This window comes from Sphingopyxis sp. P8 (genome assembly GCF_020622175.1).
Taxonomy (GTDB): Bacteria; Pseudomonadota; Alphaproteobacteria; order Sphingomonadales; family Sphingomonadaceae; genus Sphingopyxis; species Sphingopyxis jiangsuensis.
This window is the reverse complement of the sequence record NZ_JACNMK010000001.1, coordinates 115,041-228,066: the sequence shown is the minus strand read 5'-3', so window position 1 is coordinate 228,066 and position 113,026 is coordinate 115,041. Positions and strand designations below refer to the sequence as shown.

Below are 113,026 nucleotides of genomic sequence, written 5' to 3'. Positions count from 1 at the left end.
CCTGTTGATTCCGCTTTGGCGAACCTATTGCCGCGCTCGGCGCGACCTGTCGACTCCTAAGCGGTCGAAAACGTAGCGACCCGCATTTCTCAAGGCGAAAAATGCGGGCCGTTCGTGTAATTTTATTTCGCGGAGTCGACCGGGCGGCTCATGTAGCCGGAATGAGCACGGCGTCGACTATGTGGACAACACCATTTTTCTGCGCGAGGTCAGCCTCGGTAATGACGGCCTTGTTCCCGCTACCGCTTGTCAGGATATAGCTGGCGCCCGAACGGCGAATCCAAAGGTCGCGCCCGTCCAGCGTTTTCAGTATTGCCGCCCCGTCGCCGGCGTCGACCAGCCGCTCCAGTTCGGCCGAATCGATCCTTCCGGGCACGACGTGATGGTTCAGTATCGCGTGCAACACTTGCTTTTGGGCCGGCAGCATCCACCCCTCGCGCGTAACGGGCGGAATTTGCACAAAGGCTGCGTCGGTCGGCGCGAACACCGTATATTCGCCGTCGCCGCCGAGCCGCTCGACAAGCCCCGCGGCCTGCAGCGTCCCGTGCAACATCTTGTGGTTGGGCGATCCCGCGATATTTTCGGCAATCGAGTTTGAAGCCGCCATCTTGCCGGAATCGACAACAGATTTATCGACTCCGACGTTCAGGCTTTCGGACGTCTCGGGATCGGATTCGCCGGAGGCCGGTTTGTCCGAACAACCGGCAAGACAAATGCTGGCCGCCGCAAGGGCGACCAGCATATTGCAATTCATCATTCGGACGCTCCGCGAAATCAGGACGCGGCGGCCGGCTCATCGGCCGAAGCCGGAGCCGCCTCGGTGGCGGGCGCAGCGGCCTCTGCCGGCGCCGCCGCAACGGGTTCCGGCTTCACAGGCTTCAGCTCGGGAAGCAGGAGGCCGTTCACCACATGAATGATGCCATTCGACTGGTCGACGTCGGGCTGCGTGACATAGCCCGTGCTGCCCTGTGTGCCGTCGACCTTGATATTCCCCTGCACCTCGGTGAAGGTCAGCGTCTGACCTTCGACGGTGGTCAGCGTCGCCTTGCCACCGCCGGCTTCGATCTTGGCATAAAGCTCTTCGGCCGTAATCTTGCCGGGCACGACGTGATAGGTAAGCACCTGTGCGAGCGCAGGCTTGTTGACCGGGTTCATCAGATAGTTCGTCATCGGCGGCACCGCGGCAAAGGCCTGGTCGGTGGGGGCGAACAGAGTGAAGGGTCCGGGCGCGCTCAGCGTCTGGGTCAGGTCCGCAGCGACGATGGCTTTGGCGAGCGTGTTATGTTCGGGCGACTTGGTTGCGTTCTGGACGATATTCCAGCTCTCCACCATGGCTTCCGCCGCAGCTTCGGCTTCGGCTACAGTGGACTCGGCATCAGCTGCAGCCGAGCTGGCGAGCGCCGCCGACGGAGTGGCAGCCATCGAAAAGGCAATCAGGGGAACAGCGAAAAACTTCGCACGCAACATCAAACATTCTCCGGTAATTGATAGGATGGGTATTCAGACCCCGCCTACATCATAACCGATGAACCGCGCATGAAAAGGCCGAAATCGGCCATTTTTTCGATTAATTCTGTCCAACCAAGCGGTCGTGGACCACTTTTCCACCCTGGGTGAGCCGCACAGCGTTCCCGATTTCCTCATCGAGAATCGGCCTGCCCGCTTCCTTGTCCCAAAAGGCGGAAAGGAAGTTGAACAGGTTGCGGCTGAACAGCGCGCTCGTGTCGGCGGGCATCAACGCCGCGATATTTTTCGCGCCGATTACCGTCACGCCGTGGATCCGCTTCGTCTCCCCGGACACCGATCCTTCGACGTTCCCGCCGCTTTCGGCAGCCATGTCGACGATGACGCTACCGGTGCGCATCGTCGCCAGCTGCGCGTCCGAGATCAGCCGCGGCGCGGGTCGTCCCGGGATCAATGCGGTCGTGATGACGATATCTTGCTTGGCGATGTGCGCGGATACCAGTTCAGCCTGTGCTTTCTGGTATTCTTCTGACATTTCCGTGGCATAGCCACCGGCGCCCTCGCCTTCGATCCCCGCGACGCTTTCCACAAAGATCGGCTTGGCGCCGAGGCTGATGATCTGTTCCTTGGTCGCAGAGCGCACGTCAGTCGCGCTAACCTGAGCGCCGAGGCGGCGCGCGGTCGCGATGGCCTGAAGCCCGGCGACGCCGACGCCCATGATGAACGCCCTCGCTGCACTGACGGTGCCCGCTGCGGTCATCATCATCGGGAAAGCGCGGCCATAGGCGTTGGCTGCCAGGAGCACCGCCTTGTAACCCGCAAGATTGGCCTGGCTCGACAATATATCCATCGATTGCGCACGCGTGATGCGCGGCATGAACTCCATTGCGAGCGCCTCGATCCCGAGCCTGGCATATTCGTCAACGCGCGCACGTTCGCCAAAGGGGTTGAGACCGGCGGCGAGCCAAGCGCCGTCGGCAAAGCCGCTCAGATCCTTCGGGTCGGGTCCCTGGATGCCGAGGATGATATTCGCGCCTTTCAGGACATCGGCGCGACTGCCGACCTTTGCCCCGGCTGCGCTATAGTCGGAATCGGAAATCGACGCCTGCACGCCCGCCCCCGTTTCGACGGCAAGTTCGGCGCCCAGGCCGATGAATTTCTTGACGGTTTCGGGAGTCGCAGCAACGCGCGTCTCGCCGGCGGCGAGTTCTTTCAGAACGGCAATGCGCATATCGCCGGCCGCTCAGGAAGCGATGAGCAGGACGACGACCACCGTCGTGACGATCGTGATGATCGAGCCGACTTTCAGCAGGCTGATGAAACCCGAATAGGTTTCGTTCGCTGCCTTCATTTCCTGTTCCGCCATTGCCTTCATCCCCTTCGGCTGTCGACCGGGTCGCGATGCGCGCGCCCCAGAATCGCGTTTCGCGCCGGTCTTAGCCATGCAAACCCGCGCGCTCAATAGCGCGATTGGCTTGGCTGGCAACAAAGTTGCGCCCCCGCCGGATTTCGCTGCAGCCAAATGAGCTTCGCCCTTAATCGCCCCTTTACCCATCGGTCCTATGGTCGGCGGCCATAGCGCAATTCCGGCAGGACCAGGCCGACGAGAGGGCAGAACGGGAACGATGGCGAGCACGCGCGACACGCGAACGGTAATGATTGTCGACAGCGAGCCGGCACAACAGCGCTTTCTGTCCGCGCTCGTGTCGCGCGGCGGCTGGCGCAGCATCGTTGCAGGCGACACCGACACCGCGCTGGCCAAGCTCGGCACGCAGGAAGGCATGGGGCTCGACGCCGTGCTCGTCGATCAGGGCACACCCGGCGTCGAGATCGCCGAATTCGTCTCGCAACTGCGGAGCTGGCGCCCCGCGCTGCCGCTCGTCGTGATCACGATGCGCAACGGGGTCGAGGTCGCGGTTGCGGCCATGCGCGCCGGTGCGACCGACTTTGTCCAGAAACCCATCGCCCCCGACCGCCTGCTCGGCGCGCTCGACCGGATTGTGAACAGCAGCGGTCCGCAGGGCGAACTTCGTCCGCTTACCGAAAAGCTCCGCGCTCCGCTGGGGTTCGAAGAGATCATCGGGTCGAGCCCCAATTTCCGCAGCGCGCTCGCCATCGCCGCCAAGGCGGCGCGCGCGCGCGTTCCGGTGATGATCAAGGGCAAGCCCGGCACCGGCAAGGAAGTGTTCGCACGCGCGATCCACGCGGCAAGCCCGCGGTCGCGCGGCGCCCTCGTCATGGTCGATTGTTCCGCAGTCTCCCCCGGCCTTATCGGATCGGGGCTGTTCGGGCATGAGCGCGGCGCCTTTCCGGGCGCCTTCGACCGCCAGATCGGGCGGCTCGTCCAGGCCGACGGCGGCAGCATCATCATCGATCATGTCGAATGCATCCCGCTCGAAACGCAGGCCAAGCTCGTCGAATTTCTGAACAGCGGCGAGGTGCAGATGATCGGCGGCACCATCCGCCAGACCGTCGATGTTCGCATCATCTCGACGAGTGCCAGCCCGCTCGACAAGCTGATCGAGGCGGGGCATTTCCGCGAAGATCTTTATTATGCGCTCACCGCGGCGCAGTTCACCCTGCCCTCGCTCAGCGAACGCCGCGGCGACGTCGGCCCGCTGGCGCGGCACCTGATCGATCGCATCGGCGGCTTGCCGGGAATGGGATCAATCGGCGTCACCGACGACGCGCTGCGCCTCCTCGCCTCCTACGCCTGGCCGGGCAATGTCCGCCAGTTGCAGGATGTGCTGTTTCGCGCAGCGGTCGCCAGCAAGACCGATGTGCTGACCAGCGCCGACTTCGGCGCCATCGACGCGGCACTCAGCGGCGGCACCGTCCCTGCGAGCGAAGGCAATATCGCGATCAACGGCGAAGCGATCGGCGTGACGCTCTACCTCCCCGACGGCAATCTGCGTCCGCTCGAGGAGATCGAGGCCGATGTCATCCGTCTTGCCATCGGCCATTATCGCGGCCGCATGAGCGAAGTCGCCCGCCGCCTCGGCATCGGCCGTTCGACGCTTTACCGCAAGTTGAGCGACCTCGGAATCGACACCGCCGCCTGATCCGAAGCAGCGTCGACTTGGCCGCGCCCTCCGCTTAAACCGCCGCAATGAGCAATCGATTCTCCGGCCGCCACGCGCTCGTAACGGGCCATGCCTCGGGCATCGGCGCGGCAACCGCAAAATTGCTCGCCGCAGAGGGCGCACGCATCACCGGCGTCGATCGCGCCGAAGGCCGCGACGTGACCGATCCCGCGATGTGGGACGCGTTGGCGCCGCAGCTTGCCGACATCGATTTCGCTATCGTCAACGCGGGCGTTTCGAGCGGCACGCCAATTGTCGATATCGACCTTGCCGACTGGCGCCGGACGCAGAGCGTCAACCTGGACGGCGCGATGCTGACGATACGCGCAGCGATGCGCGCGATGATCGCGCACGGGCGCGGCGGGGCGATTGTGGTTACGGCGTCCATCTCGGGGATCAAGGCCGAGGCGGGGACCGCCGCCTATGGCGCCTCCAAGGCTGGCGTGATCCAGCTCGCCCGCGTCGCCGCCAAGGAAGGCGCACCGCACGGCATCCGCGTCAACGCCATCGCGCCCGGCGGCGTCGACACGCCGATGTGGGACGGCGCGGACTTCTTCGCCGATATGGTGAGAGAGCTGGGGAGCCGCGACGCCGCGCTCGCGGCGATGGCGCGCGAAGCCACGCCGCTCGGCCGCTGGGCGAGCGCCGACGAAACCGCGCGCCAGATCGCCTTTCTGCTGTCGGACGATGCCGCGAGCATTACCGGCGCCGTGCTGACCGCCGACGGAGGCTATTCGCTCTAGCGGGTCAGGCGGCGGCGATCGCCTGTTCGATCTTCCGGGTATCGACGTTGGTCATCGTCTTGGCGATCTCGCCCACTAGGCGCTTTTCCAGCTCGCCATGATAATGCTCGCGCATCACGCCGAGCGTCAGCGGGTCGGCGATCACCAGCAGCTTGTCGATCTCGTTGGCCAGAACACGGCTGTTGAGCAGTTCGGCCACCCCGGCGGCATGGCCCCGTTCGTCGAGGTCGCGAACCTCGGGATTGGCGCCGCCGCGGTTGCTCGTCGATATGTCGGGCGTCGCCGGATCGACCAGGTTGATCAGCAGGGCATCGCCGTCGTTGCGGAACATGACGAAACGATTGCCGTCGGCGACGGCGACGTGGGTGCCGTGGGGCAGGTGCATGAAATTCTCCTCGAAAGCCGGGCATCGCAATGGTGCCCTCCCCTTCAAAGACGCACGAACCGCCGTCGGGGTTTCAGGCCGTCAACGCGGCATCACGCATCCCGCGCCACAATCGCAGCGCTTGCCGCGTTTCCGGTACATCGTGGACGCGGACGATCTGCGCGCCGTGCGCCACCGCCTGATAGTGGAGCGCAACCGAGCCGCCGAGCCGGGCGTCGGCAGGCGCCTCGTTGTCGAGCGCGCCGATCAGCCGTTTGCGGCTTGCGCCAAAAAGGACCGGGCAACCGAGCGTGTGGAAAAGCGCGAGTCCGTTCGTCAGCGCCAGATTGTCGGCGACGCCCTTGCCGAAGCCGATGCCCGGATCGACGATGATTTTCGCGCGGTCGATCCCCGCGGCGACACAGGCCGCGACGCGGTCGGCGAGCATGTCGTACACGTCGAACAGCGGGTGACCATAAGCTCCGCCGCCCTCGTGCGGGTCGCTCTTCGCGCTCGGCGCGTGCATCAGCACGACCGCGCAGCCCGATTTTGCAACCACCTCGATCGCGCGCTCGTCATAGCGCAGCGCCGAAATATCGTTGACGATGTGTGCGCCCGCCGCGAGCGCCGCTTCCATCACCGCCGCCTTGCGCGTGTCGATCGATACCGCGACTCCGCCCTTGGCGAGCGCCGCAACGACGCCCTCGACGCGCGCGATCTCGTCGCCCTCCCACACCAGCGGCGCGCCCGGGCGCGTCGATTCACCGCCGACGTCGACGATCGCGGCGCCCGCGGTGGCCATCGCAAAGCCGGCGTCGGTGGCGGCCGCAGCGTCGACATGCTTGCCGCCGTCCGAAAAGCTGTCGGGCGTCGCATTGAGGATACCCATGATCTGCGGTTCGTTCAGCCGGACCGTCCGTTCGCCGAGCTGAAGCGCGCCGCGCGGACGACCGACGGCGGCGCGTTGCGCCTGCGCCGCATCGGCGAGTGACGCGGGCATCGCCGCGATCCAGTCGTCCAGCTCGGGAACCGCGACAACCGCCGATTTCACACCTTCGCCGTCGCGCAGGCTGACATGCCATGCGGCGAACCAGACCATCGTGTCGGCGATCCGAAGACAGGCGTCGTCCAGTTCGTGCGGCCGGTCGACGAAGCAGGTCGGGCGCAGATAGAGCCGGGCGTCATCCGACGCAGAGCCGAGGCCGGGCTTGGTCAAAGGCTGGAACATGGCTCGTCCTCACTTCGTCGCCGCTGGCAACCTTGCTCTAGGCCGATGCCGCCTCCCACATTCGCGGGGGCGACGATCAAATCCCGCGCGGTGTCACGCTTCGTTCGCGAGCAGCCAGTCCTGCCGCACCGCGTCGATTACCCGCAGCTCCTTGCCGTCGTCGACGTGCCAGAATGTCCAGCCGTTGCAGCTCGGCGCGCCCTGCACACCTGCGCCGACCTTGTGGATCGAGCCCGCCGGCTGGCCGTCGCAATCGAGGCTGCCGTCGACGCGCACAACCGCCTTCCAGCGCCGCTTTGCATCGCTGAGCACCGAACCCGGTGCGATCATCCCGCATTCGACGAGCGTGCCGAACGCGACGCGCGTCGCCGCCTTCGGCGCCATCATCGTCTTGACCGTGCTTTCGTCGAGCGGCAGCGCCATCGCGATCCGCTCTTCGGCGGCTGCGATATAGCCGTCCTCGCGCTCGATACCGATAAAGTGGCGTCCAAGCCGCTTCGCCACCGCGCCCGTCGTTCCCGTCCCGAAAAAGGGGTCGAGGATGACGTCGCCGGGGTTCGAACAGGCAAGCAGCACGCGATAAAGCAACGCTTCGGGCTTTTGCGTCGGGTGAACCTTGCTGCCGCCCTTCTTCAATCGCTCCTGCCCGCCGCAGATCGGGATCAGCCAGTCGGAGCGCATCTGAAGCTCGTCGTTCAGCGTCTTCATCGCGCGATAATTGAAGGTATAGCGCGACTTTTCGCCCATCGACGCCCAGATCAAAGTCTCATGCGCGTTGGTAAAGCGCGTGCCCTTGAAATTGGGCATCGGGTTCGCCTTGCGCCACACAATGTCGTTGAGGATCCAATAGCCCTGGTCCTGCAGCGCGGTGCCGACGCGGAAGATATTGTGATAGCTGCCGATCACCCAGATGCTGCCATTGGGTTTCAGGATGCGCTTTGCCTCGGCAAGCCATGCACGCGTGAAACGGTCGTAGGTCGCGAGGCTGTCGAACTTGTCCCAATCGTCGTCGACCGCATCGACCTGGCTGCCGTCGGGCCGGTGAAGGTCGCCGCCGAGCTGGAGATTATAGGGCGGATCGGCGAAAATCATGTCGACGCTCGCCGCCGGGAGCGAGCGCATCATCTCGATGCAATCGCCCTTGAGGATGCTGTCGAGCGGGAGCTCTACGGGCGCCGTTTTTGCCGCGCGCTGCTTCGCCGCGGGCGTCTTCACCCGTTCCATCACACCCATATCTGCACCCCGTTCTCGTTCGAAAGAAGGCCTTGATGAGTCCGGCAGAGTCCGCCGTCAAGCTCGGGATTCTAGGATTCAAGCCTCTCGAAATGGTTAACGGGACGAGAACGAAAGGAGTCTGCCACGACATATGGAGTCGCGAGCGACGCGCGGACTCAACCACTGGTGGTGTGGCCGCGAAGACTCACCCGTCAAAAAAATTCCCTCTTTCCCCTGCGGGAAAGGAATGACAGCTAAATCCCCGGATCGACGCCCGTCAGCTCGACCGACCGCTCCCACAGCTCGCGCCCCAGCGCCGGATCGCGCGCCGCGCGCGTCGCGCGCGCCGGACCCGAACGGCCCGTAACCTCGCCGATCCCCTGCGGCCCCAGATAATCGCCGCCCTGCACATGAGCGCCCGTCGCCGCCTGCAAGGTCGGCCACGCGCCCTGCGCCGGACTGTTGAAAAAAGGCGCCGCGAGCGGGCTCAGGAAACGCAGCGGCAACGGCATGTGCCGGGTCAGTTCGGTCAGCGCGACGCCGGGATGGCACCCGATCGCCTGCGTCGCGCGTCCCGCCGCGCTCAGCCGTCGGTCGAGCTCGAACATATGGACGAGGTTCGCGAGCTTGCTCATCTGGTAACGCGACCAGATGTGGTAGCTGCGCGTCGCGGCAAGGTCGCTGAAATCAAGCTCGCCGCTGCGATGCGCGAGGCTCGCGGTAATGACGATGCGGTCGTCGACATGGGGGTGCACCAACCCGGTGAAGGCAAAGGTGCCGAGGTGATTGACCCCGAACTGCAGCTCATAGCCCTGCCGCGTCAGCGTGCGCGGCGGAACCATCACGCCGGCATTGTTGACCAGCACGTCGACGCGCGGACCCGCGCGCACTTCGGCCGCCGCTTCCCGCACCTGATCAAGGTCGGCAAGGTCGAGCCGCAGGAAGGAAAGCGACGCCTTGGGGACGTCGACGGCAATCCGCGCCATCGCGTCGCGCGCGCGGCTTTCGTCGCGGCAGGCAAGCACCACGTCGCCGCCGCGCGCCGCCAATATCTTTGCCGTTTCGAAACCCAATCCCGCGTTTGCGCCGGTAACGACAAAGCGCCGTCCGGTCTGCGTGCCGACATCGTCGGCCGTGAATCCGTCGCGCATCGCCCTCTCCCGACAGTCAGACCAGTTGCATTTGTGCGACCGGGGCAAAGCTGGTCCGATGAAGCGGCGTCGGCCCATATTGGCGCAGCGCCGCGAGATGCTCCGCCGTGCCATAGCCCATGTTGCGCTCCCAGCCAAAAGCGGGATAGTCGCGCGCCGCGGCGACCATCATTCGGTCGCGATGTTCCTTGGCAACGATACTCGCCGCCGAAATGCACGGGTGGAGCGCGTCGCCGCCGACGACCGCGCGCGCGCGGTAGCGCCAGCGCGGCAGCCGGTTGCCATCGACGAGTATCTCGTGCGGGTCGCACGCGAGCGCCTCGACCGCGCGTGTCATCGCGAGGAAGGTCGCCTGCAAGATATTGACCGCGTCGATCTCCTCGACGCTCGCCACTCCGACCGCCCAGCGGCAATGCGCCTTGATCAGCGCCTCCAGCTCGGCGCGGCGGCGCGGCGTCAATTTCTTGCTGTCGTCGAGCCCCGCAATCCCCTCGTCGCACAATATCACCGCCGCAGCGACGACCGGACCCGCAAGCGGACCCCGCCCCGCCTCGTCGACGCCGACGATCATATTCTCCCCTCCGCTTCGAGGGAGTGGCAGCTAGCCTTGCGAGCTTGCGCGCCAATCGCAGTGGAGTGGACAATTGAGGGCGTCAGAAACTGCGGCAACCGCGCCCGCCCCCTCCGGCAAGCGGGACGGGAGCTCACACCCGCCACGGCGGAAACCTCCGATATTCGCCCGCCTGATACAGGCACAGGCGGTTGCCTGCGGGATCGGTCAGCCGCGCCTCGCGCCAGCCCCAATCCTCGTCGCGCGGCATCTGGTCGAAACGCACCCCGCGCCGCGCGAGATAGGCGACCCACGCATCGAGCGCCCCGCTTTCCAGATAGGTCGCAGCATCACCCGCTTCGCCATCGCCGACATGCACCGACAGCGTCACCCCGTTCGCCGCCTCGAACCGGGCGTAGCCATTGTCCGGGCTGTCGACGATCTGCGTCAGCCCCATCTGCTTGTAGAAGGCGACCGACGCCGCATAATCGCGCGCGGGCAGGGTAATCTGGTTGAGCGCGGGGCCGGTGAACAGCCCGTCGTTGCGCACCGTCTGCTGCCCCATCGGCCCATGCCCCGCACCCAGCCCCGGCGCTTCGAGCAACGCCAGCCGCACGAAATCGCGCGCGCGCGCCACGGCCGGTTCGAGCGGCATGCCCTGCGCCAGCCCGGTCGCGACCGCGCTCGCGAGCGTGCAGCCGGTGCCGTGCGTATGCGGCGTGTCGATCCGCGGCGCCTCCCACCGCGCGACCTCGCCCTCTTCTGCGTCGAGCAGCCGGTCGGTGACGGTCTCGCCCTCGCCATGCCCGCCCTTGACGAGCAGCGCGCAGCCCTGCGCGAGCACCGCCGCCTCGCCACCGAGCGCGGCGAGTTCGGGCAGGTTGGGCGTGACGACGCGCGCGCGCCGCATCAGCGCCTCGAACGCCGCGATGGTGTCGGCATCGGCGAGCACCGACCCGCTCGTCGCGACCATGACCGGATCGAAGACGACCGCGACATCGGCGAGATCGGCGCGCGCGAGCCGCTCGGCGACGGCAGAGGCCGTTGCAGCGCTGCCGATCATCCCGATCTTCACCGCATCGACGCCGATGTCGTCCGCGACGCTGTCGATCTGCGCGAGCACCATGTCGGTCGGCACCGCATGGACCGCCTGGACGCCCTGCGTGTTCTGTGCGGTGATTGCGGTAACGGCGGTCATCGCATGGCCGCCAAGCATCGTGACGGTCTTGATGTCGGCCTGGATGCCCGCGCCGCCGCCGCTGTCCGACCCCGCGATGATCAGGACGCGCGCGGTCACCGAAACCCTCCGTCGCCCCCGCGCGGGCGGAGGGCGCTGTCGGTCGAACGCGATCTTTGACCGACCGCGGCCCCCGCCTGCGCGGAGGCGACGGTCATGTTCGATTGCACGGCCTAACCCCGCGCGCCCGGATGCCGCCGTTCGGTCGATGCGGGAAACTTGGCGAGCGCCGGCCCCTCGCGCAGCGGCCGGTCGAGCAGGTCGCCGCCGCAATTGGGGCAGCGTTCGTCGAGCTTGTCGGCGCAATCGGCGCAAAAGGTGCACTCGAACGAACAGATAAACGCGCCGTGGATGTTGGCGGGCAAGTCGCGTCCGCAGCGTTCGCAATCGGGTCGCATTTCCAGCATATTCAATCTCCTGCCGCGACGCGCACCGCGTCGCAAATCATATCGACAATCTGTTCGACCTGCCCCGCGTCGTCGCCCTCGGCCATCACGCGGATCACCGGCTCGGTGCCCGAGGCGCGGATAACGAGGCGGCCGCGGCCGTCAAGCGATGCTTCGCCGTCGGCGATCGCCGCCTTCACATTGGCGTGGTCGAGCGGCTTGCCGCCGCCGAAGCGCACATTCTTGAGCAATTGCGGCACGGGGTCAAAGAGGTGCAACAGATCGCTCGCGGGCTTGTCGGCGCGCACCAGTTCGGCGAGCACCTGCAACGCCGCGAGCGTGCCGTCGCCCGTCGTCGCATGATCCGACAGGATCATATGCCCCGACTGCTCGCCGCCGACGTTGAAACCGCCGCTCTTCATCCGTTCGAGCACATAGCGGTCGCCCACCTTCGTGCGCTCGAGCCGCAGCCCCTCGCTTTCGAGGAAGCGTTCGAGCCCCAGGTTCGACATCACCGTCGCGACGACCCCGCCGCCCTTCAGCCGCTCCTGCCGCGCCCAGCTCGCGCCGATCAGCGCCATGATCTGGTCGCCGTCGACGATTTTTCCCTTTTCATCGACGACGATCAGCCGGTCGGCATCGCCGTCGAGCGCGATGCCGATGTCGGCGCCGCTCGCGACGACCGTTTCCTGCAACAAGGCGGGTGCGGTCGATCCGCAACGGTCGTTGATATTGGTGCCATTGGGCTCGATCCCGATCGCGACCACATCGGCGCCAAGCTCCCAGAACACCGTCGGCGCGCTGTTGTATGCCGCGCCATTGGCGCAATCGAGCACGATCTTCAGCCCGTCGAGCCGCACCGATTGCGGCAGGCTCTGCTTGACCGCATGGATATAGCGTCCGCGCGCATCCTCGATCCGCTTGGCGCGCCCGATATGCGCCGGGTCGGCGCGCGGCGGTTCACCGTCGAGCAGCCGCTCGATCTGCATCTCGTCCTCGTCCGACAGCTTGTATCCGTCGGGGCCGAACAGCTTGATGCCATTGTCCTGATAGGGATTGTGACTTGCCGAAATCATCACGCCCAGATCGGCGCGCATCGAATGGGTGAGCATCGCGACCGCCGGGGTCGGCATCGGGCCGACCTGCACCACGTCCATGCCGACGCTGGTGAAACCCGCGACGAGCGCGTTTTCGAGCATATAGCCCGAAAGCCGCGTGTCCTTGCCGATCACGACGCGGTGCTTGTGATCGCCGCGCAGGAAGTGCGCCCCCGCCGCCATCCCGACCCGCATCGCGACCTCGGCGGTCATCGGGACCTGATTCGTCAGCCCGCGAATCCCGTCGGTTCCGAAAAACTTGCGCATGCCACCTCTGCTACTTAAGCCAGAACGCAGACCAATGCCTGCCCGGCTTCCTGCGGACGGCCCTAAGTCACCCTCTTTTGCTTGGCAAGCTGGCCAGAAATTTCGCCGGGAGAATATGGTTTGAAATCGGCATGGATTATCCTCTCGGCGCTTGTCGCCGGGATGCTGCTGGGAATCGCGATCGAACTGGTGGCGCCCGACGCGGGGACCGCTTCCCTGCCCTTTATCGAACCGATCGGCCTGCTCTGGCTCAACGCGCTCAAGATGACGATCGTCCCGCTCGTCGTCGCGCTGCTGATCACCGGCATCACCGCGACCGCCGACGCGGCGCGCGCCGGCAAACTCGCCTTCCGCGCGGTGATGACCTTCATGGGTGCGATCTTTCTGACCGGATCGATGTCGCTGCTGATGACCCCGCTGCTCATCCGGCTCTTTCCGCTATCGACGGGCGCTGCCGACGCGCTGCGCAGCGGCCTCGGCGGCACGACCGAGACCGGTCCATCGCCGACCTTTGGCGACTTCCTGCTCTCGCTGATCCCGACCAATCCGATCGCGGCGGCGGCCGAAACGGCGATCCTGCCGCTGATCGTCTTCACCACCATCTTTGCCTTTGCGATCACCAAGCTCGAACCGGTGCAACGGGCAACGCTATCGGGGCTGTTCAAGGCATTGGGCGACGCGATGCTGATCGTCATCGGCTGGGTGCTCGCGCTCGCGCCGATCGGCGTTTTTGCCCTCGGTTATGCGCTCGCGGTGAAGGCGGGAGTCGCGGCGTTCGGCGGACTTGTCCATTATGTGCTGATCCTCGCGGGGATCGGCATTTGCTGCCTCATCCTCGGCCTGGCCCTCGCCTGGCTCGTCGTCGGCGTCCCGCTGCCGCGTTTCGTGCGCGCGATGGTGCCGACGCTGGCGGTCGCGATCAGCACGCAAAGCTCGCTCGCCAGCCTGCCAGCGATGCTCAAATCGTCCGAAGACCTCGGCGTCGATCCCAAAAAGGCCGATGTCGTGCTGCCCCTCGCGGTCGCGCTGTTTCGCTTCACCAGCCCGGCGATGAACCTTGCGGTCGTCATTTATGTTGCGTGGCTGTTCGGCATCGAACTCACCCCATGGGAAATGGCGGTCGGCCTCGCGGTCGCGATGGCCGCGGCCTTGAGCTCGGTCAGCCTGCCCGGCTCGATCAGCTTCGTCACCTCGATCGCGCCGATCGCGGTATCGATGGGCGTGCCCGTCGCGCCGCTCGGGCTGCTCGTCGCGGTCGAAACCTTCCCCGATATTTTCCGCACCCTGGGCAATGTTGTCGGCGACGTCGCGGCAACCAAATTTGCCGCCGATGGCGTCGAAACAGCCGAACCCACAGGAGACACGCCATGAAATATCGCAAGCTCGGCCACGGTCTCACCGTCTCCGCGATCGGCATCGGCTGCATGCCGATGATCAAGGGCGGCAACATCCTCTATGGCGAGGCCGCCGATCTGGACGAATCGACGCGCACCATCCACCGCGCGATCGAGATGGGGGTGACATTCTTCGACACCGCGCAAATCTATGGCCCGTTCAGCAACGAGGAACTGCTTGGGCAAGCGATCCGCGGCAAGCGCGACGGGCTGGTCATCGCAACCAAATTCGGCTTCCGCTTCGACGGCAAGCAGATCACCGGCGTCGACGGTTCGCCCGAAAATGCGCGCCAGAGCTGCGAAGGCTCGCTCCAGCGGCTCGGTATCGACACGATCGACCTCTTCTACCAGCACCGCGTCGATCCCTCGATCCCGATCGAAGACGTCGTCGGCGGCATGATGCGGCTCGTCGAGGAAGGCAAGGTCCGCCACATCGCGCTGTCCGAAGCCGGTCCCGAAACGCTCCGCCGCGCTGCCAAGGCCGCGCCGATTGCCGCGCTGCAAAGCGAATATTCGATCTGGGAGCGCGACGTGGAGGACGAGATCCTCCCCGTCTGCCGCGAATTCGGCATCGGCTTCGTCCCCTATTCGCCGCTCGGCCGCGGCTTCCTCGCGGGCGCGGTGCGCAGCCGCGACGAGCTTCCCGAGCACGACTGGCGCCGCAACGACCCGCGCTATTCGGACGAAAACCTGCCCGCCAACCTGCGCATCGTCGACGCGATCGGCGCGGTCGCCGACCGCCACGGCGTATCGAAGGCACAGGTCGCGCTCGCCTGGCTGCTCGCGCAGGGCGACGACGTCGTCCCCATCCCCGGCACCAAACGCCGCGCGACGATGGAAGACAGCATCGGCGCCGCCGACCTCACCCTTTCCGCCGATGATCTCGCCGCCATCGACGCCGCCGCTCCCAGGGGCGCAACGAGCGGCCCGCGCTACGGCGAACAGGGCATGCGGATGGTGCGGTTGTAAAGATCGGTCGCGGCCCTGTTTTGATCCTCCCTGCGGCGAAGCCGTGGGGGAGTCGCAGACGGCGTGTAGCGCCAGCGGGACTGCCGCCACAGGCGGTGGTGGAGGGGCGGCGACGCCGCGCCAACGGCCCCTCCGTCAGCGGCTGCGCGGCTGCCAATAATCAGTTCGTCATCCCGGACTTGATCCGGGATCCATGACTTCGGCGCTGCTATGGATCCCGGATCAAGTCCGGGATGACGAATGTCTTGTAACGGCCGATTGCAGACATGCCGCTAAGGTGCCAAAAGTGCCGAATGAAGAATATTCAGATCATTGACGGCGCGTTGAATGCCACTTTCAGCATTTTTCAAGCGACCGACGACGAATTTGCCGCAATCTTTCCCAACGACCGCGACATGGAACTCATTGAAGATTTATTCGGAAGGCTCGGTGATGAAGAAGCGGCTCGGTTACTTGCTCCACTGTGGAGCCGACCCATTCTTAAACGCGAGGCTTTGGGTATTCATGGAACGCTGTACTATGACAACGAGGAGCGCATTATTCCCGCGACAAAGCGGGAAGTCGATTGGGCTGACGGCGCCATAAACTCGTCACAGAGGGAGCTGTTCGCGCGCCACCGCTAATGCCAGCTCCCCACCCCTAAACCGCCCCGCCCGCCTTCACCCCACCCAGCGCCAAATCCCCGCAGTCATATAGCCCAGCGCGCCATGCCCCCATGTCGCGACCAGCCACAGCGCGATGCCGCCGAACAGCGCGCGGTCGCGCGGGATCGTGTCGCCCCACGGCGTCTGCCCGCTCACCTGCCGCGCGAAGGGAACGAAGCTCGTCCGCGCCGCCCAGTGGCGCCACGCGTCGCCCATCAGCCGCGCCTTCTTGACGTCCTGCCCCGCCGACCCGACGAGCGCGAGGAAGGCGATCGTCGCCGACAGCACGATCTGCGCGGCGGTCGGTACGACGAGCACATGCGCCAGGGCCCACAGCGCGAAGCTCCACATCATCGGGTGCCGCGTCACCGCATAGACGCCGCGCGGCGCGCCCTGCGCGGTCAGCGCGGCGGCGGGACTCGGCAGGGCGGGATTGCCGACGAGCGACCCCGCGAAAAGGATGCTCGCGAACAGCACGATCAGCGTCGCGAGCGCCCACAGCGGATCGCCCACCGCCCACAGCGGCGGTTCGGCGGGCATCCCGCGCCACGCCTGCACCAGCATGATGAAGGTCGCAAGCGCGACGACCGAATAGACGATCTGGAACCCCCGCTCGCCCAGCCGGTCGGCGAGCGGCGCGCGCAGCGGGTGCGAAAGCACCAGGTGCGAGCCGACGAACAGCACGCAGGTCGTGATCAGCAGCGACATCGGTTGCACGGAAGTCTCCTCCTCTCCCTTTCCCCGGTGCCGCGCTGGTCAGTCGCGGCGCTTAACGATCATAGGCCTTGGGCAATGCGCCTTCCTGCGGGTTGGCGTAACGGTCGCGGAGGCGATCCTGCCGCGTCGTCAGCGACTGCGCCTTGCCGTCGATCCACACCGCCACCGGGCGGCTGCCCAACTCGAGCGGGTCGTCGTCCCATATCACGACATCGCCCGCGCGGCCGGGACGCAGCGACCCGATGCTCGCTTCCATCCCGACGGCGCGTGCGGGCGCGCTGGAGATCGACGCAAAGGCTTCGTCCCAGCTCAGACCGCTCGCGCCCGGAACGCGCGCCAACCCCACGAGATTGCCAGCATATTGCGTAGCATAACCCATTTTGTGCGCGTCGTCGTCGTCGAATACGCCGACCGATACATCGACCCCGGCATCCTTCAGGCGTCCGGCGTTCGATTGCGTCGCCGCGAGCCGCTCGAAACTGTCGGGCAGGTCGCTCAGCGGCGACAGGATCACCGGCACTTTCGCTGCGGCAATATCGCGCGCGACGAGCCAGCCGTCGGTCGCGCCGACGAGCACCAGCTTCATCGCCGGAAACTCGCCTTTCAGCTTGAGCACGTTCAAAATGTCCGACGCGCGGTCGACGCGCACGAACAGCGGCGTCGTGCCGTCGATCACGCGCACCAGCGCCTCGGCATCGGCGCGCTGGAGCAGCGCATCATTGCCCCATTCGGCGAGCGCCGCCGGATTGCGGGCATAGCTGCGCGCGGCGAGCAATTGTTCGCGGAACAACAGGAAGGTCGCGGCGCGGCTGCCGCCCGCCTTGCTCGATCCCGCCTCGCCGAACGCGACGAACTGCAACGCGCGCGCGCGCGTCACCATGTCGTTGTCGTCGCCCAGGTCGACGACCGCACCCTGCCCGGCAAAAAGACTGCTGCTCGGGCCCGGCGCGACGATCGCGCGCGTCACGCCGCCGGCGCGGTTCACCGCAACGGGCGAGCCCATCGGATTGAGCGCGGGCGCGATGTCGAGCCCCGCTGAAAAGCGCGAGCGCGTCGCCGAACGGTCGTTGGTCCCGCTCACCGCGTCGACCTCGACCAGCCCGACGCGGCTGAACGCCGCGACCAGCCCCGGCGTCACCCAGCGCCCTTCGGCATCGACGCGCTCGACGCCCGCGGGAACGGCAACGTCCGTCCCCGCCGCGACGACCTTGCCGCCGCGCACGACGACGGTGCCGCCCTCGACCGGCGCGCTGCCGTCGCCGATGACCAGCCGTGCATTGGTGATGGCGATGTCTTGCGCCGCAGCGGGGGCAGCGGCGGCCATCAACGCCACCAGAGCGCCCCCCAAGCCCGCTCGTGTCGAGCGAAGTCGAGAAACCCCGAAGGCACGCACGAACGACAGGCATCTCGACTTCGCGCGATGCGAACGGACAAGGGATTTCGTGAAAAGAGCGTTCATTTCACGTCTCCCTCGCCGGGCTGGCCCAGCTCGAAATCGCTCACCGGTCGCCGTTTCGGATCGTTCGCATCATACATCAGCGCGCCGTCGATCCACACCTTTTCGGGGCGCGTATAGGCGCTGAACGGGTTGCCGTTCCACAGCACGACGTCGGCCATCTTGCCGGGCTTCAGGCTGCCCGTCCGGTCGGCAATGCCCAGCGCCTTGGCGGGATTGTACGACACCCATGTCCACGCCTGCGCGTCGCTGATGTCGATGCCCATCCGGCGTCCGGCCTTCAGCGCCTTTGCCGCTTCCTGGTTGAGCCGCTGAATCTGGTTGGCGTCGTCCGAATGGACGATCGCGCACGCGCCGGCGCGCTCGACGAGCGGCACATTCTCGTTCACGCCGTCATAGGATTCCATCTTGAAACCCCACCAGTCGGCCCACATCGCCGAACAAATGCCCTCTTTCGCGAGCAGGTCGGCGATCTTGTAGCTTTCGACGGCGTGGTGGAATGTCGACACCTTATAGCCGAACTCCTTCGCCATATCGATCACCAGCGCCATTTCGTCGGCGCGATAGCAATGGTTGTGGACCAGGATTTCGCCCGAGAGCACGCCGACGAGCGTTTCCATCGCGAGGTCGCGGTCGGCCTTGCCCTCGTCCATTTTTTTCTTGTGCGCGGCGGCCTTCGCCCAGGTCTGGCGATTGACCGCGAAATTGCCCATGCGCGTCGAGGGCATGCGCCCCTTGCCGCCATAGACGCGCTTCGGATTTTCGCCGCACGCCATTTTGAGACCATAGGGTGCGCCGGGGAATTTCATTCCCTGCACCGTGCGCGCGGGCACATTCTTCAGCGTGATCGAACGCCCGCCCATCAGGTTCGCGCTTCCCGGCAGGATCTGCAGGCTCGTCACGCCGCCATTGGCGAGCGCGCGGCTGAAACCGGGATCCTGCGGCCAGACGCTATGTTCGGACCAGACTTCGGGCGTCGTCGGCGAGGTCGCCTCATTGCCGTCCGAATGGGCATCGACGCTTGGCGAAGGATAATCGCCGAGGTGGCTGTGGATGTCGATGACGCCGGGGGTCAGATATTTGCCGCGCCCGTCGATCGCTGCCGCTCCGGCGGGCACCGCAAGGTCCGCGCCGCCGACCGCTTCGACCTTGCCGTCTGCCATCACGATGACGCCGTCGTCGATCCGCCCGCCCTCGCCGTCAAAGATGGTGACGCCGCGCACGACGGTCGTCTGCGACGGATAGGGCCGATAGGTCGACGGATAGGGGTTCTTGTCGAACTTCGCCGATTTCTCGGCCGAAGCCGCGGGCTTGTCCCCCGCCGACTTCGCCTCGCCGCCCGTCGCCGCGCATCCCGCAAAGCCGAGCGAAACCGCCGCCAGCAAGCTGGCCTTCAACCTGGTGCGCATCGCTCAGGCTCCCTTGGATTCGGGATGGGTCCCTGCGGCCTGCGGCTCGCCAAGTTCGCTTTCGCCCGCGATGTGATCGGCGTCGCGCAGCGTGTCGAGGTGCATCCACCGCTTCACGATCGGCGACAGCGCGAGCACGACGACGCTGACGCCCAGCGTGATCCAGCCGATCTGGTCATAGATGGCGAGCGTCGCGTCCTTGGTCATCACCCCGTCATGCCCGCCGGTCGCCTCACCGATCTTGCCCGCGACGAAGTTGCCCACCGCGGTCATGTAGAACCAGGCGCCCATGATCAGCGACGCCATGAACGACGGCGCGAGCCGGTTCATCGCCGACAGGCCCACCGGCGACAGGCAGAGCTCGCCGGTCGTGTGGAGCAGATAGAGCAGGAAGACGAAGATCACCGGCGTCATCGCTTCCATCCCGACGCTTTTGGCGCCCCAGACAAAGACGAGGAAGCCGAGGCCGACCTGCGCGAGCGCCAGCGCGAACTTCGCGGGCGCCGAGGGTTCGAGCCCGCGCTTGCCGAGCCATTGCCACAGCATCGCGAAAAAGGGCGCGAACAGGATGATATAGATCGGGTTGATCGACTGGAACACCGACGCCGGAACGCCGCCAATATCGACATAGCGGTCGGTATAAAGGTTGAAGCTGCCCCCGGCCTGCTCGAACAGGCCCCAGAAGAGCGGGTTGAGCGCGATCAGGAAAAGGATGGCAAAGATGCGCTCGCGCGGCTCCTTGTCGAGCTTGAGCGCCTGATAGAGCACCCAGCCGAGCAGCGAAAAGCCCGAGATGATGAGCAGCGTCTGGATGACATCCTGATACTGGACGAGGCCCCACATCACCGCAACGGCGGCAAGACCCGAGCCATAGACCGCCATCTCGGTGTTCCGCGAAAGCGGCGCGGGCGCTTCGCCGGCGCCGAGCAGCACCTTCTTGCCCAGAACGAACACGATCAGCCCGGCGATCATGCCGATGCCGGCGAGGCCGAAGCCATAGGCCCAGCCGATGCGCTGGCCGAGATAGCCGACGAGGATGGTGCCGAGCGCCGCGCCGACGTTAATCCCCATGTAGAAGATCGTGTAGGCGGCGTCGCGGCGCATGTCGGTCAGGCGATAGAGCTGGCCGACCATCACCGAAATATTGGCCTTCAAGAAGCCCGAGCCGACGATGATGAGCGCCAGCGCGAGCCAGAAGATGTTGATCGTCGCGTCTTCCTGCCCCCCGACGCCCTCGAACGCCATGAACAGGTGGCCGAACGCCAGCAATATGCCGCCGAACAGCACCGCCTTGCGCTGTCCAAGATACCGGTCGGCCAGATAGCCGCCGAGCACCGGCGTGATGTACACCAGGCTGGTATAGGCGCCATAGATCAGGTTCGACTTGCCGTCCGAGAACAGCCAGTGCTGCGTCAGATAGAAAATCAGCAACGCGCGCATGCCGTAGTAGGAGAAACGCTCCCACATCTCGGCAAAGAAGAGCATGTAGAGGCCTTTGGGGTGGCCGGCGAACTCGGGTTTCTTGCTGCCCGCGATCAGTGCGCCGATACTCAGGAACACGCCGAGAACCACGAGCGCGATGACCGCGATCCAATCCCCTTCGTTCCAAAGAGCCATATCTTTCATGCCGTTGCGTCCCCTTGTCCCTTAATTCATTGCGCGGCACATGGCCGCGCGAAAGCGGCAACCTAGCGCGAAAATTGCGTATGGGAAGAATCTAATTGCGTTCGAAACCAACCCGCGTCGGCGCGCGGGGTTGCGTGGACGGCGCGAAGTCGCCAGATGCCCCGCTATGTTCAACGACAGCTCCACGCTCAAAAGCCACCTCGCGACGCGCCGCTCGGGCAAGGCGCGCGACATGATCGCCCCCGGTCCCGACGCCGCGCAGCTTCGCGACATCGTCGCGCTCGCGCTGCGCACGCCCGATCACGGCAAGCTCGCACCGTGGCGGATCGTCACGGTGGCGGACGACCAGCGCGCCAAATTCGCCGCGCTTCTCAAGGAGGCATGGGTCGCCGACAACCCCGGCGCGGCGGGCATGGACCTGTCGGCGCTCGAACAGTTCGCGCACCAGGCCCCGACGCTGCTCGTGCTCCTCTCCACCCCCGACCGCAGCGCGAAAATCCCGCTCTGGGAACAGCAGATGTCGGCGGGCGCGGTCGGCATGAACCTGCTCCACGCCGCGCATGCCCACGGCTTCGTCGGCAGCTGGCTTACCGGCTGGGCGGCCTATAGCCCCGCGGTCGCGGCCGCGTTCGGCGCGCGCGAGGGCGATGCGATCGTCGGATATTTCTTCATCGGCACCGCCGGACGCCCGCTCGACGAGCGGCCGCGCCCCGAATATGACGAGATCGTCCGCAGCTGGGACATTTAATTACGCGAAGACGCGCCACCGCGTAATCGGCGTCGTTTGACTGTGCTGCTGTCTTATGGCATTAAGGCGGCATGCTCGATCAATCCAAGCCCGTCTATCAGCGTCTCCGCGATGTTATCGCCAGCGCCATTCTCGACGGACGCTACCGCGACGGTGACATGCTGCCCTCGGTCCGCACGCTCGCAGCCGAAGAGGGCGCGAACCCGCTGACCGTGGCAAAGGCCTATCAGACCTTCCAGGACGAAGGACTGGTGACGGTGAAGCGCGGCGTCGGCATGTTCGTGGCCGAAGGGGCCACCGACCGGCTGCGCGCGCTGATGCGCGAGGATTTCCTGACCAACGTCTGGCCCCCCGTCGCCGAGCAGATGCGGCGAATCGGCCTCGACGCCCGCACCCTTCTCGACCTCAGCGACGCCTGACCTCCACCGCCGCGATTACCGCCCGATCTGCGCCGCTTTGTCGCGCAGGTCGCTCGCCGCCTGCGCGGCGCCCTCCCGTTCGAGCAGGTCGGCGTAAAACTCCATGATCGCCGCGTTGAGCGGCTGGAGCCGATAGGCCCGGTCGATGAACGCCCGCGCGCGTGCGCGGTCGCCCTTTGCGGCATAGGCGCGCGCCAGTTCGCGCAGCACCACCGCGTCGCGGTCGCCGATTCGCCCGCGGACGCGATGAAAATGCCATATCGCCGTGTCCCACTCGCGGCCGTCGATCGCGAGGTGCCCGGCGATGCGGTCGGCCGCGATGCTGGCGGGATCGCTACGGCCGAGCGCGCCGATGGCGGCGCGCGCACCGGCAACATCGCCCCCGCGATAGAGCGCATTGGCGAGCCGCAGCGCCGCCCGCTCGCTCGCGTCGAGGTTGCGCGCCGCGCGATAGGATTGGACCGCAAGACCGAAACGTCCCGCCGCAAAGGCAGCATCGCCCAGCAGGATATGCGCTTCGGCAACCCCCGGATTTGCGTCACGCAGCGCCGCTGCCCGCTCGATTGCACGCGCCGCGTCGCCGTGCGCCAGATCGGCCGCCATCGCCGGGATCGCGCGCGCGGGATTCAGCGGTGCGGCGTCGCCGGCGCTGCGCAGCAGGATGCTCTGGCCAAAGGCGAAAGGTTCGGCGTCGCCGCGCGTCAGCGCTGCAGCGCGCGCGGCATAGGCTGCGCCCCGCTCCGCCGCCCCGCCCTCGGCGGCGATCCGCGCCGCGAGCAGCAACGACCAGCTGTCGGCATCGTCGCGTGCGACGATCGGGGCCAGCGCCTTGGCCGCCGCGGCGCTGTCGCCGTCGGCCCAGCTCGCCGCGGCCAGAATCCGCCGTGCCGTAAAATTGTGCGGCTGTCCGGACACCAATCGCTCGGCCCAGGTCGCGGCAACCGCCTCGCCGCCCAGTTCGAGTTCGACGATCGCGCTGAGCAGCATGAAGCCCGGTACATCGTCCATCGCCCCGCGCGTGCGTTGGAGCAGGCTGCGCGCGAGCGGGAAATTGCCCGCGCGCGCCGCGACGACCGCCTGCAGATAGTAAAGACGCGGATCGCCGGGCACGACCGTTGCGGCGCGCCGCAGTGCCGCGAGCATGGCCTTGTACTGGCCCAGATCGCCCAGCGTCGCGGCCTGCGCGATCAACGCATCGCCATTGCCGGGATCGACGTCGAGCGCCGCATCATACCAGGGCAGCGCCGCCGTCAGGCCCTCGGACTTCCGGACCAGGCCGGCCTTCAGGGCAAGCGCCGCGCCATTGGTTTCGTCAAGCTCGATCGCATAATCGACAGCGTCGCGGGCGCCGAGCAGGTCGGCATTCGCCGCGCGGAAGCGCGCAATATCGACCCAAAGCATGGCATTGCGCGGCAATGCCCGCACCGCGTGGTCATAGGCGTCGCGCGCATCCCCCAGCTCGCCCCGGTCGCGATGGATGTCGCCCGCGACCCACGCCGCCTCGCCTTCCATCGCGGCGATGACCGGCCCCTCGGACAGGATGGCCAGCGCCGCGTCGCCTTTACCCTGCATCGCAAGCGCACGCGCCAGGATCGGACGCAGCGCGGCGGGATTGCCGCCCGCGTCGATGGCGCCCCTGATCGCGGCTTCGGCGGCGACGCCGTCGCCGAGCTTCGTCGCGACGCGCGCCAACTCGACGCGCTCCGCTATCGCACCGGCGTCGCGCGCGATCGCCCGTTGCAGTTCGGCGCGGCGCGCTTCCCATTCGGAACGCGCATTATGCGGCGCGCTGTCGCCGCACCCGGCCAGAACCGCTGCTGCTGTCAGCGCGGTCAACCAGACGCGGCATCGCCCCATGTCAGGCTTGCATCCGATACTGCTTGAGCAGGTCGTACAGCGTCGGACGGCTGATGCCGAGCAGCTTTGCCGCCGACGAGATATTGCCCTCGCTCTGCGTCATCGCGCGGCGGATTGCGACGCGGTCGGCGGCCTCGCGCGCGCTGCGCAGGTTCAGCCATGCCGCCTCGTCGCCCTCGTTCTCGTTGGCGGCGCGGGCAAGGTCGAGGTCGCCTTTCGTCACCAGCTTGCCGTCGGCCATGATGACCGCGCGCTTGATCCGGTTTTCAAGCTCGCGGACATTGCCCGGCCAGCGCGCCTCGTCGATTGCGTGCAGCGCGTCGGGCGCGAAACCGCGCACCGCCGGGTTCATCGTCGGGGCATATTGGTGCAGGAAATGCCGCGCGAGAAGCACCGCGTCGCCGGGCCGCCCGGCGAGCGTCGGGATCTTCACCACCATCTCGGCAAGCCGGTAATAAAGATCGTCGCGAAAGCTTCCGTCGGCGATCATCGCGTCGAGATCGCGGTGCGTCGCGCACACGATGCGCGTATCGACCGCGATTGCCTTGCGTCCGCCGATGCGTTCGATCGTCCGCTCCTGAAGGAAGCGCAGCAATTTGACCTGCAGCGGCAGCGGAATGTCGCCGACTTCGTCGAGGAACAGGGTGCCGCCGTGGGCGAGTTCGATCTTGCCCTCGGTCGTCTTGACCGCGCCGGTGAACGCGCCCTTTTCATGCCCGAAAAGCTCGCTTTCGAGCAGGTTCTCGGGAATGGCGGCGCAATTGATCGCGACGAACGCACCGTCGCGCCGCGCGCTCGCCTCGTGCAGTCCGCGCGCCAGCAATTCCTTGCCGGTACCGCTCGCGCCGAGCAGCATCACCGACACGTCAAGATCGGCGACGCGCTCGATGGTGCGCGCGACCTTCACCATTTCCGGCGCGCCGGTGATCATTCCCCCGAGCACGCGGTTGTCGGTCGCTCCCTGCTCGGAAAGGCGGCTGTTCTCGACCTCGAGATCGCGGACGTGAAAAGCACGCCGGACGATCAGTCCCAGTTCCTCGATATCGATCGGCTTCTGATAGAAATCCCACGCCCCGCTCGCGATTGCGGCGAGCGCGCTTGCGCGTTCGCCATGCCCCGACACGACAATGACCTTGGTATCGGGCTTGGCATCCAAAATGGCCTTCAGGACGCGAAATCCCTCGCGCGTCCCGTCGGGTTCGGGCGGCAGCCCCAGATCGAGCGTCACGACGTCGGGTTCCTCGGCGCGCAGCAGGTCGACCGCGCTGTCGTGGTCGCCCGCGATCAGCACCTGATAATCGTCATAAGCCCATTTGAGCTGCGCCTGCAGACCGCTGTCGTCCTCGACGACCAGCAATTTGCGCGCTTCGGGCGGGGTGGCACTCATTGGTTCGCAGCCTTCCTCTGATAGTCGTCGGCGCCATGCCCGCGCTCGCTCTCCGCAAGCGGCAACCACAGCGTAAAATTGCTTCCCGCGCCCGGCTCGCTGACGACATCGATCCTGCCGCCCATTGATTGCGCGAGTTGCAGCGCCTCGAACGCGCCAAGCCCGAAGCCGCCGTCCTTGGTCGATACAAAGGGCTTGAACAGCTCGTTGCGGACGAAGGCGCGGGTCATGCCCTTGCCCTGGTCGATGACGTCGATCCGTACGCGGCCGCTTTCGGCGACGGCGACCAGTTGCACCGGCGCTTCGGGTTCGGATGCGTCGATTGCATTGTCGACCAGATGTTGCAGTATCTGACGGATCGACGCCGCATCGCCCCACGCCGCCAGCCCTGCCTGGCATCCGGCAAAAAGCGTCCGCCGCGCCCTGGTGGCGGCGACGATGGCGTTGATCAGCGGCTCGACCACGACGCGCGCCGGCTCGGCCGTCTTTCCGCGCTCGCGGGGCGACAGGCGGGCGAGCAGGTCGCTGAGGCGGCTCGCCGATCCTTTGAGCGTCGCGATCATGTCCGCGCGAAACTCGGGCTTTTCGGCGTGGCGCTCGGCATTGCGCGCGAGCAGCGCCAATTGGCTCGCCAGATTCTTGATGTCGTGCATGATGAAGGCAAAGCGCCGGTTGAACTCGTCGAACCGTTTCGCCTCCGATAGCGCTTGCTGCCCTTGCGCCTCGGCAAGATAGCTCGCCGCCTGCCGCCCCGCGATCCGCAGCACGTCGAGGTCTTCCCAGTCGAGTGCGCGCGACACGGGCGGGCGGTGCAGCACGACCACCGCGATCATTCGCTGGAAATGCAGCACCGGGACGACCACCCACGCGCGCGGGTCGGCGAGCAGCCAGTCGGGCATCGCGAGCTCGCTGTCCCCCTCGCCCCCTTCGCGGCGCTGTGCGTCGAGTTCGACGATATGCTGCGTTTCCTGCAGCATGAAGGCCGAACGCAGCGGCAGCGGCGCGACCTCGGCGTCGGGACCGCCCGGCCAGCGCCACGCATCGGCGATGCGGAATCCGCCGACCGCGTCGGGCAGCATCAGCAGCGCGCCGGGGCTCCCCGTCAGTTCGGCCAGCCCCTTCGCGACGCGGCGGTGCAGGTCGCGCCCGTCCTCGCTGTCCTCGTCGCTCTGCGCGAGCGTCGCGGTAAAGCGCATCCACTCGGCGCGATAGTCGTACCGATGTTCGAAGACATGCTTGGAGATCGTCACCGACAGCCACGCGCGCGCGCGCGCCGACAGGAACAGCAACGCGCCCAGCCCGAGCGCGACGATCAGGAACAGGCCCTGCGCCAGCTCGCCATAATCGCCCCCGCCAAAGCGCGCGACTGCCCCCGCGAGCCCGATCAGCGTCAGATAGGCCGCGCCGCCGACGAGCAGGATCGCGCGCATCGCCGCGGCGCGCGACAGGCGAATGCGCTCGCGTCCGACATCCATCGCGGCGACGACAAAGGTCGGCAGGACGAGCAGCGCCACCGCCGGCAGCAACAGGATCAACGTCGACGCCGGCTTTCCCGTCAGCGCGCCGATCAGCTGCACGTTGAGTTCATAGGCCCAGATCATCGCGAAACCGCCCGCAACCGTCATCACCGGCATGCGCAGCCCGCTCCCCGCGCGGCGGACGCCGCCGTCGGTGATAAGCAGCCCCCCGATCGCGACGATCATCGCGCCGACCGCCAGCGAGGGCCCGATCCAGCCCGCGACATCGCCGCTGCGCAGATGCGCCGCCCCGCCAAGCACAAGCGCAATCGCGCCGATCGTGACGAGCAGGCGCAGGATCATCCGCAGCGGTTGCGACATCGGGGCTTGCGGCGACCAGAATGTCGCGGCGAGCCAGCCGAGCCAGCTGAGGTCGCGAAGCGCCTGGATCACCAGCACCTGCGATGCCCCCGGCTGCCATGTAGCGAGCGCCGTACACCACGCCGCCGTCCCTGCAGCCGCCAGGATCAGCCAGCGCGGCGACGGCATCAGCACCGCGAGGCGCTGGCGCGGCCGCGACAGCAGCCACAAGGTCGCGCCGATGAATCCGACCGCCGCCAGGGCCGACAAGATCTCCGAAAATTGCGCGAGCAGCGACATGGTCAGCGCACCCCCTCGGGCCACAGCACGACGCGCACGGTCTGCAACAGGATCAACAGGTCGAGGAAGGGCGAATAATTCTTGGCGTAATAGAGGTCATATTCCAGCTTCACGCGCGCGTCCTCGACCGACGCGCCATAGGGATAGTTGATCTGCGCCCACCCGGTCAGCCCGGGCTTCACCATGTGCCGTTCGGCATAATAGGGCAGCTGCTGTTCGAGATCGCCGACAAAGCTCGGCCGCTCCGGCCGCGGCCCGACAAAGCTCATCTCGCCCTTCAGCACGCACCAGAGCTGCGGCAGCTCGTCGATGCGAAGCTTGCGGATGATGCGCCCGACGCGGGTGACGCGCGGATCGTTCTCGCTGGCCCACACCGCCTTGCCTGCCGCCTCGGCATCGGTCCTCATCGAGCGGATCTTGACGATATCATAGGGTTCGCCGAACAGGCCGACGCGCGGCTGGCGATAAAAGATCGGCCCGCGGCTGTCGCACTTCACCGCAACCGCGGCGATCAGCACGAGCGGCAGGCCGAGGACGAGCACCATCAGGCTCGCGGCGATGTCGAATATTCGCTTCCCCACCTTGGAAATCCGCTGCCCCGCCGAAAAGCCGTCCGAAAAGATAAGCCCGCTGGGGTTGGTCGTCGCAAGGTCGACGCGGCCCGTTTCGCGCTCGATGAAGCTCGCAATGTCGTTGACGTGGATTCCCGTCGTCTTGACGCGCAGCAGGTCGCCAAGCGGCAGCGCGTTGCGCCGTTCTTCCATCGCCAGCACCACCTCGCCCACCCCCAGCGCGACGGCATGGTCGGCGAGGTTGGCGATGTCGGCGCGCGGCACCGCGCCATCGACCGCCGATTCCGACGCCGACATCGCGACGAATCCCGCGGCGACCAGCCCGCTCCCCGGCGCGTCGGCAAGCGCCTGCAACCGCGCGGCGCGCGGTCCGGCGCCGAGCACCAGGACACGGCGGCGAAACGCGTCGGCCCCGGCGGTCTGCGTCAGGATCAACCGGATGAACAGCAGCGCGACGATCGCCAGCGCCATCGCGTAAAAGCTGTTGACGCGCCACAACGTCGCGGCCGGCACGATAAAGCCGAGCACCGAGAGAAAGATGACGCCGAGCGAGATCGCCGCGAACAGCCGCGCGGTCGCGAATTTCATCGAACGCAGCGCCTCGGTCCCGTACATTCCCGTCGCCATCATCGCGAGCGAATTGGCGACGGCAAAGGTCAGCAGCGGCAGCCAGCGCGATGCGAAGCTTCCGGCATCGAACCCGCCCTGATGCGCATAGATGCGCCAGGCGAAATCGGCCGACGCGAGCAGCGCGAAAAGTTCGAGCAGCGCGAGCCAGACGACCGCATGCGGGACATAATGTTTGAACAGCCGGATCATGCGAAATGCGACGCCCTTTCGTGCGGGCGGTTTTACGGCCGACGCGTGAAGTGTCGGTTAATTTTACACTCACGATTTTCGAACCGGCCGCATTGCCGATGGCCTTTTCCGCCCGGTGCGATAGACCTGCGGGATGAACGCAATGATTCAGCCCGTAATTCTGTGCGGCGGTGCCGGAACCCGGCTTTGGCCCGCGTCGCGGGGCGAGCGCGCCAAGCAGTTTCTTCCGCTCGCCGGCCCCGACAGCCTGTTTCGCCAGACGCTTGCGCGCACGCCCGCCGGACAGCATTTCCTGCCGCCGGTGATATTGTGCGGCGCGGCGCATGTGGCGCTCGTCCGCGAACAGCTGGACGGGCGCGAGGCGCGGCTCCTTGTCGAACCGGTCGCGCGCAACACGGCGGGCGCCATCGCGCTCGCGGCGGCGGGGGCCGATGCCGGCGACCTGCTGCTCGTCATGCCCAGCGACCATCTGATCGCCGATGTTCCGGCCTTCCACGCCGCGATTGCCAGGGCGAGCATGCTGGCGCAACAGGGATGGCTTGTCACCTTCGGGATCGCGCCCGACCGGCCCGAAACCGGATATGGCTATATCGCGAGCGGCGCGCCATTGGACGGAGAAGGCTTTGCCGTCGACCGTTTCGTCGAAAAGCCACCGTTGGATGCCGCCGAACAGATGCTCGCGACGGGAGGGTTCAGCTGGAATGCGGGGATTTTCCTGTTTCGCGCCGATGCGATGCGCGATGCGTTGCTCACCCATTGCCGCCCGATATTCGATGCCGCGGTCGAGGCGCTGGCGGCGGGGATGCACGATGGCGATGCGCTCTATGCCGATGAAATCGCCTTTGCCCGCGCGCCTTCGGATTCGATCGATTATGCCGTGATGGAAAAGCATGATCGCGTCGCGGTTGTGCCGGTGGCGATGGGCTGGTCCGATCTCGGCAGTTGGCAGGCGGTCCATGCGCTTGCGCCCGACCGCGACGGCAAGGGCAATGTCGCCGATGGCGACGCCTTTTTCCATGACAGCAGCGGAAATTTGGTGCGCGCCGACGGAAAACGCGTGTCGGTCGTGGGCATGGAGGATGTCGCGGTGATCGTCGACGGCGACGATATCCTCGTGCTCCCCCTCGCGCGCGCGCAGGACGTCCGCGAAGCCGCAAAGGCGCGCGACCGAAGCCTCGTGTCCGGAACCTAGCCCCCGCTGCGTATCGCGAACGTATCGACGGGAACCCATTTGATCAGCGCTTCGGCCTTGCTGCCGATCGTGGCGCGGCGAAACCCGCTTTTGCCGTGCGTTCCGACGACGAAAAGGTCGGGTCGCAGTCGTTCGATGGCCCGGGCAATGGCGACATTGGTGTCGCCTTCGATCACATGCGTCGCGATGCGTTTGCGAAGCGCGTCGCTTATCGCCTCCTGAGCGACAAAGCTGTCCATATCCTCGCTTTCCTCGGCGGTCACATCGGCACGGACATCGTCCGACGTGAAACGCGATTCATACGGAACATGAAATGCGTGGACCAGGTCGATGGGAATGTTTGGAAAAAGGTCGGCAGCCTTCGTCAGCGCGACGCGCGAACCCTGCGAAAAATCGGTCGCAACCATGATGCGCGCATAATCGGCATGCGGACGTTGCTTGACGACCAGCACCGGCAAATCGGTGTGGCGCAAAACATGGTCCACCGTCGTTCCCAGAAAATAGTCGCAGAAATCGTTCATCCGCGCGATTCCCGTGACGATGACCGCGCCATCCCGTTCGCGCGCGGCGGCGACGATGGCGGTCGGCGCCGAACCTTCGGGCAGGATAATATCGACGTCGGCCTGCGGGTCGGGAAGCGCGGCGCGAACCTTGGCGCTCCAGTCGACCGGCGTATCGTTGCCGACACCCGATTGCGGAACATGGATGACACCCGTGCGCGTGCCCCATTGCCGCGCCAGCATCAGCGCGCGGTCCACCGCCCTGTCGTCACGCGCGCTAAGGTCGGTCGCCACCATTACGGGATTTGCCATCAAGTGCCTCCTGTCCGGGACTCGCTATACCCAACCTGCCCAGAAAGGCCTTGGGGTGCAAGTTGCGGGCTATTGGCCCGTTTTCGGATCGCCGAGGTATTGCTAGGGTCAGGACCCCAGGATCCGGTGGCGCGTCGCATCCCAATTGTCGAAGCGCCAGAAGGTCGGGCTGTCGCGTCCGACGATGCGCGGGTGTTCGGCCGATGGCGCAATCGACTGGTCGAACGGCGGGAATTCGTCGAGCGCGTCGCAGTCGAAAAACGCCCGCACGACAACATCTTCGGCGCACTCGCCGTCGCTGCCGATGACGATGCCGAGCAACCCCGTCGACAGGCGGACGAGCGTGCCGACCGGGAAAATCCCCAGGCTGTCGGCAAAGCGTTCGAGCAACTGGCGGTCGATATGCCCTTCCCAGCTCTGCATCGCGGTCAGCGCCTCGCACGGCGTCCACGCTTGCTTGTAGGGACGGTTCGACGTCACGGCGTCATACACGTCGCAGATGGCCCCCATCCGCGCGTACAGCGACAATTGGTCGCCGCGCAGCCGGTCGGGGTAGCCGGTGCCGTCGACCTTTTCATGGTGGTGGCGGCAAACGTCGAGTGCCGCTTCGGGAATGTCGGCCGACGCGGCAAGCAGGTCGAACCCCGCCATCGGATGATTTTCGACGACGGTGCGCTCGTGCCGTTCGAGCGCGCCCGGCTTCATCAATATCGCATCGGCGATGGCAATCTTGCCCAGATCGTGAAGCAGCCCCGCGACCCCCAGATCGCGCACTTCGGATTCGCTCAGATCGAGCTGGCGCGCGAAATTCATCATCAGCGCGCACACGGCCACCGAATGAAGATAGGTATATTCGTCCTTCTCCTTCAACCGGACGAGGTTGATGAGCGCCTTTGAATCGCGCTCGATCGATTGGCCGATCGACTGCGCCAGCGGGACGAGCGGCGCGACTTCGACCGCGCGGCCCAGCCGCGCCTCCTCGAACATGTCGAACACCGCATGTTTCGACTTGTCGACAAGCGCCGCTGCACGGCGCCTTTCGCGGGCGTAGCTGCTGCGCTTCTGCGGCTTGATCCGGTCGGGCGTCGGCAGCGGATCGGCAGGGGGAAGGCCAGACGACACCGGGCCGTCTTTTTCGTCGGACGCGCGATATTTGCTTCGCCCTGCGCCATGGGCCGCGTTGGCCATCGTCGCGCGGCGGCTGCGCGCGCGATCGACGAACAGATGCGGGACTTCGGCGCCACGAACGAGCGCGAGTTGTTCCGGCGTTTCGACCAGAAAGCGATTGCGCCAGAACGGGTGGTCGATCCACCGTCCTTCGAACGCGTGAATATACATGCCGATTTCGACGTCTTCGGGTTTGATACGAAGCAACATTCAAACAGGGTCCCGCGCAGACAGCATCGACTGCCTGTCAATGACTTACGGCGCGGCGGGGCGAAAATTAAATCGCGGCGTCGCGGGGCTGCCCGCGCCTCAATCTCCGGCGAAATCGAACGCGCTCACGCCGCGCTCGCCTTCGCGAAAGCGCAGCGCCCGGCCGATCGGCGGCATCGACCGCTGGACGCAGCCGCTGCGCGTGCATCGACGGCAGCCGAGGCCGATCGGCGTCGCCGGTTGGCGCATCAGGTCGATGCCGCGCGCGGCGACGAGCGGGGCGGCCACTTTCGCGTCGACGCCGACGCACACCGCAAAGCGCGCGGGGGTGTTCGTTCCGGTCGATCCCGGCGCCGCGACGGTGCGGCTCTGGGTGAACCAGCGCGTTCCGTCCTCCAGTTCGACAAGGTCGGCGACAACTTCGCCCGGACGCGAAAAGGCCTCGTGGATCGCCCACAACGGGCAGCGGCCGTCGCCGTCGACCAGCGGCGACTGGCTCGCCCCGGCATAGCGTTTGCTCACCTGCCCCGCGCGGTCGATGCGCAGCATGAAAAAGGGCAGCCCGCGCGCGCCGACGCGCTGCAGCGTCGTCAGGCGGTGCGCCACCTGCTCGAACCCCGCGCCGAAGCGGCGCTGGAGCAGCAACAGATCATATCCCGTCGCATCGCACGCGCGCAGGAAGCGGCCATAGGGCATCATCAGCGCCGCCGCGAAATATTGGATCAGGTGGCGCTCGAACAATTTGGCCGCCGCTGTCTCGGCGAACTCGGCGCCGGCGACCAGCGCGTCGATCTGGTCCTTTGCCTCCATCTGCCCCAGCGTCGCCGCCGCCTGGAAGGTGCGCGATGCGGGGCGCAGCAGTTCGTTCAGCATCAACTGCCGCGCGTGCCAGTCGAGCCAGCGCAGCCGGTCGGGCATGACGTCGCTCGGAAGCACGCGGATTCCCAGCTGGTGCCGCGTGCGCAGGCGTTCGGCGATCGTGCCATACAGGTCGCCGCCCGCAAGCCGCAGCTCGTCGGCGAGTTCCTCGGCGCGGGCGTCGAGATCGGCGAAATGGTTGCGCCACTGTTCGATCGCGCGGCGCACCGCGGCAACTTCGGCTGGCTCGGCTTGTGTTTCGGACGTCTGCTCGGGTGCCGCGTCGAACAGGCGGGCAAAGGCAGCGGCCGTCGTCGGCGCCGCCTGCAACCATTCCTCGACCTCTTGCGCGCCGATGCCAAGGTCGGCGAAGCGCGGGTCGGCCAGGCGCCGCCGCAACCCCGCCTGCCCGCCGGGCACCTCCTCGCCGCCGAGCGACGCGACGTCGAAATCGAACCGTTCGGCCAGCTTGACCATCACCGTCGCGGTCAACGGGCGCTGGCCATTCTCGATCAAATTGAGATAGCTGGGCGAAATGTCGAGCGCTTCGGCCATCGCCGCCTGCGTCATCGCCGCGTCGCGCCGCAGCCGCCGTACCGCCGGTCCCGCAAACAGCCGCCGCTCTGCCATGATGTGTAACTTTCTTTACTAAATTACACTGCATATTGCACATTGCGGCCGATATTTACAAGATTTATTGACAAAGCTTTTCACTTTGCGCGGCACCTTCGGCAACATCGGCTCATCTCCTCCAGACGAAGGAACAGGACATGGGCTACACCGAAGACATGGCGCAGGCAGGCCGCCTCATCCGCGACCAGGACGGACGCTGGGACGCCATCAGCGCCGAGAATGTCGCTCGCATGCGCGCCCAGAACAAGTTCAAGACCGGCCTCGACATCGCGCGCTACACCGCGCGCATCATGCGCGCCGACATGGCCGCCTACGACGCCGATCCGGCGAACTACACCCAGTCGCTCGGTTGCTGGCACGGCTTCATCGCGCAGCAAAAGATGATCGCGATAAAAAAGCATTTCGGCACCACCAAGCGCCGCTACATCTATCTCTCCGGCTGGATGATCGCCGCCCTGCGCAGCGAATTCGGCCCGCTTCCCGATCAGTCGATGCACGAAAAAACCAGCGTCCCCGCGCTGATCGAGGAAATCTACACCTTCCTGCGCCAGGCCGACGCCCGCGAACTCGGTGGGCTGTTCCGCGAACTCGACGCCGCGCGCGCCGCGGGCGACGAACTCAAGGCCAAGCAGGTCCAAGCCGCGATTGACAATCATGAAACCCACGTCGTGCCGATCATCGCCGACATCGACGCGGGCTTCGGCAATGCCGAGGCGACCTATCTGCTCGCCAAGAAGATGATCGAGGCGGGCGCCTGCGCGCTGCAGATCGAAAACCAGGTTTCGGACGAAAAGCAGTGCGGACACCAGGACGGCAAGGTCACCGTGCCGCACGAGGATTTCCTGCAGAAAATCCGCGCGCTCCGCTATGCCTTCATGGAAATGGGCGTCGAGGACGGCATCGTCGTTGCGCGTACCGACAGCCTGGGCGCAGGCCTGACCAAGCAGATCGCCGTCACGACCCGGCCGGGCGACCTCGGAGACCAGTATAACGGCTTCCTCGACTGCGAAGAGGTGAGCGGCGCGGGCAATCCCGGCGACGTCCTCATCAACCGCGACGGCAAGCTGATGCGCCCGAAGCGGTTGCCTTCGAACCTTTACCAGTTCCTTCCCGGAACGGGCGAGGATCGCTGCGTGCTCGACTGCATCACCTCGCTGCAGAACGGCGCCGACCTCATCTGGATCGAGACCGAAAAGCCCCACATCGAACAGATTGCCGGCATGGTCGACCGCATCCGCGAGGTCGTCCCCAATGCGAAACTCGCCTATAATAATTCGCCGAGCTTCAACTGGACGCTCAATTTCCGCCAGCAGGTATTCGACGCCTGGGAGAAGGAAGGCAAGGATGTCAGTGCCTATGACCGCGCCAAACTAATGAGCGTCGATTATGACGGCACCGAACTCGCGGTCGAAGCCGACAACCGCATACGCAGCTTCCAGCGCGACGCGGCGAAGCGCGCCGGCATCTTCCACCACCTGATCACCCTGCCGACCTATCATACCGCAGCGCTGTCGACCGACAATCTGGCGAAGGAATATTTCGGCGACGAAGCGATGCTCGGATATGTCAAGAACGTCCAGCGCGCCGAAATCCGTCAGGGCATCGCCTGCGTGAAGCATCAGAACATGAGCGGCAGCGACATCGGCGACGACCACAAGGAATATTTCGCCGGCGAAGCCGCGCTCAAAGCGGCGGGCAAAGACAATACGATGAACCAGTTCGCCGCCTGATACGGCGCATCCAGCTTGGCGCGGGGCCTGCGACCCGCCCCGCGCCTACCCATCTTTCCTGGGGAGGAAAGCCTGTCCGTCGAGAGCCCTCGGGCTTTCGGCGGACATTTTTTCTTGCCGCGCAGTCCTGTACCAGACCCTGACACCGTTTCCCCTTGTCTGCGACATCAAGCGCGGGCATTATGTTGCAACGCACAACACTCTCCCCAGAGCAAGAGACTTATGACCGATACCCGGCTGACCATGATGGAAGCGATTGCGCGCCGACGCACAATTACCGCAAATTACAACGGCGCGCGCATGACGCTTGCCCCGCACCAATTGTTCGAACGCCACGGCGATCTGTTTGTCAGCGCGCTGAACCTCGGCAAGACATGGCGTTCGGATGACGAGCGCCGCCTCGGCCACTTCAAGCTCGACGGCCTCGGCGCGCCCGAGATCGGCGAAGAAAGTTTCGAGCCGCTTCCCTCGTTTGAAGCCGCGCCGCCACGCGCCGACGACACGCTTCTGCTCGCCGTTTGACGTCGCGGGCGGATCCGGCCGCCCGCGCGCCGGTTCAGGCCGAAGCTGCGACGTCCTGACCGCGGGTCTTGATCAACGACCAGAGGACGCCGCCTGCGATCAGGCCGAAGGTAATCGCCAGACTGATCCACGGCGGAAATTTTCCTCCGTCGAGCAGGAAATCGGCGACGAATATCTTCGATCCGATGAACACCAGAACCAGGGCCAATGCATATTTCAGATAATGGAAGCGATGGACCATCGCGGCCAACGCGAAATAGAGCGCGCGCAACCCCAAGATTGCCATGATATTCGACGTATAAACGATGAAGCTATCGGTAGTGATTGCGAGGATTGCCGGCACGCTGTCGACCGCGAACACCAGATCGGCCAGATTGATGACGACGAGGGCAAGAAACAACGGCGTGGCAGCGAGAGCGAGTTTTCCCGTCCGGCCGTCGGGCACGCGAACGAAGAATTTTTCGCCATGAAGTTCATGGGTGATCGGCACCTGACGCGACAGCCATTTGACGACCGGATTGCCGGCGACATCCATTGGCTTTTCGTCCGCGAACATCATCTTGATTCCGGTAAGGATGAGGAAGCCGGCAAAAATATAGAGCAGCCAGTCATATTCGCTGATGAGCGCAACCCCGCCCGCGATCATCAAGCCGCGCAGCACGATCACTGCGACAATGCCCCATAGCAAGGCGCGATACTGAAAGCGCGACGGAATGGCGAAGGCTTTAAAAATCAACGAAATCACGAAGATATTGTCGATGGACAACGCCTTTTCGATGAAAAAGCCTGTATAATATTGCAGGCCTGCATCGCCGCCCTTCTCGGCCCAGATCCAGAGACCGAAGGCGAGCGCAACGCCGATATAGAGGACAGAGAGCTTCAGGCTCTCTCCAATCCCCATCTCCTTGTTTTTCTTGTTCAAGACGCCAAGGTCAAAGGCGGTGAGCGCGGTGACCAGCGTCAGAAAGACAAGCCAGAACCAGACCGGTGTACCCAACCAGTCAGCGGAAATGAAATCCATGATTTTCCCTAACGAATGAAAGGGCGCGCCAGCCGGAGTAGGCGCGCCCGATACTATCCAGATGGTCGGTATCAGCTGAGCGCCCGCCGGCGCATAATCGCCGAAAGGCGGTCGCGCACTGCGAGCTTCAGCTTCTTGAGCCGCAACAGCCGGAACGGATCGCCGCCGCGTCGCCGCGCTTCCCGGCGGACTGCCTCGTCCAGACGGCGGTGCAACGCGGACAGGTGATAAATATGGGGATTCAAAGACATATGGCCTCCTGATTGAGCGTACTCAAAACAGGTGACGCCGACGCCTTACCCTGATCAGGGGGGAGGAAGGGCCAGAGCATCGGTGTCACCCGATGCGGTCCGACATCACGCGGCGGGATAAACCCGCCGACGCCAGAGGGGCCCGGCCCGCATAGCGGCTATTTAGGGCGCCGGGATGCCCGGTGCAAGAGCCCGCTCGCCGCCTCGATCATCCCTTCGGCATCAATTTCATCGCCATTGCCGTGAGCGCCTCGGTCGCGGTCGAAACAACCGCATGCGCGTCGGGCGCCCAGAAAGGCGAGTGAAGGCTCGGCAGGGTTCGGCCCTCCTTCTTCGCCGCATCGAACTCGGCCTGCGGGACGCCGCCGACCCAGAAGATCAGGCTTTGAATATCCTTGTCGTCGCGCGAAAAGCGACCGAAGTCCTCACCGCCCATGACCGGCGGCAATTGATGAACGCGCGCCGCCCCGAACCGGCCCGTCAAAAATTCGGCCATGTCGCGCGTCAATTCGGGCGTGTTGTAGGTCGATGGCGTGAACTCGTTCCGGTCGACCGTCACGTCGGGCATCTTGTCGTCGGGAAGCCCCGCAGCGATCGCTTCGCCCTTGGCAATTCGTGCGATGCCGTCGAGCAAATGGGTGCGCACCTCATCGGTATAGCTGCGAACGGTCAGTTGCAGCCGTGCCTCGTCGGGTATGATGTTGTGCTTGGCGCCCGCGTGAAAGCTTCCGACGGTCACCACGGCGCTGTCGAGCGGGCTTACCTCACGCGCGACGAGCGTCTGCAAGGCCGTGACGATCCGGCTTGCCAGGACGATCGGGTCTTTGGTGGTTTGCGGATAGGCGCCGTGCCCGCCGACGCCCTTCACCAATATATCGACGCTGTCGACATTGGCGAGCGCATAGCCCGGCGTGTAGCCGATCATTCCCGCAGGAAACTGCGCGGCGTCGTGAAAGGCCAGCGCGTAATCGGGCTTCGGAAAGCGCGTATAGAGGCCGTCCTCCAGCATCATTCGGGCACCCGCGCCGCGTTCCTCTGCAGGCTGACCGATCATGACCAGCGTGCCCGACCATCGATCCTTGTGTGCCGCCATCAGACGCGCAACGCCGACCCACGCGGTCATATGGGTGTCGTGACCGCAGGCGTGCATCACGCCCGTTTCGACGCCCTCCTTGGTCGTCACCCGCACCTTGGAGGCGCCGGGGAGGCCCGTCTGCTCGGTGACCGGAAGCGCGTCCATATCGGCGCGGACGAGCACGATCGGACCGGGGCCGTTTTCCATCACCGCGACGATACCCGTTCCGCCGACCTTCTCGGCAACGCTGAATCCCAACCCGCGCGCTTCGGCCGCAAGAATGCCGGCCGAGCGCACTTCCATGAAACTCAGTTCGGGATTGGCGTGAAAATCGTCATAGACCTTCATCAACGACGGCATCTGCTTGCCGACTTCGGCGGCGATATCCTGCGCCGCGACCGGCATCGGCAAGATGATCGCAAGGGCCGCGACGGCCGTCAGCTTCATATTCATGTCCATTCCCCCGCTTTAGCTTTCCGGTACCAGTTCGATCACGTCGAGCAGCGATTCATAGGCCGGCGCAGGCAGAACCACGCGCCAGCGATTCTCGCCGATCCGTTCGACAAGGCCCGCCATATCGCGCATCCGGTCGATCCCGTAACTGACGGGCATTTTCTCGTCGCCGAGAACCAGAGTGCCGAGAAATATCTGGCGCTTCAGATTGTCGGGAAAGATCAATCCGACCGGGCGCTGCGATCCCGAAGTCTTGGTCAGGCTGTAAAGCCCCTGCTCGGCGGCGATGCGGCACCGGAACCAGCCATAGGCAACGAATCCTAGCGTCCCGCGCCCCTTCGCCCCGACCTTGACGGTTCGGCACCGGTAATCGCCGGCGGGCAAGTGCGGATTGGGAAGCGCCGCCAATGGTGCAAGCAACGCGCCCTCGCGTTCGATGGCCGCCCCCTGCCCCTTTGCGCGCGCGTCGGCGAGCGCGGCGGTCCAGCTTGCATACCAGTTGCGGATACGCTCGCGGTCCTGATCTGTCGCCGTCGCACGCCAACTGCCGTCGGCCTCCGGCGGCGGAAGGTCGGCAGCGGGCACCGGACTGGCGGGCACCGGACGGCACCCGCCGAGCGCTACTCCTGCGACAAGCAATGAAACTAATATAGCGCGACCCTTCATTCTCCGCCTCTCCTGACCGGTTATCGCTTAACCATAAGAGAGCGAAGGAGAATGCTCAACCGAATGTCGGGTCTATTGCGCGGTCCACCCGCCATCGACGCTCAGATTGGCCCCGGTGACATTCGCCGCTTCGTCGCGCGTCAGGAACAGAACGAACGCCGCCACCTGCTCTACGGTCACGAACTGCTTGGTCGGCTGACCGGCGAGCAGCACGTCGTTGATCACCTGTTCGCGCGTCATCCCGCGCGCCTTCATTGTGTCGGGAATCTGGTTTTCGACGAGCGGCGTCCAAACATAGCCAGGGCTGACGCAATTAACCGTGATACCAGCATCCGCCACCTCGAGCGCGACCGCCTTGGTCAACCCGGCGAGTCCGTGCTTGGCCGCAACATAGGCCGATTTGAACGGCGATGCGACGAGCGAGTGCGCCGACGCGGTGCCGATGATCCGTCCCCACCCCTTCTTGCGCATCCCCGGAATCGCGAGACGCATCGTATGAAAGGCCGAGCTCAGGTTGAGCGCGAGGATAAGGTCCCATTTTTCGACCGGGAACTCCTCGACCGGCGACACGAACTGCGTTCCCGCATTGTTGACGAGGATGTCGACGCCGCCCATCTCGGTGTCGGCGCGCGCGAACATGTCCGCGATGGCTTCGGGCTTGGTCAGGTCGGCGTCGTCATAGGCGGCCTTTGCTCCGCTCAACGCTTCGAGCCCGGCCCGCTCGGCCTCGATTGCGCCCGCGTCGCCGAACCCGTTGATGATCAGCGACGCGCCTTCGGCCGCGAGCGCCTTCGCGATCCCGAGCCCGATGCCCGATGTCGATCCGGTGACGAGTGCGGTCTTGCCTTTGAGATGCATGGGTCAGCTTCCTTTCTGTGGGGGAGTTTCATCTGGAGCGTCGGGCACAACCTTGGGTCGCAAGGCGTTCGATTGGACGGCAAAGGCCTCCGAACGCCCCTCGACGATACTTTGCGCTAGCAAATGTCCGTCCTTCATCGCCGCTTCGACCGCCGCGCGGCCGAGAGCCCAATTGGTCTCCATCGTCGACCGCGAAAATTCGAAATCGCGCGCGCCGGTCTGCCATGTCGGCGGCTGGTGTATCAGCTGAACCACATTGAGCGCATGGCAATCAACCATGCGCCGCACCGCCTTGACCTCGGGGAGATCGAGCAATTCGTCGGGGAGCTTGCTCAACATGCGGTCGACGAGTTGATGCTCCTTGCGGCGTCGGACGAGCCCGTCGGAGATGCGCCGCGTGCGGCTCGAATAGCGGATATCCTTCTCGCGCGACCAGGCTTCCTCCAGATCGTGCGGCCGCTCGCCGCGCGCGGGGAAGAGGTCGACCTGAAACACCAGCATATCCTGCTTCGCCGACTCGACGACATGTTCGAGCGGGGTGTTCGACACGAGTCCGCCGTCCCAGTACCAGACGCCGTCGATCTCGACCGGCGGCAACCCCGGCGGAAGCGCTCCCGACGCGAGGATATGCCGCGCGTCGATGCGGTCGGTGCGCGTGTCGAAATAGCGAAAGTTGCCGGTTTCGACCGCAACCGCCCCGACCGACAGGCGCACGCTGCCGCCGTTCACCCGATCCCAGTCGACGAGCCGGTCGAGCGTCGCCGCTAGCGGCGCCGTGTCATAAAGGCTGACGGCTGCGGGCGTCTGCGGTTCGGCAAAGCCTGGCGGCGGCCAGCGCGGTGCGAAGAAACCGGGAACGCCGAAAGCCGCGACTTGTCCGGCGGCGGCAAGATGCATCCATTCGCGGGCAAGGTCGTTGTCGACTACCGGCAACGCGGGGAGCGCCGACGACACGCCGTCCCAGAAGTTGCGCATCTTTCCGACCGCTTCGTCGCGCGGATTGCCCGCAATGATCGCAGCGTTGATCGCGCCTATCGAAATCCCCGCCACCCAGTCGAGCTCGATGCCCAGATCGATCAGTGCCTCGTAAACGCCGGCCTGATAGGCGCCCAGTGCGCCGCCGCCCTGCAAGACGAGCACGACAAGATCGGGAAGCGGCAGGGCAGCATGGACGGCGCGGCGGGGCATTGGCAATTGTTGCACCGCAGCACGCACGATTGCAAGCGGGCGAAGGTGCAAAACCCTTCCAATTGCCGGTTTCGGCTGTAACAATTGGAACAAGTGGGCAGAAAGCTGGAGATAGGCGATGCGCCTCGACGATTATGACCCCGGCGACGACATCCGCGACCTTGGGCGCGGCGGCGGCGGATTCGGCGGCGGCGGCGGTGGGCTCGGCAATCTGCTGTTCGCCTTCCTTCCAATGCTGCTTGGGCGCAAAATGGGGTGCGGGACGATCCTGATCCTAGGCGCGGCAGCGTTTTTCCTGCTCGGTCCCGGCGCTAACATGTTGAGCATGGGGGGCGGGACCGCCGATCCGATGGCCGACAGTCGCGGCGGCCAGGCGGTCGCCTGCGACACGGCGGCTGAACGTTTTGCCTGCAATGTCTTCGGATCGACGCATCAAGTGTGGGGCGACCTCGTCGGCGGTTACAGACGACCGACGCTCAACTTCTTTACCGACCAGAACCGCTCGGCGTGCGGCGCAGCACAGGCGGCGATGGGACCATTTTATTGCCCCGCAGATCAGGGCGTCTATCTCGACACCAGCTTTTTCCGTGAACTCGAAGGCCGGTTCGGCGCCGCGGGCGACGCGGCGCAGGCCTATGTCGTCGCGCACGAGGTCGGGCACCATATCCAGACAATCACCGGAACGTCGGAGCAGGTGCGGCGTGCGCAGGCGCGCAGCTCGCAGGCAGAGGGCAATGCGCTGCAGGTCCGCATGGAACTCCAGGCCGACTGCTACGCCGGCGTCTGGGCAGCGCGCGCGCGCAACAGCGCAGGTCAGCCGGTGATGGAACCGGGCGATATGGAGGAAGCGATGCGCGCCGCCAACGCCATCGGCGACGATACGCTGATGCGCTCGGCGGGCCAGCGGCCCGTTCCCGAAAGCTTTACTCACGGCACGAGCGAGCAGCGCATGACCTGGCTGCGCCGCGGCCTCCAGACGGGCGATCCACAACAATGCGACACCTTCAACGCTGCGCTTTAGCAGGGGCGCTGGTCGCGGCTTTCACCGCATCGGCGACGAACGCGCAAACGCTTTACATCGAGGCCGGCCGCCTGATCGACGGCCAGTCCGACAATGTCCGCACGGGCCAGTGCATCACGGTCGAATATGAACGGATCGTCGCCGTCGCTCCCTGCGGCGCGACGCCCGAAGGCGCGACCCGGCTCGACTGGTCGGGGTTCACCGTGCTGCCGGGGCTTATCGATCTCCACACCCACCTTGCCGACCTTGGCCAAAGTGCCGATCTCGCCGCTCCGATCAAGTCCTCGCCCGCCGAAACCGCGCTCGTCGGCGCGCGCAATGCACGCGTCACGCTCGACGCCGGTTTCACCAGCGTCCGCGACGTCGGCACCTATCGCGGCCTCACCGATGTCGTGCTGCGTAACGCGATCGAGCGCGGCGACGTGCCGGGGCCGCGCATGTGGGTTGCGGGCGCCTATATCACGGTCCCCGGCGGCGGCGGCGAACTCAACGGCGTGATGCCCAACGACCAGCTTCCGCCCGACCTGCGCCTCGGCGTCGCCTCGACTCCCGAAGAGGCTGCCGCCAAAGCCGCCTATCTGCTCGATCATGGCGCCGACTTCATCAAGACGATCGCCACCGGCGCGGTGCTGGCAATCGGCACCGAGCCGGGGGCGCCCGAACTCACCGAAGATCAGCTGCGTGCGGTGGTGAAGGTCGCCCATGCGCGCGGGAAAAAAGTCACCGCGCACGCGCACGGCGCCGAAGGAATGAAGAATGCGATCCGCGCCGGGGTCGACAGCATCGAGCATGCGAGCCTCGCAGACGAAGAAGCGCTCCAGATGGCGAAAAAGCACGGCACCTGGCTGGCGATGGACATTTACAACGGCGACTTCATCGATGCCGAGGGTACAAAGGAAGGCTGGCCCGAGGAATATTTGCGCAAGAATCGCGAAACGACCGAGGCGCAGCGCGCGGTGTTCCGCCGGGCGGTCGAGCTGGGCGTCAACATCGGTTACGCGACCGATGCCGGCGTCTATCCCTACGGCCTCAACGCGCGGCAGTTCAAATATATGGTGCGCCACGGGATGACGCCGATGCAGGCGATCCGGTCGGCGACCGGCCGCGCGGCCGAGGAAATGGGGCGCAGCGACGTGGGCGCGATCGTTCCCGGCCGCTACGCCGACATGGTGGCGGTCAAGGCCGATCCGCTCGCCGATATCGGCGCGCTCGAGGCGATCGACCATGTGATGAAGGGCGGCAAGCTCGTTCGCTGAAGGGGGTTGCACCAGGCACGCTGCCCGCTAAACCAGTTTCATGAAATACTATCTCCTTCCGAGCGCGCTTGCGCTCGCCGCCGCTCTGTCCCTTCCCGCCAATGCCCGACCGATGACCGAAGTCGATCTGGCGACGCTCAACCGCGTCGCGGCGCCGACGGCATCGCCCGACGGCCGCTGGGTCGCTTTTCAGATGACCGAGACCGCCGCGGACAGTTTCAAGCGCTCGACCGGCCTCTGGCTCGTCGATCGCAAAATGAAGGGCGCGGCACCGGTGCGTGTCGCCGATATCGCCGACAAGAATGAAAGCGCCCCGACCTTTCATCCCGACGGGAGCCTCTATTTCCTCTCGAACGCCAGCGGCAAATCGCAAATATGGCGTGTCGAGCCCGCGAAGGGCGGCGAGCCGACGCGGGTCACTGACACCAAGGCCGATGTTGCAGGCTTCAAAATCTCGCCCGACGGCAAGCGATTGCTCGCGTGGGGCGACATCGCCCGAGAATGCACGGATTTTGGATGCGACGCGAAGGACAAGGGCGAACTGCCCGGCCCCGGCACGGGGCGCCATTACAAGAATAACGCCGGTTTCGTACGGCACTGGGACAGCTGGGAAACCCCCGGCACCTATAGCCGCCCCTTCGTCTTCAACCTCGAAGACGGCAAGGCGAGCGTCGCGCGACCGCTCGACGCGGGATTGATCGGCGATGCGCCGTCAAAGCCGTTCGGCGGCGGCGAGGAAATCGCCTGGGGCCCTGATAGCCGCACCGTCTATTTCACGCTGCGCAAGGCCGACAAGGATGAACCGCGTTCGACCAACCTCGATATCTATCGTGTGCTCGTCGATGCGCGGATGCCGCCTGTCAATCTGACCGAAGCGAATGAAGCGACCGATACCCTCCCCGCCCCCTCGCCCGACGGCAAATGGCTTGCCTATGCCGCGATGGCGCGGCCGGGCTATGAGGCCGACCGGCAGATATTGATGCTGCGCGACCTCGAGAGCGGCGAGGTGCGCAAATTGACCGATGCGTGGGACCGTTCGGTCGGCTCGATTGTCTGGGCACCGGACGGCAAGTCACTCTATGTCACCGCGCAGGATGTGCTCGACCACCCCGTCTTCCGCGTCGACGTCGCGACCGGAAAGATAGAGAGACTGAAGGTTACGACCGAAAAATGGGACGGCAATATCAGCGACGTCACCCCGCTGCCCGGCGGCGCGCTCCTCTATACGCGCAACAGTATTGCGGTTCCCACCGACCTGTGGGTCCGCGACGCGAAGGGACGCGTCACGCGCCTCACCGATGTCAATGGGGACCGGTTGGTCGAACTCGACGCTGTGTCGGTCGAACGTCTGCAGTTCAAGGGCGCGAACGGAGACGCCGTCTGGGGTCAGATCGTCAAGCCCGCAAAGGCCGAGGGAAAGCTCCCCGTCGCCTTCCTCGTCCACGGCGGCCCGCAGTCGAGTTTCGGCAACAGCTGGTCAACGCGTTGGAACCCACGCCTCTTTTCGGCGCCCGGCTATGCCGCGGTGACGATCGATTTCCATGGCTCGGTCGGCTATGGGCAGTCGTTTACCGACAGCATCAATCAGGATTGGGGCGGCAAGCCGCTCGAAGATCTGAAACTCGGCCTCGCGGCGGCGGGAGCGCAAGACGCGCAACTCGACACCGCCAACGCCTGCGCGCTCGGCGGCTCGTACGGCGGCTATATGATGAACTGGATTGCCGGGAACTGGCCCGACGGCTTCAAATGCCTCATCAATCATGCGGGTGTTTTCGACTTGCGCGCGATGGCGTTCGAGACCGAGGAGCTATGGTTCGACGAATGGGACCATGGCGGCCCCTGGTGGACGCGCCCCGACGCCGAAAAATGGAATCCGGTGAACCATGTCGCCAAGTGGAAGACACCGATGCTCGTGATCCACGGCGAGAAGGATTTCCGCATACCCTACAGCCAGAGCCTTGCCGCCTTCCACGCGCTGCAACGGCAGGGGATTGAGGGCGAATTGCTGATTTTCCCGGACGAGAACCATTGGGTGCTCAAGGGGCAGAACAGCGTGCAATGGTATCGCACGGTATTCGATTGGCTGGGGCGGCATTTGAAGAAATAGGCTAACCACGCTGGTTCGTGTCGAGCGAAGTCGAGATACGCGGAAGGCACATGTTGCGGGTCGGCATCTCGACTTCGCTCGATACGAACGGAAATTGGGGACCATTCCCCCTTGCCGCGCCGCAGCATGGCTGGCAAAGCGCCCGCGCTATGCCGATGGAAAAGACATTCGATCCCGCCGCTATCGAGGCGAAATGGTCCCGCGAATGGGAAAGCCGCGGGCTGTACCGTCCCGCGCGTCCCGACGCGCAACCCTTTACGATCGTCAACCCGCCGCCGAACGTCACCGGCGCGCTACACATCGGCCATGCGCTCGACAACACGTTGCAGGACGTGCTCGTCCGCTACGAACGGCTGCGCGGCAAGGATGCGCTGTGGGTCGTCGGGATGGATCATGCCGGGATCGCAACGCAGATGGTCGTCGAGCGCCAGCTCAATGAACGCCAGCAAAAGCGCACCGATTTTACCCGCGAGCAATTCGTCGACAAGGTCTGGGAATGGAAAGGCGAAAGCGGCGGCCAGATCACCCGCCAGCTCCGCCGTCTCGGCTGTTCGATGGACTGGGACCGCGAACAGTTCACCATGGACCCGCATTTCACCAAGGCGGTGGTCAAGGTGTTCGTCGAACTCCACAAGCAGGGGCTGATCTACCGCGACAAGCGCCTCGTGAACTGGGATCCCGCACTCAAGACCGCTATCTCGGACCTCGAGGTCGAATCGCACGAAGTGCCCGGCCATATGTGGCATTTCAAATATCCGCTCGCGGGCGGCGAGACCTATACCTATGTCGAGCGCGACGCCGACGGGACTGTGCTGTTCGAGGAAGAGCGCGACTATATCTCGATCGCGACGACGCGACCCGAGACGATGCTGGGCGACGGCGCGGTCGCGGTGCACCCCGGCGACGAACGCTATCGGCCGATCGTCGGCAAATATTGCGAGATCCCGGTCGGGCCGAAAGAGCATCGGCGCCTGATCCCGATCATCACCGATGATTATCCCGATCCCGATTTTGGCTCGGGCGCGGTCAAGATCACCGGTGCGCACGACGAGAACGACTATGGCGTCGCGCAGCGGAACGGCATCCCGATGTACCGGCTGATGGACGAAGTCGCCGCGATGCGGGCCGACGGCGCACCCTATGCCGAGACCGCGGCCCGCGCGGTCGAAATCGCGAAGGGCGCATCCGCTACCTCGGCCGAAATCGACGCGATGAACCTCGTTCCCGACGAATATCGCGGCCTCGACCGCTATGCAGCGCGCAAACGCGTCGTCGCCGACATCGACGCTGAAGGGCTGATGATCAAGGTCGAGGACAAGATGATCATGCAGCCGTTCGGCGACCGCGGCGGCGTGGTGATCGAGCCGATGCTGACGGACCAATGGTATGTCGACGCCGCCACGCTCGCGCAGCCACCGATGCAGGCGGTGCGCGATGGCCGGATCAACATCGTTCCCAAAACATGGGAAAAGACCTTCTTCAACTGGATGGAGAATATCCAGCCGTGGTGCGTATCGCGCCAGCTCTGGTGGGGGCACCGGATTCCGGCGTGGTACGCCGAGGACGGCCGCATCTTCGTCGCCGAGACCGAAGAAGAGGCGCAGGCGGAAGCAGGCGAAGGCGTCCAGCTCGAACGCGACCCCGACGTCCTCGACACCTGGTTCTCTTCGGCGCTCTGGCCCTTCGCGACGCTCGGCTGGCCCGAGGGCACCGACCTCCTCAAGCGCCACTACCCCAACGATGTCCTCATCTCGGGTTTCGACATCCTCTTCTTCTGGGATGCCCGCATGGCGATGCAGGGGATGCACTTCATGGATGAGGTGCCGTGGAAGACGCTCTATCTTCACGGCCTCGTCCGCGCTCCCGACGGCGCGAAGATGTCGAAGTCGAAGGGCAATGTCGTCGATCCGCTCGGCCTGATCGACCAATATGGCGCAGACGCGCTGCGCTTCTTTATGAGCGCGATGGAAAGCCAGGGCCGCGACATCAAGATGGATGACGCGCGCCTCGCGGGCTATCGCAATTTCGCGACCAAGCTGTGGAACGCCGCGCGCTTCTGCGAAGCCAATGGCATTTCGGCATCGACGAGTCTCGAAGCGCCCACCGCGACGCTCCCCGTCAACCGCTGGATCATCGGCGAGGTCGCCGACACCGTTGCGGCGATGGACAGGGCATTCGCCGCCTATCGCTTCGACGATGCGGCCAACGCGATCTACAGCTTTGCCTGGGACCGTTTCTGCGATTGGTATCTGGAGCTGATTAAAGGGGCGATCGACGACGAGACCAAGGCCGTCGCCGGCTGGGTGCTCGACCAGATCCTCGTCATGCTCCACCCCTTCATGCCCTTTATCACCGAAGAACTGTGGACGGTGATGGGCGAGCGCGCCGATTATCCGCTGATTACCGCCAAATGGCCCGAACCCGCCGCTGAGCGCGACGCCGATGCAAGCGCCGACATCGACTGGCTGATCAAGCTGGTGAGCGAAATCCGCGGCGCCAAGGCCGAACTTGGCCTGCCGCCCGGCGCGCGGCTGACCGCACACTTCCCGGAGACGCTGAAAGCACGCGCCGAAAGGCTCTCGGCACAGCTCGACCGTCTCGCCCGCCTCGATACCGTCAGCTTCGACCCCGCACCCGCCGGCGCGTCGGCGCAGCTCGTCGTCGAGGGTGAGACGATCACCGTCCCGCTTGAAGGCGTGATCGACATCGCCGCCGAACGCGAACGGCTGACCAAAGCGCTCGCCGCGGCGACCAAGGAGCGCGACAGCCTTGCCGGTCGCCTTAACAACCCCGCCTTCGTCGAACGCGCCAAGCCCGAAGCCGTCGACAAGGCCCGCGCTGACCATGAGGCAAAGGCGGCCGAAGCCGAAAGGCTGTCGGCGGCGCTCGCGCGGATCGAATAGCCGCGCGACTGGTTTCGAGCGCAACAATTGCTCCGCTTTCGACCAAAGCGGCCGCCGCTTCGACTGGCGGCGCACCAGCGCCTAGATTGTGGTGAGGTTTTGGCGCTAAAGCGGCCGGAATGAAGACTCCGCTTTCCAAGGGCGCCTTGCGCGATCAACGCGCAAAGATGCTTGCTGCCGCGCCCGACTGGCGTGCATCCGACGCGCGCGTCAATCCGCGCGTCGCGATCGGCTCGATTCTCGCGATGTGGGTGATCTATTTCCTGATCACCACGGGCCTCGCCATGCTCGCCGGCGCGCCCGAACAACTAAATTATATCGGGCGCCGGGCGATCGTGGTCGTTGCAGGCATCCTCTGCACCTTCGTGCTCTACCAACTCGTCCAGCGCGTACAGCCGCGCGGTTTCGGGGCGAGACTGGGCGTTGCGATGGGCGCAGCCGTCCCGCTCGTGGTCGTCTATGCCTGTATCAACCTCCTCGTTTTCTTTTACTGGTTTCCATCGCCCGATACGGCCAAGATCATCGGCGAGGTGCAGCATAAGTTCCCCGTCGCCTGGGAAACGGTGCTGATCCTCGACAGCTCGATCCGCTGGTATTTCTTTTTCGCCGTCTGGGCAGCGCTCTACGTCGCCTTTGGCTATGCCAATGAAATGCGGGCGGTCGAGCGCCGCGCGAACCATTTCCGGATCGAAGCGCAAAACGCGCAGCTCCGCGCCCTTCACTATCAGGTCAATCCGCACTTCCTCTTCAACACGCTCAACTCGCTCTCAACGCTCGTCCTGCGCGGCTCGAAGAGCGAGGCAGAGACGATGATCATGAATTTGTCGTCGTTCCTGCGATCGAGCCTTGCGGTCGATCCCGAACAGCTGGTCAGCCTCGAAGAGGAAATCGCGCTCCAGCGGCTTTATCTCGACATCGAACAAGCGCGTTTTCCCGACCGGCTGCACGTCGAAGTGACGATGGCAGAGGATCTCAATTCCGCGTGCGTTCCGGTCCTCATACTGCAACCGATCATCGAAAACGCGATCAAATACGGCGTTGCCCCTTCGAAGGGGGCGATTGCGGTGCGGCTCGATGCACGGAGCGAATATGGCTTGCTGGTCATCAGGGTCGAAAATGATATCGACCCCGATGCGCCGGCTCCAGCGCCCGGCACCGGCCTTGGCCTCGGCAATGTTCGCGAAAGACTGTTGACGCGCTATGGTCCGTCGGCAGGGTGCGAGTGGGGCCGATCCGACGCGGGCGGTTTCTTCGTCTCGCTCTGGCTGCCCCTTGGACGCGAAAGGTGCTGACATGCTGCAGACGTTACGAACCCTGATCGTCGACGACGAGCCGCTGGCAATCGAGCGTTTGCAGATATTGGCTGGGCAGCAGGATGGCGTTTCGCTGGTCGGCACGGCGAGCGATGGCGCTTCGGCGCTTCGCATGGTCGAAGCGCTTGCGCCCGACCTTGTGCTGTGCGACATCGCCATGCCCGACCTCAACGGCCTCGATGTCGCGGCGGCAATCGACAAGCTCGACAACCCCCCGGCGGTCATCTTTGTTACCGCGTTCGACCAATATGCCGTCGCCGCGTTCGACGTTGCCGCAGTCGATTATCTGCTGAAGCCCGTGTCGCCTGACCGCCTGGGCCGCGCGCTGACGCGCGTGCGCGAATGGCGCTCGGCCGGACGCACGAGCGGACAAAAGAGCCGATGGATTACCGAATTCTGGGTGCAGAATCGCGGCGAAATGTTACGGGTTGATGCCGGGCAGGTCGACCTGATCGAAGCGGAACGCGACTATATGCGGCTCCACGTCGGCGCACGAAGCTGGCTGATTCACCAGACGATCAAGTCGCTCGAAGAGCGAATGGATCCATCGCAATTCCTGCGCATCCATCGCTCGAAAATGGTACGCCGTGACGGCATCGTGGGGCTCAAGCATCATGGCGACGGCGCGTGGAGTGTCGATCTGGGTGACGGCGGCGTCCACCGTATCGGCCGCACCTATCTACACGACGTAAAGGCGATCATGCACGGGGCATGATCGCCTTTTCCGGGTCGCCATCTTGGCGTGTCATCAGCGCGCGGAGACGGTCATGCCGCCCTTGTCGGCATATTGGGCGCCGCTGCCGTCGAACACTGCCGCCAGTTGAACATCGGCGTCGCGCATCGTGATTGCTTCGCATTTTGCGGCCCGCGCGCGGTCGGCAAGCGTCGGACGATAGTGCGGGCGACTGTCGCAAACAATTTCCACCGCATTTTTGACGCGCTGGGTCAGGCGGTCGCGACCGCTCGCGCTTGTCAGGTTGAGGTCGTCGTAGCGAACGACAACGCTGCGAACATCGTCCTCGGCAAATGCCGGGACAACGGCTCCGGCAAGCGCCAACGGAGCTGCCAGAAGGGTGATAGCAAGTTTAAACATGGGGGAGTCCTCTCTCGGGGTCACGGATGCGGGATACGGAGCCGAGGACCGGGGAGACCACCGCCTCCGCATCCCGCACCCTCTGAATGCCACCGCCGCGCGACCGGCGCATGGCCCGTTCGACCGGACCTGATTGCGCGTCGATTGAAGGACGAACGGCCCCAGGCGGCCGACCAGTGGTCAAAATGGCAGCGGGGGGTTGCAACCACATTGCGCGCGCGGGCATGTTTCCACAATGGCGAAGCGAAGCGACAGCGCGGCGAGTCGCAACTCGGGGCTGACCAAGGCGGTCAGGTGGATGCTGCTGGCGTCGGTCGGCATGATCGGCGGCCTGGTATTGGGCGACTTCTCGGTCGGAGGGCGGCTTGTCCCCGACACGGTCGTCAGCGGCAGCTTCGCCGAATTGAGCGCGAACCCCGATGCGCTGACCCCCGACAGCCTCTCCGCCCCGCCCTGCATCGATTGCGCGAACAGCTACGCCGCCGCGGCGCGGCTACGCGCGCGACGCGCCGAGCGCATGTCGCACGCGTTTCGCGACCTTGGTTCGGTCGAGATCGATCAGCCTGTTCCGGAACCCGACGACGATTATCGGTACGGCGGTCGATTTCCCGATCCGTCCCGCGCGGTCGAGGACCGCGTATTGCCGGCAGTCCGGCCGCGACCGGTCAATGTCGCTGCGCATCCTGCGCCAATGGACCAACCGGGCGCGGAACACCCTACCCGCCCGGCTACCTCTAAGGGTAATTTGCCCGAGCCACGGGCAGACCGCAGGACTACCCTGCCCGAGCGCTTGCCCGTCGACTAATCCTGCGGATCCTGCGGAGGCAAGGTGGGTTTGGGCTTGGCGCAGCGATGCGTCTCACCGGCCTTGCAGGCAGCCACATCGGCTTTCCACGCCGCGACGGCGGCTTCATATTTTAAGCGTTCTTCGGTCGACAGCGCCGCGATGCGCGCTTTTTCGATCTCATAGGCTGCCGTATCTTCGACGAATTCCGCCTGGTCGTGCGCGACTTGCTGCGCAGCTGCCGACACTTCCTGCTGATAGGTGATATTGTCGGCCTTTGCCTTGGCGGCCTGTTCCGCGTTGAGCCGCGCCGTATTTGCTCGCTCGGCTGGCGTCGTGCCGTCGGGAAGCTTCTTTGTGCTGTCGGCCGGCGTGTCGGAGGCCGCCTGAACGGCGAGGGCCGGAACGGGAACCGTGCCGGTCAGCGCCAATGCCATCGCAGCTGCGGCTGCCATCATGCTATTGGTCATCAAAAGCTCCTCCAACTTCGTTAATGCGTAACAAACGCGCAGTCGCTGTCGCCGTTCCCACGCAAGGTTTGACCTCGGTGCGTGTTGCCACCATGCTGCGGCCATCCTGTCTCCTACCGGCCGAGCGATTGTCAGCACCAGAACGCCATCCGATCAACCGTCCCGTTTTTTATGCGCCGTTGGCCGTCCTTTCGGGAGCGCTCGTTCTCAGCCTGTGGCAGGGAAGCGCCTTTGTTGCAGCCGAGACGGCCGCAAACGACTGGGTACTACGCCATTTCGGCCCCGTATTTGCGATCGCCGGCGTGGCGTTTCTGTTTTTGTTGGCGGGAATCGCCGCCTCGCCGCTCGGCGCGATGACGATCGGCGGAGCCGGCGCTGCGCCGCTGCTCGGGCGGTGGCGCTGGTTTGCCGTTACGCTTTGCACGACCATTGCGACCGGCATTCTTTTCTGGGGCGTCGCCGAGCCACTATTCCACCTCAACGATCCGCCCGCAATGCTGGGCCTCGAACCGGGAAGCGAAGGCGCCGCGACCTTCGCGATGTCGACCATGTTCCTCCATTGGACGCTGACACCCTATGCCATCTATACCGTCGCCGGGCTGGCCTTCGCGCTCCTTTATTATAACCGCGGCGAACCCTTCAGCCTGTCGTCGCTGTTCGTCCCGTTGATGGGCCCGCGCGCACGCGGGCGCATCGGAACCGCCATCGATATCGTCTGTCTGTTCGCGCTCGTCGCTGGAATGGCGGCGTCGCTTGGCGCCGGGGTGCTCGCGCTGGCGGGCGGGATTGAAGGCCTCGGCAGATTTTCGGGCGGAATCGTCCTGCGGTGGGGCATAGTCGGAGCGATCGTTGCTGTCTTCGTCCTGTCGGCGGCGCTCGGCCTTCAGCGCGGGATCACGCGCCTGTCGCTCGTCAACTTCTGGTTCTTCGTGGCCATTCTGCTGTTTGTCGTGGCGGCCGGGCCAGCGGAACTCCTACCCCGGATGGGGTTGCAGGGCGCGGCGGAGTATCTGCGCAGCTTCCTGCCGCGCAGTCTCGGCCTCAACGTCGATACAGACTGGCATCGCCAGTGGACGATATTCAACTGGGCAAACTGGTTCGCCTGGGCACCTGTCACAGCGTTGTTTCTCGGACGGTTGGCGGTTGGCTACACGGTGCGCGCGTTCATCGCCTTCAATCTGTTGCTTCCAGCCGCATTCGGCGCGCTGTGGATGATCATCCTTGCCGGCACCACGATTGCGGTCGACCGACAGTCCGGCGGGGCGTTGTACGGCCTCCTGGTCGCATCGGGACCCGATCCGCTGCTGTACCGCCTGTTCAGCGAGATTGGCGGCGGACCGTTTATCCTGGCCCTCCTCATCGCCGCGATCTTCATTTCCTACGTCACCGCCGCCGACAGCAATGTATCCGCGATGAGCGCGCTGTCGACGCGCGGCATCTCTCCCGACGAGCCCGAGGCGCCGCTCGCAGTCAAGATCGTCTGGGGCGTAACGGTTGGCCTCGTCGCCATCATCCTCGTCGCGTCCTCCGGCCTCGACGGCATCCGCATGATGTCGGTGCTCGGCGGCTTCCCGGCATTGTTCGTGATCCTCGGTGCGGCGCTCTCACTGCTACTGATGGCTTGGCGGTCACGGCGCGGGGGCGAATGATCCCGCGCCCGTTGCGACGCCCAGCGGCGCACCCTATCTTGTCCCCGCTGCCCCCTTCCGCGCACCCCTTGCGTCTATAGAACAAATCTGGAACAAGCCCCTCCCATGAGTCTCACCCATATTTCGGTGCGCGGCGCGCGCGAGCATAATCTGAAGGGCGTCGACGTCGACCTGCCGCGCGACAGCCTGATCGTCATCACCGGCCTGTCGGGCAGCGGCAAGTCGAGCTTGGCGTTCGATACCATCTATGCCGAGGGGCAGCGCCGCTATGTCGAGAGCCTGTCGGCCTACGCCCGCCAGTTCCTGGAGATGATGCAAAAGCCCGATGTCGAGCATATCGACGGCCTGTCGCCCGCGATCAGCATCGAGCAGAAGACGACGAGCCGCAACCCGCGCTCGACCGTGGCGACCGTGACCGAAATCTATGACTATATGCGCCTCTTGTGGGCGCGCGTCGGCGTTCCCTATTCGCCCGCGACGGGCGAGCCGATCAGCGCGCAGACGGTGAGCCAGATGGTCGACCGCGTGATGGAGCTGCCCGAGGGGACGCGCGCCTATCTGCTCGCCCCCGTCGTTCGCGGGCGCAAGGGCGAGTATAAGAAGGAGCTCGCGCAGTGGCAGAAGGACGGTTTTACGCGGGTTCGGATCGACGGGGAATTTTACGAGATCGAGGACGCTCCGGCGCTCGACAAGAAGTACAAGCATGACATCGAGGTTGTCGTCGATCGGATCGTGGTGCGCGAGGGGATCGAGACGCGGCTCGCTGACAGTTTCGAGACGGCGCTGAAAGTTGCCGAAGGTGTCGCGTATGTCGACATGGCGGACGGACCGGTTCCGGGGCGCGAAGAGGATGGCGGGGCCGCCGAGCAGAAGTTGAAGGGCGCCGGAATACCATCCAACCGTTTGATTTTCAGTGAGAAATTCTCCTGCCCCGTCAGCGGTTTCACGATCGCCGAGATCGAGCCGCGGCTGTTCAGCTTCAACGCGCCGCAGGGCGCGTGCCCCGCGTGCGACGGGCTGGGCGAGCGGCTGGAATTCGACCCCGAACTGGTCGTCCCCAACCACGCGCTATCGTTGAAAAAGGGCGCGGTGGTGCCGTGGGCAAAATCGAACCCGCCCTCGCCTTATTATATGCAGGTGCTCGAAAGCCTTGCAAAAGCGTATGATTTCAGCCTCGACACGCCGTGGCAGGACCTGCCCGGCGGGGTGCAGCAGATCATCCTCTTTGGCAGCGGCGGAATGCCCGTCGAACTGACCTTCAAGGACGGCCGCCGCACCTATACGACGCACAAGGCGTTCGAAGGGGTGATCGGCAACCTCAATCGCCGGATGTTGCAGACCGAAAGCGCGTGGATGCGCGAGGAGCTGGGCAAGTACCAGACCGCGCAGCCGTGCGAGACGTGCCACGGCGCGCGGCTGCGCCCCGAACCGCTCGCGGTCAGGATCGCGGGCGAGGACATCAGCCAGTCGGCGCGGCGCAGCGTCGCCGACGCGCTCCACTGGTTCGGCACGCTCGAGGAGAAGCTGAACGAGCAGCAGCGGCAGATCGCCAAGGCGATCCTGAAAGAGATCAACGAACGGCTCGGCTTCCTCAACAATGTCGGGCTCGACTATCTGAACCTCAACCGCACCAGCGGCACCTTGAGCGGCGGCGAGAGCCAGCGTATCCGCCTCGCGAGCCAGATCGGCAGCGGGCTGTCGGGCGTGCTCTATGTCCTCGACGAACCGAGCATCGGCCTCCACCAGCGCGACAACGACCGGCTGCTCGCGACGCTCCAGCGGCTGCGCGACCTCGGCAACACGGTGATCGTCGTCGAGCATGACGAGGACGCGATCCGCCACGCCGACCATGTCGTCGACATGGGCCCCGGCGCGGGCGTCCACGGCGGCGAGATCGTCGCGCAGGGCACGCTGGACGAGGTGCTGGCAAGCCCGAGGAGCCTGACCGCCGCCTATCTGACCGGCGCGAAGAAGATCGAGGTGCCGGCGCGCCGCCGCCCCGGCAACGGCTTCGACCTTGTGCTGATCGGCGCGCGCGCGAACAATCTGAACAATGTCACCGCGAAAATCCCGCTCGGCACCTTTACCTGCGTCACCGGCCTGTCGGGATCGGGCAAGTCGAGCCTGATCATCGACACGCTCTATGCCAGCGCGGCGCGCGTGCTCAACGGCGCGCGGCTGGTCGCGGGGCCGCACGACAGCCTGAAGGGGCTGGAACATTGCGACAAGGTGATCGACATCGACCAGTCGCCGATCGGCCGCACCCCGCGCAGCAACCCCGCGACATACACCGGCGCCTTCACGATCATCCGCGACTGGTTCGCGGGCCTGCCCGAAAGTCAGGCGCGCGGGTACAAGCCCGGCCGTTTCAGCTTCAACGTCAAGGGCGGGCGGTGCGAGACGTGCACCGGCGACGGGCTGATCAAGATCGAGATGCACTTCCTGCCCGACGTCTATGTGACGTGCGAGACGTGCCACGGCAAACGATACAACCGCGAAACGCTGGAGGTGAAGTTCAAGGGGATGAGCATCGCCGACGTGCTCGACATGACGGTCGAGGATGCGGCCGAGTTTTTCAAGGCGGTGCCGTCGATCCGCGACAAGATGGCGATGCTGTGCCGCGTCGGCCTGGGCTATATCAAGGTCGGGCAACAGGCGACGACGCTGTCGGGGGGCGAGGCGCAGCGCGTCAAGCTGGCGAAGGAACTCTCGCGCCGCTCGACCGGGCAGACGCTCTATATCCTCGACGAGCCGACGACGGGGCTGCATTTCGAGGATGTGCGCAAGCTGCTGGAGGTGCTGCAGGCGCTGGTCGACCAGGGCAACAGCGTCGTGGTGATCGAGCATAATCTGGATGTCATCAAGACCGCCGATTATATCCTCGACCTTGGCCCCGAAGGCGGGGTGAAGGGCGGCGAAATCGTCGCGGCGGGAACGCCGGAAGAGGTCGCCAAAAACCCGCGCAGCTTTACCGGACAATATCTGGCGCCGATGCTGGAAAAATAGTGCCATTATTGCAATAAAATCCCAATTGACAGCGACTTATCCCTCCATCAAGTAAGCGAATGCTGCACCGTTGCGGCATTGGGGGAAATCTATGTCCATGAAAGTTGCCACCGCTTTTGCGGGATGTTTTGTCGTGCTTGCCGTTCCGGCCCATGCGCAGGATGGCGCCGCGCCGGGCGCCGATGTCGAGGCCGTCGCCGCGACCGTTGCCGCCGATGCCGATGCCGAGCCGGCGGTTTTGGCCGCCGCACCGCCCGCCAGCCTATTGTTGCCCGCCGCCACCGAAATCATTCTGACGCCCGACGCCGAAGCGAACAGCAAGAAGCTGCGCGAGGGCCACTCGGTCCCGATGCACACCCTGTTCGACGTGATGCACAATGGCGTCGTCGTGATCCCGAAGGGCACGCGCGGAACGGGCACGGTAACGTGGCGGACCGGCAAGGGCGCGTTCGGCAAATCGGCAAAGATGGAGATCACTTTTAACGAACTGACATTGCCGAACGGCAAACGGCTGCCGCTTTCGGGCATGCACCGGCAGGAGGGCCAGGGCAATACCGGCGCCGCCGTCGGGGCCGTGGTCGCCGTCGGCGTGTTCGGCGCCTTTGTCACCGGGAAATCCGCGATCGTTCCGGTCGGCCAGCATTTGACCGCGCGCACCGGCGAAGCGCTACCCTATGTCGTTCCGGCGGGCGCAAAGATCGTGCCGACGGCCGAACTGGCGCCAACGGCCCCCGCCGCGACGGCCACCGACGCCGCGATGCCCGACACCGCCGACGCTGACGCTGACGCTGACGCTCCGGTCACCGCGGCGACTCCCGCGGGCGAATGATGAAGCCGGACCCCGGGCTTGATCCGGGGTCCCGCTTGACCGCGAGGTCCGGTCCCCTTTGTCTCACGCAAAGGCGCGAAGGCGCGAAGGCGTTTGTGATCGGGCGCTTGCGCCGCCCCGGTCCTGCGGGCGGTGGCAATGGCTCACACAAAGACACAAAGACACGAAGATGCCGGCGTTTCGGGGCGAGCGACGGGTTGCCCGGCGACGGCGCCGCTTCGACCGACGCCGGACAAGGTCCGGCGACTTTCCGAAAGCGGTTGATCGGCGCGCGGCACGCGCGCCGGAAAGCCCCCCCTCTTCGCGCCTTTGCGCCTTTGCGTGAGCCAATTGCGTCCAAGCGCCCGCTAGTAACGCCGAGCGCGGTCCGTCATCCCGGACTTGATCCGGGATCGCGATGTTCGGGGGTGAGGATAACGTGGCCGGTGATGAGGAGCATAAACAAGCCCCAAATTATACGAATTAGTGCTGACGGCTATGGCTTGATCACCTAGACCAATCAACGTTAGTACGTCACGGGGTTTAAGGGGTAATGTCTTGTCTATCGAAAGCGAAATGTCGGACGGGATTGCAAAAAAACGATGGTTCAGGACGTTAGGCGTCATATCCGTTATTATTGCTGTGCCTACTGCGTTGCTAAGCATTCCGCCTATTCAAGAGTGGTTTTTTGAAAGAAATCCCAAGCTATCGGTTGAGCTTGCAAGTGAGATTCCAGTCGTAAACCTCAACCGAGGCATGGACGGATTAACGGTGACCTTGAATGGCGAGAGTCTGAACTCTGCCAAAGAAACCCTCGTTGCAACTAAAGTTATTTTTAGAAACTATGGGAAATCTGGAATCGGTCCTAACGACGTATCAATATCAGATCCAATTGGATTCCAAATAAAAGGCGGACGGATTGTCCGAATTACGGGATTTAGCGCGAGCACCAATCACCTCTTAAAATTTTCCAATCCCAAACTAAAGAATAACCAAATAACTATCAGTAATGATATCATTATTGATTCCGACAATACCCTCACATTTGATGTCCTTGTTAAAAAGCCGTCAAAATCTGTTATATACATATTGCCAACGGGAAAGATTTCAAATCTTGATAGAATAAAGATTATTGACTCTCGATCCACTGGATTAACAGAATCCTTCGTAGAGAGGTCATTCTTTGGTAATTTCGGCATTCAGTCGGCACGAACTGTTGTCTACTCGCTACTAGGTCTATCTTTAGCAGCCGGCACAATTCAGATTACCAGTTTCATTTCTTCGCTATGGCGAAAAAGAAAAAGAAAGAACCGAGAGGCTATTGCTCTCCAATTTCTAGCGCGAAATACAGATAAAAATAAAATTTCCAATGCCCTAGCGGCATCGATATATCACACACTGGGAAGAAAGGGAGTAAAGTTCTTTTTAAATGATAAAAAGGATTATGAAATTATTGATAACCAAAAATCAATAAATTCTAGAGATTTTTCAATATTATCAGGCACTTCAAATGAAGAGCCATCATTTTTTGATGTAAGCAGTTATATTGGAGAAGGGTATATATCGAAATACAGCGTACATAATTTAGAGGTAACCTTCGGCCTTTCAAATAGACCATCAAAAACAGTGCAAGCATCATACATTTCTTCTCTCGAAAAAATGCTAAGCATAGCACAAGAATTGGACCCGACAGGAGACTTTGAACGCTCATCAAGGGACGGGGCCAAGTTTATATATCAAGACGAGTAAGGCGGTCCAAATTTGGACCTCGCCTTCCCCATGACACTTCCATGACAGTCGCTGTCACAAACCCGTCACACAAAACGCCCAAATGGCGCTCAGCGAGTCGCCGCGGGGGTGGCGGCTTGGTTCGGTAACGACCCCCGACAGGACAGTTTCATGGTCAAGACATTCGCCCCCCGCCTGCTTGGCGTCGCGAGCGCCGCCGTTGTCGCGCTCACGCTCTCTGCCTGCCAGGACCAGGCGTCGCAGGGCGGCGCCGCGCGCGATTATATCAGCGCGGTCGGCTCCTCCACCGTCTATCCCTTTGCCACCGCGGTCGGCGAAAAATTCGCCGAAGCGACGGGGGGCAAGACGCCCAAGATCGATTCGACCGGCACCGGCGGCGGCTTTGAACGCTTCTGTTCGGGCGTCGGCGGCGACACCCCCGACATCGCCAACGCCTCGCGCCGCATGAAGGCGAAGGAGTTCGAAACCTGCCAGGCGAACGGCGTCAAGGACATCGTCGAGGTGCAGATCGGCATCGACGGCATCGCGCTGGGCGAGGCGCAGCGCGGCCCCGGCTTCAAGCTGACCGACGAAGATGTGTACAAGGCGCTCGCCGCCAACCCCTATGGCAAGCCCAACACGGCAAAGACGTGGAAGGACGTCAATCCGGCGCTTCCCGCGGTCGCGATCTCGGTCTTCGGCCCGCCGTCGACGAGCGGCACTTACGACGCGTTCAAGGAGCTGATCCTCGCCAAGGGTTGCGACGCCAACCCCGAGATGAAGGCGCTGAAGGACAGCGACAAGGACAAGCATGAAAGCGTGTGCACCGGCCTGCGCGGCGCGCCCTTCTATGTCGAGCAGGGCGAGAATGATAACCTCATCATCTCGAAGCTCGACAAGAACCCGACCAGCCTGGGCATTTTCGGCTTCAGCTATCTCGACGCGAACAAGGACAAGATCAAGGCGGTGCCGATCAAGGGCGTCCTGCCGACCTATGACGCGATTGCCGACGGCAGCTACCCCGGCTCGCGCCCGCTGTTCATCTATGTGAAGAAAGCGCATGTCGGCGTGATCCCCGGCCTCGCCGAATATGTCGCCGAGTTCCTGAAGGGCGCGGGCGAAGGCGGGTATCTGGGCGCCAAGGGGCTGATCGTCTCGCCCAAGAGCGTCACCGACACCGCGACCGCGAACGCGCAGAACATGACGCCGCTGAACGGTGGCGAACTGAAGTAAGCATTGACGGGCGGCCGGGTGCGGGGACATGCCCCTGCCCGGCCGCCTTGTTTTTTTTCGTGCGTCATTGCGCGGAGCCCGGCGAACGCCGGGGGACGCGGCAATCCACAGCCCCGACGCCTTGCGCAAGGCCGACTGCTGGAGATTGCTTCGCCCGGCTGCCGCCGGGCTCGCAATGACGGATGTTGAATTATGACGCTGAGTCATCAAACTGCCACGCTGACCCGCTTTGGACGGCCGCAATGACGAGGATGATGTGAGTTTCAACCCCGCCGCATTATTGCTGCTGATCGTCGGGCTGGGCCTGATCGGCTGGCTGGCCGGTCGCGCGCGCTCGGCGATGGTCGCGGGCCGCGCCGGCGCCAAGCTGCATTCGCGCCCGCAATATCATGGCTGGTACGTCGCGCTGTGGCTGTTCGCGCCCGCCGCGATCTTCCTTGCCGTCTGGTCGAGCGTGGCGCCCGCGATGATCACCAACGACGTGCTCGCGAGCGAGGCGGCGCAGCGGCTGCCCGCCTTTGGCTTCGAGCGCAGCGCGATCCTCTCCGACGCGCGCGGCGTCGCGCAGGGCGACCAGCCGAGCGTGCGGATCGAGGGCGCGGGGCCGCTCGTCGAACCCTATCGCGCCGCGACGCAAAAATACGGGATGATCGGCATCGCCGCGATGCTCGCGCTCGCGCTCGCCGGCGGGCTTTTCGCCTTCACGCGCATCCGTCCCGATTTCCGCGCGCGCAGCCGCGTCGAGCGGATCGTGATGGGGCTGCTGCTGCTCGCGTCGCTCGTCGCAATTCTGACGACCTTCGGCATCGTGCTGTCGCTGCTGTTCGAATCGATCCGCTTCTTCCAGCTCGTGTCGCCCGCCGAGCTGCTCTTCGGCACCTATTGGAACCCGCAGAGCGGCGCGGCGGTCGAGGGTACGTTCGGCGGCATCCCGCTGTTCTGGGGAACGGTGCTGATCGGCGCGATCATCGCGATGATCGTCGCGATCCCGATCGGGATGATGACCGCGGTGTACCTGACCCAATATGCCGCGCCCGCGGTGCGCCGCTGGGTCAAGCCGATCCTCGAGATCCTCGCGGGGGTTCCGACCGTCGTGTACGGCTATTTCGCCGCGCTCACCGTCGCGCCCGCGCTGCGCAATTTCGCGGTGATGATCGGCATCCCCAACGCCTCGACCGAAAGCGCGCTCGCCGCGGGCATCGTGATGGGGGTGATGATCATCCCCTTCGTCTCGTCGATGGCCGACGACAGCATCAACGCGGTTCCGCAGGCGATGCGCGACGGCAGCCTCGCGCTGGGCGCGACGCCGAACGAGACGATCCGCCAGGTGCTGATCCCCGCCGCGCTTCCCGGCGTGATGGGCGGCATATTGCTCGCGGTCAGCCGCGCGATCGGCGAGACGATGATCGTCGTGATGGCGGCGGGCCTGTCCGCCAACCTCACCGCCAACCCCTTTGCCAGCGTCACCACCGTGACCGCGCAGATCGTCAAGCTGCTCACCGGCGACCAGGAGTTCGACAGCGCCAAGACGCTCGCCGCCTTCGCGCTCGGCCTCGTGCTGTTCGTCGTGACCTTGCTGCTCAACATCGTCGCGCTGCGCATCGTCAAAAAGTATCGCGAAGCTTATGAATAGGGACACCTCCCCCACCGACTGGAAAGGCGCGTCGATGCAGACGCGCATCGCGCGGCGCTATGCGGCCGAGCGGCGCTTCCGCCTGATCGGGCTGGGCGCGGTGCTGCTGTCGGGCGCGTTCCTGGCGTTCCTGCTGTTCGTGATGGTCGGCAACGGCGCGCGCGGCTTTACCTATACGAATGTCGCGGTGCCGATCGACTTCGCATCGACCCCGCTCACCGTCGACGCGGCGCGGCTGAACGACCCCGACGCCGACCAGCTGATCGCCAACGCGGGGCTCGCCGACATCGTCGCCTTTGCCGCCGAAGAGGCGCTGGGCGACGACGGCGACGAGCTGATCAGCGAAAATGCGTGGAAGGAAGTGCGCAGCGCGATCAAGGACGATCCCGAACTGATGACGGGACGCCGCGTGTTTGACCTCCCCGCCTCGAGCGAGATCGACATGGCGGCAAAGGCGGGCGCGAGCGGCGCACTCGGCGCGCGGATCGCGGAACTCCGCCGCGACGGCCGCCTGTCGACCGGAATCCACTGGCCCTTCTTCCGCAACGCCGATGCGACCGATCCCGCGGTCGCGGGTATCTGGGGCGCGCTCAAGGGATCGGTGCTGACGATCTTCATTGCCTTTTGCATCGCCTTTCCGACCGGCGTGCTCGCGGCGCTCTACCTCGAGGAATATGCCCCCAAGAACCGCTGGACCGACATGATCGAGGTGTCGATCAACAACCTCGCCGCGGTTCCGTCGATCATCTTTGGCCTGCTCGCGCTCGCGGTGTTCATCAACTGGTTCGGCATCTGCCAGGCGAGCCCGCTCGTCGGCGGGCTGACGCTTGCGCTGATGACGATGCCCGTGATCGTCATCGCCAGCCGCAACGCGATCAAGGCGGTGCCGCCGTCGATCCGCGACGCGGCATTGGGGGTCGGGGCGAGCCCGGTGCAGGTCGTGTTCCACCATGTCCTGCCGCTCGCGCTCCCCGGCATATTGACCGGCACGATCATCGGCATGGCGCGCGCGCTGGGCGAAACCGCGCCGCTGCTCCTCGTCGGCATGCGCGCCTTCATCGGCGACGTGCCCGGCGGCATCTGTTCGCCCTCGACCGTGCTGCCGATGCAGATCTTCCTCTGGTCGGACGAAGTCGACCGCGGCTTTGTCGAGAAAACCTCGGCCGCGATCATCGTGCTGCTGTTCGTGCTGCTGTCGATGAACGCCCTCGCAATCTATCTTCGCAACAAGTTTGAAAAACGTTGGTGACCATGACCCAGGAAGACCTTTCCATCGCCGATCCCAAGATGACGGCGCAAAACGTCAATGTCTTCTATGGCGAGAAGCAGGCGATCAACGACGTCACCATCGACGTCGGCACCGACCTGGTGACGGCCTTCATCGGCCCGTCGGGGTGCGGCAAGTCGACCTTTCTGCGGTCGCTCAATCGCATGAACGACACGATCGCCAGCGCCCGCGTCACCGGCAAGATCACGCTGGAGGGCGAGGATATTTACGACCCGTCGATGGACGTGGTGCAGCTTCGCGCGCGCGTCGGCATGGTGTTTCAGAAGCCGAACCCTTTCCCCAAGTCGATTTACGACAATGTCGGCTATGGCCCGCGCATCCACGGCCTCGCGCCGACCAAGGCCGACCTTGACGTCATCGTCGAGCGCGCGCTGGTCCGCGCGGGTCTGTGGGACGAGGTCAAGGACCGCCTGAACGAGAGCGGCACCGCCTTGTCGGGCGGGCAGCAGCAGCGCCTGTGCATCGCGCGCGCGATCGCGGTCGACCCCGAGGTCATCTTGATGGACGAACCCTGCTCGGCGCTCGACCCGATCGCGACCGCAAAGATCGAGGAGCTGATCCACGAGCTGCGCGGCAAATATGCGATCGTGATCGTCACGCACAACATGCAGCAGGCGGCGCGCGTATCGCAGCGCACCGCCTTTTTCCACCTCGGGACGTTGGTCGAATATGGCAAGACGACCGACATTTTCACGAACCCGAAGCAGGAACGCACCAAGGATTATATCACCGGCCGCTACGGCTGACGCGTGACCGAAGAAGGACGGAGCAGATGGCAGTAGTCAACGAACACACGGTCAAGGCTTTCGACGAGGATCTCAACCGCCTGCGCGGACTGATCAGCGAGATGGGCGGGCGCGCCGAACAGGCGCTGCTCCAGGCGATGACCGCGCTGAGCAAGGGCGACCTCGAGCTTGCAGACCAGGTCGTGCGCGACGACAAGAAGATCGACACGCTGGAAGCCGAAGTCGAACAGCTCGCCGTCCAGACGATCGCGCTGCGCGCGCCGATGGCCGACGATCTGCGCGAAATGATCGCGGCGCTGAAGATCGTGTCGGTGGTCGAACGCATCGGCGACTATGCCAAGAATATCGCCAAGCGCGTCGCGCTGATGGACCAGACGCGCTCGATCGAGGCGATCCCGGTGCTGATGTCGATGTCGGCGGCGGTCGCCGAGCTGGTCCACGACGCGCTCAACAGCTTTGCGGCGCGCGACGCCGAACTCGCGGTGCGTGTCACGGTGCGCGACAAGAATGTCGACGATTTCTACAACAGCATCTTTCGCACGCTCGTGACCTTCATGATGGAAAATCCGAAGCACATCACCGAAAGCGCGCACCTGCTGTTCGTCGCCAAGAACCTCGAGCGCATGGGCGACCATGCGACCAACATCGCCGAGATGGTCTATTATGTGGTCACCGGCGAACATATGGAGGAACGCGAGCGCGGCGAGACACCCGAGGAAAGCGCGGTGGCGGAGCAGGAGAAGGACTGATGCCGCAGCCCGACCTGCTGCTGATCGAGGATGACGAGGCGATTGCCGAACTCATCGTCTGGCATTTCGCGCGCGAAGGTTTCTCGGTCCGTCAGACCCCCGACGGCGAACAGGCGCTGATGCTGGTCGAGGAGCGCGTTCCCGACATCGTCCTGCTCGACTGGATGATCGAAAGCCTGCCGGGGATCGAGGTCTGCCGGCGCCTGCGCCGCAACCCCAAATCGGCAAACGTCCCGATCATCATGCTCACCGCGCGCGGCGAGGAAGAGGACCGCATCCGCGGCCTCGAAACCGGCGCCGACGATTATGTCACCAAGCCGTTCAGCCCGCGCGAGCTGGTTGCGCGCGTCTCGGCCGTCCTGCGGCGCCTGCGTCCGGCGCTTGCGGGCGAATTGCTCGCCTATGCCGACATCGAACTCGATTCGGTCGCACACAAGGTGGTGCGCGGCGGGCAGGTGGTGAATATGGGGCCGACCGAATTCCGCCTGCTGCGGCACTTCATGGAACATCCGGGCCGCGTCTTTTCGCGCGGGCAATTGCTCGACAGCGTGTGGGGGCAGGACAGCGACATCGAACTGCGCACGGTCGACGTCCATATCCGGCGGCTGCGCAAGGCGATCAACCTTCCGGGCACGAGCGACATCATCCGCACGGTGCGGTCGGCGGGCTATGCGCTGGATTCCGGGAAGAGCATCTGACCGATCGGGCGCGTTCGTCACGCCGAGCTTGATCGGCAATTATCCCGTTTCGCCAGCCAGGTGATCCCCGGCGAAAGCCGGGGGCCAGTTCGGGCAGCGCCGCACCGCGTGGGCCCCGGCTTTCGCCGGGGATCACCTGTTGCTCGTCCGAGGGTATAGTCGCCGGCCGGATTTGGGGCGACGAACGGAAGCTGCGACCGAAGCTAGCCGTCGCCCCCGCCTGCGCGGAAGCGACGGTTATGGGGAACGTCCGCTCCCCATCCCCAAGCCGAACAGGTCAGAAGACGATCTGCGCGCGCATGCCGAAGGTGTCGACGCCATAGTCGCGGTCGGTGCCCGCCGCGATCACCGCGTCGCGATATTCGAGCCGCGCGTAATTGACCATGAAGCGCACATAGTCGATCGGCGTCCAGATCAGCGAGGCCATATAGCCATGCTGCTTGCCGCCATCGATGCCCGCATCGTTGAGGTCGAGATGGTCGTAGCGCAGGTTCAACTGCCACGCCCCCAGACCGCCGCTGCCCACCGGGTTCTTGACCTTGACCCCGCGGAACACACCGCTGCGATAGCCGCGCGTATCGTCGGTCAGGAAGACGCCCGCCTCGACCGCGCCGCCGAAGAAGGTGGGATCGGCAGCGCCGGTGCGCCCGACCTTTTGCCAGAACGCCTCTGCCGCGCCGTGGAAGCGTCCGCTGATGAAGGCGGCCTCGGCGCCATAGCCGGTTTCGGACTTCGCGCCGATGCTGGGTGTCGAGATAAAGCGAATATCGGCGGTGTGGACGAGCGGGCGCTGGCGATAGCGAACCGACGTCACGGTATCGCCCAGATCGCGCCAGTGCGCCGAAGCGCCGAAGTGCAGTTGTGTGTCGCCCAGCTTCGGCGCGAACACGAGGCGTCCGTCGAGGCTGACCGACGAATTGCCGCTGTCGGACAGGTCGCCGAAATTGTCGGTGAACACGCCGCCCTGGACGATGACATCGCCCGTCGCGACCTCGCCCGACACGCCGACGCGGCGCTCGAACCCGAATGCGTCGGTGAAGGCCGCGCGTTCGATGAAGCTCGTGTCGTTGCTGCTCGACAACTCCTCGAGCCCCTGGAAATTGTTGTGCTGTCCCACCGTGACCTTGAGCGGCCCGTCCTTGTAGGTGAGGTGCGCGTCGGTCAGCTCTGCGTCACCCCCGGCGAAATCGGCCTCGAGCTTGTAGCCGAATCCGCCGGGGATCGTGCCCTCGACACCGAGACGGACGCGGCGCAGTTCGTTCGAAAAGCCGAGCGCGCGGTCGCTGATCGCGGAGGGGGCGCTGACATGGCCCGCGTCGACGAGGATGCGCCCGCGCGGCTTGAAGCTCCATCCGTCGGCGGTCTTGAGTTCGGGTGCGCCCTTCCAGCCGATTTCCGTGGCCGGTTTGGCGGTGACCGTCGGAGCGGGTGCGACGGGCGCCGGTGCCGGAACCGGGCTGGCGATCGCGCCGTCGAGCCGCGCTTCGAGCGTGTCGACCTTTGCCTTCAGCGCCGCGAGTTCGGCGCGCAATTCGGCCGCTTCCTCGGCGCTCAGCGCCTGTGCATGCGCGGTCGTCGGCGCAGCCAGCATCGTCGTGCCCAGCAGGGCGGCGGTCAGAAATGCACGCATGTCGGGAAAGCTCCATTGCGATTAAATGACAGTCTCGCGGCGCCCCTATGACGTCAAAATTACAATGTCGCGTCATTTGCGTGACATTTTTGTTGCATCGGCGTTTTTCGCTGTCCGCTTGCACCGTCAGGACGAACGGCTAAGGACAGGCCAGTTTTTCTGCGCAACCAATCGGGAGACACTCATGACGATCAGATTTGACGGACGCGTGGCCATTGTCACCGGCGCCGGCGGCGGGCTCGGTCGCGCTTATGCGCTCGAACTGGCGCGCCGCGGCGCAAGGGTCGTCGTCAACGATCTGGGCGGCGCGCGCGACGGCACCGGCCATTCGGACGCCGCGCTGCAGGTCGTCGAGGAAATCCGCGCCGCGGGCGGCACCGCCATGTCGAACGGCGGCAGCGTCACCGAATATGACCAGATGGAAGAGATGGTCGCCAAGGCCAAGGAAGAATGGGGCGGCATCCACATCCTGATCAACAACGCGGGCATCCTGCGCGACAAGAGCTTCGCCAAGATGGAGCCCGCCGATTTCGACCTGGTCGTGAAGGTCCATCTGCTCGGCAGCGCCAATGTCACCAAGGCCTGCTGGGATCTGATGCGCGAGCAGGCCTATGGCCGCATCCTGATGACCGCATCGTCGACCGGGCTCTACGGCAATTTCGGGCAGGCCAATTATGGCGCCGCCAAGCTGGGGCTCGCCGGGCTGACCAAGACGCTCCATCTGGAGGGGGCGAAATATAATATCCGCTGCAACACGATCGCGCCGGTCGCGGGGACGCGGATGACCGAGGATATTTTCCCGCCCGAACTGTTCGACAAATTCACCCCCGAAAATGTCGTTCCCGCCGCGCTCTATCTGGTGAGCGAAAATGCGCCGACGAACATGATCGTCGGAGCGGGCGCCGGCGCCTTCCACGCCGCCTATGTCACCATGACTCCCGGCGTCGCGCTCCCCGAGGACGAACGCACGCCCGAGGGCGTCGCCGCGGCGTGGGACAGGATCGTCGACCGCAACGGCGAGACCGTCCCGCAGTCGGGCAGCGAGCAATCGATGGCGGTGATGAAGGCGTTGCAGGCGCTGGGTTGAGGCATTTCGATTCTTCCTGTGTCGCAGGCATGGGGAGGTGGCAGCGGCGGAGCCGCTGACGGAGGGGCAATGGCGCAAACGTCGCTTGCCCCTCCACCACTCGCTGCGCGAGCGGTCCCCCTCCCCATCGCTTCGCGACAGGGAGGATAGCGCGCGCTTCACTGTATTGACACGGCAACACAGTTGGCGCATAGTCCGTGCGGGGCAAGGGGATCGGTCTAAGAAGGACGACCCCGATGTATAGTGAAAGCGACCTGCAAGCCGCGGTCGAAGCGAATGTGTTGACGCCGGAGGCCGCTGCGGCGTTCCGGTCGCATATCGCAACGGTGCGCGCAGCCCCCGGAGCGGACGAGGAATCCTTTCGCCTGCTCACCGGATTCAACGATATATTCGTCAGCATCGCGGCGGTCATCCTGCTCGTCGCGGTGGGCTGGATCGGCGAATCGATTCATCCGACGCTGGCCGGGCTCGGTGTTGCGGCCACCGCGTGGGGCCTTGCCGAATATTTCACGCGTCAACGCCGCATGGCGCTTCCCAGCATCGTGCTTGTCATTGCCTTTGCGGGCGGCGTGCTCGGATCGATGATCGGCTTCCTCGTCAAGCATGGCGAGGATATTTTCGGCCGCCAGCCCGCCGACGCGACGATTGCCCTGCTTGCCGCCACGATGGCGTTGATCACTGCTGGAGCGACCTGGGTCCACTGGCGCCGCTTCATGGTTCCGATCACCGTTGCGGCAGGAAGCGCCGCGCTTGCCGCGACAGCGATAGCGCTGATTCTCGCCGTGGTTGGTGGGGCGGACGAACCCAATGTCGAGCTGCTGATGGCGCTCGTGCTCGTCGCGGGCCTCGGGGTTTTCACGCTCGCCATGTGGTGGGACCGCAGCGATCGCCTGCGTCAGACGCGGCGCAGCGACGTCGCTTTCTGGCTCCACCTGCTCGCCGCGCCGATGATCGCGCATCCGATCTTTCACATGCTGGGCGTCACCGAGGGCGACGATATCACGAGCGCCGCCGCGATCCTCGTGGTCGGCATTTATGTGCTCTTCGGGATCGCCGCGCTGGCGATCGACCGCCGCGCGCTGCTCGTTTCGGCGCTCGCCTATGTGCTCGTCGCGATGACGCAATTGTTCCGCGAATTCGGTGCGGTCGAGCTCAACGTCGCGCTGACCGCCTTTGTCATCGGATCGGCGCTGCTGCTGCTGTCGGCCTTTTGGCAGAATGCGCGCGCGGCGGTGGTGTCGCTGTTGCCCGCGAACGTCGCCAACCAGCTTCCCGCGACGGTCAGTCCTCGACCAGCTTCATAAGCTTGCGTTCGACGGGGGCGAGTATGTTCGACAGCTCGTCCCCGCGCTTCAAAATCGCCCCGGCTTCGGAGACCAGCGCCCACATGCCCTGGCGGCTCCGCAAGGCGGGGCGTTTTTCTATGCGGTATTCGGGGCGCTCCGCCGCGCGGCGAAAGGCGGAAAAGATCGCGACGTCGCGGTGGAAATCCATCGCATAGTCGCGCCACCGCCCCGCCGCGACCATGCGGCCATAAAGGTCGAGGATGCGCGTGAGTTCGTGACGATCAAAGCCCGTTTGCTGCGGGATGGCCCGGCCGTTGGCCGGCCAGGGCGTGACAATTCCCATCAGTCGGCGGTCCCGCCTCCCTTGCGCCGCGGCGCGTCGGTGCGCGTGGCGGCGCTATCCCCGCCCTTTTCGGCCATCAGCGCGGCAAGTTGCTTCTGCAATTGTTCGAGCTGGCATTGCAGCAATTCCAGCTTCTGCGTCGCGGGATCGAAGGTTTCGTGGCAAGTGCCGTAGGGAACGAATTCGCGCGCATATTCGGTCGCGTCGACGAGCGTCGAGCGGGCCGGAATGCCGACCATCACCGCGCCTTCGGGCACATCCTTCGTCACCACCGCATTCGCCCCGATGCGCGCGCGCGGATGGACCGTGACGGGGCCGAGAATCTGCGCGCCCGACCCGACGATGACATCGTCGGACAGCGTCGGGTGCCGCTTGCCCGCGATTCCGTTCGCGGGATCGGTGCCGCCGAGCGTCACGCACTGATAGATGGTGACATTATCGCCGATCTCTGCCGTCTCGCCGATCACCGTAAAACCGTGGTCGATGAACAGGTGACGCCCGATCCTGGCACCCGGATGGATATCGATTCCGGTCAGCCAGCGCGCCAGGTGATTGACGAAGCGTGCGAGGAAAAACAGGTCGGCCTCGAACAGCCAGTGCGCGATGCGATGCATCCCCACCGCCAGCAAGCCCGGATAGAGCAGGATTTCCCAGCGCGACCGCGGCGCCGGATCGCGCCGCTTGATCGAATCCAGATAGGCGATCAGCCCTTTGAACATCGCATTGTCCCCTGCGACCCTATTTCTGTACCGATCAAGATAGATGTTCGCGCCGGGCTTTTCCACCCCCACCGCATTTTATTCGTCAACGACCGAACAATCCGACGCGAAAGAGCAACAATCCCTCGTTGCGCCAGCGCCGTTCGCCGTCGCGTGCGGCAACCGCCGCCGCCCATCGGTCGAGCATCAGCAGCGCGCGCGCGCCGTGGAATTCGGCGCGGCGCGGCGCGGGGCCGCGCGCTTCGGCAAAGAGCAGGCGCGCGGCGGCGGCGTCGCTTTGCTGCACCGCGGCCCAGAGCAGTCCCCATCGCGCGCCGCCCGCACCGCCGGAGAGCGCGAAAAGCGCCTCGCCGAATGCGCGCGCCGCCTCGGCACGCGTCGCCTCATCCTCTGCGAGCAACAATGCTTCGGCGGCATCGACCAGCGGAGCAAGATCGCCCTGCCCTCCCCATGTCGCCTGCAATTCGGCAAGCAGCGGCTCGCCCTTCGGCAAGGCGGCGGGATCGGCAGCGAGCAACCCCGTCATGTCGCGCCACCACGCGAGCTTGATCTGCCCGATGAGGGGTTCGGTTGCGTCGGCGAGGAGTTTGGTCAGCCGTTCGGCCAGCGCCCACAGCGCCGCCATCGCCGCGCGCCGCTCGCGCGGCACGGCGACCATCACGCGCGGGTCGCGGATGTCGGGGTAGGGATGTTCGCTCAGATCGGCCATACGCCGGTCAGCCTATATGCCCAGGCCGTCATTGCGACCCCGGCGAAAGCCGGGGGAAGCAATCTCCAGCGTGCAGCTTGCCAGCTGGAGATTGCGTCGTCGCTTCGCTCCTCGCAATGACGAAGGAGATCAGCCGCGATTGCAGACCGCCTTCACCGCCGCGATCACGCGCGGCGTGTCGACGAGCGCCGCCTTTTCGAGATTGGCAGCGTAGGGCAGCGGCACATCCTCGTTGCACACGCGCGTCACCGGCGCGTCGAGGTCGTCGAAGCCCTGCTCCATCGCGACCATCGCGAGTTCGCTGGCGATCGAGCAGACCGGCCAGCCTTCCTCTACGATGACGAGGCGGTTGGTCTTTTTCAGGCTTTCGAGCACCGTCGCGGTGTCGAGCGGGCGCAAGGTGCGCAGGTCGATCACCTCGGCGTCGATCCCCTCGCCCGCCAGCGTGTCGGCGGCCTCGAGCGCGAGCCCGACGCCGATCGAATAGCTGACGATCGTGACATCGCTGCCTTCGCGCATGATGCGCGCCTTGCCGATCGGCAGCACATAGTCGGCGATGTCCGGAACTTCGAAGCTGCGGCCATAGAGCAGCTCGTTTTCGAGGAAGACGACCGGGTCTTCGCTGCGGATTGCGGCCTTCATCAGCCCCTTGGCGTCGGCGGCATCATAGGGCGCGATCACGATCAGCCCGGGGACGCTGGCATACCAGGGCGCGTAATTCTGGCTGTGCTGCGCCGCGACGCGGCTCGCCGCGCCGTTGGGGCCGCGAAAGACGATCGGACAGCGCATCTGGCCGCCCGACATATAGTTGGTCTTCGCCGCCGAGTTGATGATGTGGTCGATCGCCTGCATCGCGAAGTTGAACGTCATGAATTCGATGATCGGACGCAGGCCGCCCATCGCGGCGCCTGCCCCAAGGCCGGCGAAGCCATATTCGGTGATCGGCGTGTCGACGACGCGCTTGTCGCCGAATTCCTGGAGCAGACCCTGCGTGACCTTGTACGCGCCCTGATATTCGGCGACTTCCTCGCCCATCACGAAGACGCGGTCGTCGGCGCGCATTTCTTCGGCCATCGCGTCGCGCAGCGCCTCGCGGACGGTGAGCTTGACCATCGCGGTCCCGGCGGGGATTGCGGGGTCGGACGCGCGTTCGACCGCTACGGGCTTTTCGGCCGCGGGGGCCGCAGCCGGTGCGGGTTCGGCGGCCTTGGATTCCTCGGCCGGTGCGGGCGCCGGAGCCGCGACAGGTGCCGCCGCTTCTTCCCCGTCGCCGGTGATCGTCGCGATCACGGTGCCGACCTTCACATTGTCAGTCCCTTCGGCGACCAGGATCTGGCCGATCGTGCCTTCGTCAATTGCTTCGAATTCCATCGTCGCCTTGTCGGTCTCGATCTCGGCCAGAATGTCGCCCGATTTGACCTCGTCGCCTTCCTTGACGAGCCACTTGGCGAGCGTGCCTTCTTCCATCGTCGGCGACAGTGCCGGCATCTTCAGTTCGATCGCCATCTCAATATTGCTCCACCAGCACGTCGGTATAGAGTTCGGAAAGTTCGGGTTCGGGCGCGCTTTCGGCAAAATCGGCAGCTTCGGCGACGACCTGGCGGATTTCCTTGTCGATTTCCTTGATCCGGTCTTCGGAAATTCCGGCTTCGACCATCAGTTTCTTGAGGCCTTCGATCGAATCGCTCTTGTCGCGCACCGCCTGCACCTCTTCGCGGCTGCGATATTTGGCGGGGTCGGACATCGAGTGGCCGCGATAACGATAGGTCTTGAGTTCCATCAGCACCGGGCCCTTGCCCGCGCGCACCCATTCGAGCGCCGCTTCGGCCGCGCCGCGCACCGCGAGCACGTCCATGCCGTCGACCTGCATGCCGGGGATGCGGAAGCTTTCGCCGCGGCGATAGAGCTGGTCCTCGGCGCTGCTGCGGTTGACCGAAGTGCCCATCGCATATTGGTTGTTCTCGATCACGAAGATGATCGGCAGCTTCCACAGCTCGGCCATGTTGAAGCTTTCATAGACCTGGCCCTGGTTCGCGGCGCCGTCGCCGAAATAGGCCATCGCCACCCCGCCGTCGCCGCGATATTTGTGCGCGAAGGCAAGGCCGGTGCCGAGCGAGACCTGCGCGCCGACGATGCCGTGGCCGCCATAGAATTTATGCTCGACGCTGAACATGTGCATCGAGCCGCCCTTGCCCTTCGAGATGCCGGCCTGGCGCCCCGTCAGTTCGGCCATGATGACCTTTGGATCGATGCCATAGGCGAGCATGTGGCCGTGGTCGCGATAGCCGGTAATCACGCTGTCCTTGTCGCCGTCGAGCGCCGACTGAAGGCCGACCGCGACCGCTTCCTGGCCGATATAAAGGTGGCAGAACCCGCCGATCAGGCCGAGGCCGTAAAGCTGCCCCGCCTTTTCCTCGAAGCGGCGGATGAGCAGCATTTCGCGATAGAAGGTCTCCAGCTCCTCCGGCGTCGCGTCATAGGGCGCGGGATCGCGCGGCTTGTCGCGGTTGGATGCGGGAGCGGGGGTTGCAGCGACTTTTTTTGGCGCGGCAGTCTTGCGCGCGGGTGCTTTGGCCAAGGCGGTTTCCTTTGCGATTAGCCGTTACGGCATGGGTCCCTATAGGACCGGCGCATCGCTTTTGGCAACGGCCCGGACAGCAGAATTGCGCTGTCTTACGTATGCAGCATGATGCAGCGCCGAACGGCGAGGCTACTCCGCCTCGGGCTCCATCGGGATCGCGATTTCGTCGGGGTGCATGACCCCCAATTTGCCGCGCACATATTCGTCGGCAAGGTCGGGGTCGACGCGGCGCCGGTCGAGCAGATTGACCCGGTTCTGAAGCTCGTTCTGCTTCTTGGTCAGCTCGGACAGGATGACGCGCTTTTTCTCGACCGACTGGCTGTAGTCACCCCAGGCATAGAGCCCGGTCGGGCCGAGGATGATATAGCCGATCATCGCCAGCACCGCGATCAGCGCAATCGCGGGACCGAATGCCCGGCTCATCGATTTGCGAAACTTGTGGCGCTGCGTCATCCCGGCCCTTGAATCAGAGTTGATTCGTGGCGTCAAGGCATCAATACCCTATTCTCGTCATCCCGGCGAAGGCCGGGATCCCATCCCGTCGGGTTGACGCACCGGCTAAATCCCGGCCGTCGCCAAGATGACGAATTGGGCGCTTGGCTCAGCCGAAAATCGACGCGCCCGGATAACGCGCCATCTCGCCCAGCTCTTCCTCGATACGGATCAGCTGGTTATACTTCGCGAGCCGGTCCGAACGCGCGAGGCTGCCGGTCTTGATCTGGCCGCAGTTGGTCGCGACCGCAAGGTCGGCGATCGTCGAATCCTCGGTCTCGCCCGAACGGTGCGACATCACCGCGGTGTAGCGCGCACGGTGCGCCATATCGACCGCGTCGAGCGTTTCGGACAGCGTACCGATCTGGTTGACCTTGACGAGCAGCGAGTTGGCGAGGCCGTCCTTGATCCCCTGCTCCAGCCGCAGCGGGTTGGTGACGAACAGGTCATCGCCGACGAGCTGGCACTTGTCGCCGACGAGGTCGGTGAGCGCCTTCCAGCCGGTGAAGTCGTCTTCGCTCATCCCGTCCTCGATCGACTTGATCGGATAGTCGTTGACGAGCGCCGCCAGATATTCGGCCATTTTCTCGGGGGTCAGCGACAGGCTCTCGCCGCTGATTTCATATTTGCCGTTCCTGAAAAACTCGGTCGCGGCGCAGTCGAGCGCGAGCACGACGTCGCTGCCGAGTCTGAAACCCGCCTGATCGACCGACGCCGCGATGAAATCGAGCGCGTCGCGCGTCGAGGCGAGGTTCGGGGCAAAACCGCCCTCGTCGCCGACCGCGGTCGCGAGGCCCTTTTGCGCGAGACCTTTCTTCAGCGTGTGGAAAATCTCGCTGCCCCAGCGCACGGCCTCGGCAATGCTGCCCGCGCCGACGGGCATGATCATGAATTCCTGCACGTCGATCGGATTGTCGGCATGTTCGCCGCCGTTGATGATGTTCATCATCGGCACCGGCAGGGTGCGCGCCGAAACGCCGCCGACATAGCGGTAGAGCGGCAGGCCGCGCGCGTCGGCTGCCGCCTTTGCAGCCGCAAGGCTGACGCCGAGGATTGCGTTGGCGCCGAGGCGACCCTTGTTGGGGGTGCCGTCGAGGTCGATCATCGCCATATCGAGTTCGCGCTGATCCTCGGCCTCGAGGCCGATCAGCGTCTCGGCGATCTCGCCATTCACTGCGGCGACCGCCTGGGTGACGCCCTTGCCAAGATAACGCGCCTTGTCGCCGTCGCGCAGTTCGACCGCCTCGTGCGCGCCGGTCGATGCGCCCGAGGGCACGGCGGCGCGGCCAAAACTGCCGTCTTCGAGGAGGACATCGACCTCGACCGTCGGATTGCCCCGGCTGTCGAGAATTTCGCGGCCGTGGATGTCGATGATGGCGGTCATGGGCAATGTCCTGCTGCGCCGCCAGCGGCGGCCGGGATTGATGAGCGCCCGCCCCTTATCGGCGCCCCGCCCCTGTGGCAATATGCATAGGAATTTTGCTGCGCTATGGAACCAAAAGGCGCGCCTTGCTATATATTGATGTAGGACCAAAAAGGGATGGACATGGCCCGCACCGACCCGCTGGCGTGACGCCCGAACGATAAGAAAGAGGACAAGTCGATGGCCAAAGCCGCTACTCCCGCGACAAAGAAAGCCGCACCGCGCCCCAGAGCCCCTGCAAAGGCCGGCGCGACCAAGGCCGCGCCCGCGCGCAAGCCCGTGAAAGCCAAGGCCGCTACCGCGCATCCGATCCGCGACCAGCTCGCCGCGACGCGCGACACGATCAAGTCCGAAGCCTCGAAAAAGGCCGCTTCGCTGAAGGGCGAGGCGACGACGTTGAAGAATCAGGCCTCGGCCAAGGCGCGCGACGCCGCGGCCAAGGGCAAGGACAAGGCCGCCGAAGCGGTCGGCAGCCTGGCCAAGCTGCTCGAAGACAGCGCGGGCACCGTCGACAGCAAATTCGGCAAGCAATATGGCGACTATGCCCGGTCGGCCGCCGCGACCGTCGCGGGCCTCGCCTCGACGCTCGACAAGAAAGATCTCGACGAGCTTGCCGCTTCGACCCGCGACATGGTCAAGAAGAACCCGGCCATTGCCGTCGGCGCGGCCACGGTGATCGGCTTTGTGCTTGCCCGGATGCTCAAGGGTGGATCGAATAACGACTGATCCGACATTGTCATCCGAACCCAACGTCCCGCCCCCGGAACCGGACGCGCCGACCTTTGGCGACGTCAGCCACGGCTATGCGCCGAAAGGACGCCCGCAGACTCCGCCGCCGGTGCCGCTGAAAGACATTGTGCGCGATGTCGTCGATGATCTGTCGGCGACCGCCAAGGCGGAACTGGCGCTGCTTGAAGCGCGCGGCGCGCTGGCCGGGCACGGCATCAAATGGGCGTCGGCGTGGGGCTTTGTCGCGGCGTGCGCGCTGCTCGTCGCGCTGCTGGCGGTCGCCTTTGGTGCGATCCTTGTGCTGGCGCCGCGCGTCGGCCCGCTCGCCGCGACGCTGATCGTCGTGCTGGCGCTGCTTGGCCTCGCCGCCATCGCCGCGTGGCGCGCGAAACGCAGCGCGGCGGACGTTCGCACCGCCTTTCGCAGCGACCTGATGCACGAAACGGGGGACGAATAATGCCGGGAACACGCGCGCGCCTGATCAACGCCGTCCGACGGTCGATGATCCAGCGCGCCGAGTTGCAACGCAAGATCGGGACCGCCCGCGATGCGTTCAAGCCCGCCGCACTCGTCGATCGCGGCAAATATCGGCTGAGCACGGCCATCAACGACACGGCCAAAGTCGCACGCGACGAATTTCGCGCCAACCGCCTGCCGATCACGCTTGCGGCAATCGCGGGGGTCGCGTGGCTGCTGCGCGAGCCGATCAAGGAATATGCGCCGCGTGCTGCGTCGCGCCTGCGCGACCTGGTCGATGGTGCCGTCGACAAATTTCGCCCCGGCGACGCGGGGCCGACCGATGACGAGATATTGGAGAATGACGATGAAACCGCTGAGTGAAACCGCCCGTGAAACCACCGCGAAGATGAGTGAAGTTGCGCAGAAAGCCGCCGATAATGCCAAGGCGACCGCCGAAACGGCGCGCGTGCGGCTGCAGGACGGATACGACCGCGCGCGCACCGCGACGAGCGAGTTGGCCGCGAAAGGGCGCGAGCAGGCCGATGCCGCGCGCGAAGCCGCCGGCGAAGCGCTCGAAAAGGGCAAGGCGCAGGCCAAGCGCGCCAACAGCAAGCTCAAGGATATTGCCGAAGACCAACCTCTGACGCTGCTGGCCGGTGCTGCGGCGATCGGCGCGCTCCTCGGCTCGCTGATCCCGAAGCGGCGCGACTAGTTTCCCACGATACTTGCCGTTACGGCGCGCCGCTGATAGGGGGCGCCACCTCCTCTCCCCGCGCTACACGGCAAGGATTGCATCGATGAGCAAATTGCACCTGGTTTTCGGCGGCCGCGTCAGCGACCCGCAGGGCCTCGATTTCGTCGACCTCGAAAAGCTCGACGTCGTCGGTCTGTTCCCCGACTATAAGTCGGCCGAAAAGGCCTGGCGCAGCGCCGCCCAGCGCACCGTCGACGACGCCGAAATGAAATATGTCGTCGTCCACCTGCACAAGCTGTTGCAGCCCGACGCGGAATAGGAGCGGTCAGGCGACGTAGCCGCGTCGCCCCCCGCGAAGGCGGCGGCGCCAGCACAGCGAAGCGCAAGGCCGATTGCAGCCCCCGCCTTCGCGGGGGTGACGATCAGTCAGCGGAAATTGTCGGCGTAGGCCTGGATCTTCAGCTTGCGCTCGGGCGTCGGGATGACCTCGGCATCGATCCCATAGCGCACGGCATAGGCCACCGCCTCGTCGCGCGTCGCGAAAGTCAGGCGAATCTGGCGGCGCGTGTCGCCGCTTCCGGCCCAGCCCATCAGCGGGTCGGCCTTGCGCGCCTCGGCGGGCGCAAATTCGAGCATCCAGCGGTCGGTCCCGGCACGCCCCGACTGCATCGCATTCTTGGGCTTCTGGAATATCCGCGCTTTCATTGGGTCCATCCTGAACTGGCTACCGATGGCGCCGCCTTAGCGCCAAGCGCAGTGCGCGAAAAGAGGAAAGGCGCCACCCTTCATCCTCGCCACGCTGGATCAAGGCGGCGACTGCTCCCTCGCACGAGAAAGGTGCTCCCCGGCGAAAGCCGGCGCCCAAGCGGCGCAGCGCTATCCCGCGCTGGACCCCGGCTTTCGCCAGGGAACAGCTTTTTGGCGATGGGTAGGATACCGGTCACGCGCCTGTCAGATATGGCGGCTATTGCGCATCGCGCCGCGCCTGCGCCGCCTTGGTCATCAGGGTCGGGCGCGCGCTTGCGGGGTCGTCGGGCCAGGGGTGCTTGGGATAGCGACCGCGCATCTCTTTCGCGACCTCGTGCCAGCTCCCCGCCCAGAAGGACGGCAGGTCGCGGCTCGTCTGGATCGGGCGGTGCGCGGGCGAGGTGAGCGCGAGGACGAGCGGCACCGGCGGCTCGCCAATCGTCGGGTGCCGCGTCAGCCCGAACATTTCCTGCACGCGCACACTGACGGTCGGCCCCGCCTCGGCGCCATAGTCGATGACATGGCGGCTGCCCGCGGGGGTCGCATAGTCGGCGGGCGCGAGCTTTTCGAGCCGCTGGCGCGCCGACCAGTCGAGCAGTCCCATCAGCGCGTCGACCAGCCTGCCGTCGCCGATGTCGCGCAGCCCGCGGCATCTTTCGAGCAGCGGCGCGAGCCAGAGGTCGAGGCTGTCGGCGAGCGCGGGGGCCGATAGCGTGTCGATCCCTGCGAAAGAGGCGCGTTGGCGCAGCGCCTGCGACGCCGGTCCCCAGCCGATCAGCCCCAGCCCCCTGTCGCGCACCGCCGCGAGCCGCACCCCAACATCGTCGTCGGCGGCGCTTTCGCGCGGAGCCTTGCCGCTCGCGAGCGCAATCGCACCAAGCCGCCGCTCGCGCCGATGATCGACACGGTCGGCGGCGGCATCATAGCTGCTCGCGGCGTGCTGGACGATCTGGCCCGCGAACAACGCCTCGACCTCGGCCGCGTCGACCGGCGCGGCGGCGAGGATGCGCACGCCCGCGGCATGGCCCTGCGCATCGGCAATCGCGAGCCATTCGCTGCCCGCGAGCTGTTCGGCGGGGTCGATGCGATAGGCGCGGCCGCCGACGCTGAGATATTCGCCGCGCTGTCCCGCGCGCTGCCGCGCGACGCGATCGGGCCAGGCGGTCGCGATCCAGCCGCCGAGCGTGCGCGGTTCGGCGACGGCGTCGCGGGGAGCCTGCCGGGCCGCCAGCGCGGCTAGGCGTTTGGCAAGACGTGCGGCGCCCTCGGCGCGCTCGCCGCGCGTCGCTCGCCACCGTCCGAGCCGCGCTTCGACATCGACGTTGCGTCCGCCAAGCCCCGGCTCGGTCAGCAACACCGCGAGCCGGCCGGCCAACTCCCCTTCCCCGGCGCACGCCGCTTCGATCAGCATATGCGCGAGCGGGACGGGAAGCGGGATCGCGGCAAGCGCCTGGCCGTGCGCGGTGATCCGCCCGTCACCGCCGAGCGCCCCGATCGCCTGCAATCGCGTCTTGGCGTCGGCTACGGATGCGGGCGATGGCGGATCGAGCCAGCCGAGCTGGCGCGGATCGATAATCCCCCAGCTCGCACAGTCGAGTACGACGGGCATCAGGTCGCTCTCGTGAATCTCGGGCGGGTCGAAGGGCGGCATCCCCGCGGTCGCCGCGGCCTCCCACAAACGATAGGCGACGCCCGTTCCCTGCCGCGCCGCGCGCCCGGCGCGCTGCGTCGCCGACGCCTGGCTCGCGCGCTCGGTCGCCAGCCGCGAAATCCCCGCCGCCTTGTCGAAACGCGGGCGGCGCGACAGGCCGGCGTCGATGACGATGCGCACGCCGTCGATCGTCAGGCTGGTTTCGGCGATGCTCGTCGCGAGGATCAGCTTGCGGTGGCGCGCAGGATCGCGCACGAGCGCCTTGCGCTGAAGCGCGGGGTCGATCTGGCCGTGCAGCCGGTGAACGACAAGCGGCAGTCCCGACGCCTCGACCGCTGCGGCGGCGCGCTCGATGTCCGCGACGCCGGGAAGAAAGGCGAGCATGTCGCCCTCGTCTTCCTCCGCCATCGCTTGCCGCACCGCCGCCAGAACCGACGCTTCGAGCCGGTCTTCGGCGCGGCGGCCGATGTGGCGCAGATCGAGCGGCCAGCTTCGCCCCTCGCTCTTCACCACCGGCGCGTCGCCAAGCAGCGCGCCGAAGCGCGCGCCGTCGAGCGTCGCCGACATGGCGAGCAGGCGAATTTCGTCGCGCAAGCCCTGCTGCGCATCCACCGCCAGCGCGAGCGCGAAATCGCTGTCGAGGCTGCGTTCGTGAACCTCGTCGAACAGCACCGCCGACACGCCCGCAAGCTCGGGATCGGCGAGGATGCGGTTGCGGAACAGCCCCGGCGTCATCACGAGCAGCCGCGTCGCCGCCGACTGCTTGCTGTCGAGGCGCGTCGCATAGCCGATCCTGCCGCCGACCGGCTCGCCCATCTCCTCGGCGATGCGTTCGGCGGCAGCGCGCGCGGCAAGCCGGCGCGGCGACAGCAGCCACACCTGCCCCTTGCACCACGGCTGGTCGAGCAGCGCGGGCGCGACGCGCGTCGTCTTGCCCGCGCCCGGCGGCGCGACAACGACGACATTGGGCTTGAGCAGCAGCGCCGCGAGAATGTCGGGCAGTACCGCGTCGATGGGAAGCAGAGTTCGCGTCATGTCCGCCTTGCAGGATTGCCCAGTTCAAGGTTCAGACGATAGGCCTCGGCCGCGAGCCGCGCGACGGCTTCGGCCGTCACCTCGGTCCCTTCGGTCATCACCAGATTGCCGAGTTCATATTTCCCGCTCGCCTTGATCCGGGCGTCGAACTCGCGCAGCCTTTTACCGCGCCAGAAACCCAGCAGCACACGATGTTCCTCGGCGCGGATCAGGATGCACGGTCCGTTCGCCATGAACACCAGATTGGTCCATTTGATTGTTTCATCGAAGGGCGCGGCCGCCATGATCGCCGCGCGCATCATTTCGCAGCGTTTGCGCTGCCAGCCCAACAGCGCGGCGATATAGGCGTCGGGGCTTTCGGCCGCTGGCCCCATCATTGGCATCATCCGTTCCCCCGAAAAGCCCCTCCCCTTCAGGAGTTTCAGGTCGGTCATGCCCCCGGCATGACCTAAACAGTCCGGGGGACTGTTTACCTGAAACTGGGTTGGGGTTGGGGCCGACGCCTTGCACAAGGCCGCTGGCCCCCACCCGCTGCGACTAGGCAGCAAGCTGCCAAGTCTCGCTGCCCTCCCCTGAAGGAGAGGGATTGCGGGTAATCTAATAAGCGCGCGCGACCGCAAAGGCGACCGCTTCGGTCAGCGCGGCCTTCGCCTGGCTCGGGCGGAAGCCGCCGATCGCATCGACCGCGCGCTGGCCATAGTGGCGCGCGCGCGCGAGCGTGTCGGCGATCGCGTCATGCTTGTGGAGCAGCGTGGTCGCATGGGCGAGATCCTCGTCCGATGCGCGGTGGCCGACGATCGCCTGTTTCCAGAAGTCGCGTTCCTCGGGCGTGCCACGCGCGTAGGCGAGGATGACGGGCAGCGTCACCTTGCCGTCGCGAAAGTCATCGCCGACGCCCTTCCCCATCGTCTCCGCGTCCGAAACATAGTCGATCGCATCGTCGACGAGCTGGAAGGCGATGCCAAGGTTGCGGCCATAGGCGTCGAGCGCCGCTTCGGTCGCCTCGTCGCGCTCGGCGACGACCGCGGCGATCTTGCACGCCGCCGCGAACAGCTCGGCGGTCTTGGCGTTGATGATCGCGAGATACTGGTCCTCGCTCGTCTCGATCCGCCGCTGGGCGGAGAGCTGGTTGACCTCTCCCTCGGCGATCACTGCGGAGGCACGGCTCAATATCTTGAGCACCTTGAGCGAGCCGTCCTCGACCATCACCTCGAAGGCGCGGCTGAACAGGAAATCGCCGACGAGCACCGACGCGCTGTTGCCCCAGATCAGGTTCGCGGTCTTGCGCCCGCGGCGCAGGTCCGACCCGTCGACGACATCATCGTGGAGCAGGGTCGCGGTGTGGATGAACTCGACCGCCGCGGCGAGCTTGCAGTGGCGCCGGCCCGGATAGTCGAGCAATCGCCCGCAGGCGAGCGTCAGCATCGGCCGCATCCGTTTCCCGCCGCCGGCGATCAGATGCCCCGCAAGCTCGGGGATCAGCGGCACTTCGGACTGCATCCGGTCGAGGATGACCGCGTTGACCTCGTTCATGTCGGCGGCGACAAGCGCCATCATCGGATCGAGCGAAGGCGGCTTCTCTCCGTGAAGCTGGTGGATATCGGCTGTCATGACGTGCGCTGCCTTGGCCGTGCACCGGCGAATTTGCAACGACTTTCGGCTTGCCAGCGCCCCCTTCGCGGTGCCAAGCGTGCCCGGCCAGAGGGAGGAAGGCGCATGAACGACGAGTTGAGCCGCTATCGACAGAGCATCGACAATATCGACGCCGCGCTCGTCTATATGCTCGCCGAGCGGTTCAAGGTGACCAAGGCGGTGGGCGAACTCAAGGCGCGCATCGACCTGCCCCCCGCCGACCCCGACCGCGAGGCGCGCCAGATCGACCGGCTGCGCTCCCTGGCGCGCGAGGCCGACCTCGACCCCGAATTCAGCGAGAAGTTCCTGCGCTTCATCATCGACGAGGTGATCCGCCATCACGAACATCTGAAGCGCGAGGCGGGTGCTTGACGCTCGATCACCCGATCTTCGCGCGCTGGCCCGCAGAGCATCCCGATCGCCTGCAGCTTTTTTCGGCGCCGACGCCGAATGGCGTGAAGGTCGGCATCATGCTGGAGGAATGCGGGCTCCCCTATGAACCGCACCGCATCGACATCGGCGCGAACGAAAGCCACGACCCCGCCTTCCTGGCGCTCAACCCCAACGGCAAGATTCCGGCGATCTACGACCCCGACGGGCCGAACGGTTCGCCGCTGGCGCTGTCCGAATCGGGCGCGATCCTGCTCTACCTCGCCGACAAATGCGGCCAGTTCATCGCCGCCGACCCCAATGCACGGTATGCGACGATCCAGTGGGTGATGTGGCAGATGGGCGGCGTCGGGCCGATGTTCGGCCAGCTCGGCTTTTTCCACAAATTCGCGGGCCGCGACTTTGAGGACAAGCGCCCGCGCGACCGCTACGCCGCCGAATCCGCGCGGCTGCTTGGCGTGCTCGACGAACGGCTGGCGACGCGGGCGTGGGTGATGGGCGATGATTACAGCATCGCCGATATTTCGCTGCTCGGCTGGGTGCGCAATCTGATCGGATTTTACGAGGCCGCGGAGATCGTCAGGTTCGAACGGTTCGGCAATGTCAGGCGCTGGCTCGATGCGGGGCTGGCAAGACCGGGGGTGCAGCGCGGGCTGGTGGTGACGGCGGCCTGACGCGGATTGTCGTTCTGTCGCGGACAATTAAGCCGCCGTCATCCCGGCGGAGGCCGGGATCCCACCGGTGTGCCGACGTCATGGATCCCGGATCAAGTCCGGGATGACGAAGGTCTGGTAACGACCAAAAAGTGACATTCACAGTATCGTCACCCCGGACTTGATCCGGGGTCCCGCTTCTATGGCGCCGCTGAGCGGGACCCCGGGTCAAGCCCGGGGTGACGAGGGAATTATTGAACGTCCACTCCCCACCCCATATCGGCCGTTCACTGCGGATCTGGGGGTAATGGCTGCAAACGACCGATTGCGGACGATAAAGCGGCAGCCGGATTTTAGCGAAGAATATTGATCGCAATTATTGCCGCAATAATTGCCAAGGCAAAAAGCACCCGCCTCCCTGGCACGAGTGACACCCACATTCCATCTTCGGCAATCAGGCCACTTTCAAGCCCAACGCTAGAAGGCGAAATTCCTGTTTTACGACATATCGCTCGGGAAAAACGGTCCCAAACATCGGGTCGCTTGGCCTCTTCGGGGGGCAGTTGCGCCATCAACGCGGCGTAAACATCGCCGACTGTCGACCATTGAGCTGCATCCGAATAATCAAGACGAACCCCAAACTCGCTCTCGACCTCTTCAATGGCGGAAATTTCGTCACCATCGCCGCCTAGGCCGACATTTGCGTAATCCGCGTTCATATGGCTAAGCTAACGTCATCACCCGCGCCTGTCGATGTCAGCTCCCCACCCCAAAGCCGCCAAACTATCCCGCCGGCAACCGCAGCCGGACGAGCAATCCGCCCAGATCCTCGCTTTCCTCGAGCACGATCGTCCCGCCGTAGATTTCCGCCACGTCGCGCACGATCGCAAGACCCAGACCGGTGCCCGGCTTGCCGCTGTCGAGGCGGACGCCGCGGTCGAAGATGCGCGAGCGGTCGGCGGGCGAGATACCGGGGCCGTCGTCCTCAACGAGCATTTCGGCGGAGGAACCATCGCGCTGAATCGTGACGAAGACGCTGCCGCCGCCATATTTTGCGGCGTTTTCGAGGAGGTTTCCGACCAGTTCGTCGAGGTCCTGCCGCTCGACGCGCGCGACAAGCTCCTTGTCGCCCGCCAGATCAAGCCGCGCGTCGGGATAGAGGAGCGCAACGGCGCGCGACACGCTCTCGACGCTGTCATGGACGTTGGCCCGCGCCTGCGTGGCGCCGCGGCGGCCGACGGCGCGCGCGCGGGCAAGGTGATGTTCGACCTGCCGCTGCATCGTCGCCGCCTCGCGCCGGATCGTGTGGGCGAGCGGCGTCGTGTCGCCCGCGGCGGTGTTGAGCAGGACGGTCAGCGGCGTCTTCAGCGCATGCGCGAGGTTGCCCGCGTGCAACCGCGCCTCTTCTGCCTGCTTTTCGTTATGCGCGAGCAGCGCATTGAGCTCTTCGACCATCGGCTGGACTTCGAGCGGCAGCGGCGCATCGACCCGCCGGTTCTCGCCGCCGCGCATCGCCGCGATCGCGCGGCGAATATGGCGTAGCGGCCAGAGACCGTAGAATGTCTGGAGCGCGGCCAATATGATGAGGCCGACGCCGAGCAGGACAAGGCTGGGGATCAACGTCTGCCGCACCGCGCGGATCTGGGTATCGAGCGTCTCGCGCGACTGGGCGATCTGGAAACGCCAGCGCGTGTCGCTGCCCGGCAGCAATATGTCGCGTTCGAGCACGCGCAGTTCCTCTTCGGGAAACTGCTGACTGTCATAGGTGTGCAGCGCCTCGTCGTCGTGCGCCTGCGACGTCACAAGGCGGCGTTCCCACAGTGACCGCGACGAATAGGGCTCCTGCCGTCCGCCGCTGATCTGCCAGTAGAGCCCGCTATAGGGCTCGAGGAAGCGCGGATCGCCCAGCGGCTCGATCATCCGCACCTCGCCATCGGGGCCGATTTCCGACGAGCGGATCATCGACATCAGCACATATTCGAGGTTCGAATCGAAATTGCGGGTGATTGCACTCGTGAGCACGCGGTCGAGCGCAAAGCCGCCACCGAACAGCAGCAGCGTGATCCACAGCGCGGCTATCGCAATCATGCGCCGCGCGAGCGAACCCGTGATGCGGCTGGTCAGCGCCGCCGGCCGGTCCGCCGCGTCGGGGTCTGGCGCGACCGTCGGGGCGGCTTCGGCGTCGGCCATCGCCACGCCCAGCCTAGGCTTGCGGGTCGTCGAGCTGGTAGCCGAGTCCGCGGATCGTCGTGATGATATCGGCGCCGAGCTTCTTGCGGATGCGCGTCACGAAAACCTCGATCGTGTTCGAATCGCGGTCGAAATCCTGATCATAGATGTGCTCGATCAGCTCGGTGCGCGACACGACCTTACCCTTGTGGTGGAGCAGGTAGGACAAGAGCTTATATTCCTGCGCGGTCAGCTTCACCGGCTCGCCCGAGAGCGTTACGCGGCCCGAGCGCGTGTCGAGGCGTACGGGGCCAGCGGTCAGTTCGCTCGATGCATTGCCCGAGGCGCGGCGGATCAGCGCGCGCAGGCGTGCGATCAGTTCTTCGGTCTGGAACGGCTTGGCGAGATAATCGTCGGCGCCCGCATCGAGCCCCGCCACCTTGTCCGACCAGCTGTCGCGCGCGGTGAGCACGAGCACCGGAAAATTGCGCTTTTCGCGCCGCCAGCGATCGAGCACGGTCAGCCCGTCAATCTCGGGCAGGCCAAGGTCGAGGATCGCCGCATCATAGCTTTCGGTCGAGCCGAGGAAATGGCCATCCTCGCCGTCGGTGGCGAGATCGACGGCATAGCCCGCCCCTTCGAGCGTCGCCTTGAGCTGCGGGCCCAGCGTGGGTTCGTCCTCGACAATCAAAATCCGCATTCAGGCGCCTTTCCTTTGCGTACCGGCATACGCCGGTCGCACGTTGCCGACTGTTTATCAACTCCCGGCGATCATCGCAAAATGTCGTTTGGGGAAGCCGTCGAATTTCCGGGGGCTCAGGGCTTGCGGCCGACGATCCGGCCGGTGCGGGCATCGACATAGACGATCACGACCTGCGACCCGTCCATGAATTTGAGCGCATAGATCATCCGCCCCGCATCGAACTGCGGCCCGCCCAGATAGGTCATGTCGCTATATGGCGCGCGCGACTGCACTTCGGCGACGAGCCGGTTGAGCGGGATCACCTGTCCCTGTGCAGCCGCTTCGCGCAGATTATTCTGGTCGCGGTCGCCGCGCGCGAGCGCGGGCGTTCCTGCGGCAGCGAGCAGCGCAATAGTCAGGGCAAGGGTCAAAGTTCGGATCATGGAGCCTTCCTAGTGCGCCCGCTTTGAATAGCCGATGAATGGCGCAGTCAAGAAGGATTAGGATTCGCCGCGCTTCTATTGTGAGCGTGACCGCATTGCCCGGAGGCAATGGTGGGCGCGACAGGGATTGAACCTGTGACCCCACCCGTGTGAAGGGTGTGCTCTACCGCTGAGCTACGCGCCCGTTCCGGTGCCTGCCGCTGATCGCGGCGTCCGAAAGCCGGACGTCCATAGCCGCTCGTACCGGGATTGCAACGGCGATTTGAACCGCCGGGGCCTTCGATACAATTCGGGCCGCAGCTTGCGCTACGGCCCGACTGTCATTCGTCAAATAAGACTGCCGATCAGTTGACGGCGTCCTTCAGGGCCTTGCCGGCCTTGAACTTCGGCTGGTTCGATGCCGCGATGGTCATCGTTTCGCCGGTGCGCGGGTTGCGACCCGTCGAAGCCTTGCGCTTGCTGACAGCGAAGGTACCGAAGCCGACGAGGCGGACTTCGCCGCCCTTCTTCAGCGTGCCGGTGATCGCGTCAAACACGCCTTCGACGGCCTTGCTGGCATCGCCCTTGGTGAGGCCGCTCGAATCTGCGACGGCGGCGATCAGGTCTTGTTTGTTCATGCCTAAGGAACCCCTGCAATATGGTTGGATAACTGATTCATGGCCCGAAGCCATGGCGCGCCACTAACGCTGTTTCGCCCCGCCTTGTCAAAGCAAAAAATGGCTAAAAACGCGCCTAAATGACGTTTATGCGACGAAAAGACGGCTCGACAAGCGCAGATTTACGTCAGGTCAGTGACGAATCGGGTTCTCGGGGTCCGCGCCCGGCGCAATCGGCGGCGAGGCGGCGAGTTCGTCCGCTTCGGTCCATTCGATCGGCTCGACGGGGCCTGCCAGCGCCTCGGCGAGAACCTGGTCGACGTGGCTCACCGGGACGATCTTCAGCTTGTCGGTGATGTTCGCCGGAATCTCGACCAGATCCTTTTCATTTTCCTCGGGAATCAGGACCGTCGTGATCCCGCCGCGGAGCGCCGCGAGCAGCTTTTCCTTGAGGCCGCCGATCGCAAGCACGCGTCCGCGCAGCGTCACCTCGCCGGTCATGGCAACGTCCCTGCGCACCGCGATTCCCGTAAGCGTCGAGATCATTGCGGTTACCATCCCGACACCGGCAGACGGCCCGTCCTTGGGAACGGCGCCTTCGGGCAAGTGGATATGAATGTCCTTGCGCGCGAACAGGCTAGGACGGATGCCATAGGCCGGCGCGCGTGCCTTCACAAACGACAGCGCGGCCTGTACCGACTCGGTCATAACCTCGCCGAGCTTGCCCGTCGTCCGGACTTGTCCCTTGCCCGACGCCGTGACCGCCTCGATCGTCAACAATTCGCCGCCGACCTCGGTCCAGGCGAGCCCCGTGACCGCGCCGACCTGGTCCTCTTGGTCGCCGACTCCGTGGCGGAATTTTTGCACGCCCGAAAATTCGGACAGGTTGTCGGGGGTGATGGTGACGCTCTCGGCCTTGCCCTCGAGTATCTTGCGCAGCGCCTTGCGCGCGAGCCGCGCAATCTCGCGCTCGAGCGTGCGGACGCCCGCCTCGCGCGTATAATAGCGGATCAGGTCGCGCAGCCCCTCTTCGGTCAGTTCGAATTCGCCGTCTTTCAGACCATGCGCCTCGACCTGCTTGGCGATCAGGTGGCGCTTGGCGATTTCGACCTTCTCGTCCTCGGTGTAGCCTTCGAGCCGGATGATCTCCATGCGGTCGAGCAGCGGCTGCGGCAGGTTGAGCGAGTTCGCCGTCGTCACGAACATCACATCCGAAAGATCGACGTCGATTTCGAGATAATGGTCGTTGAACTTGCTGTTCTGCTCGGGATCGAGCACCTCGAGCAGCGCCGATGCCGGATCGCCGCGGAAGTCCTGGCCAAGCTTGTCGATTTCGTCGAGCAGGAACAGCGGGTTCATCGCCCCCGCCTTTTTCAGGTTGGTGACGATCTTGCCCGGTAGCGAGCCGATATAGGTACGCCGATGGCCGCGGATCTCGGCCTCGTCGCGCACGCCGCCGAGCGACTGGCGCACGAACTCGCGCCCCGTCGCCTTGGCGATGCTGCGCCCGAGCGAGGTCTTGCCCACGCCCGGCGGGCCGACGAGGCACAGGATCGGCCCCTTCAGCTTGTTGGTACGCGCCTGCACCGCCAGATATTCGACGATCCGGTCCTTGACCTTTTCGAGCGCATAATGGTCGTCGTCGAGGACGGCCTGCGCCTTGGCGATATCCTTTTTCAGCTTTGACTTCTTGCCCCACGGCAGGCCGATCAGCGTGTCGAGATAATTGCGGACCACGGTCGCCTCGGCGGACATCGGCGCCATTGCACGCAGCTTCTTGAGCTCCGCCTGCGCTTTCGCCTTGGCTTCCTTTGACATTTTCAGGCTGTCGATCTTGAGCTGGAGTTCGGCGAGGTCGTCGCCTCCTTCGCCGTTATCGTTGCCGAGCTCGCGCTGGATCGCCTTCAGCTGCTCGTTCAGATAATATTCGCGCTGGCTCTTCTCCATCTGGCGCTTCACGCGGCCGCGGATCTTCTTTTCGACCTGCAGCACGCCAAGTTCGCCCTCCATGAAGGCAAAGACCATTTCGAGCCGCTTCGCGGGCGCATCCTCGACGAGCAATGCCTGCTTGTCGGACACCTTGATGTTGAGATTGCCCGCAACCGAGTCGGCAAGCCGCGAGGCGTCGTCGATCTGCGACAGCTGCACCGCGGTTTCGGCCGGCATCTTCTTGTTGAGCTTCGCATAGTTTTCGAACTGGTCGACCACCGAGCGCATCAGCGCGGCGGTATCGACGCTCTCGTCGACGGCGTCGGCGATCGGCTTGACCGTCGCCATCACCGCCTGCCCCTCGGTTTCGAGCGCCGCGAGCTTCGCGCGCTGCTTGCCCTCGACGAGCACGCGGACCGTGCCGTCGGGAAGTTTGAGCAATTGCAAGACGGTGGCGACGACACCGACGTCATACAGGTCGTCGCGCTGCGGATCGTCCTCGCCGGGATCGAGCTGCGCGACGAGGAAGATTTCCTTGTCGCTTTCCATCGCGGCTTCGAGCGCGGCGACCGAGCGGTCGCGGCCGACGAACAGCGGAACGATCATATGGGGAAAAACAACAATGTCGCGCAGCGGCAACAGGGGAAAAGATTGCGTCATCGGGACTCCTGGGCGACCGTCCAATATGGACGCTCCGCCCTTCTTATAGGCTGTTGATCGCTAATATGGCGTAACTTCGCACGCATTCAATGTAGGAGTGCTGAACGGACGGACGTGGAACCCCTTGCCGTTCGTCCCGAGGAGCCATTGAGCTTGTCGAAATGGCGTCTCGAAGGACGCGGGACAGGGCACTCGGCCCTTCGAGACGGGGCTTCGACGGGCTCAGCCCCTCCTCGGAGCGAACGGAGCATGGAAACGCCCGGTCAGAACGGCAGCTTGAAACCCGGTGGAAGCGGCAGGCCGCTTGTCATCTTGCCCATTTCTTCCTGGCTTGCGTGATCGGCTTTCTCACGCGCATCGTTGAACGCTGCGGCTAGCAGATCTTCGAGCATCTGCTTTTCGCCGGGAACGATCAGGCTGTCGTCGATGTCGATCGCCTTGATCCGCCCCTTGGCGCTCGCGCGAATCTTGACGAGGCCGCCGCCTGAAACGCCTTCAACCTCGACAGCATCGAGTTTCGCCTGCGCTTCCTGCATCTGCGCCTGCACGGTCGCCGCGGCTTCCTGCGCCGCCTTCATCATTTCTTCGATCGATTTCATGATCCCGTCCTATGCCGATTGTCGGGCGAGGCTTCAAGTTTTGCGTCGGGAAAAGCCGCCAGAGCGGCCTTTACGACCGGCAACTCGCGAATCCGCGCTTCATTGTCCGCCAGCTTGGCCGCCCGCATCTGGCCGAGACTGGGGCGCCCCTCGCCCTCGTCGGTCCGCACCTGCCAGCGGCTGCCGGTCGCGGCGAACAAGGCTTCGGAGATGTCGCGTGCAAAGCCGTCGCCCAGCGCCGGGGCCGGCGCATAGGCCAGCACCCCGGGATCGAGCGCGATAATGTTGAGGTGATCGTAAACAAGGCCCGCAAGCCTGTGATGTCCCGCCGTTTCGAGAAGGTGGTGAAGCTGTGCGGCGGTCAGCGAAGGCGGTTCGGAAGCGGAGCCTTCCGGTGCACCAGAGGTCGCGTCGACCGCCGCCTGGTCCGGTGCCGTTGACGCCGCCGGTGCGCCGGGCGCCGCTGTGCGGACACCGCCCGATTCGAGCAGCTTTGCCAGTTCGCCCGGATCGGGCATCGCCGCGGCATAGATGACGCGCAGCAAGAGCATTTCGAGATGTTCGAGCGGATTGTTCGCGCGCAGCACCTCGTCATGCCCTTTGAGGAGCAGCTGCCAAAGGCGGTTGAGCGGCGCGAAACCCATTTTTTGCGCCCATTCGGCGATACGCTCGCGATCCGCCGCGGCGAGCGCCGGGTCGTCATGGCGCGACACTTTCGCAAGCGTCACCGCATGCGTCAGCTCCATCAGCCCGCGCACCATCGCAATCGGCTCGATCCCCAGCGCATATTGCGCGCGCGCCAAATCGATCGCGCCGCCTGCCTCGCCTTCGAGGATCGTCGTCATCAACTGCGCGATCGCCGACCGGTCCGAAAGCCCCAGCATCGCGCGGACCTGCTCGGCGCTGATCTTGCCGCCGCCATCGAGGTCCGCGTGGGCAATCGCCTGGTCGAGGATCGACAGCCCGTCGCGCACCGATCCTTCGGCAGCACTGGCAATCAACCAGATTGCCGGCGCTTCCGCCTCGACGCCTTCCTTTTGCAGGATGGAGCTGAAATGCGCGAACAGCATGTCGGGGGTAATGCGGCGCAGGTCGAAACGCTGGCACCGCGACAGCACCGTAACCGGCACCTTGTTGATCTCGGTCGTCGCGAAGAGGAATTTGACGTGTGCGGGCGGCTCTTCGAGCGTTTTGAGCAGCGCATTGAAGGCGTTACGCGACAACATGTGCACTTCGTCGATGATATAGATTTTGTAGCGCGCCGACACGGCGGCATAGCGCACCGCCTCGATAATCTCGCGCACATCGTCGACGCCGGTGTTCGATGCGGCGTCCATCTCGATCACGTCGATATGGCGGCCTTCGGTGATCGCGCGGCACGGTTCGCACACGCCGCACGGATCGATCGTCGGCCCGCCCTGCCCGTCGGGGCCGATGCAGTTCAGCGCCTTGGCGATCAGGCGCGCGGTCGAGGTTTTGCCGACACCGCGCACCCCGGTCATCAGGAAGGCATGGGCCAGCCGGTCGCGCGCGATCGCATTGCCCAGCGTCTTGACCATCGCATCCTGCCCGATCAGCTCGGCAAAGGTCTGCGGGCGATATTTGCGCGCGAGCACGCGGTACGGGCCCGACGACGCCTGCGGCGCAGTCTCGGGCAGGTCCATGCCCAGCATCGGGGTATCGTCGTCGGCGGAATCGCTCATGGCCCCGTCTTAGGGGGACGCCGCGGTCTTGTCGAAGGGGGAAATGGGTGGGAGCCGGAACGACCCGCAGCGAATTCGTTGCGGCTGCTTCCTTCCGGACCTGACCGGGTTGGCGAAGACTGCGTCCGCCCGACTCCCGCGGCGCATATGGCGGGGGATGAAGGGAAATGCAAGGTCGGCCATTAAGTCGGCTTTGGGGTGGGGAGTGGACGTTGGGATAGTATCATGCCCTCCCCTTCAGGGGAGGGCAGCGAAACTTGGCAGCTTGCTGCCTAGTTGCAGCGGGTGGGGTCCATCGCCCTTGCGCAAGGCCGATGGACCCCACCCCAACCCCTCCCCTGAAGGGGAGGGGCTTTATGCCCGCAATCGATCGCTTACAGACCTTCGTCATCCCGGACTTGATCCGGGATCCATTCGCCCAGCGTCGGAAGAATAGATCCCGGATCAAGTCCGGGATGACGATGAATGAGGGGCTGCTTTCGCCCGCTACCGCTCAACCGGCGCCCTGCATATTCCGGCTTTCATCCGGAATATGCACCGTCAGCCCGTCCATTTCCTCGGTGAGCACGATCTGGCACGACAGGCGGCTCGTGCGCCGCACCCCGGCGGCGAGGTCGAGCATATCCTCTTCCTCCTCGCTCGCGGGCGGGAGGCGGTCGAAATCCTCTTTCGCGACGATGACGTGGCAGGTCGAGCAGGCCATCTGCCCCTCGCACGTCCCTTCGAGCGGCATCAGATGCGCCTGCGCGACGTCGAGCAGCACGTCGCCGGGCGCCGCCTCGGCCTCGGTGCGGCCCTTGCCGTCGGCGTGGATGAAGGTGACGCGCATCAATTCACTCCCTGCAGCCGCGCGGCCGTCTTGATCGCTTCCAGCCCTTCGCGCAATTCGGCCTCGCTGGTATAGCGTCCCCAGCCGAGGCGGATCGAGGCGCGTGCATCGCCCTCGCTCACGCCCATCGCGCGCAGCACATGGCTGACCTTGCCCGACCCGCTGCCGCAGGCGCTGCCGAGCGAAAAGGCGACTTCGCGCGCGTCGGACATCAGGCGCAGGCCGTTCACGCCCTCGCGCCGCACGTTGAGATTGCCGTGATAGCGCCGCGACGCATCGCCGTTGAGCGACCATTCAGGAAGCATGTCCATCGCGAGCGACCAGAGCCGTTCGACATGCGCGACGTCGCTATCCATGCGCTCGGCCGCGAGCGCCGCTGCCGCGCCGAACCCCGCACAAAGCGCGGGCGACACGGTGCCCGAGCGCATCCCCTGTTCCTGCGCGCCGCCGACCATCAGCGGTTCCAGGTCGACGCCGTCGCGCACCCATAATGCGCCGATTCCCTTGGGGCCGTGGATCTTGTGCGCCGACACGGCGATCAAATCGGGGCCGTCGGGGATCGCGATGCGCCCAAAGCCCTGCACCGCGTCGCAGAGCAAAAGACTGTTCTTCGCATGGGCGGCGGCGGCGAAATCGGCGACCGGCTGGATCGTCCCGACCTCGTTGTTCACAAGCATCGCCGCGACGATACCGCCCTCTGGAATCAGTGCCTCGTCGGGCGGCAGGGCGAGACCTTCGCCATCGACCGGAAGGATCGTCGCGTTCAACCGCTCCAGACATTGCAACGATGCCGCATGTTCGATGCTGAGCCCCGCAATCCCGCCCGGCTTCGCTTCAGCCCCGCGAAACAGCGCCCAGTTGAGCGCCTCGGTCGCGCCCGAAGTGAAATAGACGCGCCCGCCCCTGGGCAGCAGCGCCGCGACCTGGTCGCGCGCCACCTCGACCGCCGCCGCGGCGGCACGCCCCGCCTTGTGCGTGCTCGACGGATTGGCAAAGCCGTCGCCTTCGCCCGGCCCATCGAGCCAGCGCAGCATCGCTTCGCGCGCCTCGGGGGCGAGCGGCGTAGTGGCTTGATAGTCGAGGTAGATCATAGGGCGCATCTGCCTGCTAATCCCGCCAGTGTCGAGCCGCTTCCCCTCCCCGTCACCGCGGACTTGATCCGGGGTCCATTCACGCAGCGCTGGAAGGATGGACCCCGGATCAAGTCCGGGGTGACGAAAGAGTCAAACGGCTCTCCCAGCCCATTTTTGCGAACGATTCGCAAAAGTTGCATGTTGAGACCTATTTTCTATATAGGCGCCATCTTCGCTCCGCCACCCCGCCGCCTCGGCGAATCGGTGACAAGCCTCAGATCATGAAGGTGCCCCAATGCCCGACGTCATTTTTCCCGGCCCCGAGGGCCGCATCGAAGGCCGTTTCTCTCCGCCGCCGCGTCCGCGCGCACCTGTCGCCCTGATCCTGCATCCGCACCCGCAGGGCGGCGGCACGATGAACGACCGTATCACGCAGGCGATGTACAAGAGCTTTGTCGCGCGCGGCTTTGCTGTGCTGCGCTTCAATTTTCGCGGAGTCGGACGCAGCCAGGGCACCTTCGACAATGGCATCGGCGAACTGTCCGACGCCGCCTCGGCGCTCGACTGGGTGCAGTCGATCCATCCCGAGGCGCAGACGACGTGGGTCGCGGGCTTCAGCTTCGGCGCGTGGATCGGGATGCAGCTGCTGATGCGCCGCCCCGAAATTCGCGGCTTCCTGTCGGTCGCGCCGCCGGCGAACATGTATGATTTCAGCTTCCTCGCCCCCTGCCCCTCGTCGGGCATCATCGTCGCGGGCGGGCAGGACGAGATCGTGCCGCCGGCCGCGGTGCAAAAGCTGGTCGACAAGCTGCGCACGCAAAAGGGCATCACGATCCACCACGACGAGATCCCGCGCGCGAACCATTTCTTCGAACATGAGCTCGAGCAGCTGATGAAGTCGCTCGACAATTATCTGGATATGCGGCTCGCGCCCGATTCGCCGATCCGCTAAACCCGTCATCGCGAGGAGCGAAGCGACGAAGCGATCTCCAGCATGCGGCAGTTCACGCCGATGGCTGGAGATTGCTTCGCTGCGCTCGCAATGGCGGTGAGACTATTTCACCGGCACCAGCCAGATCGCGACGTTGGCGAACATCACCAGCGCGGCAACCAGCATCAGCAGCGCGCGGCGCCGGTCGCCCGACCGGAATACGAACACCGCCCCGCCGAGCAATGCGATTCCGCCGAGCATCACGATCGAGAGCAAAAGGTCACCCATATCGCGCGCTCTAGGGCGCACACCTGTGGCGGTCAAATCGGCTTTGTGACATAATCGCGTCGAAAAGCGCGCGCGGCTTATGGCCAATTCGCGGCGCTTCGCCTAAAGGGCCGACATCGATTCCTTGACGAACAGCGGGAGCCGCGCCGATGCGCATCGCCATTGCCTCTGACCACGCCGCATGGGAGCTGAAAGCCGCCCTTGCCGACTGGCTGCGCGGCGAGGGGCACGAGGTCGCCGACCTCGGCACCGATGGCCCCGACAGCGTCGACTATCCCGATTATGGCTATCGCCTTGCCGAAGCCGTCGCCGACGGCAGCGCCGAGCGCGGCGTTGCGCTGTGCGGTTCGGGCATCGGCATCTCGATCTCGGTCAATCGCAACCCCGCGTGCCGCTGCGCGCTCGTCGGCGAACCGCTGTCGGCCAAGCTCGCGCGCGAGCATAATGATGCGAACGTCATCGCGATGGGCGCGCGGCTGACCGGCATCGACATGGCGAAGGCTTGCCTGACGGCTTTTCTGACCACCGAATTCGCGGGCGACCGCCACGCGCGCCGCGTCGATAAATTGTCCAATCCCTCCTTCAATCCTCCCCATCTGGAGACCAGCCGATGACCACAGAAACACTCGACAAGCCCATCAAATCGGCCGGTTATTTCACCGACGGCGTCGGCACGACCGACCCCGCGGTTGCGGCGGCGATGAAGCATGAGCTGGAGCGCGAGCAATATCAGATCGAGCTGATCGCTTCGGAAAACATCGTGTCGAAGGCGGTGCTCGAAGCGCAGGGCAGCGTCTTCACCAACAAATATGCCGAAGGCTATCCGGGGCGCCGCTATTATCAGGGCTGCGCGCCGTCGGACGAGGTCGAACGGCTTGCGATCGACCGCGCGAAGCAGCTTTTCGATTGCGGCTATGCCAATGTCCAGCCGCACTCGGGCGCGCAGGCGAACGGCGCGGTGATGCTCGCGCTGTCCAAGCCGGGCGCGACGATTCTCGGCATGAGCCTCGACGCGGGCGGGCACCTGACGCACGGCGCGCCGCCGGCGATGTCGGGCAAATGGTTCAACGCCGTTCAATATGGCGTGCGCGCCGACGACCATCTCGTCGATTTCGACCAGGTCGAGGCGCTGGCCAAGGAACATCGCCCCTCGCTGATCATCGCGGGCGGCTCGGCCTATCCGCGCACGCTCGATTTCGCGCGCTTCCGCGCGATTGCCGACGATGTCGGCGCGCTGCTGATGGTCGATATGGCGCATTTCGCAGGGCTCGTTGCGGGCGGGGCGCACCCGTCGCCGCTGCCGCACGCGCATGTCGTGACCACGACGACGCACAAGACGCTGCGCGGTCCGCGCGGCGGCATGATCCTGACCAATGACGAAGCGATCGCCAAGCGCATCAATTCGGCGGTCTTCCCCGGCCTGCAGGGCGGCCCGCTGATGCATGTCATCGCGGCGAAGGCGGTCGCCTTTGGCGAGGCGCTGCGCCCCGAGTTCAAGGATTATGCGAAGGCAACGATCGCCAATGCGCAGGCGCTCGCGAACCGGCTCAAGGCACGCGGCGCCGATGTCGTCGCGGGCGGCACCGACACGCACCTCGCGCTGATCGACCTGCGCCCGCTCGGCGTGACCGGGCGCGACGCCGACGAGGCGCTCGAACGCAGCGCGATCACGTGCAACAAGAATGGCGTCCCCTTCGATCCGCTGCCGCCGGTCAAGACCAGCGGCATCCGCGTCGGATCGCCCGCGGGCACGACGCGCGGCTTCGGCATCGCCGAGTTCGAAGCGATCGGCGATATGGTCGCCGACGTGCTGGAGGCGCTGCGCGACAAGGGCGAGCATGGCGACGCCGATGTCGAGGCCGACGTCCGCGGCCGCGTGCGCGCGCTCTGCGAACGCTTCCCCATCTATCAGGGATAGGATCATGGCGCGGCAAAGCCCCGAGGAACCGACGCTCGTCGAACTGACGATCGAAGAGGTCAAGGCCATGGGCAAGCAGGGGATGAAACACCCCTCGACCCCCACGGTGCTGACCGGCGGCGTCATCGGGGCTGCTGCGGGACTCGTCCTCCCCGTCATTTCGTGGCCCGTCGGATTGCTCGCCGGAGCCGCGGTTGCGCTTTACACGCGGGTGAAGCGCTAAACGATGCGCTGTCCCTATTGCGGTCATGAAGACAGCCAGGTGAAGGACAGCCGTCCCACCGAGGACGGCGCTGCGATCCGCCGCCGCCGCCAGTGCGAGGACTGCGGCGCGCGCTTCACCACCTTCGAGCGCATCCAGCTGCGCGAAGTCGGCGTGCTCAAGGCCGACGGGCGGCGCGAGCCCTTCGACCGCGAAAAGCTGATGCGCAGCGTCCAGATCGCATGCCGCAAGCGCCCGATCGACGGCGCGCGGATCGAGCGGCTGGTGTCGGGCATCCAGCGCCAGCTCGAAACCTCGGGCGAGAATGAGGTAAGGGCCGCACAGATCGGGGCGATGGTGATGGAGGCGCTGAAAGGTTTCGACAGCGTCGCCTATATCCGCTTCGCCAGCGTCTATCGCGAATTCACCGAGGCCAAGGATTTCGAGGAATTTGCATCGAGCGTAACCGAAGCGGCGCACAAGAATTGACCGCTCCCGAAACCCCTCCCCCCGTGATCGTCCTCGTCCGTCCGCAACTCGGTGAGAATATCGGCAAGGCGGCGCGCGCGATGCTCAACTTCGGGCTTACCGAAATGCGCCTCGTTGCGCCGCGCGACGGCTGGCCGAATCCCGACGCGGGACCGGCAGCGTCGGGTGCCGACATCGTCCTCGCGGGCGCGCAGCTGTTCGACAGCCTCGCCGAAGCGGTCGCCGACTGCACGCACATCTATGCCACGACCGTGCGCAAGCGCGGCGTGAGCAAGCCCGTATTGACGCCCGAGGCCGCCGCGCAGCAGGTGCGCGGCACCGCAGGACGCTCGGCTTATATCTTCGGGCCCGAACGCTCTGGGCTCGAAACCGACGACGTCGCGCTCGCGCACAGCATCGTCACCGTGCCGATCAACCCCGAATTCGGCTCGCTCAACCTTGCGCAGGCGGTGATCCTGCTTGCCTATGAATGGTCAAAGGGCGCCGCGCTGTCGCAGCCGCCGGCGGTCGACCTCGACCCGCCCGCGCCGCATGGCGAGATGGAAGAGCTGGTCCAGCATTTCGTGCGCGACCTCGACGCCGCGGGCTATTTCTTCCCGCCCGAACGGACCGACGCGACGCTGCGAACCTTGCGCACCGCGCTAACTAAAACGGGCTGGTCCTGCAATGATATCAAGATGATGCATGGAATCATCTCAAGTCTTGGCCGAAATAGGAAATTCAGGTAATGGGCCTGTCATAACAGAACAGGATATCTCCCCATGATTATTTATTCGATGACCCTTATATTTGCTGCCGCTTCGGTTGCCGCCGATGCGCCGGCGCAACCTGTCCCTGCCCAGCAAAGTGCGAAGCCGCAGAAGGTGAAGCGGATCTGCAAACCCGACCGTGTCACCGGCAGTCGCCTCAGCTCCCGCACGTGCAAGACGCAGGCGGAATGGGATGCGATCGAAGGCAATGTCGCGAGCCAGCAACTCGAATCTCGCAGCAACGGCGTCGGCAGCTAATCGCGCTGCTTTGGGGACTAGCTCGCCCTCAGCCGGTCCCAAACTTCGAATTCATAAGCGATCGACTGTTCGACGAGTTCGTTCCATACCGACTCGATCCGGTGCGGGACGAGCCCGGCGGCTGTCGCTTCGCGCATGACGTTGGCCAGCACTTCCGCCTTGCGCGCTTCGTCGCGAACGGCAACGCGGTCGGCCTTGATGCGCGCGGCGGCATCCATATAGCCGAAGCGGCGGACGAGAAGCGCGACCAGTTCGCGGTCGACGGCATCGACGCCCGCGCGCACGTCGGTCATGGTTTCGCAGGCTTCGGGGGGTTTGACGCTCATGCGCGCTGCCTTTAGCGGCTTTTTCGCGGCTGTCGAGCGTGCGGCGCCCCACTTGACTTTGGCCCCGCCGCCGTCTAACCGCGCGCCTTCGCAAATTGACCCCGCACCCCGGTGAAGCGGTGGTCGCGCAGGACCCGGCTCCTGCGGTGCGACCCGGGAACCGCCGAAATCCTTCGGCACATAGCAAATTGGAGACGATTATGTCGAAGCGCCAGAGCGCCAAGTACAAACTCGACCGCCGGATGGGCGAAAACATCTGGGGTCGCCCGAAGAGTCCGGTCAACCGCCGCGAATATGGCCCCGGCCAGCACGGCCAGCGCCGCAAGGGCAAGATGTCGGACTTCGGCATCCAGCTGCGCGCAAAGCAGAAGCTGAAGGGCTATTACGGCGACATCACCGAAAAGCAGTTCAAGAAGAATTATTTCGAAGCATCGCGGATGAAGGGCGACACCGGCCAGAATCTGATCGGTCTGCTCGAACGCCGCCTCGACGCGGTTGTCTATCGTTCAAAGTTCGCCCCGACGATCTTCTCGGCGCGCCAGCTCGTCAGCCACGGCCACGTCTATGTCAACGGCGTGAAGTGCAACATCGCGAGCCGACTCGTGAAGCCGGGCGACGAAGTCACCCTCGGCAAGAAGGCGCAGGAAATGGCGCTCGTCGCCGAAGCGCAGAGCCTTCCCGAGCGCGACCTTCCCGAATATGTCGCGGTCGACGGCACCAAGGCGACCTTCGTGCGCGTTCCCTCGCTCGATGAAGTTCCCTATCCGGTGAAGATGGAACCGAACCTGGTCGTCGAATTCTATTCGCGCTGATCGGTTCGATCGCGAAGAGACAAGAGGGCGGTCCGGCGACGGGCCGCCCTTTTCGTTTCGTGCATCGTATCAAAGGCCGAGAGCGGCGCGCAGAAGCTTGTCCGAGTCGGCCAACATTCGCGTACGCGCGACATCGTCGTCGAGCTGGTGATCGAGACCCTTGAACTCCAGATACTCGACCTTCTTCCCAGCTCCGCGCAGACGGCCTTCCATACGCCGCGACTGTTCGACGCTGACATTCTGGTCATAGTCGCCGTGAACGAGCATGACGGGTACCGAAATCTTTTCGACATTGCGCGCGGGCGAACCCGACACGACATGATCACCGCGGCCAATGAAAGCGTCGGTCAGCCGGAAGTTGGAAAAGTTACGCGATTCTTCGCGTAGCAACTCCAAGTCGGTGACCGGGGCGATGGCCACGATGGCCTTGAAAAGGCCCGGCTCGGTCACGCCTGATTGCAGCACGGCATAGCCTCCATAGGACCAACCGACGCCGGCGACTTTGCCCGGCGCCGCGATACCGCTCGACACCAGCCATTTGGCACCATCGTTGACGTCGCCGATGGCGACGGGCCACGACTGAAAGCCGTTTTTTTGGAACCATTGCGAACCATAGCCGGTCGAGCCACGGAAATTGGGCTGCAGGACGGCATAGCCCCGCATCGCATAATATTGCGGAAGCCAGTCGAAACCCCATTCGTCGCGCGAACCCGGGCCGCCGTGCGGCATGACGATGGCGGGTAGATCTTTTCCATCCGATCCTGCGGGAAGGGTCAGATAAGCCGGGATGTCGACGCCGTCGCGCGACTTGTAGCTTACGGCCTTGACCCGCGCGAGTTGACCCGGATCGAGCTGCGGGCGTTTTTTCAGGATTTCGGCGAGCTGTTTCGTCTTCTTGTCATACAAATAATAACCGCCGGGATCGACGTCGCTGCCTACCCACATGACGATCTTGCTTTCGTCAGCGTTCGTATCGACAAAGCTGACCGACGGATTCCCGGGCAGCGCTTTGCCCAATGCGGTGCGTAGCGCGCCGAGTTCGGGATCGAAAAATTCGCTATAGCGCTTGTCGGTCGCGTAGCTCGTCCCGATGACCCGGTTGTCGCGCCCGATCCGCATCAGGCCGTCGACGTCAACCTGATCATGCGTGGCGATCAATTTGCGTGTCATGTTCCCGTCGAGCGAAACCGAGAAAAGCGCCTGGCGGCCGTTGTGATCGTCAAAGCCATAGGCGACGTTCAGATTGGGATCGACCGCCACCGGGTAAAAGCCGCGCCCACGCCCCGCCTCGTTGACATAGGTGCCGAACCTGTTCCAGCTGCGGCTCCCCGGCTTGCGATAAAGGATGTCGAGCGTGTCGGCGGCGTAGCCATCCTTGGTTTCGCGCTGGGTGACCATCATGCGGACCGTGCCGCGCCCATCGGAAATATAGTCGACGACACCATCCCGCGGCGGCTCGACAAGTTTACGTTTGAGCGTACGCGTGTCGACCGCATCGACGCCAAGTCCCGATTCCGACCGGGAGAGGATCGACCCCGCCTGATATTCGCCCGTCGCGACGCGCGTCATCAGCACGCGGTCGCCGCCTTCGCCATCATTCCAGTCGACAATTTCGCCGCCATACTGGCTCTGCCCGAAAGCACGCGAGCGCATCTGGCTGGTCAGCATCTGCATGTTCTGGCCGTCGGCGTCGAGCGCCAACATGCGCGAAAAGCCGTGCAGGTCGGTCGTCCCGCGGTTGATGACCGACACGGTACAAACAAGACGGTCGTTGAGCGCCCATTCGCAGTAGCGCAACTGCTCGTCGCCACCCTTTGATACCAGTACCGGCTTTGTGTCGCCCGTCGATATGGTGATGACGCTCGCCACCGTACCCGATCCCTTTATGGCCTGCACCGCCAGCAGCCGCTCGCCGTCGGGTGAAATTGCCACTTGGCGCACTTGTTCGCGCGCGCCGAACAGCGCCGCGACCTGATCGTCGGCCCGCGCAGGCACTGCCGCCAATAGAACTGCCGACGCCAGCAACATGCGTTTTGAAATCTGCATCACTACCCCCCCGAAAGGCGCCGCTCAAAACGTGCCTAACTTCATGAAAAAAGGCCGTCGTCGCGTTGACGCGCGCCCATGCGCTGCACCATAATCGCGTCAATCGCACACGCAATATGCAAAGCTGCCACGCTGGATGCGACCCTTGCCTGCATGGATGCTGGCTGGCACAACAGTGCATCCCCGGACGATAGTAGGACAAATAATGCCCCGATTTTTTTCCGCCCCAACCGCGTTCGCCGCGCTGTTGTCGCTTGCCGCATGCAGCCCCGAAAGCGACGATCCGAACACCGCCATCCCCGACGTCGATGTCCCCGAACTGTCGCTTTCGACGTTGCAGGACGTCACCCGGCAGCTATCGTCCGACGAATTCGAAGGCCGTTCACCCGGTACCGCGGGCGAGGAAAAGACCGTCGCGCTGCTGATCGAGAAGTTCAAGGAGGCGGGGCTTCAGCCCGGAAACAATGGCAGCTGGACGCAGGACGTTCCGCTTGTCGAGATAACCGCGGTCAATCCGACCCCCCTCACCTTTTCCGGCGGCGCCGCGCCGATGACGCTGCAATATGGCGCCGACTATGTCGCGGGCAGCTATCGCGTCCAACCCAGCATTTCGGTCAAGGACAGCGACGTCGTTTTTGTCGGCTATGGCATCAACGCCCCCGAAAAGGGCTGGAACGACTATGCCGGTATCGATGTGAAAGGGAAGACGGTCGTCATCCTCGTCAACGATCCCGACTGGCAGACGCCCGAGGCGCAAGGCGAATTCAACGGCCGCGCGATGACCTATTATGGTCGCTGGACCTACAAATATGAAGAAGCGGCGCGGCAGGGCGCGGCGGCGGCGCTGATCGTCCACGACACCGAGCCCGCCGCCTATGGCTGGAACGTCGTCGAATCGAGCTGGACGGGCACGCAATATCTGGCCGACAGCACCAATGGCGGCGCCGACCAGACCGCGGCGAACGGCTGGATCCAGCTCGAAAAGGCGAAGCAGCTCTTTGCGGGCGCGGGCAAGGATTTCGACGCGCTGCGCGAAGCCGCAAAGAAAAAGGGCTTCAAGGCGGTGCCGCTGTCCGGCGTCAAGGCGTCGTTCGGCTTCGACAACCGCATCGCCAAGAAAATGTCGCGCAACGTCATCGGCGTGCTTCCGGGTGCGAAACGGCCCGACGAATATGTGCTCTACACCGCGCACTGGGATCACCTCGGCCGCTGCACGCCCGTCGATGGCGACGACATCTGCAACGGCGCGGTCGACAATGCGACCGGCACCGCGGCGCTCGTGACGCTCGCACAGGCGTTCAAGGCGGCGGGTGCGCCCGACCGCAGCCTGGTCTTCCTTGCCGTCACTGCGGAGGAATCGGGACTGCTCGGGTCGAAATTTTATGCCGACAACCCCGTTTTCCCGCTCGGCCAGACCGTTGCGGGCGTCAATATGGACGCACTCAACCCCGTCGGCCCGACGCGCGACATCGTCGTCGTCGGCCGCGGCAAGTCGCAGCTCGACGCCTATCTCGAAAAGGCCGCGCTCACCGACGAGCGGACCGTCGTCGACGAGCCGACGCCCGAAAAGGGCTTCTATTATCGTTCCGATCATTTCAGCTTTGCCAAGCGCGGCGTCCCGATGATCTACTTCGAAAGCGGCGAGGATCTGGTCGATGGTGGGGTCGAAGCGGGCAAGAAGGCCGCCGAGGACTATGTCGAAAAGCGCTATCATGCGCCAGGCGACGAATTTGAGGCGATCACCAACTGGGACGGCATGATGGCCGACCTGCGCCTCTATTATGCCGTCGGACGGATGCTGGCGATGACGAGCGCCTGGCCGAACTGGAACGAGGGCGACGAATTCCGCGCCGCCCGCGACAAGTCGCGCAGCGCCTCCTGACGCAGAAGAAATCCCGCAGCGGCCGACCCGCGCCAGCCGCTGCGCCGAGCATTGCGCCCGCCCCTTTTCTGACATAGCTTCCCGCCGGGCGCGGGTCGGCGCGCATCGCCAGCAGGCGAGCCGCCGAGAGGGGGAAGCGCAATGTCAGACCAAATTGAATCGACCGGCCCGCTGCGGCCGGTCGCCCAGACCGACCGTATCGACTCGCTCGACATCCTGAGGGGGATCGCCGTCCTCGGCATCCTGCTGATGAACATCGTGGGCTTTGCGCTTTTGCCGCAAGCCTATGGCAATCCGTTCGCCGACGGCGGCGCGACCGGTCCCAACCGCGACGTTTTCGTCGCGATGACCGTCGGGTTCGAAGGCACGATGCGCGGCATTTTCTCGATCCTGTTCGGCGCGAGCATCGTCCTGCTCACCGAACGCATGGAACGCGCGGGAGCAGGTCTTGCAACCGCCGAAATCTATTTCCGGCGCACGCTGTGGCTGCTGCTGTTCGGCATCATCCACTGGACGCTGATGCTGTGGTTCGGCGAGATATTGTTCGGATATGCGATGTGCGGCCTCGTGCTATTCTCGTTCCGCAAGCTTGCGCCGCGCTGGCTGTTGCTGATCGCGGCGCCGCTGCTCCTCTTCGCATCGTTCGACCAGTACCAAACCTATCACAGCACGATGGCGCAGCAGGCGGCGGCAAGCGAAGCCGAAACCGCAAAGGCGGCCGGTGCCAGCCTGACCGGCGAACAGGAGCGCGCGATCGAAGCTTGGCAGGAGCAACTCGGTCACGTGATACCAAACGACGAAATGGCCGACCATGTGCGCGCAACGCACAGCGGGTCGTGGTGGAATGCCGTGACGAGCCAGTTCGATTTTTCCTACACATTCCAATGGACCGACGCACCCTATTGGTATTTCACCGACATGATCCCCTTCATGTTGATCGGAATGGCGCTGCTCAAGCTCGGCGTGCTGCCCGCGGCGCTGCCAGCGCGGACCTATGCCGCGATGATCGCGCTCGGTTACGGCATCGGCATCCCGCTCGGCATCTATGAAACGGGGCTGTTGTTCGACGGCGGTTTCAGCCCCGTTGCGGTCGCCAAGGCCAACATGACCTATCAGATCAGCCGCCTCGCGATGGTCACGGGTCATCTGGGCCTGGTACTGCTGGTCGTCAGGACGGGCCTGTTGCGCGCGCCGATGCGCGTACTCGCCGCAACCGGGCAGATGGCGCTCAGCAATTATCTGGCGCAGACGATCATCTGCGTGGCGCTTTTCTATGGCTTCGGCTTCGGGCTTTTCGGCCGGTTCGAGCGTATCGAGCTTTACATGATTGTCGCGGCAATCTGGGCCGCCGAACTGATCTGGAGTCCGCTGTGGCTCGCGCGCTTCCGTTTCGGCCCGTTCGAGTGGCTGTGGCGCACGCTGACCTATTGGCGGGTGCAACCCTTCAGGCGCTGACCGGGGTTGCTCCCCGCGTCGGATTGTCGCATGCGCGGCGCCGAAGCGCCGGCACATTGCCGGCGATGCCAAACGCCGAGGGAAGATCGCCATGTCGCTCCGCATGCCCGCCGAATGGGCGCCGCACGAAGCCGTGTGGATCGGCTTTCCGCACCTCGACGACGAATGGAGCGGGCATATCGACGCGGCGCGGCGCGACGTCGCCGCCTTTGCCAATGCCGTCCACGACGGCGGCCGCGGCGAGACGGTGCGGCTCGTCGTCAATGATATGGCGCAGCGCGACCTTGCCGCCGCGCTCGTCGATCCCGGGGTCGAATTGCTCGTCCAGCCGCTCGGTGACATCTGGCTGCGCGATACGGGGCCCATCGTCGCGGGCTCCGGCGCGGCGCGGCGCGCACAGGACTTCCGCTTCAACTGGTGGGGCGAGAAATTCGTGATGCCCGGCGACCGCGAGGTCGGCGCGGCGCTCGCGGCTTCGAGCGGGCTTCCGGTCGACGTGCGCGACTGGGTGCTCGAGGGTGGAGGTATCGACGTCGACGGCACGGGGCTGTGCGTGACGACGGAGGAGTGTCTGCTCAACCCCAATCGCAATCCGGCGCTTTCGCGCGCCGATATCGAGGCACGGCTGCGCGAAGCCCTCGGCATCGACCGGACATTGTGGCTGGGCAACGGCCTGATCGGCGATCACACCGACGGTCATGTCGACAATCTCGCGCGCTTCGTCGGCGAAGGACGGCTCGCGCTGCCCGTCCTCGCAGGCGATGACGACCCCAATTCCGCCATCTATGCCGAGGCACGCGTGCGCGCCGAAGCCTTTGGCGGGATCACAATCGTCGACCTCCCCTCGCCCGGACGCGTCGAGGTCGATGGCGAGCTGGCCGCGGCGAGCTATATGAACTTCTACATCGGCAACAGCGTCGTCGTCGTGCCGACCTATGGCGTCCCGAACGATATCGCGGCCATCGACGCACTTGCCGCGCTCTTCCCCGATCGCCGCGCGGTGGGTGTTCCCGCGCGCGGCATCATCGCGGGCGGCGGCAGCTTTCACTGTTCGAGCCAGCAGCTGCCATGCTGACCGCCAGCTTCATCGCGCGCGCGCTGCTGTCGGGGCTGATCATCGCGGCGATCGCGTGGATCGGCCGGCGCAATGCCGCGGCTGCCGCGCTCGTCGCCTCGCTGCCGCTGGTGTCATTGCTCGGTATCATCTGGCTCTGGCACGACACGGGCGACCGGATCCGCCTCGCCGACCATATGCAGGCGACCTTCTGGTATGTGCTGCCCAGCCTGCCGATGTTCCTCGTCACGCCGCTGTTGCTGCGCAGCGGGGTCAATTTCTGGGTCGCGCTGGCTGCGGGTTGCGCGCTGACCGTCGCACTCTATCTTCTGACCATTCCTCTCGCCGCCAAATTCGGCATCAGATTGTAAGCCCTGCCCCATGACCCGCACCATCGCCGTCGCCGCGCTCCAGTTGCCCCTGCCCGGCCCCGTCGCGCCCAATATCGAGGCCGTGACGGCACTCGTCGAGGAAGCGGCGGCCAAGGGCGCGCAGATCGTTCTGCCGCCCGAACTCTTTGAAGGCCCCTATTTCTGCCAGGTCGAGGACGAGGCGCTGTTCGCGAACGCGCGTCCGACCGCCGATCACCCCAGCGTCGTCGCGATGCAGGCGCTCGCCGCGAAGCTGAAGATCGCGATCCCGACGAGCTATTTCGAGAAAGACGGGCCGCACTATTATAACACGCTCGCGATGATCGGCCCCGACGGCGCGATCATGGGGACGTATCGCAAGAGCCATATTCCCGACGGCCCCGGATATGAGGAAAAATATTATTTCCGCCCCGGCAACACGGGCTTCAAGGTGTGGGACGTCTTCGGCACGCGCATCGGCGTCGGCGTTTGCTGGGATCAATGGTATCCCGAATGCGCGCGCGCGATGGCGTTGATGGGTGCCGAGCTGCTGTTCTATCCGACCGCGATCGGGTCCGAACCCTATGACGCCGACCTCGACACGAGCCGCATGTGGCGCCGCGCGATGCAGGGGCATTCGGTGTCGAACTGCATGCCGGTCATCGCCGCCAATCGGATTGGACCAGAGGGCGACGCCAATTTCTATGGCCACAGCTTCATCAGCGATGAATGGGGAGATTTGGCGCAGGCGTTCGGCGCAAGCGAAACCGGCGTGCTCGTCGAAACGATTGACCTCGACCGGGCGGCGAAACATCGCGCCGGCATGGGCTTTTTCCGCGACCGAAGGCCACTGCTTTACGGACGGCTGGTCGAAGATATCTGACGGCGAAGCGCGAAACAGGCCACCTTCATCGGCTCCGCGGTAATCGGCCTTTAACCTTGTTGCCCCATTCTCTGACAATGTTTGCGCCTCGCTCGATCACTGTCTTCAAGGGCATTTCGCGACTAGCCTATTCGACCCTCCGCATCAGCAGGCTGCAGGCGTGGGCACTGGTCGCCTTGCTCACGGCCTTCGCGGCTGTCGGCGACCTCGTCTCGGGCAAGGATATCTGGTTCGGGCCGGTTTACCTCTTTGTGCTGTGCGTCGCGACTTGGCTTCTCGGCTGGGCTGTCGGACATGGGGTCGGCATATTCTGCATGATCCTGACCTTCATCATCAACGGAGCCTCGCTATACCCCTATGCGACCTCGGCCTTTTCGCTCGACCTGGTGATGCGTTTCGTGGCGATGTCGATCATCCTGTCGGCGATTGCGGCCGTGCGCGGCGCCTATATGCGCGAATGGTGGCTGGCACGTATCGATTCGATGACCGGCGCGCTCAACCGGCAGGCATTTTTCGAATTCGGCGAACTCATGTGCGACGTCGGCAGCTGGCGCGTGATGCTGTTTGCCGACCTCGACGGATTCAAGGCGATCAACGATGGCGAAGGCCACGCGGTCGGCGACCAATGCCTCAAGGATTTTGCGCGCTCCATCCGGGCTTCTATCCGCAAGGCCGACATTTTCGCCCGGATGGGCGGTGACGAATTCGTGATTTTCATGTCAGTGAAGGGCAAGGCGACCGGGCCCGCAGTCGCCGAGCGCTTGCACCGCGTCATGAACTCGGTCCCGTCCCCTGCGCAGCGCGATCTTCGTTCCAGTGTCGGAGCGCTCATCATCCCACCGGGGAGAGCCTCGCTCGACGACCTTGTCAGACAGGCCGATGACCTCATGTACAGCGCCAAGGCGATAGGCGCGGGCCTGCGCATCGGCGACGCCCATACGACGGCATCGACCACGTCGAAAGCACGGGCCCGCGCCGCGCCGCGTCCTACCATATTGTTCGACGCGCCAACGCCCAGTTTTACGTACGAGCGGCGCGCATCCCCGCTGCCGTAAGGCTGGAGGCACTATTCGGGGACCACTGGCACCGCCCCGTCCTCCGCATCCCTAGCCTTCAAAGCGCCGGATGCTTTCGAGGTCGGCGCGTTCGAGCGGCTGCGTGAGCCAGACGCCGCCGCGCGTGCCACGCGACCAGCGGACGATTGCCTTGCGGCGAAGGCCGCCGGCAAGCACCAGCTCGATTTCCTTGCCGACCTCCAGATGTCCGGTGTGGACGAAGCCCGCACCGCTCTGCGACAGGTCGACCAGCTCGATGTCGCTCGTCACATTTTCGGTGATGACCTGCGCCTTGGTGTGGACCGGGAGGCGCGGCTGGCGATAGCCGCTCGCGCGCTGCTCCGCCGCAAGGCGCTTGAGCACGTCGGCGACATCGACCTCCTCGTCGAACTCGACGCCGCAGCGCCCCTCGTCGGCCCAAACGACGCGGCCGTTCACGACAACGGTGTCTGAAAGCGCCACTTCGAGCTTTTCGCCGACCGCCACAGGCACATCTGCTGCGAGCATCATCCCGCGGTCGGACATGTTGCGAACGCGCCAAAGGCCCGAATCGCCATCGCGCACAACCTTGGCGATGCGCCAGACAGTTCGATAACGATCGGCACCGCGCCGGTCGGTATCCGAGCCCGAGATCGGCTCATTCATACGAAGCGGAGGGAGCGGTTTTTTCACGCTGTCCTCTTTTGGTTGCGCTCCGGGTATGTGGGAATAGCTCATGGTCTATACAGTTCCGCCCAAAAATGCCACGTCAACATATCGAGGTTTCGGTAAATGCTCAAAGCAACATTTTGTTTTAGTTAACAGAAAGCTGGTCCATGGCCTCCATCAATGTCGACTATGCAACCTGAGTATGAACAAATTTCTCCGTAAGCGCCAATTAACGGTGCCATATTTGCAGCATTGACCTGTTGGACCAAGCGAGCGGCTATTGCGAAGGGCGTTTGGGGCGCGCGCGAACGCGATGCTGAACGCGGCAGAGGACATCAAGCGAGGGTCGGAATGGAAGTGGTGCCCCTGGCCGGACTCGAACCAGCACTCCTTGCGGAACTCGATTTTGAGTCGAGCGCGTCTACCAATTTCACCACAGGGGCATGCACGCGGGTCGCGGTGCGGCGCACTCCCTAAGGCGAAGCGCCGCCGCTTGCCAAGCTATTTCTTCAGCTCTTTCGCCAGCGTCTTGGCGGTCGCCTTGCCATAGGGCGGCTTGAAACCTGCGAGCCCCGCGACGTCGAGCTTGGGCTGGCGATAGACGGCGCGCGCGTGGCTGAACGTTCGAAAGCCGTCGACGCCGTGATAATTGCCCATCCCCGACGGGCCGACGCCGCCAAAGGGCAGATCCTCCATCGCATTGTGGAACAGCACGTCGTTGACCGTGACGCCGCCCGAGATGGTGCGCGTCAGTACGCGCTCCTCCTCGCTCTTGTCCTGCCCGAAATAATAAAGGCCGAGCGGGCGGTCGCGTTCGTTCACATAGTCGATCGCCTCGTCGATCGTCCTGTAGGTCTTCACCGGCAGGATCGGCCCGAAGATTTCCTCCTGCATCACCTTCATCTCGTCAGTGACGTTGCGGACGATGTGGAGCGGCATCTTGTGGCCGTTGGCGCTCGCGAAATCCTCCTTCGCCGGGTTGATCTCGATCACCTCGGCCCCCTTGTCGCGCGCGTCGGCGAGGTAGGATTGCAGGCGGTCGTAATTCCGCCCGTTGACCACCGAGGTATAATCGTCGTTCGCGAGCAATGTCGGGTAAAGCGCCGCCGCGCCCTTCGTCACGCCGTCGATCACCTCGCCTTCCTGATCGTCGGGGACGAGCAGATAGTCGGGGGCGAGGCAGATTTGCCCCGCGTTCATCATCTTGCCGAGCGCGACGCGCTGACCCACCTGTTCCTTGTTCGCGCTGCGCCCGATGAAAGTCGGCGACTTGCCGCCAAGCTCGAGCGTCACCGGCACCAGATTATCGGCGGCTGCGCGCATGATGTGGCGCCCGACGCTCGTCGCGCCGGTGAAGATCAGATGGTCGAAGGCGAGCTTCGAAAATGCGATCCCGACCTCGGCATCGCCGGTGAACACCGCCATTTCGCTTTCGTCGAAATAATCGGGGACGAGCCGCGCCATCAGCGCAGAGACATTTTCGGTGAACTCGCTCGGCTTGATCATCGCACGGTTGCCCGCCGCAAGGATCCCGGCCATCGGCACGAACACCATGCCGACGGGGAAATTCCACGGCGCGACGACGCCGACGACGCCCTTGGGTTGATAGACGACCTCGGCCTTTGCGCCGAGCAGGCCGAGCGGAAAGGTCGGTTTGCGCTTCTCCCCCTTCGCCCAGCTCGCCATGTGCTTTTTCGCATGTTTGAGCGCGCTCACCGACGGCATGATGTCGGTCATCAGCGTCTGCTCGCGGCTGCGGTGTCCGAAATCCTCGCTCACCGCCTTGGCGAAATCCTCGGCACGGTCGACGAGCATCGCGATCGCACGGTCGATGCGATCGGTCCGTACGGCGAGGCTTTCGGGCATCGCGGCGGTAAAGCTCGCCTTTTGCGCGGCAAGGACCTCGTGCATGCGCGCAGTTTCGCCGGCTAGATCCTGCTTGATCGCGGTGGCCATGACCCGTCTCCCCTGTGTGGATTTGCCACAGTTCACCATGGAGCGCGACGCGTTGCAAGTTGAAACCCGCGCGTAGCGCTATCCCGGAATTTGCGGCTCTGTCCCGAGGGCCACCATCGGGCAAGTTGGGAAGCGGACGTTCGGGAATTGACCGATTGCAGACGAGGTTGCACAATCTTGGGAAGTTGCCACAACCGGTCCAGAGCCACGGATGCGCGTGGCGGCGGAATAGAAGTATAAATGACGATGCCCCAATGGATTTTCTTCGCTCCTATTCTGTGGATTCTGGGTCTTGTGGCAATTTCCATCTGGTACCGCCGCTCGAAAGGCGAGCCCATATTTCCGCGGCTGCCTGACGATGCCGACTTTGGCGAGAAGGGGTGCTCCGGACGATCGCTCAAGAGCCCATTGTCGAAGATTGGCGGTTCCACCCGATGCCTTCTCGTAGCGGTACGAAAAGGGAAATTAATCATAACGCCGCAGTTTCCATTCAACCTCATGTTTCTGCCTGAGATTTACGGGCTGGACATAAAAGAGCCAGTTAGCACCGTGGCCTCTGTGAAACCGGTGTCCTCGCTATTCCAAAGGGCGCTACGGATCGAATTCACCGACGGCGGCCCCGCGCCTGTAGAGGTGGTGCTGCACGATGAAAGAGGGTTCGAGCAAGCTATCGGTTCGAGCCTAATGGCGCCTGGTGATCGCGAGATCAGAGCGAATACCGGCCGACCGAAGAGCCGCACC

Annotated in this window: 109 protein-coding genes, 2 tRNA genes and 1 other RNA gene (1 of these 112 running past the window's edge); 51 read left to right on the top strand and 61 right to left on the bottom strand. The window is 64.8% G+C overall.

Annotation, left to right across the window (positions count from 1 at the left end):
- Window positions 1-148: 148 nt before the first annotated feature.
- The 4 genes from H7692_RS01065 to H7692_RS01050 form a co-directional block, all read right to left on the bottom strand.
- Window positions 149-607 (bottom strand): fasciclin domain-containing protein, encoded by a 459-nt coding sequence (locus H7692_RS01065; protein WP_222136218.1) that lies wholly within the window; start codon window positions 605-607, stop codon window positions 149-151.
- Window positions 608-774: 167 nt separating this feature from the next.
- The gene (locus H7692_RS01060) at window positions 775-1,422 is read right to left on the bottom strand and encodes a fasciclin domain-containing protein (protein WP_227339641.1); all 648 of its coding nucleotides are present in this window, start codon (window positions 1,420-1,422) and stop codon (window positions 775-777) included.
- Between the two features lie 145 nt (window positions 1,423-1,567).
- A complete protein-coding gene (locus H7692_RS01055; protein ID WP_201925089.1) occupies window positions 1,568-2,695 on the bottom strand; it encodes an NAD(P) transhydrogenase subunit alpha in 1,128 nt (375 codons plus the stop codon).
- A gap of 12 nt (window positions 2,696-2,707) precedes the next feature.
- Window positions 2,708-2,830, bottom strand: coding sequence for an aa3-type cytochrome c oxidase subunit IV (locus H7692_RS01050; RefSeq protein WP_201925087.1), 123 nt, complete (start codon window positions 2,828-2,830; stop codon window positions 2,708-2,710).
- Window positions 2,831-3,089: 259 nt separating this feature from the next.
- Between H7692_RS01050 and H7692_RS01045 the strand changes: the two genes are divergently transcribed.
- Window positions 3,090-4,526 (top strand): sigma-54-dependent transcriptional regulator, encoded by a 1,437-nt coding sequence (locus H7692_RS01045; RefSeq protein WP_201925085.1) that lies wholly within the window; start codon window positions 3,090-3,092, stop codon window positions 4,524-4,526.
- 47 nt (window positions 4,527-4,573) lie between these two features.
- Window positions 4,574-5,290: an SDR family NAD(P)-dependent oxidoreductase gene (locus H7692_RS01040; RefSeq protein WP_222136220.1), complete on the top strand. Its 717-nt coding sequence runs from the start codon at window positions 4,574-4,576 to the stop codon at window positions 5,288-5,290.
- Window positions 5,291-5,294: 4 nt separating this feature from the next.
- On the opposite strand, the gene H7692_RS01035 is transcribed toward H7692_RS01040, so the two are convergent.
- From H7692_RS01035 to glmM, 8 genes are all read right to left on the bottom strand, one after another.
- Window positions 5,295-5,675 (bottom strand): host attachment protein, encoded by a 381-nt coding sequence (locus tag H7692_RS01035; protein ID WP_201925081.1) that lies wholly within the window; start codon window positions 5,673-5,675, stop codon window positions 5,295-5,297.
- A 73-nt stretch (window positions 5,676-5,748) separates the two neighbouring features.
- Window positions 5,749-6,882 (bottom strand): dihydropteroate synthase, encoded by a 1,134-nt coding sequence (gene folP / locus H7692_RS01030; RefSeq protein WP_222136221.1) that lies wholly within the window; start codon window positions 6,880-6,882, stop codon window positions 5,749-5,751.
- 93 nt (window positions 6,883-6,975) lie between these two features.
- Window positions 6,976-8,115 carry a site-specific DNA-methyltransferase gene (locus H7692_RS01025; protein ID WP_222136222.1) on the bottom strand — a complete coding sequence of 380 codons (1,140 nt, stop codon included), beginning with the start codon at window positions 8,113-8,115 and terminating at the stop codon, window positions 6,976-6,978.
- 236 nt (window positions 8,116-8,351) lie between these two features.
- Window positions 8,352-9,248: an oxidoreductase gene (locus H7692_RS01020; RefSeq protein WP_222136223.1), complete on the bottom strand. Its 897-nt coding sequence runs from the start codon at window positions 9,246-9,248 to the stop codon at window positions 8,352-8,354.
- Window positions 9,249-9,264: 16 nt separating this feature from the next.
- Window positions 9,265-9,819: a ribonuclease HII gene (locus H7692_RS01015; protein WP_222136224.1), complete on the bottom strand. Its 555-nt coding sequence runs from the start codon at window positions 9,817-9,819 to the stop codon at window positions 9,265-9,267.
- Window positions 9,820-9,952: 133 nt separating this feature from the next.
- The gene (gene thiD, locus H7692_RS01010) at window positions 9,953-11,095 is read right to left on the bottom strand and encodes a bifunctional hydroxymethylpyrimidine kinase/phosphomethylpyrimidine kinase (RefSeq protein WP_222136225.1); all 1,143 of its coding nucleotides are present in this window, start codon (window positions 11,093-11,095) and stop codon (window positions 9,953-9,955) included.
- Between the two features lie 113 nt (window positions 11,096-11,208).
- A complete protein-coding gene (locus H7692_RS01005) occupies window positions 11,209-11,442 on the bottom strand; it encodes a DUF1272 domain-containing protein (RefSeq protein WP_201925069.1) in 234 nt (77 codons plus the stop codon).
- Window positions 11,443-11,444: 2 nt separating this feature from the next.
- Window positions 11,445-12,785, bottom strand: a complete 1,341-nt coding sequence (gene glmM / locus H7692_RS01000) for a phosphoglucosamine mutase (RefSeq protein WP_227339639.1) — start codon at window positions 12,783-12,785, stop codon at window positions 11,445-11,447.
- 120 nt (window positions 12,786-12,905) lie between these two features.
- Between glmM and H7692_RS00995 the strand changes: the two genes are divergently transcribed.
- The 3 genes from H7692_RS00995 (at window position 12,906) to H7692_RS00985 (ending at window position 15,771) form a co-directional block, all read left to right on the top strand.
- Complete coding sequence (locus H7692_RS00995) at window positions 12,906-14,156, top strand: dicarboxylate/amino acid:cation symporter (RefSeq protein ID WP_222136227.1); 1,251 nt, start codon at window positions 12,906-12,908, stop codon at window positions 14,154-14,156.
- Window positions 14,153-15,148, top strand: a complete 996-nt coding sequence (locus tag H7692_RS00990; RefSeq protein ID WP_227339638.1) for an aldo/keto reductase — start codon at window positions 14,153-14,155, stop codon at window positions 15,146-15,148. The genes H7692_RS00995 and H7692_RS00990 overlap by 4 nt, the downstream gene beginning before the upstream one ends.
- Before the next feature lie 293 nt (window positions 15,149-15,441).
- Window positions 15,442-15,771, top strand: a complete 330-nt coding sequence (locus H7692_RS00985; RefSeq protein ID WP_227339637.1) for a hypothetical protein — start codon at window positions 15,442-15,444, stop codon at window positions 15,769-15,771.
- Between the two features lie 36 nt (window positions 15,772-15,807).
- Here the strand turns inward: H7692_RS00985 and H7692_RS00980 are convergent, their stop codons facing one another.
- The 4 genes from H7692_RS00980 to H7692_RS00965 all read right to left on the bottom strand — a co-directional run bounded on the left by H7692_RS00980 (window position 15,808) and on the right by H7692_RS00965 (window position 21,000).
- Window positions 15,808-16,509, bottom strand: coding sequence for an NnrU family protein (locus H7692_RS00980; RefSeq protein ID WP_227339636.1), 702 nt, complete (start codon window positions 16,507-16,509; stop codon window positions 15,808-15,810).
- A gap of 52 nt (window positions 16,510-16,561) precedes the next feature.
- Entirely contained in the window at window positions 16,562-17,833 is a 1,272-nt protein-coding gene (locus H7692_RS00975; RefSeq protein WP_227339635.1) for an amidohydrolase family protein, read from the bottom strand.
- A gap of 131 nt (window positions 17,834-17,964) precedes the next feature.
- Entirely contained in the window at window positions 17,965-19,374 is a 1,410-nt protein-coding gene (locus H7692_RS00970) for an amidohydrolase (protein WP_227339634.1), read from the bottom strand.
- A gap of 3 nt (window positions 19,375-19,377) precedes the next feature.
- The gene (locus H7692_RS00965) at window positions 19,378-21,000 is read right to left on the bottom strand and encodes a peptide MFS transporter (protein ID WP_227339633.1); all 1,623 of its coding nucleotides are present in this window, start codon (window positions 20,998-21,000) and stop codon (window positions 19,378-19,380) included.
- Between the two features lie 166 nt (window positions 21,001-21,166).
- Here H7692_RS00965 and H7692_RS00960 point away from each other — a divergent pair, with 166 nt between their 5' ends.
- Both H7692_RS00960 and H7692_RS00955 read left to right on the top strand, forming a co-directional pair.
- Complete coding sequence (locus tag H7692_RS00960; protein ID WP_222136233.1) at window positions 21,167-21,748, top strand: nitroreductase; 582 nt, start codon at window positions 21,167-21,169, stop codon at window positions 21,746-21,748.
- Window positions 21,749-21,819: 71 nt separating this feature from the next.
- Window positions 21,820-22,167, top strand: coding sequence for a GntR family transcriptional regulator (locus tag H7692_RS00955; protein ID WP_201925050.1), 348 nt, complete (start codon window positions 21,820-21,822; stop codon window positions 22,165-22,167).
- Window positions 22,168-22,182: 15 nt separating this feature from the next.
- On the opposite strand, the gene H7692_RS00950 is transcribed toward H7692_RS00955, so the two are convergent.
- Genes H7692_RS00950 through H7692_RS00935 form a run of 4 tightly spaced genes read right to left on the bottom strand, consistent with a single transcriptional unit; the run spans window position 22,183 to window position 28,919 of the window.
- On the bottom strand, window positions 22,183-24,003 hold the full coding sequence (locus H7692_RS00950; RefSeq protein WP_227339632.1) for a tetratricopeptide repeat protein: 1,821 nt from the start codon (window positions 24,001-24,003) through the stop codon (window positions 22,183-22,185).
- Window positions 24,004-24,025: 22 nt separating this feature from the next.
- Entirely contained in the window at window positions 24,026-25,411 is a 1,386-nt protein-coding gene (prsR, locus tag H7692_RS00945; RefSeq protein ID WP_201925046.1) for a PEP-CTERM-box response regulator transcription factor, read from the bottom strand.
- Window positions 25,408-27,528 carry an XrtA/PEP-CTERM system histidine kinase PrsK gene (gene prsK / locus H7692_RS00940; RefSeq protein WP_227339631.1) on the bottom strand — a complete coding sequence of 707 codons (2,121 nt, stop codon included), beginning with the start codon at window positions 27,526-27,528 and terminating at the stop codon, window positions 25,408-25,410. The genes prsR and prsK overlap by 4 nt, the downstream gene beginning before the upstream one ends.
- Window positions 27,529-27,530: 2 nt before the next feature.
- Complete coding sequence (locus tag H7692_RS00935) at window positions 27,531-28,919, bottom strand: TIGR03013 family XrtA/PEP-CTERM system glycosyltransferase (protein ID WP_227339630.1); 1,389 nt, start codon at window positions 28,917-28,919, stop codon at window positions 27,531-27,533.
- 142 nt (window positions 28,920-29,061) lie between these two features.
- On the opposite strand from H7692_RS00935, the gene H7692_RS00930 reads away from it, so the two are divergent.
- The gene (locus tag H7692_RS00930) at window positions 29,062-30,111 is read left to right on the top strand and encodes a mannose-1-phosphate guanylyltransferase (RefSeq protein ID WP_319796402.1); all 1,050 of its coding nucleotides are present in this window, start codon (window positions 29,062-29,064) and stop codon (window positions 30,109-30,111) included.
- Here the strand turns inward: H7692_RS00930 and H7692_RS00925 are convergent.
- From H7692_RS00925 to H7692_RS00915, 3 genes are all read right to left on the bottom strand, one after another.
- Window positions 30,108-30,923: a universal stress protein gene (locus H7692_RS00925; RefSeq protein WP_227339628.1), complete on the bottom strand. Its 816-nt coding sequence runs from the start codon at window positions 30,921-30,923 to the stop codon at window positions 30,108-30,110. The genes H7692_RS00930 and H7692_RS00925 overlap by 4 nt on opposite strands.
- Window positions 30,924-31,031: 108 nt before the next feature.
- Window positions 31,032-32,300: an HD-GYP domain-containing protein gene (locus H7692_RS00920; protein WP_227339627.1), complete on the bottom strand. Its 1,269-nt coding sequence runs from the start codon at window positions 32,298-32,300 to the stop codon at window positions 31,032-31,034.
- Between the two features lie 99 nt (window positions 32,301-32,399).
- Window positions 32,400-33,788 (bottom strand): helix-turn-helix domain-containing protein, encoded by a 1,389-nt coding sequence (locus H7692_RS00915; protein WP_227339626.1) that lies wholly within the window; start codon window positions 33,786-33,788, stop codon window positions 32,400-32,402.
- A gap of 140 nt (window positions 33,789-33,928) precedes the next feature.
- Between H7692_RS00915 and H7692_RS00910 the strand changes: the two genes are divergently transcribed.
- Window positions 33,929-35,521, top strand: a complete 1,593-nt coding sequence (locus H7692_RS00910) for an isocitrate lyase (RefSeq protein ID WP_227339625.1) — start codon at window positions 33,929-33,931, stop codon at window positions 35,519-35,521.
- 222 nt (window positions 35,522-35,743) lie between these two features.
- Entirely contained in the window at window positions 35,744-36,043 is a 300-nt protein-coding gene (locus tag H7692_RS00905; protein ID WP_227339624.1) for a WYL domain-containing protein, read from the top strand.
- 34 nt (window positions 36,044-36,077) lie between these two features.
- On the opposite strand, the gene H7692_RS00900 is transcribed toward H7692_RS00905, so the two are convergent.
- The 6 genes from H7692_RS00900 to H7692_RS00875 all read right to left on the bottom strand — a co-directional run bounded on the left by H7692_RS00900 (window position 36,078) and on the right by H7692_RS00875 (window position 41,555).
- Window positions 36,078-37,064, bottom strand: a complete 987-nt coding sequence (locus H7692_RS00900) for a TerC family protein (RefSeq protein WP_227339623.1) — start codon at window positions 37,062-37,064, stop codon at window positions 36,078-36,080.
- 71 nt (window positions 37,065-37,135) lie between these two features.
- Window positions 37,136-37,315 (bottom strand): DUF465 domain-containing protein, encoded by a 180-nt coding sequence (locus tag H7692_RS00895; RefSeq protein WP_227339622.1) that lies wholly within the window; start codon window positions 37,313-37,315, stop codon window positions 37,136-37,138.
- 208 nt (window positions 37,316-37,523) lie between these two features.
- Entirely contained in the window at window positions 37,524-38,837 is a 1,314-nt protein-coding gene (locus H7692_RS00890; RefSeq protein ID WP_227339621.1) for an amidohydrolase, read from the bottom strand.
- A gap of 21 nt (window positions 38,838-38,858) precedes the next feature.
- Window positions 38,859-39,509, bottom strand: a complete 651-nt coding sequence (locus H7692_RS00885; protein ID WP_227339620.1) for a DUF4893 domain-containing protein — start codon at window positions 39,507-39,509, stop codon at window positions 38,859-38,861.
- A gap of 72 nt (window positions 39,510-39,581) precedes the next feature.
- Window positions 39,582-40,367 (bottom strand): 3-hydroxybutyrate dehydrogenase, encoded by a 786-nt coding sequence (locus H7692_RS00880; protein ID WP_201925023.1) that lies wholly within the window; start codon window positions 40,365-40,367, stop codon window positions 39,582-39,584.
- Window positions 40,368-40,370: 3 nt separating this feature from the next.
- Entirely contained in the window at window positions 40,371-41,555 is a 1,185-nt protein-coding gene (locus H7692_RS00875) for a patatin-like phospholipase family protein (RefSeq protein WP_222136245.1), read from the bottom strand.
- 118 nt (window positions 41,556-41,673) lie between these two features.
- Here H7692_RS00875 and H7692_RS00870 point away from each other — a divergent pair, with 118 nt between their 5' ends.
- From H7692_RS00870 to H7692_RS00845, 6 genes are all read left to right on the top strand, one after another.
- Window positions 41,674-42,576, top strand: a complete 903-nt coding sequence (locus tag H7692_RS00870; protein WP_222136246.1) for a neutral zinc metallopeptidase — start codon at window positions 41,674-41,676, stop codon at window positions 42,574-42,576.
- Window positions 42,549-43,832, top strand: a complete 1,284-nt coding sequence (locus tag H7692_RS00865) for a metal-dependent hydrolase family protein (protein ID WP_227339619.1) — start codon at window positions 42,549-42,551, stop codon at window positions 43,830-43,832. The genes H7692_RS00870 and H7692_RS00865 overlap by 28 nt, the downstream gene beginning before the upstream one ends.
- Window positions 43,833-43,872: 40 nt before the next feature.
- Window positions 43,873-45,939 (top strand): prolyl oligopeptidase family serine peptidase, encoded by a 2,067-nt coding sequence (locus H7692_RS00860; RefSeq protein ID WP_227339618.1) that lies wholly within the window; start codon window positions 43,873-43,875, stop codon window positions 45,937-45,939.
- Window positions 45,940-46,088: 149 nt separating this feature from the next.
- Complete coding sequence (locus H7692_RS00855) at window positions 46,089-48,842, top strand: valine--tRNA ligase (protein WP_222136249.1); 2,754 nt, start codon at window positions 46,089-46,091, stop codon at window positions 48,840-48,842.
- A gap of 119 nt (window positions 48,843-48,961) precedes the next feature.
- A complete protein-coding gene (locus tag H7692_RS00850) occupies window positions 48,962-50,134 on the top strand; it encodes a sensor histidine kinase (protein WP_222136250.1) in 1,173 nt (390 codons plus the stop codon).
- A 1-nt stretch (window position 50,135) separates the two neighbouring features.
- On the top strand, window positions 50,136-50,870 hold the full coding sequence (locus tag H7692_RS00845) for a LytR/AlgR family response regulator transcription factor (RefSeq protein ID WP_201925012.1): 735 nt from the start codon (window positions 50,136-50,138) through the stop codon (window positions 50,868-50,870).
- A gap of 33 nt (window positions 50,871-50,903) precedes the next feature.
- On the opposite strand, the gene H7692_RS00840 is transcribed toward H7692_RS00845, so the two are convergent.
- Window positions 50,904-51,248 carry a UrcA family protein gene (locus tag H7692_RS00840; protein WP_222136251.1) on the bottom strand — a complete coding sequence of 115 codons (345 nt, stop codon included), beginning with the start codon at window positions 51,246-51,248 and terminating at the stop codon, window positions 50,904-50,906.
- 235 nt (window positions 51,249-51,483) lie between these two features.
- Here H7692_RS00840 and H7692_RS00835 point away from each other — a divergent pair, with 235 nt between their 5' ends.
- The gene (locus H7692_RS00835) at window positions 51,484-52,053 is read left to right on the top strand and encodes a hypothetical protein (RefSeq protein WP_222136252.1); all 570 of its coding nucleotides are present in this window, start codon (window positions 51,484-51,486) and stop codon (window positions 52,051-52,053) included.
- Here the strand turns inward: H7692_RS00835 and H7692_RS00830 are convergent.
- Entirely contained in the window at window positions 52,050-52,502 is a 453-nt protein-coding gene (locus tag H7692_RS00830; protein WP_222136253.1) for a hypothetical protein, read from the bottom strand. The two genes, H7692_RS00835 and H7692_RS00830, sit on opposite strands and share 4 nt — an antisense overlap.
- Window positions 52,503-52,594: 92 nt before the next feature.
- On the opposite strand from H7692_RS00830, the gene H7692_RS00825 reads away from it, so the two are divergent.
- The 10 genes from H7692_RS00825 (at window position 52,595) to phoB (ending at window position 66,040) form a co-directional block, all read left to right on the top strand.
- Window positions 52,595-54,151, top strand: a complete 1,557-nt coding sequence (locus H7692_RS00825; protein WP_227340034.1) for a BCCT family transporter — start codon at window positions 52,595-52,597, stop codon at window positions 54,149-54,151.
- Between the two features lie 105 nt (window positions 54,152-54,256).
- Entirely contained in the window at window positions 54,257-57,157 is a 2,901-nt protein-coding gene (gene uvrA / locus H7692_RS00820) for an excinuclease ABC subunit UvrA (RefSeq protein ID WP_227339617.1), read from the top strand.
- 97 nt (window positions 57,158-57,254) lie between these two features.
- Window positions 57,255-57,986: a hypothetical protein gene (locus H7692_RS00815; RefSeq protein WP_227339616.1), complete on the top strand. Its 732-nt coding sequence runs from the start codon at window positions 57,255-57,257 to the stop codon at window positions 57,984-57,986.
- A 537-nt stretch (window positions 57,987-58,523) separates the two neighbouring features.
- The gene (locus H7692_RS00810; protein ID WP_227339615.1) at window positions 58,524-59,714 is read left to right on the top strand and encodes a hypothetical protein; all 1,191 of its coding nucleotides are present in this window, start codon (window positions 58,524-58,526) and stop codon (window positions 59,712-59,714) included.
- Window positions 59,715-59,864: 150 nt separating this feature from the next.
- Window positions 59,865-60,926 carry a substrate-binding domain-containing protein gene (locus tag H7692_RS00805; RefSeq protein WP_227339614.1) on the top strand — a complete coding sequence of 354 codons (1,062 nt, stop codon included), beginning with the start codon at window positions 59,865-59,867 and terminating at the stop codon, window positions 60,924-60,926.
- 256 nt (window positions 60,927-61,182) lie between these two features.
- On the top strand, window positions 61,183-62,559 hold the full coding sequence (pstC, locus tag H7692_RS00800; protein ID WP_227340033.1) for a phosphate ABC transporter permease subunit PstC: 1,377 nt from the start codon (window positions 61,183-61,185) through the stop codon (window positions 62,557-62,559).
- Complete coding sequence (gene pstA / locus H7692_RS00795) at window positions 62,552-63,808, top strand: phosphate ABC transporter permease PstA (RefSeq protein WP_227339613.1); 1,257 nt, start codon at window positions 62,552-62,554, stop codon at window positions 63,806-63,808. The genes pstC and pstA overlap by 8 nt, the downstream gene beginning before the upstream one ends.
- Window positions 63,809-63,810: 2 nt before the next feature.
- On the top strand, window positions 63,811-64,593 hold the full coding sequence (gene pstB / locus H7692_RS00790; RefSeq protein ID WP_201924993.1) for a phosphate ABC transporter ATP-binding protein PstB: 783 nt from the start codon (window positions 63,811-63,813) through the stop codon (window positions 64,591-64,593).
- A gap of 26 nt (window positions 64,594-64,619) precedes the next feature.
- The gene (gene phoU, locus H7692_RS00785) at window positions 64,620-65,342 is read left to right on the top strand and encodes a phosphate signaling complex protein PhoU (RefSeq protein WP_227339611.1); all 723 of its coding nucleotides are present in this window, start codon (window positions 64,620-64,622) and stop codon (window positions 65,340-65,342) included.
- Window positions 65,342-66,040: a phosphate regulon transcriptional regulator PhoB gene (gene phoB / locus H7692_RS00780; protein WP_201924988.1), complete on the top strand. Its 699-nt coding sequence runs from the start codon at window positions 65,342-65,344 to the stop codon at window positions 66,038-66,040. The genes phoU and phoB overlap by 1 nt, the downstream gene beginning before the upstream one ends.
- 277 nt (window positions 66,041-66,317) lie before the next feature.
- Here phoB and H7692_RS00775 read toward each other — a convergent pair whose 3' ends face one another.
- Window positions 66,318-67,670: an OprO/OprP family phosphate-selective porin gene (locus tag H7692_RS00775; protein ID WP_222136259.1), complete on the bottom strand. Its 1,353-nt coding sequence runs from the start codon at window positions 67,668-67,670 to the stop codon at window positions 66,318-66,320.
- A 184-nt stretch (window positions 67,671-67,854) separates the two neighbouring features.
- Here H7692_RS00775 and H7692_RS00770 point away from each other — a divergent pair, with 184 nt between their 5' ends.
- Both H7692_RS00770 and H7692_RS00765 read left to right on the top strand, forming a co-directional pair.
- Entirely contained in the window at window positions 67,855-68,757 is a 903-nt protein-coding gene (locus H7692_RS00770; RefSeq protein WP_227339609.1) for an SDR family oxidoreductase, read from the top strand.
- A gap of 236 nt (window positions 68,758-68,993) precedes the next feature.
- Window positions 68,994-70,061, top strand: coding sequence for a hypothetical protein (locus H7692_RS00765; RefSeq protein ID WP_222136261.1), 1,068 nt, complete (start codon window positions 68,994-68,996; stop codon window positions 70,059-70,061).
- On the opposite strand, the gene H7692_RS00760 is transcribed toward H7692_RS00765, so the two are convergent.
- The 7 genes from H7692_RS00760 to eno all read right to left on the bottom strand — a co-directional run bounded on the left by H7692_RS00760 (window position 70,039) and on the right by eno (window position 76,271).
- Window positions 70,039-70,386 carry a DUF2794 domain-containing protein gene (locus H7692_RS00760; protein ID WP_201924979.1) on the bottom strand — a complete coding sequence of 116 codons (348 nt, stop codon included), beginning with the start codon at window positions 70,384-70,386 and terminating at the stop codon, window positions 70,039-70,041. The two genes, H7692_RS00765 and H7692_RS00760, sit on opposite strands and share 23 nt — an antisense overlap.
- Window positions 70,386-71,105, bottom strand: a complete 720-nt coding sequence (epsC, locus tag H7692_RS00755) for a serine O-acetyltransferase EpsC (RefSeq protein WP_222136402.1) — start codon at window positions 71,103-71,105, stop codon at window positions 70,386-70,388. Before epsC ends, H7692_RS00760 begins: the two co-directional genes overlap by 1 nt.
- A gap of 85 nt (window positions 71,106-71,190) precedes the next feature.
- A complete protein-coding gene (locus tag H7692_RS00750) occupies window positions 71,191-71,814 on the bottom strand; it encodes a hypothetical protein (protein WP_227339608.1) in 624 nt (207 codons plus the stop codon).
- A 129-nt stretch (window positions 71,815-71,943) separates the two neighbouring features.
- The gene (locus H7692_RS00745; protein WP_227339607.1) at window positions 71,944-73,320 is read right to left on the bottom strand and encodes a pyruvate dehydrogenase complex E1 component subunit beta; all 1,377 of its coding nucleotides are present in this window, start codon (window positions 73,318-73,320) and stop codon (window positions 71,944-71,946) included.
- Window position 73,321: 1 nt separating this feature from the next.
- Complete coding sequence (pdhA, locus tag H7692_RS00740; RefSeq protein WP_201924972.1) at window positions 73,322-74,392, bottom strand: pyruvate dehydrogenase (acetyl-transferring) E1 component subunit alpha; 1,071 nt, start codon at window positions 74,390-74,392, stop codon at window positions 73,322-73,324.
- 132 nt (window positions 74,393-74,524) lie between these two features.
- Window positions 74,525-74,848 (bottom strand): FtsB family cell division protein, encoded by a 324-nt coding sequence (locus tag H7692_RS00735; protein ID WP_201924970.1) that lies wholly within the window; start codon window positions 74,846-74,848, stop codon window positions 74,525-74,527.
- Between the two features lie 148 nt (window positions 74,849-74,996).
- On the bottom strand, window positions 74,997-76,271 hold the full coding sequence (eno, locus tag H7692_RS00730; RefSeq protein WP_222136264.1) for a phosphopyruvate hydratase: 1,275 nt from the start codon (window positions 76,269-76,271) through the stop codon (window positions 74,997-74,999).
- A gap of 219 nt (window positions 76,272-76,490) precedes the next feature.
- On the opposite strand from eno, the gene H7692_RS00725 reads away from it, so the two are divergent.
- The 5 genes from H7692_RS00725 to H7692_RS00705 all read left to right on the top strand — a co-directional run bounded on the left by H7692_RS00725 (window position 76,491) and on the right by H7692_RS00705 (window position 78,511).
- Window positions 76,491-77,036: a hypothetical protein gene (locus tag H7692_RS00725; RefSeq protein ID WP_201924966.1), complete on the top strand. Its 546-nt coding sequence runs from the start codon at window positions 76,491-76,493 to the stop codon at window positions 77,034-77,036.
- Window positions 77,017-77,496: a phage holin family protein gene (locus H7692_RS00720; RefSeq protein WP_227339605.1), complete on the top strand. Its 480-nt coding sequence runs from the start codon at window positions 77,017-77,019 to the stop codon at window positions 77,494-77,496. The genes H7692_RS00725 and H7692_RS00720 overlap by 20 nt, the downstream gene beginning before the upstream one ends.
- Window positions 77,496-77,879 (top strand): hypothetical protein, encoded by a 384-nt coding sequence (locus H7692_RS00715; protein ID WP_222136266.1) that lies wholly within the window; start codon window positions 77,496-77,498, stop codon window positions 77,877-77,879. The genes H7692_RS00720 and H7692_RS00715 overlap by 1 nt, the downstream gene beginning before the upstream one ends.
- The gene (locus H7692_RS00710) at window positions 77,863-78,210 is read left to right on the top strand and encodes a hypothetical protein (protein ID WP_201924963.1); all 348 of its coding nucleotides are present in this window, start codon (window positions 77,863-77,865) and stop codon (window positions 78,208-78,210) included. Before H7692_RS00715 ends, H7692_RS00710 begins: the two co-directional genes overlap by 17 nt.
- 85 nt (window positions 78,211-78,295) lie before the next feature.
- Window positions 78,296-78,511, top strand: coding sequence for a DUF4170 domain-containing protein (locus tag H7692_RS00705; protein WP_201924961.1), 216 nt, complete (start codon window positions 78,296-78,298; stop codon window positions 78,509-78,511).
- A gap of 107 nt (window positions 78,512-78,618) precedes the next feature.
- Here H7692_RS00705 and H7692_RS00700 read toward each other — a convergent pair whose 3' ends face one another.
- From H7692_RS00700 to H7692_RS00685, 4 genes are all read right to left on the bottom strand, one after another.
- Window positions 78,619-78,897 (bottom strand): ETC complex I subunit, encoded by a 279-nt coding sequence (locus tag H7692_RS00700; protein ID WP_201927191.1) that lies wholly within the window; start codon window positions 78,895-78,897, stop codon window positions 78,619-78,621.
- A gap of 259 nt (window positions 78,898-79,156) precedes the next feature.
- Window positions 79,157-81,625 carry an ATP-dependent helicase HrpB gene (gene hrpB, locus H7692_RS00695; protein ID WP_227339603.1) on the bottom strand — a complete coding sequence of 823 codons (2,469 nt, stop codon included), beginning with the start codon at window positions 81,623-81,625 and terminating at the stop codon, window positions 79,157-79,159.
- Window positions 81,622-82,059: a DUF1801 domain-containing protein gene (locus H7692_RS00690; RefSeq protein ID WP_227339601.1), complete on the bottom strand. Its 438-nt coding sequence runs from the start codon at window positions 82,057-82,059 to the stop codon at window positions 81,622-81,624. The genes hrpB and H7692_RS00690 overlap by 4 nt, the downstream gene beginning before the upstream one ends.
- Before the next feature lie 163 nt (window positions 82,060-82,222).
- Window positions 82,223-83,236 (bottom strand): polyprenyl synthetase family protein, encoded by a 1,014-nt coding sequence (locus H7692_RS00685; protein ID WP_201924957.1) that lies wholly within the window; start codon window positions 83,234-83,236, stop codon window positions 82,223-82,225.
- 105 nt (window positions 83,237-83,341) lie between these two features.
- Between H7692_RS00685 and H7692_RS00680 the strand changes: the two genes are divergently transcribed.
- Complete coding sequence (locus tag H7692_RS00680; protein ID WP_201924955.1) at window positions 83,342-83,629, top strand: chorismate mutase; 288 nt, start codon at window positions 83,342-83,344, stop codon at window positions 83,627-83,629.
- Window positions 83,626-84,321 carry a glutathione S-transferase N-terminal domain-containing protein gene (locus tag H7692_RS00675; protein WP_222136268.1) on the top strand — a complete coding sequence of 232 codons (696 nt, stop codon included), beginning with the start codon at window positions 83,626-83,628 and terminating at the stop codon, window positions 84,319-84,321. The genes H7692_RS00680 and H7692_RS00675 overlap by 4 nt, the downstream gene beginning before the upstream one ends.
- A gap of 332 nt (window positions 84,322-84,653) precedes the next feature.
- Here the strand turns inward: H7692_RS00675 and H7692_RS00670 are convergent, their stop codons facing one another.
- From H7692_RS00670 to H7692_RS00615, 12 genes are all read right to left on the bottom strand, one after another.
- Entirely contained in the window at window positions 84,654-85,019 is a 366-nt protein-coding gene (locus H7692_RS00670) for a hypothetical protein (protein WP_222136269.1), read from the bottom strand.
- A 64-nt stretch (window positions 85,020-85,083) separates the two neighbouring features.
- On the bottom strand, window positions 85,084-86,490 hold the full coding sequence (locus H7692_RS00665; protein WP_222136270.1) for a sensor histidine kinase: 1,407 nt from the start codon (window positions 86,488-86,490) through the stop codon (window positions 85,084-85,086).
- Between the two features lie 13 nt (window positions 86,491-86,503).
- Window positions 86,504-87,169, bottom strand: a complete 666-nt coding sequence (locus tag H7692_RS00660; protein WP_201924946.1) for a response regulator transcription factor — start codon at window positions 87,167-87,169, stop codon at window positions 86,504-86,506.
- A 116-nt stretch (window positions 87,170-87,285) separates the two neighbouring features.
- Window positions 87,286-87,594: a hypothetical protein gene (locus tag H7692_RS00655; RefSeq protein WP_201924944.1), complete on the bottom strand. Its 309-nt coding sequence runs from the start codon at window positions 87,592-87,594 to the stop codon at window positions 87,286-87,288.
- A gap of 109 nt (window positions 87,595-87,703) precedes the next feature.
- Window positions 87,704-87,778, bottom strand: a tRNA-Val gene (locus H7692_RS00650).
- A gap of 160 nt (window positions 87,779-87,938) precedes the next feature.
- The gene (locus H7692_RS00645) at window positions 87,939-88,211 is read right to left on the bottom strand and encodes an HU family DNA-binding protein (RefSeq protein WP_201924942.1); all 273 of its coding nucleotides are present in this window, start codon (window positions 88,209-88,211) and stop codon (window positions 87,939-87,941) included.
- Window positions 88,212-88,382: 171 nt separating this feature from the next.
- Complete coding sequence (lon, locus tag H7692_RS00640) at window positions 88,383-90,779, bottom strand: endopeptidase La (RefSeq protein ID WP_222136271.1); 2,397 nt, start codon at window positions 90,777-90,779, stop codon at window positions 88,383-88,385.
- Between the two features lie 263 nt (window positions 90,780-91,042).
- Entirely contained in the window at window positions 91,043-91,378 is a 336-nt protein-coding gene (locus tag H7692_RS00635) for a YbaB/EbfC family nucleoid-associated protein (protein ID WP_201924938.1), read from the bottom strand.
- Window positions 91,375-93,081: a DNA polymerase III subunit gamma/tau gene (locus H7692_RS00630; RefSeq protein WP_413541437.1), complete on the bottom strand. Its 1,707-nt coding sequence runs from the start codon at window positions 93,079-93,081 to the stop codon at window positions 91,375-91,377. The genes H7692_RS00635 and H7692_RS00630 overlap by 4 nt, the downstream gene beginning before the upstream one ends.
- 43 nt (window positions 93,082-93,124) lie before the next feature.
- Window positions 93,125-93,222: signal recognition particle sRNA small type (ffs, locus tag H7692_RS00625), an RNA gene on the bottom strand.
- A 352-nt stretch (window positions 93,223-93,574) separates the two neighbouring features.
- Window positions 93,575-93,913, bottom strand: coding sequence for a 2Fe-2S iron-sulfur cluster-binding protein (locus tag H7692_RS00620; RefSeq protein WP_201924934.1), 339 nt, complete (start codon window positions 93,911-93,913; stop codon window positions 93,575-93,577).
- On the bottom strand, window positions 93,910-95,001 hold the full coding sequence (locus tag H7692_RS00615; protein WP_222136273.1) for a cysteine desulfurase family protein: 1,092 nt from the start codon (window positions 94,999-95,001) through the stop codon (window positions 93,910-93,912). Before H7692_RS00615 ends, H7692_RS00620 begins: the two co-directional genes overlap by 4 nt.
- A 277-nt stretch (window positions 95,002-95,278) precedes the next feature.
- Between H7692_RS00615 and H7692_RS00610 the strand changes: the two genes are divergently transcribed.
- The gene (locus tag H7692_RS00610) at window positions 95,279-95,935 is read left to right on the top strand and encodes an alpha/beta hydrolase (protein WP_201924930.1); all 657 of its coding nucleotides are present in this window, start codon (window positions 95,279-95,281) and stop codon (window positions 95,933-95,935) included.
- Between the two features lie 102 nt (window positions 95,936-96,037).
- Here H7692_RS00610 and H7692_RS00605 read toward each other — a convergent pair whose 3' ends face one another.
- Complete coding sequence (locus H7692_RS00605; protein ID WP_201924928.1) at window positions 96,038-96,202, bottom strand: hypothetical protein; 165 nt, start codon at window positions 96,200-96,202, stop codon at window positions 96,038-96,040.
- 149 nt (window positions 96,203-96,351) lie between these two features.
- Here H7692_RS00605 and rpiB point away from each other — a divergent pair, with 149 nt between their 5' ends.
- From rpiB to H7692_RS00575, 6 genes are read left to right on the top strand one after another with little or no spacing between them, the layout of a single operon-like run.
- Window positions 96,352-96,816, top strand: a complete 465-nt coding sequence (gene rpiB / locus H7692_RS00600) for a ribose 5-phosphate isomerase B (protein ID WP_201924926.1) — start codon at window positions 96,352-96,354, stop codon at window positions 96,814-96,816.
- The gene (gene glyA / locus H7692_RS00595; RefSeq protein WP_222136275.1) at window positions 96,813-98,120 is read left to right on the top strand and encodes a serine hydroxymethyltransferase; all 1,308 of its coding nucleotides are present in this window, start codon (window positions 96,813-96,815) and stop codon (window positions 98,118-98,120) included. Before rpiB ends, glyA begins: the two co-directional genes overlap by 4 nt.
- A gap of 4 nt (window positions 98,121-98,124) precedes the next feature.
- Complete coding sequence (locus H7692_RS00590) at window positions 98,125-98,343, top strand: hypothetical protein (protein WP_201924922.1); 219 nt, start codon at window positions 98,125-98,127, stop codon at window positions 98,341-98,343.
- A gap of 3 nt (window positions 98,344-98,346) precedes the next feature.
- On the top strand, window positions 98,347-98,811 hold the full coding sequence (gene nrdR, locus H7692_RS00585; RefSeq protein ID WP_201924920.1) for a transcriptional regulator NrdR: 465 nt from the start codon (window positions 98,347-98,349) through the stop codon (window positions 98,809-98,811).
- A complete protein-coding gene (locus H7692_RS00580) occupies window positions 98,808-99,539 on the top strand; it encodes an RNA methyltransferase (RefSeq protein WP_222136276.1) in 732 nt (243 codons plus the stop codon). Before nrdR ends, H7692_RS00580 begins: the two co-directional genes overlap by 4 nt.
- 33 nt (window positions 99,540-99,572) lie before the next feature.
- Window positions 99,573-99,818: a hypothetical protein gene (locus H7692_RS00575; RefSeq protein ID WP_222136277.1), complete on the top strand. Its 246-nt coding sequence runs from the start codon at window positions 99,573-99,575 to the stop codon at window positions 99,816-99,818.
- A gap of 17 nt (window positions 99,819-99,835) precedes the next feature.
- Here the strand turns inward: H7692_RS00575 and H7692_RS00570 are convergent, their stop codons facing one another.
- Window positions 99,836-100,144: a chorismate mutase gene (locus H7692_RS00570; protein WP_222136278.1), complete on the bottom strand. Its 309-nt coding sequence runs from the start codon at window positions 100,142-100,144 to the stop codon at window positions 99,836-99,838.
- Between the two features lie 200 nt (window positions 100,145-100,344).
- Between H7692_RS00570 and rpsD the strand changes: the two genes are divergently transcribed.
- On the top strand, window positions 100,345-100,956 hold the full coding sequence (gene rpsD, locus H7692_RS00565; RefSeq protein ID WP_201924912.1) for a 30S ribosomal protein S4: 612 nt from the start codon (window positions 100,345-100,347) through the stop codon (window positions 100,954-100,956).
- Window positions 100,957-101,025: 69 nt separating this feature from the next.
- On the opposite strand, the gene H7692_RS00560 is transcribed toward rpsD, so the two are convergent.
- Entirely contained in the window at window positions 101,026-103,002 is a 1,977-nt protein-coding gene (locus H7692_RS00560; RefSeq protein WP_227339600.1) for an alpha/beta hydrolase family protein, read from the bottom strand.
- Between the two features lie 205 nt (window positions 103,003-103,207).
- Between H7692_RS00560 and H7692_RS00555 the strand changes: the two genes are divergently transcribed.
- From H7692_RS00555 to H7692_RS00530, 6 genes are all read left to right on the top strand, one after another.
- Window positions 103,208-104,884 (top strand): M28 family metallopeptidase, encoded by a 1,677-nt coding sequence (locus tag H7692_RS00555; protein WP_222136280.1) that lies wholly within the window; start codon window positions 103,208-103,210, stop codon window positions 104,882-104,884.
- A gap of 141 nt (window positions 104,885-105,025) precedes the next feature.
- Entirely contained in the window at window positions 105,026-106,339 is a 1,314-nt protein-coding gene (locus H7692_RS00550; protein ID WP_201924906.1) for a DUF418 domain-containing protein, read from the top strand.
- A gap of 91 nt (window positions 106,340-106,430) precedes the next feature.
- Window positions 106,431-107,414: an agmatine deiminase family protein gene (locus H7692_RS00545; RefSeq protein ID WP_222136281.1), complete on the top strand. Its 984-nt coding sequence runs from the start codon at window positions 106,431-106,433 to the stop codon at window positions 107,412-107,414.
- The gene (locus H7692_RS00540; protein ID WP_222136282.1) at window positions 107,408-107,764 is read left to right on the top strand and encodes a DUF3147 family protein; all 357 of its coding nucleotides are present in this window, start codon (window positions 107,408-107,410) and stop codon (window positions 107,762-107,764) included. Before H7692_RS00545 ends, H7692_RS00540 begins: the two co-directional genes overlap by 7 nt.
- A gap of 10 nt (window positions 107,765-107,774) precedes the next feature.
- Complete coding sequence (gene aguB / locus H7692_RS00535) at window positions 107,775-108,626, top strand: N-carbamoylputrescine amidase (protein ID WP_227339598.1); 852 nt, start codon at window positions 107,775-107,777, stop codon at window positions 108,624-108,626.
- 77 nt (window positions 108,627-108,703) lie between these two features.
- On the top strand, window positions 108,704-109,681 hold the full coding sequence (locus H7692_RS00530; protein ID WP_201924897.1) for a GGDEF domain-containing protein: 978 nt from the start codon (window positions 108,704-108,706) through the stop codon (window positions 109,679-109,681).
- Window positions 109,682-109,732: 51 nt separating this feature from the next.
- On the opposite strand, the gene H7692_RS00525 is transcribed toward H7692_RS00530, so the two are convergent.
- The 3 genes from H7692_RS00525 to H7692_RS00515 form a co-directional block, all read right to left on the bottom strand.
- A complete protein-coding gene (locus tag H7692_RS00525) occupies window positions 109,733-110,353 on the bottom strand; it encodes a PilZ domain-containing protein (protein ID WP_227339596.1) in 621 nt (206 codons plus the stop codon).
- A 334-nt stretch (window positions 110,354-110,687) separates the two neighbouring features.
- A tRNA-Leu gene (locus H7692_RS00520) sits at window positions 110,688-110,772 on the bottom strand.
- 58 nt (window positions 110,773-110,830) lie between these two features.
- A complete protein-coding gene (locus H7692_RS00515) occupies window positions 110,831-112,285 on the bottom strand; it encodes a coniferyl aldehyde dehydrogenase (RefSeq protein WP_227339594.1) in 1,455 nt (484 codons plus the stop codon).
- Window positions 112,286-112,525: 240 nt separating this feature from the next.
- Here H7692_RS00515 and H7692_RS00510 point away from each other — a divergent pair, with 240 nt between their 5' ends.
- On the top strand, window positions 112,526-113,026 hold the 5' portion of the coding sequence (locus tag H7692_RS00510; protein ID WP_222136286.1) for a hypothetical protein. It continues 387 nt past the right edge of the window; only the first 501 of its 888 coding nucleotides appear in the window; the start codon lies at window positions 112,526-112,528; its stop codon lies beyond the right edge, outside the window.

Bases quoted from the DNA above. Each gene is read 5' to 3' on its own strand.
- H7692_RS01065 (WP_222136218.1), bottom strand. From the start codon at position 607: ATGGCGGCTTCAAACTCGATTGCCGAAAATATCGCGGGATCGCCCAAC.
- H7692_RS01060 (WP_227339641.1), bottom strand. From the start codon at position 1,422: ATGGCTGCCACTCCGTCGGCGGCGCTCGCCAGCTCGGCTGCAGCTGAT.
- H7692_RS01055 (WP_201925089.1), bottom strand. From the start codon at position 2,695: ATGCGCATTGCCGTTCTGAAAGAACTCGCCGCCGGCGAGACGCGCGTT.
- H7692_RS01050 (WP_201925087.1), bottom strand. From the start codon at position 2,830: ATGGCGGAACAGGAAATGAAGGCAGCGAACGAAACCTATTCGGGTTTC.
- H7692_RS01045 (WP_201925085.1), top strand. From the start codon at position 3,090: ATGGCGAGCACGCGCGACACGCGAACGGTAATGATTGTCGACAGCGAG.
- H7692_RS01040 (WP_222136220.1), top strand. From the start codon at position 4,574: ATGAGCAATCGATTCTCCGGCCGCCACGCGCTCGTAACGGGCCATGCC.
- H7692_RS01035 (WP_201925081.1), bottom strand. From the start codon at position 5,675: ATGCACCTGCCCCACGGCACCCACGTCGCCGTCGCCGACGGCAATCGT.
- folP (WP_222136221.1), bottom strand. From the start codon at position 6,882: ATGTTCCAGCCTTTGACCAAGCCCGGCCTCGGCTCTGCGTCGGATGAC.
- H7692_RS01025 (WP_222136222.1), bottom strand. From the start codon at position 8,115: ATGGGTGTGATGGAACGGGTGAAGACGCCCGCGGCGAAGCAGCGCGCG.
- H7692_RS01020 (WP_222136223.1), bottom strand. From the start codon at position 9,248: ATGCGCGACGGATTCACGGCCGACGATGTCGGCACGCAGACCGGACGG.
- H7692_RS01015 (WP_222136224.1), bottom strand. From the start codon at position 9,819: ATGATCGTCGGCGTCGACGAGGCGGGGCGGGGTCCGCTTGCGGGTCCG.
- H7692_RS01005 (WP_201925069.1), bottom strand. From the start codon at position 11,442: ATGCTGGAAATGCGACCCGATTGCGAACGCTGCGGACGCGACTTGCCC.
- glmM (WP_227339639.1), bottom strand. From the start codon at position 12,785: ATGCGCAAGTTTTTCGGAACCGACGGGATTCGCGGGCTGACGAATCAG.
- H7692_RS00990 (WP_227339638.1), top strand. From the start codon at position 14,153: ATGAAATATCGCAAGCTCGGCCACGGTCTCACCGTCTCCGCGATCGGC.
- H7692_RS00985 (WP_227339637.1), top strand. From the start codon at position 15,442: ATGAAGAATATTCAGATCATTGACGGCGCGTTGAATGCCACTTTCAGC.
- H7692_RS00975 (WP_227339635.1), bottom strand. From the start codon at position 17,833: ATGGCCGCCGCTGCCCCCGCTGCGGCGCAAGACATCGCCATCACCAAT.
- H7692_RS00970 (WP_227339634.1), bottom strand. From the start codon at position 19,374: ATGCGCACCAGGTTGAAGGCCAGCTTGCTGGCGGCGGTTTCGCTCGGC.
- H7692_RS00965 (WP_227339633.1), bottom strand. From the start codon at position 21,000: ATGAAAGATATGGCTCTTTGGAACGAAGGGGATTGGATCGCGGTCATC.
- H7692_RS00960 (WP_222136233.1), top strand. From the start codon at position 21,167: ATGTTCAACGACAGCTCCACGCTCAAAAGCCACCTCGCGACGCGCCGC.
- H7692_RS00955 (WP_201925050.1), top strand. From the start codon at position 21,820: ATGCTCGATCAATCCAAGCCCGTCTATCAGCGTCTCCGCGATGTTATC.
- prsR (WP_201925046.1), bottom strand. From the start codon at position 25,411: ATGAGTGCCACCCCGCCCGAAGCGCGCAAATTGCTGGTCGTCGAGGAC.
- prsK (WP_227339631.1), bottom strand. From the start codon at position 27,528: ATGTCGCTGCTCGCGCAATTTTCGGAGATCTTGTCGGCCCTGGCGGCG.
- H7692_RS00935 (WP_227339630.1), bottom strand. From the start codon at position 28,919: ATGATCCGGCTGTTCAAACATTATGTCCCGCATGCGGTCGTCTGGCTC.
- H7692_RS00930 (WP_319796402.1), top strand. From the start codon at position 29,062: ATGATTCAGCCCGTAATTCTGTGCGGCGGTGCCGGAACCCGGCTTTGG.
- H7692_RS00925 (WP_227339628.1), bottom strand. From the start codon at position 30,923: ATGGCAAATCCCGTAATGGTGGCGACCGACCTTAGCGCGCGTGACGAC.
- H7692_RS00920 (WP_227339627.1), bottom strand. From the start codon at position 32,300: ATGTTGCTTCGTATCAAACCCGAAGACGTCGAAATCGGCATGTATATT.
- H7692_RS00915 (WP_227339626.1), bottom strand. From the start codon at position 33,788: ATGGCAGAGCGGCGGCTGTTTGCGGGACCGGCGGTACGGCGGCTGCGG.
- H7692_RS00910 (WP_227339625.1), top strand. From the start codon at position 33,929: ATGGGCTACACCGAAGACATGGCGCAGGCAGGCCGCCTCATCCGCGAC.
- H7692_RS00905 (WP_227339624.1), top strand. From the start codon at position 35,744: ATGACCGATACCCGGCTGACCATGATGGAAGCGATTGCGCGCCGACGC.
- H7692_RS00900 (WP_227339623.1), bottom strand. From the start codon at position 37,064: ATGGATTTCATTTCCGCTGACTGGTTGGGTACACCGGTCTGGTTCTGG.
- H7692_RS00895 (WP_227339622.1), bottom strand. From the start codon at position 37,315: ATGTCTTTGAATCCCCATATTTATCACCTGTCCGCGTTGCACCGCCGT.
- H7692_RS00890 (WP_227339621.1), bottom strand. From the start codon at position 38,837: ATGAAGCTGACGGCCGTCGCGGCCCTTGCGATCATCTTGCCGATGCCG.
- H7692_RS00885 (WP_227339620.1), bottom strand. From the start codon at position 39,509: ATGAAGGGTCGCGCTATATTAGTTTCATTGCTTGTCGCAGGAGTAGCG.
- H7692_RS00880 (WP_201925023.1), bottom strand. From the start codon at position 40,367: ATGCATCTCAAAGGCAAGACCGCACTCGTCACCGGATCGACATCGGGC.
- H7692_RS00875 (WP_222136245.1), bottom strand. From the start codon at position 41,555: ATGCCCCGCCGCGCCGTCCATGCTGCCCTGCCGCTTCCCGATCTTGTC.
- H7692_RS00870 (WP_222136246.1), top strand. From the start codon at position 41,674: ATGCGCCTCGACGATTATGACCCCGGCGACGACATCCGCGACCTTGGG.
- H7692_RS00865 (WP_227339619.1), top strand. From the start codon at position 42,549: ATGCGACACCTTCAACGCTGCGCTTTAGCAGGGGCGCTGGTCGCGGCT.
- H7692_RS00860 (WP_227339618.1), top strand. From the start codon at position 43,873: ATGAAATACTATCTCCTTCCGAGCGCGCTTGCGCTCGCCGCCGCTCTG.
- H7692_RS00855 (WP_222136249.1), top strand. From the start codon at position 46,089: ATGCCGATGGAAAAGACATTCGATCCCGCCGCTATCGAGGCGAAATGG.
- H7692_RS00850 (WP_222136250.1), top strand. From the start codon at position 48,962: ATGAAGACTCCGCTTTCCAAGGGCGCCTTGCGCGATCAACGCGCAAAG.
- H7692_RS00845 (WP_201925012.1), top strand. From the start codon at position 50,136: ATGCTGCAGACGTTACGAACCCTGATCGTCGACGACGAGCCGCTGGCA.
- H7692_RS00840 (WP_222136251.1), bottom strand. From the start codon at position 51,248: ATGTTTAAACTTGCTATCACCCTTCTGGCAGCTCCGTTGGCGCTTGCC.
- H7692_RS00835 (WP_222136252.1), top strand. From the start codon at position 51,484: ATGGCGAAGCGAAGCGACAGCGCGGCGAGTCGCAACTCGGGGCTGACC.
- H7692_RS00830 (WP_222136253.1), bottom strand. From the start codon at position 52,502: ATGACCAATAGCATGATGGCAGCCGCAGCTGCGATGGCATTGGCGCTG.
- H7692_RS00825 (WP_227340034.1), top strand. From the start codon at position 52,595: ATGCTGCGGCCATCCTGTCTCCTACCGGCCGAGCGATTGTCAGCACCA.
- uvrA (WP_227339617.1), top strand. From the start codon at position 54,257: ATGAGTCTCACCCATATTTCGGTGCGCGGCGCGCGCGAGCATAATCTG.
- H7692_RS00815 (WP_227339616.1), top strand. From the start codon at position 57,255: ATGAAAGTTGCCACCGCTTTTGCGGGATGTTTTGTCGTGCTTGCCGTT.
- H7692_RS00805 (WP_227339614.1), top strand. From the start codon at position 59,865: ATGGTCAAGACATTCGCCCCCCGCCTGCTTGGCGTCGCGAGCGCCGCC.
- pstA (WP_227339613.1), top strand. From the start codon at position 62,552: ATGAATAGGGACACCTCCCCCACCGACTGGAAAGGCGCGTCGATGCAG.
- pstB (WP_201924993.1), top strand. From the start codon at position 63,811: ATGACCCAGGAAGACCTTTCCATCGCCGATCCCAAGATGACGGCGCAA.
- phoU (WP_227339611.1), top strand. From the start codon at position 64,620: ATGGCAGTAGTCAACGAACACACGGTCAAGGCTTTCGACGAGGATCTC.
- phoB (WP_201924988.1), top strand. From the start codon at position 65,342: ATGCCGCAGCCCGACCTGCTGCTGATCGAGGATGACGAGGCGATTGCC.
- H7692_RS00775 (WP_222136259.1), bottom strand. From the start codon at position 67,670: ATGCGTGCATTTCTGACCGCCGCCCTGCTGGGCACGACGATGCTGGCT.
- H7692_RS00770 (WP_227339609.1), top strand. From the start codon at position 67,855: ATGACGATCAGATTTGACGGACGCGTGGCCATTGTCACCGGCGCCGGC.
- H7692_RS00765 (WP_222136261.1), top strand. From the start codon at position 68,994: ATGTATAGTGAAAGCGACCTGCAAGCCGCGGTCGAAGCGAATGTGTTG.
- H7692_RS00760 (WP_201924979.1), bottom strand. From the start codon at position 70,386: ATGGGAATTGTCACGCCCTGGCCGGCCAACGGCCGGGCCATCCCGCAG.
- epsC (WP_222136402.1), bottom strand. From the start codon at position 71,105: ATGTTCAAAGGGCTGATCGCCTATCTGGATTCGATCAAGCGGCGCGAT.
- H7692_RS00750 (WP_227339608.1), bottom strand. From the start codon at position 71,814: ATGGCCGATCTGAGCGAACATCCCTACCCCGACATCCGCGACCCGCGC.
- H7692_RS00745 (WP_227339607.1), bottom strand. From the start codon at position 73,320: ATGGCGATCGAACTGAAGATGCCGGCACTGTCGCCGACGATGGAAGAA.
- H7692_RS00735 (WP_201924970.1), bottom strand. From the start codon at position 74,848: ATGACGCAGCGCCACAAGTTTCGCAAATCGATGAGCCGGGCATTCGGT.
- eno (WP_222136264.1), bottom strand. From the start codon at position 76,271: ATGACCGCCATCATCGACATCCACGGCCGCGAAATTCTCGACAGCCGG.
- H7692_RS00725 (WP_201924966.1), top strand. From the start codon at position 76,491: ATGGCCAAAGCCGCTACTCCCGCGACAAAGAAAGCCGCACCGCGCCCC.
- H7692_RS00715 (WP_222136266.1), top strand. From the start codon at position 77,496: ATGCCGGGAACACGCGCGCGCCTGATCAACGCCGTCCGACGGTCGATG.
- H7692_RS00710 (WP_201924963.1), top strand. From the start codon at position 77,863: ATGAAACCGCTGAGTGAAACCGCCCGTGAAACCACCGCGAAGATGAGT.
- H7692_RS00705 (WP_201924961.1), top strand. From the start codon at position 78,296: ATGAGCAAATTGCACCTGGTTTTCGGCGGCCGCGTCAGCGACCCGCAG.
- H7692_RS00700 (WP_201927191.1), bottom strand. From the start codon at position 78,897: ATGAAAGCGCGGATATTCCAGAAGCCCAAGAATGCGATGCAGTCGGGG.
- hrpB (WP_227339603.1), bottom strand. From the start codon at position 81,625: ATGACGCGAACTCTGCTTCCCATCGACGCGGTACTGCCCGACATTCTC.
- H7692_RS00690 (WP_227339601.1), bottom strand. From the start codon at position 82,059: ATGACCGACCTGAAACTCCTGAAGGGGAGGGGCTTTTCGGGGGAACGG.
- H7692_RS00685 (WP_201924957.1), bottom strand. From the start codon at position 83,236: ATGACAGCCGATATCCACCAGCTTCACGGAGAGAAGCCGCCTTCGCTC.
- H7692_RS00680 (WP_201924955.1), top strand. From the start codon at position 83,342: ATGAACGACGAGTTGAGCCGCTATCGACAGAGCATCGACAATATCGAC.
- H7692_RS00670 (WP_222136269.1), bottom strand. From the start codon at position 85,019: ATGAACGCGGATTACGCAAATGTCGGCCTAGGCGGCGATGGTGACGAA.
- H7692_RS00665 (WP_222136270.1), bottom strand. From the start codon at position 86,490: ATGGCCGACGCCGAAGCCGCCCCGACGGTCGCGCCAGACCCCGACGCG.
- H7692_RS00660 (WP_201924946.1), bottom strand. From the start codon at position 87,169: ATGCGGATTTTGATTGTCGAGGACGAACCCACGCTGGGCCCGCAGCTC.
- H7692_RS00655 (WP_201924944.1), bottom strand. From the start codon at position 87,594: ATGATCCGAACTTTGACCCTTGCCCTGACTATTGCGCTGCTCGCTGCC.
- H7692_RS00645 (WP_201924942.1), bottom strand. From the start codon at position 88,211: ATGAACAAACAAGACCTGATCGCCGCCGTCGCAGATTCGAGCGGCCTC.
- lon (WP_222136271.1), bottom strand. From the start codon at position 90,779: ATGACGCAATCTTTTCCCCTGTTGCCGCTGCGCGACATTGTTGTTTTT.
- H7692_RS00635 (WP_201924938.1), bottom strand. From the start codon at position 91,378: ATGAAATCGATCGAAGAAATGATGAAGGCGGCGCAGGAAGCCGCGGCG.
- H7692_RS00630 (WP_413541437.1), bottom strand. From the start codon at position 93,081: ATGAGCGATTCCGCCGACGACGATACCCCGATGCTGGGCATGGACCTG.
- H7692_RS00615 (WP_222136273.1), bottom strand. From the start codon at position 95,001: ATGATCTACCTCGACTATCAAGCCACTACGCCGCTCGCCCCCGAGGCG.
- H7692_RS00610 (WP_201924930.1), top strand. From the start codon at position 95,279: ATGCCCGACGTCATTTTTCCCGGCCCCGAGGGCCGCATCGAAGGCCGT.
- H7692_RS00605 (WP_201924928.1), bottom strand. From the start codon at position 96,202: ATGGGTGACCTTTTGCTCTCGATCGTGATGCTCGGCGGAATCGCATTG.
- rpiB (WP_201924926.1), top strand. From the start codon at position 96,352: ATGCGCATCGCCATTGCCTCTGACCACGCCGCATGGGAGCTGAAAGCC.
- glyA (WP_222136275.1), top strand. From the start codon at position 96,813: ATGACCACAGAAACACTCGACAAGCCCATCAAATCGGCCGGTTATTTC.
- H7692_RS00590 (WP_201924922.1), top strand. From the start codon at position 98,125: ATGGCGCGGCAAAGCCCCGAGGAACCGACGCTCGTCGAACTGACGATC.
- nrdR (WP_201924920.1), top strand. From the start codon at position 98,347: ATGCGCTGTCCCTATTGCGGTCATGAAGACAGCCAGGTGAAGGACAGC.
- H7692_RS00575 (WP_222136277.1), top strand. From the start codon at position 99,573: ATGATTATTTATTCGATGACCCTTATATTTGCTGCCGCTTCGGTTGCC.
- H7692_RS00570 (WP_222136278.1), bottom strand. From the start codon at position 100,144: ATGAGCGTCAAACCCCCCGAAGCCTGCGAAACCATGACCGACGTGCGC.
- rpsD (WP_201924912.1), top strand. From the start codon at position 100,345: ATGTCGAAGCGCCAGAGCGCCAAGTACAAACTCGACCGCCGGATGGGC.
- H7692_RS00560 (WP_227339600.1), bottom strand. From the start codon at position 103,002: ATGCAGATTTCAAAACGCATGTTGCTGGCGTCGGCAGTTCTATTGGCG.
- H7692_RS00555 (WP_222136280.1), top strand. From the start codon at position 103,208: ATGCCCCGATTTTTTTCCGCCCCAACCGCGTTCGCCGCGCTGTTGTCG.
- H7692_RS00550 (WP_201924906.1), top strand. From the start codon at position 105,026: ATGTCAGACCAAATTGAATCGACCGGCCCGCTGCGGCCGGTCGCCCAG.
- H7692_RS00545 (WP_222136281.1), top strand. From the start codon at position 106,431: ATGTCGCTCCGCATGCCCGCCGAATGGGCGCCGCACGAAGCCGTGTGG.
- H7692_RS00540 (WP_222136282.1), top strand. From the start codon at position 107,408: ATGCTGACCGCCAGCTTCATCGCGCGCGCGCTGCTGTCGGGGCTGATC.
- aguB (WP_227339598.1), top strand. From the start codon at position 107,775: ATGACCCGCACCATCGCCGTCGCCGCGCTCCAGTTGCCCCTGCCCGGC.
- H7692_RS00530 (WP_201924897.1), top strand. From the start codon at position 108,704: ATGTTTGCGCCTCGCTCGATCACTGTCTTCAAGGGCATTTCGCGACTA.
- H7692_RS00515 (WP_227339594.1), bottom strand. From the start codon at position 112,285: ATGGCCACCGCGATCAAGCAGGATCTAGCCGGCGAAACTGCGCGCATG.